Source organism: Phytohalomonas tamaricis (genome assembly GCF_003012345.1).
Taxonomy (GTDB): Bacteria; Pseudomonadota; Gammaproteobacteria; order Pseudomonadales; family Halomonadaceae; genus Phytohalomonas; species Phytohalomonas tamaricis.
Genome location: NZ_PVRV01000023.1, coordinates 55926 through 165791 on the forward strand (window position 1 = coordinate 55926; position 109866 = coordinate 165791).

Annotated in this window: 137 protein-coding genes and 1 tRNA gene (2 of these 138 running past the window's edge); 51 read left to right on the plus strand and 87 right to left on the minus strand. The window is 52.6% G+C overall.

The window, feature by feature from the left end; translation table 11 throughout:
- The 15 genes from C3Z11_RS11540 to C3Z11_RS11610 all read right to left on the minus strand — a co-directional run.
- Positions 1-109 carry the 5' portion of a phage tail termination protein gene (locus C3Z11_RS11540; protein ID WP_106478108.1) on the minus strand. It extends 275 nt beyond the left edge of the window, so only the first 109 of its 384 coding nucleotides appear in the window; it begins with the start codon at positions 107-109; the stop codon falls past the left edge of the window.
- Positions 109-471 (minus strand): hypothetical protein, encoded by a 363-nt coding sequence (locus tag C3Z11_RS11545; protein WP_106478109.1) that lies wholly within the window; start codon positions 469-471, stop codon positions 109-111. The genes C3Z11_RS11540 and C3Z11_RS11545 overlap by 1 nt, the downstream gene beginning before the upstream one ends.
- Positions 472-474: 3 nt before the next feature.
- Complete coding sequence (locus tag C3Z11_RS11550) at positions 475-819, minus strand: hypothetical protein (protein ID WP_106478110.1); 345 nt, start codon at positions 817-819, stop codon at positions 475-477.
- A 1-nt stretch (position 820) separates the two neighbouring features.
- Positions 821-1210, minus strand: coding sequence for a DUF7370 family protein (locus tag C3Z11_RS11555; RefSeq protein WP_106478111.1), 390 nt, complete (start codon positions 1208-1210; stop codon positions 821-823).
- A gap of 9 nt (positions 1211-1219) precedes the next feature.
- Positions 1220-1597, minus strand: a complete 378-nt coding sequence (locus tag C3Z11_RS11560; RefSeq protein WP_106478112.1) for a hypothetical protein — start codon at positions 1595-1597, stop codon at positions 1220-1222.
- A 1-nt stretch (position 1598) separates the two neighbouring features.
- The gene (locus tag C3Z11_RS11565; protein ID WP_106478113.1) at positions 1599-1802 is read right to left on the minus strand and encodes a hypothetical protein; all 204 of its coding nucleotides are present in this window, start codon (positions 1800-1802) and stop codon (positions 1599-1601) included.
- Between the two features lie 41 nt (positions 1803-1843).
- Positions 1844-2884 carry a major capsid protein gene (locus C3Z11_RS11570; protein ID WP_106478114.1) on the minus strand — a complete coding sequence of 347 codons (1041 nt, stop codon included), beginning with the start codon at positions 2882-2884 and terminating at the stop codon, positions 1844-1846.
- 11 nt (positions 2885-2895) lie between these two features.
- Positions 2896-3339 carry a hypothetical protein gene (locus tag C3Z11_RS11575; RefSeq protein WP_106478115.1) on the minus strand — a complete coding sequence of 148 codons (444 nt, stop codon included), beginning with the start codon at positions 3337-3339 and terminating at the stop codon, positions 2896-2898.
- A gap of 6 nt (positions 3340-3345) precedes the next feature.
- Complete coding sequence (locus tag C3Z11_RS11580) at positions 3346-4479, minus strand: DUF2213 domain-containing protein (protein ID WP_106478116.1); 1134 nt, start codon at positions 4477-4479, stop codon at positions 3346-3348.
- Between the two features lie 88 nt (positions 4480-4567).
- Positions 4568-4996: a hypothetical protein gene (locus C3Z11_RS11585; RefSeq protein ID WP_106478117.1), complete on the minus strand. Its 429-nt coding sequence runs from the start codon at positions 4994-4996 to the stop codon at positions 4568-4570.
- Positions 4997-5125: 129 nt separating this feature from the next.
- A complete protein-coding gene (locus C3Z11_RS17130) occupies positions 5126-5251 on the minus strand; it encodes a hypothetical protein (protein WP_262927374.1) in 126 nt (41 codons plus the stop codon).
- A 215-nt stretch (positions 5252-5466) separates the two neighbouring features.
- Positions 5467-6363, minus strand: a complete 897-nt coding sequence (locus C3Z11_RS11595; RefSeq protein ID WP_158701022.1) for a minor capsid protein — start codon at positions 6361-6363, stop codon at positions 5467-5469.
- Positions 6287-7678, minus strand: a complete 1392-nt coding sequence (locus C3Z11_RS11600; protein ID WP_106478120.1) for an anti-CBASS protein Acb1 family protein — start codon at positions 7676-7678, stop codon at positions 6287-6289. The genes C3Z11_RS11595 and C3Z11_RS11600 overlap by 77 nt, the downstream gene beginning before the upstream one ends.
- Positions 7679-7688: 10 nt before the next feature.
- Positions 7689-8900, minus strand: coding sequence for a PBSX family phage terminase large subunit (locus C3Z11_RS11605; protein ID WP_106478121.1), 1212 nt, complete (start codon positions 8898-8900; stop codon positions 7689-7691).
- On the minus strand, positions 8872-9384 hold the full coding sequence (locus tag C3Z11_RS11610) for a terminase small subunit (protein WP_106478122.1): 513 nt from the start codon (positions 9382-9384) through the stop codon (positions 8872-8874). The genes C3Z11_RS11605 and C3Z11_RS11610 overlap by 29 nt, the downstream gene beginning before the upstream one ends.
- A 71-nt stretch (positions 9385-9455) precedes the next feature.
- Here C3Z11_RS11610 and C3Z11_RS11615 point away from each other — a divergent pair, with 71 nt between their 5' ends.
- Both C3Z11_RS11615 and C3Z11_RS11620 read left to right on the plus strand, forming a co-directional pair.
- The gene (locus C3Z11_RS11615) at positions 9456-9677 is read left to right on the plus strand and encodes a hypothetical protein (protein ID WP_106478123.1); all 222 of its coding nucleotides are present in this window, start codon (positions 9456-9458) and stop codon (positions 9675-9677) included.
- Positions 9678-9819: 142 nt separating this feature from the next.
- Entirely contained in the window at positions 9820-10008 is a 189-nt protein-coding gene (locus C3Z11_RS11620; RefSeq protein WP_106478124.1) for a hypothetical protein, read from the plus strand.
- 102 nt (positions 10009-10110) lie between these two features.
- Here C3Z11_RS11620 and C3Z11_RS16885 read toward each other — a convergent pair whose 3' ends face one another.
- The 22 genes from C3Z11_RS16885 to C3Z11_RS11730 form a co-directional block, all read right to left on the minus strand.
- Positions 10111-10263 (minus strand): hypothetical protein, encoded by a 153-nt coding sequence (locus C3Z11_RS16885; RefSeq protein ID WP_158701024.1) that lies wholly within the window; start codon positions 10261-10263, stop codon positions 10111-10113.
- Positions 10264-10270: 7 nt separating this feature from the next.
- Complete coding sequence (locus C3Z11_RS11625; RefSeq protein WP_106478125.1) at positions 10271-10591, minus strand: hypothetical protein; 321 nt, start codon at positions 10589-10591, stop codon at positions 10271-10273.
- Positions 10578-10829 (minus strand): DUF7940 domain-containing protein, encoded by a 252-nt coding sequence (locus C3Z11_RS11630; protein ID WP_106478126.1) that lies wholly within the window; start codon positions 10827-10829, stop codon positions 10578-10580. Before C3Z11_RS11630 ends, C3Z11_RS11625 begins: the two co-directional genes overlap by 14 nt.
- The gene (locus C3Z11_RS11635; RefSeq protein WP_158701026.1) at positions 10829-11125 is read right to left on the minus strand and encodes a hypothetical protein; all 297 of its coding nucleotides are present in this window, start codon (positions 11123-11125) and stop codon (positions 10829-10831) included. Before C3Z11_RS11635 ends, C3Z11_RS11630 begins: the two co-directional genes overlap by 1 nt.
- Before the next feature lie 116 nt (positions 11126-11241).
- Positions 11242-11562, minus strand: coding sequence for a hypothetical protein (locus C3Z11_RS11640; protein ID WP_106478128.1), 321 nt, complete (start codon positions 11560-11562; stop codon positions 11242-11244).
- An 11-nt stretch (positions 11563-11573) separates the two neighbouring features.
- Positions 11574-11774, minus strand: a complete 201-nt coding sequence (locus tag C3Z11_RS11645; RefSeq protein WP_158701027.1) for a hypothetical protein — start codon at positions 11772-11774, stop codon at positions 11574-11576.
- Positions 11775-11926: 152 nt separating this feature from the next.
- Positions 11927-12445 (minus strand): glycoside hydrolase family 108 protein, encoded by a 519-nt coding sequence (locus C3Z11_RS11650; RefSeq protein WP_262927375.1) that lies wholly within the window; start codon positions 12443-12445, stop codon positions 11927-11929.
- A gap of 200 nt (positions 12446-12645) precedes the next feature.
- Positions 12646-12894: a hypothetical protein gene (locus C3Z11_RS11655; protein ID WP_106478130.1), complete on the minus strand. Its 249-nt coding sequence runs from the start codon at positions 12892-12894 to the stop codon at positions 12646-12648.
- 180 nt (positions 12895-13074) lie between these two features.
- The gene (locus C3Z11_RS11660; RefSeq protein WP_106478131.1) at positions 13075-13695 is read right to left on the minus strand and encodes a hypothetical protein; all 621 of its coding nucleotides are present in this window, start codon (positions 13693-13695) and stop codon (positions 13075-13077) included.
- A gap of 246 nt (positions 13696-13941) precedes the next feature.
- The gene (locus tag C3Z11_RS11670; protein ID WP_106478133.1) at positions 13942-14196 is read right to left on the minus strand and encodes a hypothetical protein; all 255 of its coding nucleotides are present in this window, start codon (positions 14194-14196) and stop codon (positions 13942-13944) included.
- A complete protein-coding gene (locus tag C3Z11_RS11675) occupies positions 14193-14546 on the minus strand; it encodes a RusA family crossover junction endodeoxyribonuclease (protein WP_106478134.1) in 354 nt (117 codons plus the stop codon). The genes C3Z11_RS11670 and C3Z11_RS11675 overlap by 4 nt, the downstream gene beginning before the upstream one ends.
- Complete coding sequence (locus C3Z11_RS11680) at positions 14543-14749, minus strand: ogr/Delta-like zinc finger family protein (RefSeq protein WP_106478135.1); 207 nt, start codon at positions 14747-14749, stop codon at positions 14543-14545. The genes C3Z11_RS11675 and C3Z11_RS11680 overlap by 4 nt, the downstream gene beginning before the upstream one ends.
- Positions 14746-15084 carry a DUF968 domain-containing protein gene (locus C3Z11_RS11685; protein WP_262927376.1) on the minus strand — a complete coding sequence of 113 codons (339 nt, stop codon included), beginning with the start codon at positions 15082-15084 and terminating at the stop codon, positions 14746-14748. Before C3Z11_RS11685 ends, C3Z11_RS11680 begins: the two co-directional genes overlap by 4 nt.
- Positions 15077-15421, minus strand: a complete 345-nt coding sequence (locus tag C3Z11_RS11690; RefSeq protein WP_158701028.1) for a hypothetical protein — start codon at positions 15419-15421, stop codon at positions 15077-15079. Before C3Z11_RS11690 ends, C3Z11_RS11685 begins: the two co-directional genes overlap by 8 nt.
- Positions 15418-15876 carry a recombination protein NinB gene (locus C3Z11_RS11695; RefSeq protein ID WP_106478138.1) on the minus strand — a complete coding sequence of 153 codons (459 nt, stop codon included), beginning with the start codon at positions 15874-15876 and terminating at the stop codon, positions 15418-15420. The genes C3Z11_RS11690 and C3Z11_RS11695 overlap by 4 nt, the downstream gene beginning before the upstream one ends.
- Positions 15873-16121: a hypothetical protein gene (locus tag C3Z11_RS11700; protein WP_106478139.1), complete on the minus strand. Its 249-nt coding sequence runs from the start codon at positions 16119-16121 to the stop codon at positions 15873-15875. Before C3Z11_RS11700 ends, C3Z11_RS11695 begins: the two co-directional genes overlap by 4 nt.
- On the minus strand, positions 16118-16447 hold the full coding sequence (locus C3Z11_RS11705) for a hypothetical protein (RefSeq protein WP_106478140.1): 330 nt from the start codon (positions 16445-16447) through the stop codon (positions 16118-16120). Before C3Z11_RS11705 ends, C3Z11_RS11700 begins: the two co-directional genes overlap by 4 nt.
- Positions 16444-16824 carry a hypothetical protein gene (locus tag C3Z11_RS11710; protein WP_106478141.1) on the minus strand — a complete coding sequence of 127 codons (381 nt, stop codon included), beginning with the start codon at positions 16822-16824 and terminating at the stop codon, positions 16444-16446. The genes C3Z11_RS11705 and C3Z11_RS11710 overlap by 4 nt, the downstream gene beginning before the upstream one ends.
- Complete coding sequence (locus C3Z11_RS11715; protein ID WP_158701029.1) at positions 16824-17618, minus strand: ATP-binding protein; 795 nt, start codon at positions 17616-17618, stop codon at positions 16824-16826. Before C3Z11_RS11715 ends, C3Z11_RS11710 begins: the two co-directional genes overlap by 1 nt.
- Positions 17608-18438 carry a replication protein gene (locus C3Z11_RS11720; protein WP_158701030.1) on the minus strand — a complete coding sequence of 277 codons (831 nt, stop codon included), beginning with the start codon at positions 18436-18438 and terminating at the stop codon, positions 17608-17610. The genes C3Z11_RS11715 and C3Z11_RS11720 overlap by 11 nt, the downstream gene beginning before the upstream one ends.
- A 137-nt stretch (positions 18439-18575) precedes the next feature.
- Positions 18576-19178: a hypothetical protein gene (locus C3Z11_RS11725; RefSeq protein WP_158701031.1), complete on the minus strand. Its 603-nt coding sequence runs from the start codon at positions 19176-19178 to the stop codon at positions 18576-18578.
- Positions 19179-19217: 39 nt separating this feature from the next.
- Complete coding sequence (locus C3Z11_RS11730; protein WP_158701032.1) at positions 19218-19454, minus strand: helix-turn-helix domain-containing protein; 237 nt, start codon at positions 19452-19454, stop codon at positions 19218-19220.
- A 92-nt stretch (positions 19455-19546) separates the two neighbouring features.
- Between C3Z11_RS11730 and C3Z11_RS17200 the strand changes: the two genes are divergently transcribed.
- The 19 genes from C3Z11_RS17200 (at position 19547) to C3Z11_RS11800 (ending at position 30464) form a co-directional block, all read left to right on the plus strand.
- On the plus strand, positions 19547-20230 hold the full coding sequence (locus C3Z11_RS17200; RefSeq protein ID WP_317450673.1) for a LexA family protein: 684 nt from the start codon (positions 19547-19549) through the stop codon (positions 20228-20230).
- Positions 20231-20455: 225 nt separating this feature from the next.
- A complete protein-coding gene (locus C3Z11_RS11740) occupies positions 20456-20695 on the plus strand; it encodes a type II toxin-antitoxin system HicA family toxin (protein ID WP_262927377.1) in 240 nt (79 codons plus the stop codon).
- Complete coding sequence (locus tag C3Z11_RS11745; protein ID WP_106478147.1) at positions 20692-21171, plus strand: type II toxin-antitoxin system HicB family antitoxin; 480 nt, start codon at positions 20692-20694, stop codon at positions 21169-21171. Before C3Z11_RS11740 ends, C3Z11_RS11745 begins: the two co-directional genes overlap by 4 nt.
- The gene (locus C3Z11_RS11750; RefSeq protein ID WP_106478148.1) at positions 21168-21596 is read left to right on the plus strand and encodes a hypothetical protein; all 429 of its coding nucleotides are present in this window, start codon (positions 21168-21170) and stop codon (positions 21594-21596) included. Before C3Z11_RS11745 ends, C3Z11_RS11750 begins: the two co-directional genes overlap by 4 nt.
- A gap of 390 nt (positions 21597-21986) precedes the next feature.
- Entirely contained in the window at positions 21987-22115 is a 129-nt protein-coding gene (locus tag C3Z11_RS17135; RefSeq protein WP_262927378.1) for a hypothetical protein, read from the plus strand.
- Positions 22116-22654: 539 nt separating this feature from the next.
- Positions 22655-22858 carry a hypothetical protein gene (locus C3Z11_RS11755; protein ID WP_106478149.1) on the plus strand — a complete coding sequence of 68 codons (204 nt, stop codon included), beginning with the start codon at positions 22655-22657 and terminating at the stop codon, positions 22856-22858.
- Positions 22833-22985: a hypothetical protein gene (locus C3Z11_RS16890; RefSeq protein ID WP_158701033.1), complete on the plus strand. Its 153-nt coding sequence runs from the start codon at positions 22833-22835 to the stop codon at positions 22983-22985. Before C3Z11_RS11755 ends, C3Z11_RS16890 begins: the two co-directional genes overlap by 26 nt.
- A 199-nt stretch (positions 22986-23184) precedes the next feature.
- Positions 23185-23436, plus strand: a complete 252-nt coding sequence (locus C3Z11_RS11760; RefSeq protein WP_106478150.1) for a hypothetical protein — start codon at positions 23185-23187, stop codon at positions 23434-23436.
- Complete coding sequence (locus C3Z11_RS11765) at positions 23433-23774, plus strand: hypothetical protein (RefSeq protein WP_106478151.1); 342 nt, start codon at positions 23433-23435, stop codon at positions 23772-23774. Before C3Z11_RS11760 ends, C3Z11_RS11765 begins: the two co-directional genes overlap by 4 nt.
- Positions 23767-24057, plus strand: coding sequence for a hypothetical protein (locus C3Z11_RS11770; protein WP_106478152.1), 291 nt, complete (start codon positions 23767-23769; stop codon positions 24055-24057). The genes C3Z11_RS11765 and C3Z11_RS11770 overlap by 8 nt, the downstream gene beginning before the upstream one ends.
- A 70-nt stretch (positions 24058-24127) precedes the next feature.
- Positions 24128-24955: a PD-(D/E)XK nuclease-like domain-containing protein gene (locus tag C3Z11_RS11775; protein WP_262927379.1), complete on the plus strand. Its 828-nt coding sequence runs from the start codon at positions 24128-24130 to the stop codon at positions 24953-24955.
- Positions 24952-25725 carry a recombination protein RecT gene (gene recT / locus C3Z11_RS11780; RefSeq protein WP_106478153.1) on the plus strand — a complete coding sequence of 258 codons (774 nt, stop codon included), beginning with the start codon at positions 24952-24954 and terminating at the stop codon, positions 25723-25725. Before C3Z11_RS11775 ends, recT begins: the two co-directional genes overlap by 4 nt.
- A gap of 96 nt (positions 25726-25821) precedes the next feature.
- Positions 25822-26115 carry a hypothetical protein gene (locus C3Z11_RS11785; protein ID WP_106478154.1) on the plus strand — a complete coding sequence of 98 codons (294 nt, stop codon included), beginning with the start codon at positions 25822-25824 and terminating at the stop codon, positions 26113-26115.
- Positions 26116-26210: 95 nt separating this feature from the next.
- Entirely contained in the window at positions 26211-26720 is a 510-nt protein-coding gene (gene dut, locus C3Z11_RS11790) for a dUTP diphosphatase (protein WP_106478155.1), read from the plus strand.
- 2 nt (positions 26721-26722) lie between these two features.
- Positions 26723-26866, plus strand: coding sequence for a hypothetical protein (locus tag C3Z11_RS16895; protein ID WP_158701034.1), 144 nt, complete (start codon positions 26723-26725; stop codon positions 26864-26866).
- Entirely contained in the window at positions 26863-28443 is a 1581-nt protein-coding gene (locus tag C3Z11_RS11795) for a DNA cytosine methyltransferase (RefSeq protein ID WP_262927380.1), read from the plus strand. The genes C3Z11_RS16895 and C3Z11_RS11795 overlap by 4 nt, the downstream gene beginning before the upstream one ends.
- A 73-nt stretch (positions 28444-28516) precedes the next feature.
- Entirely contained in the window at positions 28517-28672 is a 156-nt protein-coding gene (locus tag C3Z11_RS16900) for a hypothetical protein (protein WP_158701035.1), read from the plus strand.
- On the plus strand, positions 28645-28794 hold the full coding sequence (locus C3Z11_RS16905) for a hypothetical protein (protein WP_158701036.1): 150 nt from the start codon (positions 28645-28647) through the stop codon (positions 28792-28794). Before C3Z11_RS16900 ends, C3Z11_RS16905 begins: the two co-directional genes overlap by 28 nt.
- 569 nt (positions 28795-29363) lie before the next feature.
- Positions 29364-30464 carry a tyrosine-type recombinase/integrase gene (locus C3Z11_RS11800; protein WP_106478156.1) on the plus strand — a complete coding sequence of 367 codons (1101 nt, stop codon included), beginning with the start codon at positions 29364-29366 and terminating at the stop codon, positions 30462-30464.
- A gap of 10 nt (positions 30465-30474) precedes the next feature.
- On the opposite strand, the gene C3Z11_RS11805 is transcribed toward C3Z11_RS11800, so the two are convergent.
- Positions 30475-30565 (minus strand) — tRNA-Ser (locus tag C3Z11_RS11805).
- A gap of 168 nt (positions 30566-30733) precedes the next feature.
- On the opposite strand from C3Z11_RS11805, the gene C3Z11_RS11810 reads away from it, so the two are divergent.
- From C3Z11_RS11810 to C3Z11_RS11835, 6 genes are all read left to right on the plus strand, one after another.
- Positions 30734-31402 (plus strand): Bax inhibitor-1/YccA family protein, encoded by a 669-nt coding sequence (locus C3Z11_RS11810; protein ID WP_106478157.1) that lies wholly within the window; start codon positions 30734-30736, stop codon positions 31400-31402.
- A 79-nt stretch (positions 31403-31481) separates the two neighbouring features.
- The gene (tusD, locus tag C3Z11_RS11815; RefSeq protein ID WP_106478158.1) at positions 31482-31874 is read left to right on the plus strand and encodes a sulfurtransferase complex subunit TusD; all 393 of its coding nucleotides are present in this window, start codon (positions 31482-31484) and stop codon (positions 31872-31874) included.
- A gap of 14 nt (positions 31875-31888) precedes the next feature.
- Positions 31889-32242: a sulfurtransferase complex subunit TusC gene (gene tusC / locus C3Z11_RS11820; protein WP_106478159.1), complete on the plus strand. Its 354-nt coding sequence runs from the start codon at positions 31889-31891 to the stop codon at positions 32240-32242.
- A gap of 22 nt (positions 32243-32264) precedes the next feature.
- On the plus strand, positions 32265-32555 hold the full coding sequence (tusB, locus tag C3Z11_RS11825) for a sulfurtransferase complex subunit TusB (RefSeq protein ID WP_106478160.1): 291 nt from the start codon (positions 32265-32267) through the stop codon (positions 32553-32555).
- Positions 32555-32905, plus strand: a complete 351-nt coding sequence (locus C3Z11_RS11830; protein WP_106478161.1) for a TusE/DsrC/DsvC family sulfur relay protein — start codon at positions 32555-32557, stop codon at positions 32903-32905. The genes tusB and C3Z11_RS11830 overlap by 1 nt, the downstream gene beginning before the upstream one ends.
- Positions 32906-32914: 9 nt before the next feature.
- Positions 32915-33487, plus strand: a complete 573-nt coding sequence (locus tag C3Z11_RS11835) for an acyl carrier protein phosphodiesterase (RefSeq protein WP_106478162.1) — start codon at positions 32915-32917, stop codon at positions 33485-33487.
- A 6-nt stretch (positions 33488-33493) separates the two neighbouring features.
- Here the strand turns inward: C3Z11_RS11835 and C3Z11_RS11840 are convergent, their stop codons facing one another.
- From C3Z11_RS11840 to C3Z11_RS11855, 4 genes are all read right to left on the minus strand, one after another.
- Entirely contained in the window at positions 33494-34252 is a 759-nt protein-coding gene (locus C3Z11_RS11840; RefSeq protein WP_106478163.1) for a carbonic anhydrase, read from the minus strand.
- 95 nt (positions 34253-34347) lie between these two features.
- Positions 34348-35538, minus strand: a complete 1191-nt coding sequence (locus C3Z11_RS11845; RefSeq protein ID WP_106478164.1) for a molybdopterin molybdotransferase MoeA — start codon at positions 35536-35538, stop codon at positions 34348-34350.
- The gene (gene moaB, locus C3Z11_RS11850) at positions 35531-36052 is read right to left on the minus strand and encodes a molybdenum cofactor biosynthesis protein B (RefSeq protein WP_106478165.1); all 522 of its coding nucleotides are present in this window, start codon (positions 36050-36052) and stop codon (positions 35531-35533) included. Before moaB ends, C3Z11_RS11845 begins: the two co-directional genes overlap by 8 nt.
- The gene (locus C3Z11_RS11855; RefSeq protein ID WP_106478166.1) at positions 36049-36381 is read right to left on the minus strand and encodes a DUF1244 domain-containing protein; all 333 of its coding nucleotides are present in this window, start codon (positions 36379-36381) and stop codon (positions 36049-36051) included. The genes moaB and C3Z11_RS11855 overlap by 4 nt, the downstream gene beginning before the upstream one ends.
- A gap of 246 nt (positions 36382-36627) precedes the next feature.
- Between C3Z11_RS11855 and C3Z11_RS11860 the strand changes: the two genes are divergently transcribed.
- A complete protein-coding gene (locus tag C3Z11_RS11860; protein WP_106478167.1) occupies positions 36628-38028 on the plus strand; it encodes an APC family permease in 1401 nt (466 codons plus the stop codon).
- A gap of 79 nt (positions 38029-38107) precedes the next feature.
- On the opposite strand, the gene C3Z11_RS11865 is transcribed toward C3Z11_RS11860, so the two are convergent.
- Positions 38108-38743, minus strand: coding sequence for a helix-turn-helix domain-containing protein (locus C3Z11_RS11865; RefSeq protein WP_106478168.1), 636 nt, complete (start codon positions 38741-38743; stop codon positions 38108-38110).
- A gap of 107 nt (positions 38744-38850) precedes the next feature.
- Positions 38851-39792 carry a histone deacetylase family protein gene (locus C3Z11_RS11870; RefSeq protein ID WP_106478169.1) on the minus strand — a complete coding sequence of 314 codons (942 nt, stop codon included), beginning with the start codon at positions 39790-39792 and terminating at the stop codon, positions 38851-38853.
- Between the two features lie 144 nt (positions 39793-39936).
- On the opposite strand from C3Z11_RS11870, the gene C3Z11_RS11875 reads away from it, so the two are divergent.
- Positions 39937-42681 carry a bifunctional acetate--CoA ligase family protein/GNAT family N-acetyltransferase gene (locus C3Z11_RS11875; RefSeq protein WP_106478170.1) on the plus strand — a complete coding sequence of 915 codons (2745 nt, stop codon included), beginning with the start codon at positions 39937-39939 and terminating at the stop codon, positions 42679-42681.
- 88 nt (positions 42682-42769) lie between these two features.
- On the opposite strand, the gene pdxH is transcribed toward C3Z11_RS11875, so the two are convergent.
- From pdxH to wrbA, 3 genes are all read right to left on the minus strand, one after another.
- Positions 42770-43417 carry a pyridoxamine 5'-phosphate oxidase gene (pdxH, locus tag C3Z11_RS11880; protein ID WP_106478528.1) on the minus strand — a complete coding sequence of 216 codons (648 nt, stop codon included), beginning with the start codon at positions 43415-43417 and terminating at the stop codon, positions 42770-42772.
- Between the two features lie 164 nt (positions 43418-43581).
- Positions 43582-43998: a DUF2069 domain-containing protein gene (locus tag C3Z11_RS11885; RefSeq protein ID WP_262927381.1), complete on the minus strand. Its 417-nt coding sequence runs from the start codon at positions 43996-43998 to the stop codon at positions 43582-43584.
- Between the two features lie 2 nt (positions 43999-44000).
- Entirely contained in the window at positions 44001-44612 is a 612-nt protein-coding gene (gene wrbA, locus C3Z11_RS11890) for an NAD(P)H:quinone oxidoreductase (RefSeq protein ID WP_106478172.1), read from the minus strand.
- Between the two features lie 262 nt (positions 44613-44874).
- Between wrbA and C3Z11_RS11895 the strand changes: the two genes are divergently transcribed.
- On the plus strand, positions 44875-46110 hold the full coding sequence (locus C3Z11_RS11895; RefSeq protein WP_158701037.1) for a YihY family inner membrane protein: 1236 nt from the start codon (positions 44875-44877) through the stop codon (positions 46108-46110).
- A 106-nt stretch (positions 46111-46216) separates the two neighbouring features.
- The gene (gene smrA, locus C3Z11_RS11900) at positions 46217-46813 is read left to right on the plus strand and encodes a DNA endonuclease SmrA (protein ID WP_106478174.1); all 597 of its coding nucleotides are present in this window, start codon (positions 46217-46219) and stop codon (positions 46811-46813) included.
- Positions 46814-46945: 132 nt separating this feature from the next.
- Here the strand turns inward: smrA and metH are convergent, their stop codons facing one another.
- A complete protein-coding gene (metH, locus tag C3Z11_RS11905) occupies positions 46946-50629 on the minus strand; it encodes a methionine synthase (RefSeq protein WP_106478175.1) in 3684 nt (1227 codons plus the stop codon).
- A gap of 172 nt (positions 50630-50801) precedes the next feature.
- Between metH and nfuA the strand changes: the two genes are divergently transcribed.
- Positions 50802-51392, plus strand: coding sequence for a Fe-S biogenesis protein NfuA (nfuA, locus tag C3Z11_RS11910; RefSeq protein WP_106478176.1), 591 nt, complete (start codon positions 50802-50804; stop codon positions 51390-51392).
- Positions 51393-51462: 70 nt separating this feature from the next.
- Here nfuA and C3Z11_RS11915 read toward each other — a convergent pair whose 3' ends face one another.
- Positions 51463-52428, minus strand: coding sequence for a DNA-binding protein (locus C3Z11_RS11915; RefSeq protein ID WP_106478177.1), 966 nt, complete (start codon positions 52426-52428; stop codon positions 51463-51465).
- A 394-nt stretch (positions 52429-52822) separates the two neighbouring features.
- Here C3Z11_RS11915 and C3Z11_RS11920 point away from each other — a divergent pair, with 394 nt between their 5' ends.
- Both C3Z11_RS11920 and C3Z11_RS11925 read left to right on the plus strand, forming a co-directional pair.
- Positions 52823-53926, plus strand: coding sequence for a tyrosine-type recombinase/integrase (locus C3Z11_RS11920; protein WP_262927402.1), 1104 nt, complete (start codon positions 52823-52825; stop codon positions 53924-53926).
- A gap of 26 nt (positions 53927-53952) precedes the next feature.
- On the plus strand, positions 53953-54363 hold the full coding sequence (locus C3Z11_RS11925) for a SufE family protein (protein ID WP_106478178.1): 411 nt from the start codon (positions 53953-53955) through the stop codon (positions 54361-54363).
- Here the strand turns inward: C3Z11_RS11925 and yidD are convergent, their stop codons facing one another.
- From yidD to C3Z11_RS11985, 12 genes are all read right to left on the minus strand, one after another.
- Positions 54364-54681 carry a membrane protein insertion efficiency factor YidD gene (yidD, locus tag C3Z11_RS11930; RefSeq protein WP_106478179.1) on the minus strand — a complete coding sequence of 106 codons (318 nt, stop codon included), beginning with the start codon at positions 54679-54681 and terminating at the stop codon, positions 54364-54366.
- Entirely contained in the window at positions 54665-55114 is a 450-nt protein-coding gene (hisI, locus tag C3Z11_RS11935; protein WP_106478180.1) for a phosphoribosyl-AMP cyclohydrolase, read from the minus strand. Before hisI ends, yidD begins: the two co-directional genes overlap by 17 nt.
- 19 nt (positions 55115-55133) lie before the next feature.
- Positions 55134-55958 (minus strand): metal ABC transporter permease, encoded by an 825-nt coding sequence (locus tag C3Z11_RS11940; RefSeq protein WP_106478181.1) that lies wholly within the window; start codon positions 55956-55958, stop codon positions 55134-55136.
- A 23-nt stretch (positions 55959-55981) separates the two neighbouring features.
- Positions 55982-56707, minus strand: coding sequence for a metal ABC transporter ATP-binding protein (locus C3Z11_RS11945; protein WP_262927382.1), 726 nt, complete (start codon positions 56705-56707; stop codon positions 55982-55984).
- The gene (locus C3Z11_RS11950) at positions 56704-57606 is read right to left on the minus strand and encodes a metal ABC transporter solute-binding protein, Zn/Mn family (RefSeq protein WP_106478183.1); all 903 of its coding nucleotides are present in this window, start codon (positions 57604-57606) and stop codon (positions 56704-56706) included. The genes C3Z11_RS11945 and C3Z11_RS11950 overlap by 4 nt, the downstream gene beginning before the upstream one ends.
- 26 nt (positions 57607-57632) lie before the next feature.
- Positions 57633-58964: a dihydroorotase gene (locus tag C3Z11_RS11955; RefSeq protein WP_106478184.1), complete on the minus strand. Its 1332-nt coding sequence runs from the start codon at positions 58962-58964 to the stop codon at positions 57633-57635.
- Positions 58965-59020: 56 nt separating this feature from the next.
- On the minus strand, positions 59021-59461 hold the full coding sequence (locus C3Z11_RS11960; RefSeq protein WP_106478185.1) for a Fur family transcriptional regulator: 441 nt from the start codon (positions 59459-59461) through the stop codon (positions 59021-59023).
- A 100-nt stretch (positions 59462-59561) separates the two neighbouring features.
- The gene (locus tag C3Z11_RS11965) at positions 59562-59750 is read right to left on the minus strand and encodes a hypothetical protein (protein WP_106478186.1); all 189 of its coding nucleotides are present in this window, start codon (positions 59748-59750) and stop codon (positions 59562-59564) included.
- 216 nt (positions 59751-59966) lie between these two features.
- Entirely contained in the window at positions 59967-60740 is a 774-nt protein-coding gene (locus C3Z11_RS11970) for an SDR family NAD(P)-dependent oxidoreductase (protein WP_262927383.1), read from the minus strand.
- A gap of 88 nt (positions 60741-60828) precedes the next feature.
- A complete protein-coding gene (locus tag C3Z11_RS11975; protein ID WP_106478188.1) occupies positions 60829-63120 on the minus strand; it encodes an ATP-dependent DNA helicase in 2292 nt (763 codons plus the stop codon).
- The gene (locus C3Z11_RS11980) at positions 63117-64796 is read right to left on the minus strand and encodes a VRR-NUC domain-containing protein (RefSeq protein ID WP_106478189.1); all 1680 of its coding nucleotides are present in this window, start codon (positions 64794-64796) and stop codon (positions 63117-63119) included. The genes C3Z11_RS11975 and C3Z11_RS11980 overlap by 4 nt, the downstream gene beginning before the upstream one ends.
- Positions 64797-64870: 74 nt before the next feature.
- Entirely contained in the window at positions 64871-66319 is a 1449-nt protein-coding gene (locus tag C3Z11_RS11985; protein WP_106478190.1) for an FAD-binding oxidoreductase, read from the minus strand.
- A gap of 282 nt (positions 66320-66601) precedes the next feature.
- Here C3Z11_RS11985 and C3Z11_RS11990 point away from each other — a divergent pair, with 282 nt between their 5' ends.
- Positions 66602-67267, plus strand: a complete 666-nt coding sequence (locus C3Z11_RS11990) for a DUF1161 domain-containing protein (protein ID WP_106478191.1) — start codon at positions 66602-66604, stop codon at positions 67265-67267.
- Between the two features lie 67 nt (positions 67268-67334).
- Here C3Z11_RS11990 and C3Z11_RS11995 read toward each other — a convergent pair whose 3' ends face one another.
- From C3Z11_RS11995 to gorA, 4 genes are all read right to left on the minus strand, one after another.
- Positions 67335-67775, minus strand: coding sequence for an ectoine synthase (locus tag C3Z11_RS11995; protein ID WP_106478192.1), 441 nt, complete (start codon positions 67773-67775; stop codon positions 67335-67337).
- Positions 67776-67861: 86 nt separating this feature from the next.
- Positions 67862-69127 (minus strand): diaminobutyrate--2-oxoglutarate transaminase, encoded by a 1266-nt coding sequence (gene ectB, locus C3Z11_RS12000; protein WP_106478193.1) that lies wholly within the window; start codon positions 69125-69127, stop codon positions 67862-67864.
- A gap of 18 nt (positions 69128-69145) precedes the next feature.
- Positions 69146-69685 carry a diaminobutyrate acetyltransferase gene (ectA, locus tag C3Z11_RS12005; RefSeq protein WP_394810212.1) on the minus strand — a complete coding sequence of 180 codons (540 nt, stop codon included), beginning with the start codon at positions 69683-69685 and terminating at the stop codon, positions 69146-69148.
- Between the two features lie 266 nt (positions 69686-69951).
- Positions 69952-71313, minus strand: a complete 1362-nt coding sequence (gorA, locus tag C3Z11_RS12010) for a glutathione-disulfide reductase (protein WP_106478195.1) — start codon at positions 71311-71313, stop codon at positions 69952-69954.
- 162 nt (positions 71314-71475) lie between these two features.
- Between gorA and can the strand changes: the two genes are divergently transcribed.
- From can to C3Z11_RS12030, 6 genes are all read left to right on the plus strand, one after another.
- Positions 71476-72138, plus strand: coding sequence for a carbonate dehydratase (gene can, locus C3Z11_RS12015; RefSeq protein ID WP_106478196.1), 663 nt, complete (start codon positions 71476-71478; stop codon positions 72136-72138).
- 154 nt (positions 72139-72292) lie between these two features.
- Entirely contained in the window at positions 72293-73225 is a 933-nt protein-coding gene (locus C3Z11_RS12020; RefSeq protein ID WP_106478197.1) for a LysR family transcriptional regulator, read from the plus strand.
- Complete coding sequence (locus C3Z11_RS17140) at positions 73200-73433, plus strand: hypothetical protein (protein ID WP_262927384.1); 234 nt, start codon at positions 73200-73202, stop codon at positions 73431-73433. The genes C3Z11_RS12020 and C3Z11_RS17140 overlap by 26 nt, the downstream gene beginning before the upstream one ends.
- 34 nt (positions 73434-73467) lie before the next feature.
- Positions 73468-73749, plus strand: a complete 282-nt coding sequence (locus C3Z11_RS17145; protein ID WP_262927385.1) for a hypothetical protein — start codon at positions 73468-73470, stop codon at positions 73747-73749.
- On the plus strand, positions 73709-74461 hold the full coding sequence (locus C3Z11_RS17150) for a M24 family metallopeptidase (protein ID WP_262927386.1): 753 nt from the start codon (positions 73709-73711) through the stop codon (positions 74459-74461). The genes C3Z11_RS17145 and C3Z11_RS17150 overlap by 41 nt, the downstream gene beginning before the upstream one ends.
- Before the next feature lie 82 nt (positions 74462-74543).
- Positions 74544-75560, plus strand: a complete 1017-nt coding sequence (locus C3Z11_RS12030) for a hydrolase (RefSeq protein ID WP_106478530.1) — start codon at positions 74544-74546, stop codon at positions 75558-75560.
- 36 nt (positions 75561-75596) lie between these two features.
- On the opposite strand, the gene msrA is transcribed toward C3Z11_RS12030, so the two are convergent.
- From msrA to C3Z11_RS12050, 4 genes are read right to left on the minus strand one after another with little or no spacing between them, the layout of a single operon-like run.
- Positions 75597-76232, minus strand: a complete 636-nt coding sequence (gene msrA / locus C3Z11_RS12035; protein WP_394810210.1) for a peptide-methionine (S)-S-oxide reductase MsrA — start codon at positions 76230-76232, stop codon at positions 75597-75599.
- A 20-nt stretch (positions 76233-76252) separates the two neighbouring features.
- Positions 76253-80416: an autotransporter assembly complex protein TamB gene (tamB, locus tag C3Z11_RS12040; protein WP_106478198.1), complete on the minus strand. Its 4164-nt coding sequence runs from the start codon at positions 80414-80416 to the stop codon at positions 76253-76255.
- Entirely contained in the window at positions 80380-82167 is a 1788-nt protein-coding gene (gene tamA, locus C3Z11_RS12045) for an autotransporter assembly complex protein TamA (RefSeq protein ID WP_106478199.1), read from the minus strand. Before tamA ends, tamB begins: the two co-directional genes overlap by 37 nt.
- Before the next feature lie 37 nt (positions 82168-82204).
- A complete protein-coding gene (locus tag C3Z11_RS12050; RefSeq protein WP_158701038.1) occupies positions 82205-83044 on the minus strand; it encodes a coiled-coil domain-containing protein in 840 nt (279 codons plus the stop codon).
- 202 nt (positions 83045-83246) lie between these two features.
- Here C3Z11_RS12050 and C3Z11_RS12055 point away from each other — a divergent pair, with 202 nt between their 5' ends.
- Positions 83247-83828: a superoxide dismutase gene (locus tag C3Z11_RS12055; RefSeq protein ID WP_106478201.1), complete on the plus strand. Its 582-nt coding sequence runs from the start codon at positions 83247-83249 to the stop codon at positions 83826-83828.
- Between the two features lie 96 nt (positions 83829-83924).
- On the opposite strand, the gene C3Z11_RS12060 is transcribed toward C3Z11_RS12055, so the two are convergent.
- The 3 genes from C3Z11_RS12060 to mtnA form a co-directional block, all read right to left on the minus strand.
- A complete protein-coding gene (locus tag C3Z11_RS12060; RefSeq protein WP_106478202.1) occupies positions 83925-85211 on the minus strand; it encodes a nucleotide sugar dehydrogenase in 1287 nt (428 codons plus the stop codon).
- Between the two features lie 4 nt (positions 85212-85215).
- Positions 85216-86106: a UTP--glucose-1-phosphate uridylyltransferase GalU gene (gene galU, locus C3Z11_RS12065; RefSeq protein ID WP_106478203.1), complete on the minus strand. Its 891-nt coding sequence runs from the start codon at positions 86104-86106 to the stop codon at positions 85216-85218.
- 88 nt (positions 86107-86194) lie between these two features.
- Positions 86195-87250 carry an S-methyl-5-thioribose-1-phosphate isomerase gene (gene mtnA / locus C3Z11_RS12070; protein ID WP_106478204.1) on the minus strand — a complete coding sequence of 352 codons (1056 nt, stop codon included), beginning with the start codon at positions 87248-87250 and terminating at the stop codon, positions 86195-86197.
- Between the two features lie 97 nt (positions 87251-87347).
- Here mtnA and C3Z11_RS12075 point away from each other — a divergent pair, with 97 nt between their 5' ends.
- The 3 genes from C3Z11_RS12075 to C3Z11_RS12085 are packed head-to-tail and all read left to right on the plus strand — an operon-like array spanning position 87348 to position 90078.
- Positions 87348-88703 (plus strand): TRZ/ATZ family hydrolase, encoded by a 1356-nt coding sequence (locus tag C3Z11_RS12075; RefSeq protein WP_106478205.1) that lies wholly within the window; start codon positions 87348-87350, stop codon positions 88701-88703.
- Positions 88700-89416: a bifunctional 2-polyprenyl-6-hydroxyphenol methylase/3-demethylubiquinol 3-O-methyltransferase UbiG gene (gene ubiG / locus C3Z11_RS12080; protein ID WP_106478206.1), complete on the plus strand. Its 717-nt coding sequence runs from the start codon at positions 88700-88702 to the stop codon at positions 89414-89416. Before C3Z11_RS12075 ends, ubiG begins: the two co-directional genes overlap by 4 nt.
- Complete coding sequence (locus tag C3Z11_RS12085) at positions 89416-90078, plus strand: HAD-IA family hydrolase (protein WP_106478207.1); 663 nt, start codon at positions 89416-89418, stop codon at positions 90076-90078. Before ubiG ends, C3Z11_RS12085 begins: the two co-directional genes overlap by 1 nt.
- A gap of 93 nt (positions 90079-90171) precedes the next feature.
- On the opposite strand, the gene ybgF is transcribed toward C3Z11_RS12085, so the two are convergent.
- From ybgF to C3Z11_RS12145, 12 genes are all read right to left on the minus strand, one after another.
- Positions 90172-90936: a tol-pal system protein YbgF gene (gene ybgF, locus C3Z11_RS12090; RefSeq protein ID WP_317450674.1), complete on the minus strand. Its 765-nt coding sequence runs from the start codon at positions 90934-90936 to the stop codon at positions 90172-90174.
- A 57-nt stretch (positions 90937-90993) separates the two neighbouring features.
- Entirely contained in the window at positions 90994-91512 is a 519-nt protein-coding gene (gene pal / locus C3Z11_RS12095) for a peptidoglycan-associated lipoprotein Pal (protein ID WP_106478209.1), read from the minus strand.
- Positions 91513-91563: 51 nt separating this feature from the next.
- Positions 91564-92853 carry a Tol-Pal system beta propeller repeat protein TolB gene (gene tolB, locus C3Z11_RS12100; protein ID WP_106478210.1) on the minus strand — a complete coding sequence of 430 codons (1290 nt, stop codon included), beginning with the start codon at positions 92851-92853 and terminating at the stop codon, positions 91564-91566.
- Positions 92853-94013, minus strand: a complete 1161-nt coding sequence (tolA, locus tag C3Z11_RS12105) for a cell envelope integrity protein TolA (RefSeq protein WP_106478211.1) — start codon at positions 94011-94013, stop codon at positions 92853-92855. Before tolA ends, tolB begins: the two co-directional genes overlap by 1 nt.
- Before the next feature lie 9 nt (positions 94014-94022).
- On the minus strand, positions 94023-94460 hold the full coding sequence (gene tolR / locus C3Z11_RS12110) for a protein TolR (RefSeq protein WP_106478212.1): 438 nt from the start codon (positions 94458-94460) through the stop codon (positions 94023-94025).
- A gap of 12 nt (positions 94461-94472) precedes the next feature.
- Positions 94473-95147, minus strand: coding sequence for a protein TolQ (gene tolQ, locus C3Z11_RS12115; RefSeq protein WP_394810213.1), 675 nt, complete (start codon positions 95145-95147; stop codon positions 94473-94475).
- Positions 95148-95171: 24 nt separating this feature from the next.
- Entirely contained in the window at positions 95172-95585 is a 414-nt protein-coding gene (gene ybgC, locus C3Z11_RS12120) for a tol-pal system-associated acyl-CoA thioesterase (RefSeq protein ID WP_106478214.1), read from the minus strand.
- Positions 95582-96622 carry a Holliday junction branch migration DNA helicase RuvB gene (ruvB, locus tag C3Z11_RS12125; RefSeq protein ID WP_106478215.1) on the minus strand — a complete coding sequence of 347 codons (1041 nt, stop codon included), beginning with the start codon at positions 96620-96622 and terminating at the stop codon, positions 95582-95584. The genes ybgC and ruvB overlap by 4 nt, the downstream gene beginning before the upstream one ends.
- On the minus strand, positions 96619-97278 hold the full coding sequence (gene ruvA / locus C3Z11_RS12130; protein ID WP_106478216.1) for a Holliday junction branch migration protein RuvA: 660 nt from the start codon (positions 97276-97278) through the stop codon (positions 96619-96621). Before ruvA ends, ruvB begins: the two co-directional genes overlap by 4 nt.
- Before the next feature lie 140 nt (positions 97279-97418).
- Entirely contained in the window at positions 97419-97961 is a 543-nt protein-coding gene (gene ruvC / locus C3Z11_RS12135; RefSeq protein ID WP_106478217.1) for a crossover junction endodeoxyribonuclease RuvC, read from the minus strand.
- 317 nt (positions 97962-98278) lie between these two features.
- Positions 98279-100051, minus strand: coding sequence for an aspartate--tRNA ligase (gene aspS / locus C3Z11_RS12140; protein WP_106478218.1), 1773 nt, complete (start codon positions 100049-100051; stop codon positions 98279-98281).
- A gap of 86 nt (positions 100052-100137) precedes the next feature.
- Complete coding sequence (locus C3Z11_RS12145; RefSeq protein ID WP_106478219.1) at positions 100138-100389, minus strand: FmdB family zinc ribbon protein; 252 nt, start codon at positions 100387-100389, stop codon at positions 100138-100140.
- 270 nt (positions 100390-100659) lie between these two features.
- Here C3Z11_RS12145 and C3Z11_RS12150 point away from each other — a divergent pair, with 270 nt between their 5' ends.
- The 6 genes from C3Z11_RS12150 (at position 100660) to C3Z11_RS12175 (ending at position 107899) form a co-directional block, all read left to right on the plus strand.
- On the plus strand, positions 100660-101625 hold the full coding sequence (locus tag C3Z11_RS12150) for a D-2-hydroxyacid dehydrogenase (RefSeq protein ID WP_106478220.1): 966 nt from the start codon (positions 100660-100662) through the stop codon (positions 101623-101625).
- A 254-nt stretch (positions 101626-101879) separates the two neighbouring features.
- Positions 101880-102806, plus strand: coding sequence for a ribokinase (locus tag C3Z11_RS12155; protein ID WP_106478221.1), 927 nt, complete (start codon positions 101880-101882; stop codon positions 102804-102806).
- 48 nt (positions 102807-102854) lie between these two features.
- The gene (locus C3Z11_RS12160; RefSeq protein ID WP_106478222.1) at positions 102855-103799 is read left to right on the plus strand and encodes a nucleoside hydrolase; all 945 of its coding nucleotides are present in this window, start codon (positions 102855-102857) and stop codon (positions 103797-103799) included.
- Positions 103800-103958: 159 nt separating this feature from the next.
- A complete protein-coding gene (gene otsB / locus C3Z11_RS12165; RefSeq protein WP_158701039.1) occupies positions 103959-104726 on the plus strand; it encodes a trehalose-phosphatase in 768 nt (255 codons plus the stop codon).
- Between the two features lie 6 nt (positions 104727-104732).
- The gene (locus C3Z11_RS12170) at positions 104733-106520 is read left to right on the plus strand and encodes a glycoside hydrolase family 15 protein (protein ID WP_106478224.1); all 1788 of its coding nucleotides are present in this window, start codon (positions 104733-104735) and stop codon (positions 106518-106520) included.
- Positions 106517-107899 carry an alpha,alpha-trehalose-phosphate synthase (UDP-forming) gene (locus C3Z11_RS12175; RefSeq protein WP_106478225.1) on the plus strand — a complete coding sequence of 461 codons (1383 nt, stop codon included), beginning with the start codon at positions 106517-106519 and terminating at the stop codon, positions 107897-107899. The genes C3Z11_RS12170 and C3Z11_RS12175 overlap by 4 nt, the downstream gene beginning before the upstream one ends.
- 78 nt (positions 107900-107977) lie before the next feature.
- On the opposite strand, the gene C3Z11_RS12180 is transcribed toward C3Z11_RS12175, so the two are convergent.
- The 3 genes from C3Z11_RS12180 to cls form a co-directional block, all read right to left on the minus strand.
- Positions 107978-108286 (minus strand): acylphosphatase, encoded by a 309-nt coding sequence (locus tag C3Z11_RS12180; protein WP_106478226.1) that lies wholly within the window; start codon positions 108284-108286, stop codon positions 107978-107980.
- A 109-nt stretch (positions 108287-108395) separates the two neighbouring features.
- Positions 108396-109313 (minus strand): LysR substrate-binding domain-containing protein, encoded by a 918-nt coding sequence (locus C3Z11_RS12185; protein WP_106478227.1) that lies wholly within the window; start codon positions 109311-109313, stop codon positions 108396-108398.
- A 161-nt stretch (positions 109314-109474) separates the two neighbouring features.
- A protein-coding gene (cls, locus tag C3Z11_RS12190; RefSeq protein WP_106478228.1) for a cardiolipin synthase crosses the window boundary here: on the minus strand, positions 109475-109866 show its 3' portion. Its footprint extends 1033 nt past the window's final position; only the last 392 of its 1425 coding nucleotides appear in the window; its start codon lies beyond the right edge, outside the window; the stop codon is at positions 109475-109477.

Consider the following 109866-nt stretch of genomic DNA (forward strand, 5'->3'; position numbering starts at 1 on the left):
CGTCTGCTGCCGTATCCTCGTCATAGAGGCGGTAATAGACGACCTTCCAGCCATCAAAAAGGCCACCTGCATCGAGGTGGCCTTTCACGGTATCCAGTAGATTTCGCATCAGAGTTTGTAGCTCCTGCGTATGTGCGCTTCCAAGTCGGCCTTGCCGTCCCGCTCAAAGCCTTTTCGCAAGTAACCGGCCTCAGCGCCTGACTTCTGCCAGCTTCGCTCCGGTCCCTCATGCACAGCAGCAGCATAGGCGGAGGTGTAGCCAATCAGGCCGATCGTGCCGGTGGCGCTGTTCGTGACACGGCGATAGCGGCTGTTGATCAAGGCTGACGTATCGACTGGCGTTAGGTTGACGGCATAGCCTTCACCGATGATCAGCAATTCGGTAACGACCTTACTTGTTTTGGCACCGGCAATGTTGCGCACCGTCTGGCGCATATTGCTGCGTATCTTGCTGCCGCCTTGGATAGCCATAGGTCACGTCCAGAGCACGAAGTCGGGTTCTTCATTGAAGAAGCTCATATCCCACATGCCAGTGCGGCGAACGCTCTCGGCGCTGCTTGGCGGTGTAGTGTCAGCTGACTCGACACCGATCAGGATGCGACTGCCCACGGCAATGGTGCGCTGATCCTCGTGATATACGGTATAGCGCGGGCTGAATTGCTGGCCGTTATCGTCAGCCTGTAGATCGCCGCCGGCTTCGAACGTACAGGCGATGGTGAACGGCTCGCCCCATGTAGGCTGACGCGTGACAGGATCGCGCTCACCCTCGGGCCAGATGGTAGCGACATTCTGGTAAGACCAATTTGCCGTCTTCGACATGTCAGCAGCTCCTACGGCGTCCAGGGCCAACGCTCATCACCATCGGTCGTTCCTTGTCATTCTCAAGCAGCGACGTGATACAACCGTACCGATCGAGCGTCTTAAGCATTGAGCCCCAATTGGTGAGTTCAATGCCTTGGCCAGTAGGCGTGGCAAACGAGCGAGATGCACCGGATGGAGCGGACTGACTTCTGATCTGTCCGCCCTGAGCAAGCGTCATCAAATGTGCCACGGCGTTGATCTTGAGCAGGCGCTGTGTCTCGTCCGGCACCTTATTCTTGTCGAGGCAGGTATCGGCCTGAGCAACGAGCGCGATATAGCCGTCGATCATCGCGTCAGCGCCAGTAATGCCATAACCCTGAACGTCAGCGGCGGTAATGGTGACGGCCATATCGGCTCCTTATTTCGCGTCTTCGTACGCTTTGATACCACCGGCAGTCAGCGTGCCGTCCTCGCGCATTTGATTGCGACTGATATCCACGATCACGCCTTTGTAGCGGACTTTAAAATCTTCATCGTCGTCCTGAACGACTTCAGCTTTGTCGCTATCTAGATCGCCCGGCTCTGGCTCGGCAGGCTGGTTGCCAGTCACGTTAGCTTTGGCGCCTGGCGTTGCGACCGTCATTTTCTCGCCCACGATCTCGACCTTGCCGCGATACAGCACGGGAACGTCGCCATCATTGTTCAGCGTGACATTGAACGTCTCACCAATGGCGCAGCGACGGCTATTGCGATACAGATTCGGTGCGGTTACGCGTACCTCAACTGTCTTGCCCATGTCACACCTCGCTCCAGTCTTCGTTCATCCATTCCCGCATCTGTTCGGGCGTCATGTCGGTCTGGTCAGGGAAAGATGCATATTTGCCTTGAGGCGCCACAGTCCGATCAATGGCAGCAATATTTTTCTGATCAGCCTCGCTGAGCTGCACGCATATCGGCACCTCAGAGCTGTCGAACCATTGTTTCCCGATCTTGACTCTCATAGAGCCTCCTAAAGCAAAGGCCCCCGAAGGGGCCTGTGGGTTTACGCAGCGGCAGCGTACAGCCATGCAGAGCGGCCGTTGGCATCGACGCGGATCTCGATACCCATCGCAGACCATACGATGAACTGATGGCGAGCGAACGGCGTCTGACGCGGTAGGGCCACGTTGGACACAGCCTGGCCAACCAGGGGTACGATGTACTCCTGAGAAAGCACACCCATGATCAACTCGTTGCCTTCGAGAGAAGACAGCTCCTTGATCGCGGCAATGCCTTCGAGGCGCAGCAGCTCTTCGCGAATCGTCCGTGACAGGTAGTCATCGGAGTAGAAGCGGTCGAGCTGGCTGTTGATCTCGGGCGAGACGTATACCGTCACCGGCTGACCGACACGGTTGTCGACGCGCAGAATGTTGCGTAGACGTGTGAACTCGCCACGGATCTGCGCGCCAGTAGTGGTGTCGGCAGTCATGTCGATGCCGATAGTGGCCTTTGCCGTATTCGCACCGTTACGGATGCCGTAGGACTGAATGCCTTTGAACTCCAGGCCCGGCAGGCCATCGAGTGCGTAGTCAGCCATGCGCTGACGTACGGTGCGGGTAGAGGCAGCCTGATCGTCGATCAGCCCATCCCAGCCTTCGCTACGCATACCGGCCAGTTCGCGCCATTCGCGGTAATAACCAGACTGGTGAACCGGGACAATCGCGCCATCGTACTTGTACGCGGTCTGATCGTTCGGGATCGGCTCAAGGCCGGAGATAGAGGTAGTGACCGCGCCAGCATCGCCCGCCTGACGGTACTGATGCACGATCTTGCCGATATCCAGAGGACGAGCCAGTGGCAACAGATCGTTGAGCAGCACGTCAGTGTTAGGGTCGAGCATGATCGCCTTGGTCTGCGCGTCCATCTCAGCGTAAACCGGATAGGGCACCGGTGCAGAGGCGTTACCGACCATGCCGGGCATCTGGATGCTGCCAAAGCCCTGTTCGGCATTGGCGTGCATCATGCGATGCGCCTGCACGAAGTCGTACTGCGCCTTCAGGTTGCGCGAGTTGGCAACCGCCTTCTTGTCAAAAATCCAGCTCATCGGGACGCTCCTTATACGAATTTCACAGCGACCAGCTCAGGAGCGTCGCCAGTGGTAATAGTTTCAGCGGCAAAGCCATAGGCTGCGGTGCCATCTGCTGGGTCGGTGGCAGTGATGGTGCCGTCAGTGCCCACGAATACCGGTGCATCTTCGGTGAATGCCGTAGCAGCAGCGGCGCGGACGTTCAGAATCAGCGCTGATTGCGGGTAAAAGGCCGTCGCCACGTCATCGGCTTCGTAAGCGTCGTCAATGAAGCCCTGACCGAGATGATCGCGGTCGAGCACGTAGCTGACAGAGCCAGCGCCAGCAGCAAAGCGACCGTCAGCGTCCAGAGAAACGACGGTGCCAGGCAGCAGGGCAGCAGCTACCGGCGACTCTTTGCGGATTGGCTGGTCAAGCATCTGTGCCGGCGCGCAGAAGATGACGTTCTTGCCGAACTGTGTGTAGTTAGCCATGTTCAATTACTCCGGCAGGGTGTCTTGCGGCTTGCTGGCATCAGCGTTACCGGCGAAATGTGCATTGAGGTGGAAGCCTTGGCCCGGGTTGTCGTTCTTCTCGGCCATCTTCAGCGTCACCTGCTTGGCATTGGCAGTCATTGCCTTCAGGTCGTCTTCGCTGTAGCCCAGCTTGATCAGCTTGGCGTCCACTTCGGCATTGGCAGTGCGCTTCTGCTCATCGACATTGGCTTTCAGTTCGCCGATGGCTTCGCCCTGTTCTTTCTGGTTGGTAGTCAGTGCATCAAGCTTCTCGCCGAAAGGCTTGAGTGCTTCGTTGACTACCTGCTGCAGTTCTTCCTTAGTCATATCGCCCTCCGGGGCATTCGCGTTGTTAACAACGGAGGCTTCTGCTTGCGCGCCCCCGAAAGCGCTCTTGATGGCCGTCACCAACTTGTCGATGCGGCCCTTGTTCCTTTCCCGATCTTCTGCTCGATCAGCCACGCGCAGGATGTGCTCAGCAGCAGCGGTGATCTCGTACTCTTCGTCGTCAGTAAGCTCGACGTTACTGACCAACACATCGGACTTGTCACCAGCAGAGTTGACGAACACACCGACGCCTTCCGCTGGAGTCGCAGCACCCGGCTCGCCCAAAAGAAAGCAGTCGTGATCGAACTTCATGTTTGCAGCGACCCACGTGTACTTCTTGCCCTTGCTCTCACCGTTACCGGTGCGCTGTTGCAGGGTCAGGCCAGTGCTGGTATGAATGGGCTCCTGCTTTTCGATGGCCTGGATCAGTTGCCGACCCTTCTCGGTCTGATTGGCGACGCGGATATTGACCAGCTTGTCGAGACGTACGCGCCCGTTCTCGCGCCGTACGTTTGTATTCCATGCGCCAACGCCGTACTTATTGACGGCGATAGGGTGAGTGGCCGATACGAACTCACCGTTGACCATGGGATGACCCAGCGGGGCCGGCGTGTTTTCGAGGCTCTTGTAGCTGGCCTCGATCTCGTCAGCCGGGTATAGCCCGCCGTTCATCACTACGTTATCGGGGAGAGTCACCGCCGGAATGCGGTAGTGGTCCTCACCCTCGATGGTTTCTTTCTTGATCTGCGACGCGTTAACTCGCGTCACGATATGAGCGTGTGCAGTTCGCATCGCATACTCCAGGCATGAAAAAGCCCGCTCATGGCGGGCCTGGGAACAAAAAGCCCAGCGCGGGGCTGGGCTATTAATAGGCTATTGCTTAAGGCTTAGTTGGCTCTATAGATTCCGGTTCGATGGCTGACAGCCTACTTGCAAGCTTCGAAAATGCGGCAAGTGTTCCCACGTTATCCTTCATAAGAATCACATGTGTTTTCCCACTGGGCGCTTTCCACACTGCTAAGTAATCAAAGTCTTTTAAACCTTGATACGCATCTGCATCATCGTAATGATCCGCATAAGGGTCTGACTCATTTCTGGCAATCAAAGAATAAACGTTTAGGCCATGCACGTTAGCGGAGTGCCGCAAAAAAACAAGCTGAGGTATTGCATCAATAGGATCAGCTCGCGAATCCGTAGATATAACAATGGAATCAATAACTTTCTGATTATCAAGCGATTCGATCGCTTTAAGGTCTGATCCAGCCAACTCGGAGAAAGTAGTCTGAGACCATCTCTGGCGTGCGCTCATCAGGAACTCCTACATTAGAGGGATTCCCAATGTAACGATAAAACCATAGATGGTTCAATTTTATGAGCCGTCGCATTTAATGATCCTATACAGCGCCTGCCCGGACACGACCGATAGAACCTCGTCTGGCTATACAGGCGGCCATAGCCGCTTTGGTGGATGCTCTTTGATCGGCTTAGGCTCGGGAAACGGCTTCTTGCGTTTCAGTTTGTCGATCATGTCGCTGTAGCTGTCTTTAGATGGGCGGTCAGTCATGACTTAGCGCCATCCAGCACGTTTTTCTTGCATGCTTCGCTCACCAAAATGGCGGCGCGGGTTACCACACATCGCGCATGAGCAAACACATTTATGGTTTGCATACACTCCAGCAGCCTTGGGGCCTGTATTGCCCCAAAAGGGATTCTTGCGCTGCTTATCGTAGAACCGATCTTTCATGCGCTGTTCATGATGGCGTCTCAAAGCGCGATTCATTAATCCTCCAGATACTCACTAGCCTGCTTGCGCAGTTTAACTGGGAGATTATCGCTCAATGGCTCGCCTGCGTCATTGGTCAAAACGGATACCTGTGTGCAGCGGCAGTTAATGGCATTGCCGTCGCGTGAATACCATTCCTCGACCTCTTGCCGCGAATAAACCTTGCCGTGACGTGAGGCATGCGATCGGCGCGTCGTGGCGAGCAGGGCAGAGACATGCATCAGGCGCGTCTTGATACCTTCTTCCTGCGTCTGCTGATCCTCATCCCATATTGCCCGGCGATGGCCGTTATTAATTTCTGTGCGAGCTATGCGCAGCGCTCGGGAATGAGCCACGCCGAGGCGGTCACGAATCTGTGTGGCGATCTCACGAGGATTGAGCCCGGAGGCAATACCATCGGCCAGTGCGCGAGCCAGATCGGTGCGCGTCTGATCGCTGAAGCCGCGCATCTCTTCGAACACACGAGCGCGTAGGTAGGCAATACGACGCCGGTAGGGCTCAGACATTAACGTCTGCTCCACATTCCGCGTCTGCACGACCGATTGCGTCATGATGTTCGTCACTGCCGCTGCAGTCGCTGCCTGATACGCGTTCACTGTCTGCGCAAGGATGATCGAGTCACCTCGATCGCCACGCATGACGTGCAGCTCGATAAGCTCAGCGATGTAGTCGTTGATCGAATCAAGCTGCGTCTGATCCAGCGCATAGCGGTAGGCATCAGAGCGATTGCCGACGAAGGCCTCAAGCGTCTGCGTCACGCGATCGATCAGGCCGTCCTGTATCGCTCTTAGCGCCTGCTCAAGCTGCCGTTTGGCCTTAGCGATCTGCCGTGTCGTCTGCGCCGGGCTGTGGCTGCTGCGAGGTACTACCGGCTGTCTGACCTTGTTCGCCATTGTCATCCTCGCCTATGCCATCGTTATCGAGATCAGGATCAGCATCGAAGCCGCCAGCATCACGGATCTCATTAGCCTGGAAGGGTACTTCGATACCGGTGCCCATCGTGTTCTTGTTGATCTCACTCATCGTTTTGGCGTTGGCGAGCTTGTCGCTGACGCTAGGCTCAGTAAGGTCGCCCCATGCGCAGTAGAAATTCTCGATGCTTGGCAGCACGCCAAAGCGCATCAGCTTGCGTACCAGCTGCTCAAGGTTCGGTCCAATGAAGCGCTTGCGGCGTGACATGATCGTCTGCGCCCACTCCTGGCTATTCTCGTCAGAGCTGCGCTGACTGATCTGCTGACCAATAAGGATTGGCATCGGACATGACACGCTGGCGGCAAACGACTGCATAGCCACGTCAAAGAACTCTTTCGGCGTTGGCACGCTGAATGACAGGCTGCTTGCTTTCATGCCGCCAAGTAGGAGCAGTTTGTCCATGCCCGAGGCGAAGTCAGATGCCACCTCGTTCATGCGATCGGCTACTTCATCCTGTTTAACGCCGAACATATCAGCTAGCTTCTGTGCGTCCGTCTCGCCCTCAAGCGCCCATGCGCCGCGTGCAGCCTTCCAGAAGCCCTCACCACCGGCCCCGATGATCTTCTCGATGGTCAGTAGGTCGTTAAAGCCAGGTTCAAGCGCCGACATGCCATAGATGCTGTCATCGTCCGCGCCTTCAGCAATGATATGGATGCGGTCAGGATGAATCTGCAGCGATTCGTGCGCGCCCGGGTTTTCGTTACCCAACGCAGCCTGGTTGAACTGATACATCGCCGGCATGCCGTAGTCAGGCGAGGCCGGATCAGTGATCCATGAGGTAACGGTAAGCTGCGATTCAAAGATCGGCTGAGCCTTGAGTAGGGCACGCCCATTGGAAACCGGCTGATCGGGATGTTGCCCATCGGCAAACACCAGATAGAGCGCTGCATATCGGCCAACACGACCACGCCAGTCGGCAGCGTTCAGCCGATTGAATAGATGCGTCTCACGGAATACTTTCTGTACGGCCTTTTCCCATGGCGTCCAGTCGCTGTGCGGATCATCGCCTTCTTGGCCTTCGACCAACCAAGGGTCTGTCTCCCACGTCTTCTCGACGGCACGCATCACGCCGGCGCGAGCGATACCGTTGCGCTGAAACATCGAATAGAAATTGGTGAAGTCCAGCGTGTCAGGATAGCCATAGTCCTCCCACGCCGTAGCACGCTTGGCGTCATTGCTACCAACTTTGAGAGTGCCCCCAAATAGGGATTGGCGCCCGTTATGCATCATCCCCATGGGGTAATCCTTATCGTCTATGGCGGGACAGTACGAGGCCTTGCCCCTTACGCCTAATCATTGGCGCCAAGGCGTACCTGACGGCATCCCAGCGATGGTTATGCGCATCCTCGATCTTTGGCAGGATGTCGCCGCTGCGCTTGTCGATCTTGTACGAGTAGAGTCGGGCTTCTTCCTGCATCTCTTTGCAACGGGTATGAATCACGATTTGGTCGTAGGTCTTGATATGCTCGATGCCATCCTCGACGCTGCCGGTCCATTTCTCGACGCCTTCGGTGCGAGGCAGGCCGTGACGCTTCAAATAGCTGATTGACTCAGGGCGAGCGTTGTCTGCACGGGAGACGTACTTATCAACGTTGGGTATCTCACGCTTGAGGTAGGGCGCCGTGTCATCCAGCTCTAAACCAACGCGACCGGCGTCGTACTCAATGAAGAGGCTATTATCGTGAATCCAGCAGCGAACGCATGCCGTCGGATCTTGTGAGAAGCCGAAATCTAGCCCCTGATAAGGACCGTCCCAATCGTCACTAGGTTCGAATTCATCAACGCGCCAGCGGCCCGCGAATATCTGTGCCTCTGACTTCGTGTTGTAGCCACCTAGCCAGATATGAACGTACTTCTCGTAATCAGCCTTACGCTGCCAGTTCGCCTGCTTGATCAGGACTTCCGGGCACCATGGATTGTCCGTGTAATTGACATGAACCAGGATGGCGTCAGGATTGTTCTGGAAGTGCTTCTCTACGGCGTCCGTGGGCTGGTCAGGGTTCCAGCTGAACCATATCTCCGATCCATCTTTACGAATGGTCGGGATCAGTAATTCAAGACTTCGTGCGCTGACGCTCTGCGCTTCTTCTACCCAGGCGCGATCGAAGCCTTCGAGAGACTTAATCGAGTCGGCCGTGTGGTCCTGCATGCCTTGGAAGATGATCAGGCCTTGCCCATCTATTCGGCGTATCTCGTTGAGCGTGATGTCAAAGAGATGAGAGACGCCCATGTCCTGAATCTTGCTCTCGACCAGCTTCTTGGCCGAAAACTTGAGCGACTTCTGTATCTCTCGAATACAGACCGATTGCTGATCAGGATTGGCTACGTGCTCTTCAACAAGCAATTCTGCGAAGAAGTGCGACTTACCAGAGCCACGGCCACCCTTGGCACCCTTGTAGCGCTTGGGGGCGATAAGCGGTACAGCCCATTCAGGAGTCGGTAGACACAGGTTTTCCATCGGCGCCCACCACTACGCGAGTAATCGTTTTAGGCGTCATTGAGCCATCAGAACTTGAATGGTCCACTTTGTCAGTGAACAGCTTCAGATGCTTGCCTAGCAGCTCATAGCCCTTGAGAGCATTGGTGGCGTCGTACTTCCATACCGGCGCAATCTCGCCATCTTCGGTCTCGACCATTACTGCTGCGCCTGTCCTGTCGTAGACGCCTTCACCTTGCTCGCAGCGGCGGATGTTCTTTACGATGCCTTGCAGGACGAAGTCAGCATCTATCTTGGTTCGCTCAGAGCGGTCATTCATGCGCGCTTGGACAGCACGCTGAATGCTAACTTTCGCTAACAGGCGAGCACCTTGCTCATTGGCCGTACGCTCGCTGTATCCTGCCCGTATGGCTGCCTGCGTGGCGTTCAGGTCTACGATGTACTCTTCGACAAAACGAGACTGCCGGGCCGTCAGCTCGACAGCCTCCTGGGCAGTCTTTGTCATAAAAACTCCGTTTATAAGATCAAGCTTCCATCAAGCAAGGATAAATACTCCTGCATACACAGGAGATATCCATGCACGTAAATGAGTTATATGTAAGCGAGATCACAGATTTAACTAATGGCACCGGAATAGTTGTCTTCGTCGATGACGATGAAGGTTTTAAGGATGACATGGAAATCCCTGGGATCACTCGCAGAGAAGTGATTTCCCAAATAGGCCCCCTCCCTATAAATCTGGGCAATGTACTGATAGAGGATTGGCAGGAGGTAGTCGGTATATTGATAGATTTATAGCCATCTCTATCGGCTGGCTTTGGCTTTAATCTCATCCGTAAGCGCCCGATGCGGATGCTGGCGGATGAGAGCTAGGGTTATTCTCTTGCCAATAGCGTGATACCGCCTAATCTCTGAATAGATATCCAATGGAGATACCGTCATGCCATTTGAGTTTGAATATCGTAAAGCTGGAACCACACCGCCGCTGGGAGACACAAACCATGCAGACGGATATGTAGTATTCGAAACGACATCCAATAAAGAATATGCAACCTACACTACAGAGGCAGAGGCCCAGCGCACCTGTGAAGAACTAAACCGCAAAGAGCAGGCAGGGGAATTGGAATAGGGCGCCGTATCTCGTCACCGAGAGCTGACGCATGACAGGTTTGCGTAGCCTGTCCCGCAGATAGTGGCTCAAGGCCGATCACCTCCCGCTGCTGGGTGTTCGTCACTTACTGCACAACACATTGAGCATGGCTTGCTGTTCGTAGGCCCAATCAGTCAGCCGGCGCTCTCTGTCTTCAAGCGTCCAGTACGTATCGTCATCGAGTGATGCGAGCTTATCGGCGTTGATAGTGGGTAGGGCAGGCTTGGCTGGCACTGAGCACTCAGGACTTACTGTCACTGTCCGCGTCGTCGTGCATCCCGGCAGGAGTATTGCGAGCATCGCCAAAAGCACGAGGACGGTCATTGTTTGTACGACGTGTGAGGTAGTCGGCTTCCACTTGCTGCGCTTCATCTTGAGCACCTTCGACTGACTGTCGGATCTCGCTTTCTTTGTCACGGGCAGCTTTCTCAGCAGCAAGGTTGTCCTCGGCAGCGCCGGCCTTCTGCTCAGCCGTGTCTTTCTTCGACTTCATCCAGCCGAGAGCGCCAACCATCACGCCGAAGAGAGCGATGACACCGGCAACGATCTCAGGAATTCCCATCGCTATCTCCCTGGCTGTATATGTCAGCCACGTATGCGCGAATTGCTTCTTGAGGAATGAAGCGGGCGATGATGGCCGCAGCGCCGACAACCATGGTCAAAGGCCCCATGATCCACTCCGGCAGATAGTCGCCGAGAGAGGGCAGATACTTTTCGAGGCCTCCCAGCACAAGAGCGAGCAGGCCGAGACGCACTGACCAGAGTTTGTGCCACTTACCCGCTTCAGCAACGAGCTTCATCACTCATCCTCTTTCTTTGGCTTTATCTCAGCCTGTCCGGTCCATCCATCGCCGCTAACCATGTTTGTGGTGCTGCGACATTGCGCGAGCTTCTGTTCAAGCTTGCCGATCTTGTAGCGAAGGCCACCGACATAGCCACGCGCCTTGTCTAACGCTTCCTGCCGGCCATTCTTGTCGGCTTCAAACTCCCCGGCCTTGGCCTGCTCAGCGGATAACGCATAAGACAGGCCGTAGATGGCGATCTGATTGCTCGAACTAACCTGACGGGCCAATTGCACTTGCTGCTTATTCAGCATCTTTTGCTCTTGTAGCCGCTGATAGGTGTTAGCCCATCCAGACGCGAGCATGGCCATAATGAACACCATACAGCCCGCCAAGATGATGTATTTGGGTCTTGAGAATAGGAGACGCATCATTTCTTCCCTTTGATGCGATCCATGAGCACGCCGACTAGATACTTGAAATCAAGCTGATCAATCCTTGCCTGAATCCCATGCACGCCCATGACCGCCATTGTGGCGCCGGCACCAGATGCCCAGTCCTTAGGCATCGGATAAATAGGGTTATTGATGAAGATAGGGATGAAGCAGTAAGCCAACACGCCTACAAGCAAAGTTTCTTTCCAGCGACCGAACAGGATCGAGACGACCATGGCGGCGCAGGCGGCGGCGACACGCGGATTAGTGAGCAATCCAGTGATCAGCGGCCAAAGTGAAGTAAGCGCATCAGACATGAGCGGCCACCTTATTTGTTCTGGGCGCTCAGGCTTCCTATTGCACTTACCAAAACGAAGATGGCGATAATAAATAGCGTCTGCACGCCGATCCCGCCCGCTTGCCGTGTGGCAGGGTCAAGGATTAGGCCGATAGTGGCGAGACGCCAACCGAGAAAGAATACGCAGCAACCAATGACGGCCAAGAGCGCCTTGCTAATCCAGCCAACCACTCGTTTCCTCACGTGTATACAGTGAGCTGCAAGCAGTATGACCATTGGTATCTGCAGATACGCGAAGGTGATCGAAAGGATTTCCATATGGGCATCCGTGTGATTCGGGCCTATCGGTCGTTTGCTCGATCAGCCCTTTGGTTTGCCGTACATCAACTATCTTCCGCAGCGTATTCAAGGTTACCGGCCACCCGGTTAGCCCAGCCGCGCCCAAAGACATTGAAAGATGACAGCTTGGTGTAAAACTTGAGGCGCTCAGAGTTGAACTTGAAAGCGACGGTTGACGCTTCATAGCTATTTACGGCCCTGAGCGTTACCGGACCAACAATACCGTCATCAGCAACTTTGACGGCGCGCTGAAGGAAGCGAATAGCATTGCCAATACCGTGATTGACGGCTGCATCGAATACTTGGAAGGCGACAGCGCCATCTAAGTCATCGCATCGAGCACGATTCCAATAGTCACGACGATAGACCTCTTTGGCGTCATCAAGCGTTAAGGCGCTGATATTGAGAGCAGGGTAGGCAGCAGCAGAAACACCGTACTTGGTGCCACGCAGTTCGCCGTTACCTTTGCTGCCGCCTGTCCAATTACCCGGGTCGTCCGGATTCATCGTCAGGTCGCCTTCATGACCGATAAGGCGTTCGAATGCTGTATCGAAGTCGATCATGAGATTCCTCAAATAAGAAAGCCGCTGGATAGGAAGCGGCAAAGATCCCATGTAGCGGGATAAGGCAGGCCAGAGGCCATCACGGGATAAAGTTGGCTCGAAGCGGACAAGGCGTTAGGTAGTCGCTTAGATGTGGTTCCGCTGAGCCAGACACGAAAAAGCCCCGCCAAGGTGGCAGGGCTTCAAATCAATCAACGCAGTTATTTAGAACTGCTGTTTTCACTAGAGCCTTTCTCTTTGTGACGCTTGTCGTCATTCGTCATTTTTTGGTGCTGTTGATCTGGTGCGGCTTTGCGTTTACCAGCCTCATGCTCATCTAACGCCTTGTCGGCGGACTCGCTCGATTCAATATGGTCCTCTGGCGCGCGTGTACTTTCTTTCTCTTGCTGTGCCCAGGCTGGGGCTATACAGCAGATGGCAAAAGCAATACAGAAAATCCGTTTCAGCATGACCGTCCCCTTACAGGTTTTGATCCTTGATGCTAACACACGATTTTCTTGTGTCACTTGCGCGTCGCTACAACAGGCGTATACGAAAAAGGGCCACCGTATTGGTGACCCCTTCGAATAGTGCGGCTGATCGGTATTGCGTCCAGCCTAGCGAAATAGTACTTCTCAGAGCATTAAACGTCAAGCAGCATGTTTTAATTCTTTGCGCATATCCTGCTTAGCCTTTCGTATAGCATCGTGAATAGGTTCCATTGCGCAATTTTCTAGCTCATCGATGATAAAACCGAGCATTTCCCAAACAGCGACCCAGCCATCCTGATACCAGTTATTCCTGATGATCTTCACACCCAAGTATTCACCAACGAACACACATATCTCTTGAGGAGTCCAGCCCGAGCGCGTGCCGTCAACGTTCAGCCGATCCATCATCATGCGGGCCTGAATAAGGGCCTTTGCACGCTCTTTACGCTTCTCACGCCACTCTGACCAAGCTGGCATTGCCATGATGAGCCGCGTCAGTACCGTGTCATACACATCATCGTGATAGCGGTTGGCCTGCTCGGTATCGTTCAGGCTCAGCCAGTGACCTACGTTTGCCAATGTAGGGTTGCTACGCTCAAGACGGGTGATCGCGGAATAGATGGGCGTGTAGTGGTCGTTATGACTTCCGCCACCTGGATTCTTGCGGCTCGTCTGCACATTCATGCCGGCTTCTTCCATGTCGGCGCAAGCTTGTGTCCGGATGCCGGTTTCAAAGGCCTGAGCCCATGCGATACGTGCATTGCTGTCGATATGGTTCATTGCTCGCTCCCATCTTTCCAGATTCTCTGAATACGTTCTTGCGTAACACCTGGCAGTGATTTCCATCTTTCGAAGATGGCTCGCCGCTCTTCTTTTGGTTTGTCGCGCATCTCTCTGACAACCATCCGGGCTTGGCACTCGAGCAGCCATTCGCTATCCGACATGCCTTCCGGCTTGATTCCGTATGTCATCGCTGCGGCCTTGGTCTGAAATACCGGCTATCGCGGGGCTTTTCGCTGGGTTCGCTCATTCGCCATCCCTCATCTGCTTGCCGTCAATCGTCATACGCGGATACAGGCCCCCATCAGGCGTTCTCAGATACTGCAATCCGGTTTTGTGGTCGGTCAGAATGCTCATTCCGCAACGGCCATTCGGCCCATCGCATGAGTCATGCGGCTTGAATGCATCGTTGATCCAGCTAGCAATTGTGAGAGAGATGCAAATAGCCACCATGGCGCCCAGTGCGAACTCAAATCCGAGCTTGAAATAACCTGTCTTCACGCAGCCACCTCCTGAATCGTCACCACGGCCGCACCTGGCTTACGGATCTCGCCGCGGATGATCTCAATGCGGTCTACCTGTTCGTCATCGTCCCATACGCCAGCCGCGGTAATGGCATCGAGAACGGCCTTGCTGTAGTTATCGATGTCTCGCTTCTGGCGTGTCGGCGCCACAAGGGTGATCTGCACCTGTAGGCGTCCGTCTATCTGGCTACCGCGGTACTGGCCCTGAATCATTTCAACCGCCGCGGCGCGATACTCACGGCCCCGCTTGCTGGTGATCTTTCGGCCACGTACTACCGCGGTGATGTTGTTGACTGCAGGAGGAAAAGGCAGCGTTAGCTCAATCATGCCTTACCCCGCTTAGCCGTCTTCATCGAACTCACCAGCGTCTTGGTGATCGTGAAATCAAACGTTCCGCGCCAGCCGCAATCTGCATCCATGCAGTCGAGCACGCCGACCTTGTAGAGCCCGCGCTCGTCCATTTGCTCTGATTTGCGAATGCGAGCGTAGGCACCGCATTCAGGGCACTTGTTCCGCATCTGCGATTTCATGCGCGCTCTCCCAGCTGGAAAGTCCAGCACCAGTTATGCGCCTCAACTAGCGCTTCGTGCAGTTCGCCATCGGGAAAGCGCTTCATGCCCTTGGATAGCGTATCGAGCAGCCATACCGGTTGAAGCGCCAGCAGCTCAGGACGCGCATGTAATGCGTCATGGCATGGCCTACAAAGTCCAATAGCGAATGAATCGGGGGCTGTAAGCCCAGCCCCTGACAGATGGCCAATGCCTTTAATGTGGTGCGGATCATCAGCCGGAGCTTCACAGCAGCAGCACGGCTGTTGTTTGACCCAGTTCAGGTACTGGCGAGAGCGGAAGCGTTGGTTAGGCATCGTCTTCCTCCACTTCTTCAACCTCATCCCAGTGACTAACGACCTGCCACTTGAACGGATGTGAGTAATAGAGCGATACCATCCAATTATTGTTGGAATGCAGCTGACATTTGCGGGCTAGCAACATATGCCAGCCATAGTTGGCAGCCGTACCAAGGCGTGACCATCCAGCTTTAAGCTGCACATGGCCTTTGCCGAGAAACACCCATGCCGCGATAGTTTTGCTGATGAAATCAATCACGGTGTAGGGAATGACCACGCAAACGACTACCCAGCAAGCCCCAATCATCGCGCCCCAAATGAAGGCACCGGTCCACATAAAAACCGTGTCGCTCATGCTGCTACCTCGCGATAGTCTTGATAAGCCTTCAGCGCTGGCTCTGACCAACGAATGTTCTGTTCAGCGCCGTAGGCATAAATCAACTCGATCAGCTCCGCGAACTCGGCCTTCTTCATGCGGCTAGTGCGAGCACCGAGGAATACCAAGCCGCCATCCAACCCTTTAGCCACGCGCTGATGCTTGCGAAGGGCATTCGTGAAGACCTCTTTCCAATCCTCGGCAGGCGCTTTTACTGACTCGCCATCGACGATCAATGTGCATTGGCGGGCAACGTCCGAAAGCATCGGCCAAAGCTTCTTGTTCTGATCAAGCGTTCGCTTATCGTTCGGCCTTCTGACGATGACCTCAACGGGGCCAGCCTGGATGCCTTTACCGATCAGCACTTCGGCCTGGGTGAGCCGCGGCACGATGTCCACTTGGCGATCGATGCGGAGTGCTATTTCTTTGGTCATGCCGACACCTTCTGCTCGTAGTGCGATAGCGGACGGAAGCGCTCAAGAATCGGCGTCGCAATATCCCAGCGGCGATACTGCAGCTCCGACACAACCCGGAAGCCCGGCCAGTCATTGGGCATAGCGCAGATGACATAGGGCAGGCCGGTAGAGCGAGCGCGTATCGCAGCGGTGCGAATGGCTTCTTCCAAGCTCTCGATCATCTCGACGTGAACGGCGTACATGGCGTCTGTTTGTCTGGTCATGACGCTTTCCTCTGCCGAGCTTCATCGCTGTACAGCTTCACTTGGACGGCTACCGGCTTACGCTTGCCGTAGTCACGGAATAGCGACGTAAGCAGGGGATGGATATAACGCGTTTCGTAGCGCTGACCGGCACCTGACGTAAACGCGGGCTTTCTGCGCACGACTGGCTTCAGCAGCTGCTCTTCGGTCAAGTCGTCCTGGTGGAGCCGGTTACGCAATGCGCCAGGGCTAATGCCGTATTTCTTCGAGGCTTGGTTGATCGTGATCCACTCGCCACGGATGAGGTATTCGGTGTATGCGCCGGCTGGGCGATTTAGGATGCTCATGCGAGGCCTCCTGTACGATTCAGCCGCTCAGCGATAGGTGTTCCTTTCTCGACGATGACGCCAATTACATTGGCTGGAACATCAACTGCTGCAGCAAAAAGGTCGGCAATGTCGTCAAGATGCATTTCGGCAAAACAAAGCGCGGCGAGAATTTTGAAAACAGATTTACCGTCATCAATCGGCCCAAAAATTGAGCCGTTCCAGTAATTGCCGTGGTACATCGCCTGCAGGACAGAGGCCACCGCCAGTGCATCGCGCCACTCATCGGATCGATCACGTGCCATGATCGTAGCTGCGGTCGATGCAATATGGTCGGCATGGTCTCTGGCTTTCTTTGAGGCCTCATCACCAAGCCGGAATTGAACAACGTTGCCCATTACTCGTTCCTCCCCAGGCTTTTGCGAGCAGACTCCCAGCCGAAAACCATCATCTTCGATGACTCGCGAAGGCGATCGACAACACGGTCACCCATCCACTGACCAAGTTCTCCGGGCTGTACGTTGGAAACGACAATCGTCGGTAGGCATTGCTCGTAGCGCTCGTTCATTACGTCAAAGAGGTAGTTCAGTTCGGCATCACTACCGAAAGAGACACCAATCTCATCCAGTACGAGCAGCGCAGGCTTCGTGTAAGCATCAATAGCCTGCGTCTCAGTCTCTTCTCGGCTTCCGTATGTATCCTTGATGCGCCGGAACATTCGCGCAGCAGTCGTGTAAAGACCCTGCGTCTGATGGCGGGTGATCACGTCATTAAGTGTGGCAACTGCAAGATGTGTTTTGCCGGTACCCGGATTCCCCAGCATGAGCAAACCCTCGCCAGTCTTGAGGTGATCAGGGAAATCCGCCGCGTAGGCTTGACACTTGGCAAGGTAATTGCGCTGCTGCTCGCTTTCGGCTCGATAGGTGTCGAATGTCTTGTCAGCAAAGCGGGGTGGTAAACAGGCATAACCAATCATGCGCTCCATGCGAGCCCGGGCAGCTTCGCGCTGGTTCGCTTCGAACTCGGCCATACGGTCACTCGCAACTTTTTCCTCGGCGCAAGTGGGACATCCAGACCAAGAATCAGTAGTTCCGTACACGATATGGCAGGACTTGTACTCACCATGTTTCTCGCACTGACCCACACTAACCTCGGCGTTCATCAGGGCTTTAGCCAAGCTGTTAGAACTCATAGGTGCCGTCTCCTTTGGCCACGAGATTGGAAGTGTCAGGTTCTTGTAGGCCGGAGTGGCGGCCAGGTGTTTGACGGCTAACAGTGCGCTGTTGATGCTGAGCCTTGGCTTGCTTGGCAAGCTGGTCCCATTTCCTGCGCAGTTTTTCAGGACACAAAACCACGCCGGACCAGAACTCATGCTTGGCGGCCCATCCGATCAGATAACGGATTTGTTCAACGGTGCGGTTATCGCGCTGACGCATCAGGCGAAACTCGTTCGCCCAGGTGGTGGGGTTGTGTTTGACTGGCGACTCAAGATCGGCGCTCACGGCGACGACCATTTCGTTTACCAGTTTGTGGTCTATCTCTTCGCCCCATTTCTTCGGTGCAGATTTCTTCGACGTATTTTTAGAACCTTTAGGTTCTAAATTGTCTTTAATGTCTTTAGGTGTATCCCCATCTTGGGGTGGATTAGATACCCCATTTTGGGGTGACTTACCCCAAGTTGATTTGGTGATACTTTTCGGGGTAACTCGTGCCTTTTGGGCGCTGAAATCCCAGTTATCGATGTCTTTGTTGATGCGCACTGGGGAGCGACCACCGCCATCGCGAAGTAATACGCGCTTGCGGATAAGACCATTAAGCGTCTCGGAGCATTTGCCTTCGGACATGCCCGTCATCTGGCTGATAACGGATGCAGCAATCCAATCTGCCGGCTTATTCCATCCGTAGGTCATACGCTCAACAACACGAATCACTCTTGCTTCACGACTAGTCAAAGGGGCACGGGCAAATGCCTCTACAAGAGCATTTGCTGTTCTGGTGTATCCGTCTTCCACTTGGAGACTCCTGGGGCGCTGTTCGCGCTCCGCTGAGCCAGGAAACTGGTATATTGCTGCGGGTGATGTCATAATATTTACCGTTCGTTAGTGAAAGCGCTCGGGGTTGGTTGGTCGCCTCCCGAGCGTTTTTGCGTTTAAGCCTTGGCTAACTTCAGGCTTGGCTTTCCAGACACACGCTCTTCAATGAGCGCCTTCGTTCTCAACAGCGCCGTAATGGCGTCGTCGATGTCCTGCAGTGCTTTAGGGGCTGCGTGCGCATCCTTCTCATCCAGTACGCCGTCCTCCAGCATTCCTGAAAAAGAACCCATCACTTCGCCTGTCTCGCGGCCGATCGCACCAAGCGCAGCAAACGCCGATGCGTGTGACTCACTGGCTAGCGGCCGACGAACACCCATGAAACCGTGACGACGCGCCAGCTCAACGCGGCATTGTTCATCGCTAAGCTCTTCCAATGCGGTGACCCATGGCTCTTCCAGCCAAGCTGGGAACTCAACAGCACCATTTGCCCAGCGCTGCACGCGCTTGTTCCAACTCATGACGGCGGTGTCGTAGTCGTGGTCAGCAACCGTGAAGGAATCGAGCGCTGGCATATCAGCGGTCTTGGTCGGGCACATGGCATGAGCCATGGCATTCAGTACGCGAGCAAACTTGGTGAGCTGCACGCCTTTCTGTTCGCAAAGCTGTCCTAGCGCATCGCGGAGTAGGGCGTCTCTACTGGGGTGTCTGAGTTCGGACATATGCTTCGTCTCGCTTCGCTTGTTAGACTTAAGTTGTGATTAAGCGGCATGAACCAGATCGGCAAACAAATCAGGGCGCAGCATTTGCCTGGAGATTTCGCCTTCGGTAGCCATCTCAATATTTCTGGCCATCAAGGCACCCGGCTTCCGACCACAAGCAAGCACCTGACGCAGATAGGCCGTGGTTGTTTCTGCTTTAGCAGCAACTTCATCCCTCTGTTCAGGGGACATTGACTGCCATATCTGTTTAATGGACTTACGTTGTGATTCAGACATTTTTAGGTACCTCCGAGGTACATTATCCGATGGAACTAATGTACCGTCAAGGTTCTGTACCTAATGAGTACCTATGCGCTCAAATGAGCGCCATGAAAGACATCTCAGAAGTACGACTAGAAAATGCCAGGGCTCTTGCCGAGCAAATCGGTGGGACGGGCGCTTTCGCCGCCAAAATTGATCGCGAGCCTACCCAGGCAAGCCGATTCATGGGGCGAAACCCTAGCAAGCGAATTGGTGATCGCCTTGCTCGGCATATTGAGCAATGCTTTAACAAGCCGCGCGGGTGGCTGGATTTTGATCACGGTTCTAAGAAATTAGAAGTAGATGCTAATGTTCTTCCTACATCTCAGCCTCAAACACTGCATACTTATCCAGTGATTAATTGGGTAAGAGCAGGGGGGTGGACTGAGGCCGTGAATCCGTACGATCAAGGATGTGAGCAACACTTCGAATCAACTGACTATAAGGCCAAAGGTGCTGCTTTCTGGCTTGAGGTCGAGGGCGATTCGATGACAGCGCCGACAGGTATCAGCATTCCACGCGGCATGATGATCTTGATCGATCCTGAGATAAAAGCCGAGAACGGGAGCCTGGTGGTTGCTCAGCTCGACGAAAATAATGAAGCCACCTTCAAGAAGCTGGTCATTGACGGTGGACAGAAGTATCTCAAGCCGCTAAATCCTGCCTATCCAGTCATCCCTATCAATGGCAACTGCCGGATTGTTGGCGTAGCTGTAGAAATGAAGATGAACCTGCGGCAAAGGCTTCATTGATTCGCAAACTGGCCGATAACACTTAGGGCTAGCACCGTACTGGCTATCATCGCCGTGACGCAGATGATCACGAGCAGTGTGTAGGTACCACCCTACACTTCTAGGTAGTAACTACACACAAGAAAAGAGGCCTAGCCTTGAAAAATGCCACTTTTAAACCTATACACATAAGAGCAACTAGAATACAGTTGCATCCCAAGATAAGGTATCAAACGTGGAGTGCTCATGGGCGACAAACGTCTTGATCGCCTAAAACAGCGCCCCAGCGACTTTACATGGGACGAGTTGGCGGCATTGCTCAGAAGTTTGGGATACAGGCTCAAAACAGCTAGTGGCTCACGTCGCAAGTTTATTGACGAAGAGAAGCGCAAGATCCTTCTTCATGAACCCCATCCGGGGAACATCCTGAAGGCGTACCAGATCGAGAACGTTCTGATAGCGCTGGAGGAGCATGGCAAGTTATGAAATCTACTATTTTAGAATATAAAAGTTATCAGGGATCGGTTGAGATTTCGCTCAAAGACGGTGTGATGCACGGTAAAATTCTTCACATTGTAGACCTAGTTACTTATGAAGCTGAAACGATAACTCAGCTTCGGCAGGAGTTTGAAGCTGCGGTCGATGATTATCTAGAAACATGTGAGGAAGAGGGCGTTCAGCCGGATAAGCCTTTTAGCGGCACCTTTAATGTTAGGGTTGGCCCAGAGACTCATCGTAAAGTAGTTAAGGCGGCTGCTCGTGCCGGAATGAATCTTAACGAAACTATCAAACGCGTATTAGAAACGTGGCTAAACGAGTGCCCAGAAGGTTTTGAGGTTGTTCATCGTCATACTCATGAGCACCATCTGGTTCATATGAAAGATGATGATGCTGTATATCGCGGTGCCATGACTCTTACCGCTCGCCAGCAGCATAATAACCCCAAGGTGACGCTGCAATGAGCCAGGCTAACTTTAATCTTTCTCAATTCCGTTTTGAGAAGATCGAAGCCACGGGCATTAGTTTTGAAAATAGTGAACCGAAAGATATAGAGCTTAGATTTGTAATTAGCTTCGATGATGAAACGCCTTGTGGCGGGGTCTTTTCAGTTACTATCAATTTAACCCTTATAAAACTGGATGGCGAAGAGCGCGATGAGATTTTAAAAGTGGCGGCTCGCGGCGTTTATAACTTTGAAGAAGGCATCACACCTTATTCGCCATCGGATCATCTGGAGCGCGCATTTGCAGTTAGTTTGCTGTATGGCTGCATGCGCCCTACGCTTGACATGCTCACGGATAGTATTGGAATGGCTGCACTTAGTCTCCCGTTAACACTTCCTGTCGCTGTAACCCAAGAGACCCCTTCCCCTTCACCAGCTGAGTAATTAATATTTTTTCTTATACCCGCCCATTGAGGCGGGTTTTTTGTGCCTACCTGATTATTCTCCCAAAGCCGCAAAAAATATTTCGCAAGTAAGTATCTGAAAATACTTAGGTTCATTCTTCACGTCTGTATATGTACCTAAAAAGAACATTTTTCGATTGACCTAATGTACCTAGTTGGTACATATTATGAGCCATGGAGACGGGCAACACACTCCATCGCTCTTTAACAAACAGGTAGCCCATCTGTCCGTAGTGGATTGGATCTGCGAGAGATCGATGGGAGTACGCCCAACCGGGGCTGTCGAAATACCGGAAGGATTCAAGGCTCGCCCACTGGCCTGAACAGTGGGCATCAATGAGCGTCTTCGGATCATGAAAGGCTGGTGATCATGAAAAGGCACCGAGGGCGTTCATTGATACATGCAGCAGCCGTGGTCGATCGGCATGTTGCGCTGTTAGCGATGACCCGTATTTACGGCGAGCGCAGCGCAATGAGTAATCGGCAAGCCGGGCGTTAAAGCAGCCTTCATTATCGGTAGTCGCGCCGATGGCGAGAGAGCGGCAAAGCGGTACCGGTATCCGCTGTTTGGTAGGCAGCGGGTATCGGAGTGGAGATTGGTGCCGACATATCGCGACGGCTAGATGTCGGTTAAGCGCTGGGCCAACCAGAAGGCCAGTCTCCACCCCGATACATGCAGCACCATCCATGCCCGCACATGCGGGCTTTTTTTCGTCTGGAGGTAAGCATGAGCGATTCAGAAATGTACATCGTGCTCGGCTGTATCGGGCTGTTCGGCATGGTGCTGATGTTGATCGACGCGAGGGAAACCTACTCATTCGAACGCAAGAAAGGAGAGTGATATGAACCAGTTATGGGCAGCACTACTCATCTTCCTGTTCATCGGCGGTGGGGTAGCGGTACTGACCGGCGGCGATAGTCATCACTCATCCAACGATGTGGAGATGTGCCAGTGAATGACGTCGCCATCCTACTCACGTTTCTAGGGCCAATGATGGGCGCCATCTTGGCCTTTCTTATTATGCGAGGGAGTTCGTTATGACAGCCCACGCAAGAATCACCGCGCCGCTTTCGAGCGGTTTTTTATTGCCTGACGAAAAGCCAGCGGCCTGCATCGAGGTCGTTGGCTACGGCCACATACCGCGCAGCACGACGATGGATAGCGCCGTCGCTGATGTGTATCTGCAAACCGGCAAGCGCATGAGGTGGGTACGTGATGATCGCACCAGCACGCGTCACTGAGCACGATAAAGCACCGACGTTCAACGACATGCGGAACGCTGAGCGCATGGCCGAATACTACGCACGCCGGGCCAAGAAGAAGCCTGCACTGATTCAGATCGAGAAGATGAAGGGGATGCGTCGATGATAAATCAGTATCTCGATTCATGGGTTTATTTCACGGAAGTAGGTTCGGGCCCAATGCCAGGAGTATGGCGTCAAGTTTCGCCGCGTCGTGCGAGAAAACTGCGTAAGCGTGGCGAACGTGTTCAGTGGCATGAAGGCTTTAGCTCATTTGCATGGTTGCCGAGGTGAATCATGAACACACAAGCATGGGGAGAGCAGCTATGAGCATCGATATTGCAGTAGTTCGCGAGTTCGTTGATGCGGGCGTTGCAGTTCCGGCAAGCATCGTTGCTGAACTGCTCGACCGGCTAGAGGCGGCTGAAGAGCTTCGCGAGGCGCTTAAAGAGTGCGCTGAACACATCGAAGCGATGATGGCCCACATTGATCACAAGCCGCAACGCTTTAAAGAGCACTGCTGGAGTAAGGCGGTAATGGCACGGGCAGCCCTAGCCAAAGCCCGAGGTGAATCATGAACGCACAGGCACAGCTTCATAACGACATGGCGTACTGCCGACGCGCTGGCATTTCGTATGAGATCGCAGCAGAGGCGCAACGGCAGCGTAAAGAGGAAGCGCAAGCGGCGTATGAGCAGGCGCTGGATGATGAGGTAGAGCGCATCCTGACGCAGCCTGACGAGATCCAGGAAGCGCTGGGCTACACGCTCGATCAATCAGCGCTAGAGCATGCGGTGGTCATGTCGAACTTTGCATCGCTTGAGCAGCGGGAGCTGTGGCGATCAGTGCTGCGGCAGCATATTCGGGACGCGGTGTGTGAGTTGGCTAAACGGAATTTGGAGGTGGGTAATGGGTAAAGCTGGGCTCTATAACGAAGAAAAGGTTTTGTATTTTGCCAATCAGAAACAGGGGTTGCACGTCTCGATAACTGAGCCAGAACACTCTGATCTTACAGAGATCGTCGAGTCTCTCAAAGAACAGCAAATGATAAAGCGAGTTGAGCATGATGATTCTGGTTTTTATTACCACACAACGACAGCAGGCGAGCGAAGGTTAATCCATCTGCAAATTAAATGGCGTAAGCGGAATGGAAAGTCAGTTAAGGAACACAAAAAACGATTATCCGAGCTTGATGAATAAAAAAGGCCGCTTTGCAGAGCGGCCCGGATCAGTAATTGCGGGATCACTTAATCCACGGAGACATTAGCACATGCAGCCCGAGATAATCGAGCCGGGCTACTATCGCGACATCAGCAATGAGCGATACCACGCTAGCTCGGCGGTCAGTAAATCCCAGCTAGACCTGCTTCACAAATCCCCCGCCTTACTCCAGTGGTCACGCCACGCCCCCGAAGATGAAGAGAAGAAGACCGCGCTGAATATTGGCGATGCTTGCCATGCGCTGATCTTGGAACCTGAGCGGTTCGGGCTGGAGTATGCGATAGGGCCGGATGCACCGAAGAATACCAAGGCGGGCAAGGATGCCTGGGCAGCGTTTGAGGAAACGCTGGACGATCGGACGGCGTTGACGTTTGCCGAGGGCAAGAAGGTAAACCTGATACGCGAGAGCGTCATGGCACACCCGCTCGCCAGACAGCTCATAGAGGCCGAGGGAGACGTTGAAGCAAGCATCTATTGGCGTGAGGTCAGCACAGGACAGGACGCCCGATGTAGGCCGGATAAAACACTCAGCAAGTACGGCTGGATCGTTGACTTGAAGACGACCGCCGACATTCAGAAGTTCAGCAAGTCGGTCTACGAATACCGCTATCACGTCCAAGACGCCTTCTATTCAGATGGTTACACCGAGCACTTTGGAGAGCAGCCGAGAGGCTTTCTATTCATCGCGTTCAGCACGTCGATTGAGTGCGGCAAGTATCCGGTGCGGATCTTCAAGCTGGATGACGAAGCAAAGGAAATGGGCCGCAGCGATTACCTGCAGGACATGGCCGTCTATGCCGAGTGCATGGCGTCAGAGTCATGGCCTGGCATCGAAACATTAAGCCTGCCTTGGTGGGCAAAGGAGCATAGAGCATGAGCGAAGTAGCGACACAAGACACACTCGGTAAAGAGTTGCAGCAGCACAGCGGGCAGCAGAAGAAGCCGATGCCGACCACGATTCAAGGCATGCTGAAAGATCCGCGCTTTACGTCGCAGATTGCCCGGGCCCTGCCAAAACACATCACGCCAGACCGCATCACTCGCATCGCACTGACAGAGGTGAACAAGACGCCAGCCCTTGGCAAGTGCGATCCAGTCACGTTGTTCGGCTCCATTATCCAGTCGGCACAGCTTGGCCTCGAACTAGGCGGGGCACTTGGCCATGCCTACTTGGTGCCCTACGGCAACCAGGCGCAATTCATTATCGGTTATCGCGGCATGATCGACTTGGCACGTCGCTCCGGTCAGATGGTTAGCCTGCAGGCGCACACAGTCCACGACAACGACGAGTTCGATTTCGAGTATGGACTAGATGAAAAGCTGCGCCATGTGCCAGCACGAGGCGACCGGGGGCCGATGGTTGCCGTCTACTCCGTTGCCAAGCTGGTCGGCGGTGGTCACCAGATCGAGGTCATGTGGAAGGAAGATGTCGATGCCATCCGCAGCAAGTCAAAGGCTGGCAACTCAGGACCGTGGCGCGATCACTACGAAGAGATGGCCAAGAAGACGGCGATCCGCCGCCTGTTCAAATATCTGCCGGTCAGCGTTGAGATGCAGAAGGCCGTCGCACTGGATGAGCAGGCAGAGGCGGGCGTCCAAGACAACAACGTCTTCGATGGCGAGTTCAGCTACGGCGAAGCCGAGTAAATCACTCCGCATATCCTAGCCGCCAAGCGCGGCTTTTCTTTTGATGGTCATTTGATGCCCTGCTGATGCGGGGCTTTGTTTTATCTGGAGGGAGCCATGCTCGGCACTGAATACCTTAGCCCCAACCATCCGCTTAGGAGTGATCCCAGCAAGCCATGGCCGTATGCGGTTGTGGTCGGGTATCGCCTGAAAGCCAGAAGGATCGTCAAGCGTCGCACTGTTTTTGTCAGGGCGACCGGGCTAGCGACCGCAGAGATCGAAGCCGTCATGTACTGCCGCGACCAGGCGGTGCCGGTATATGACGACGAGGGCCGCAAGCTATATCCGTCGCGCGCTATGTCGGCTCGCCCGCTCGATAAAAGCGATTGCTTTAACTCTGATGCCAGCTGATCAGTAAATCTTTATACGCCCGACGATGGCAAGCCTACAAAGAAACAATCAACAAATAGCTGCTAAGCGGCTTTTTTACATCCGAAGGAAACGTCATGGTTACCGATTACATGGAAATGCTTGAGAAGCGCAATGAAGAGCTTGAGCGCGAGAAAGCGGCGCTGCTCGATGAGCTGATGGGCCCGCAAGTGCAGATCCTGCTATGCCATCCCAAGGCGCATGTGCCGACACGCAAGCGAACAACAGATGCTGGCTTCGACCTGTACTGCGTCGAGCGGGTAGACATCGAGCCCGGCGACCAAGCCGTGCTGCCGACCGGAGTTCAAATGGCTATTAGCCCGGGTTGGTATGGCCGAGTAGCACCGCGCTCCGGTTTGGCCGTTAACCACGTCATAGACGTGAATGCCGGGGTAATCGATGCCGCCTACCGCGGGGAGATCAAGGTGGCGTTGATCAACCTCGGCAAGCACAAGGTCGAGTTCAAGCCCGGCGAGCGCATCGCTCAGATCATCTTCGAGCGGTACTCAATGAACGAGCTGACCGTTGTCGATTACCTGACCGACACAGATCGCGGTGGATTCGGTTTCGGCTCATCAGGGAGATAGCCATGACATTCCTAGCCTACGTTCTGATCCTTAGCGGCCTCTCATCGGCCGCTTTTTTGTTCACGCTGGTCGCGATGAAGCTGGGCCTGCATCGAGATGATTTGATAATCAAAGATAAGGGTGTTGCGCAGGATATTGCCTCATGAATATGCATCTTAACCTTGGTCACGAGCTCGTGGTCGACAACTTCGCCGGTGGTGGCGGTGCCAGCGAGGGTATTGAGCAAGCGCTGGGCCGCCCAGTAGACCTCGCCATCAATCACGACGCAGCGGCAATCGCCATTCACACCGCTAATCATCCAGACAGCGAGCATGCCGTCGCTGACGTCTGGGACATCGACCCGGAGCAGGCGACCAAGGGCCAGCCAGTCGGCTTGGCGTGGTTCTCGCCCGACTGTCGCCACCACAGCAAGGCCAAAGGCGGCCGCCCGGTGAGCAAGAGCGTGCGCGGCCTGGCATGGGTGGCTACGCGCTGGGCCGCCAAAGTGAAGCCTCGCATTATCATCCTGGAAAACGTCGAAGAGTTTCAGGCCTGGGGCCCACTGATCAAAGACGAGCGTGATCAATTGATACCGGACCCGGCACGCAAGGGCCAGACGTTTCACGCGTTCGTTCGCACGCTCAAGCGTCATGGCTATGACGTTGAGTGGAAGCTGCTGCGTGCTTGTGATTACGGCACGCCAACGATCCGCAAGCGTCTATTTCTAATTGCACGACGCGATGGGCGCCCGATCTGCTGGCCGAAACCAACACATGCCGACCCAAAGGCACCGGCAGTACAGCGAGGCAAGCTCAAGCCTTACCGCACTGCCGCCGAGTGCATCGACTGGTCAATTCCGTGCCCCTCGATCTTCGAGCGCAACCGCCCGCTAGCCGAGAATACGCTCAAAAGGATTGCCAAGGGCGTCATGCGATACGTGATCAATACTGCTGATCCTTTCATAGTCAAGGCAAACCATACCGCCAGTTGGTACTCAGCATTTCGTGGTCAGTCACTCAGCGAGCCCCTGCAGACAATCACCACATCACCGGGCTTCGCCCTGGTCACGCCAACGCTGGTACAAACCGGATATGGTGAGCGTCCCGGACAGGCACCGCGCACGCTTGACCTACATCAGCCACTCGGCACGGTCGTCGCCGGTGGGCAAAAGCACGGGCTGGTCTCGGCTTTCCTCGCCAAGCACTTTACCGGCGTGGTTGGTGATGACTTACGCAACCCACTGCCAACGGTCACGGCGACCGACCACAACGCCCTGGTCGCCGCCAGCCTAGTCAACCTAAAGGGCAGCGAGCGCGGAGGGCGCGACATTCGTGAGCCTATGCCGACGATCTGCGCTGGTGGTACTCATGCTGCAGCGGTGGCTGCTTTCCTCGCTCCTTACTATGGCAGCGGCTCTGGTGAGACCGGCCGTGACTTAAGAGCGCCCATACCCACGGTCACAACCAAGGACCGCTTTCAACTGGTCACAGTAGTGATCAAGGGCGAGCAGTACGTCATTACCGACATTGGCATGCGCATGCTGCAGCCACACGAACTCGCCGCGGCGCAGGGATTTCCGGCGGACTATCAGCTTGCCGAGGTCGAAGGCCGAGCGGTACCGAAGTACACCCAGGTCAGGCTCGTCGGCAACAGCGTTTGCCCGCCACTGGCCAAGGCCATCGTCGAGGCCAACTTCGAACACGAACGGAAATTCATGAACTTGCCGGAGGGCGTTGCAGCATGAGCGAATTAAAACGACAGGAGCGTCACATCGTCATCAAGCGCAAGCTTCGAGCCCATGCGCAAGGTGATCAATCATGATCTACCTAGCCGCGTTACTGTTGATGCTTGCCATGTTGGGCTGCTGGCTCGGCCTTGAATACCTGCTTCGTAACGTCGCCATTGAACGCTATTTGGGACCGGATGACATATGGAGTGAAGACGAATGCGAAGACGAACAGCGGGGCTGCTGATAGCGCTCATGATCGGCGGATTCATCGGCAGCGTGTGGCTCTACGCGGCGTGGGCTGGATGTGAGCTCACAGAGAGCGATGCGCTGTACTGTCCGCTGCTGACTGAGGACTGGGGCGATTGATCGCCTGAGATAGATAGCAACCACAAGCCGCCATGTGCGGCTTTAATTTTGCCCGGAGGTTGGGATGAGGAACCACAAATATAGATTGCACGAACACTGCATCAAGAAGCGCCGCCATCCTGACGAGCCAACAGCGAGAGCGAATGCGATGTGCTCATGCCGGAGGTTCGAGTTGGATGTAATGAGTATTTACCGCTGCCGCGAATGTGGTGGATGGCATATCACTTCACAGGCGGGATTGCTGGCCAACCGAGTCACGGCAACGTTGCCATACATGCAAGCACGGTGACATGAAGATGGTCACAACACACCGGCAGATGCCGGTTTTTTTATGTCTGAATTTTGGGGAATGCGATGGACAAGCTGCTTATCAGCATCGGTACCGCTGCAAAGATGCTTGATTGTGACCGTTCAACCGTCAGCCGGCGCATGGACGACGGCTCGATACCGTGGGTCTGGCTTGGTTCACGGCGGATGGTTCACTTGGCAAAACTGCGCGAACAAATTGACGCGGATGCACCGGCATCGCAATATCGCGGTGCGTCCGGCGTTGTGGATGGGAGAATGCAATGCCTTACAAACGACCAGGATCGCCTTACTGGTGGGTCTTTATCACACCGCCTAACGGCGGGAACCCGATTAGACGATCTACTCGGACGGTAGATAAGCGCGAAGCCGAAGCCTTAGAGGGGAAGTGGCGAGCGCAGCTCTTTAGACAATCTGCATGGGGAGAGGAGCCAGAGCGGCTTTTCGAAGAGGTGGCCAGTGAGTTCATCCTGGCCTCCATGAAGAAAAGATCGATTTCCGACATAAAGCAACGGATCGGCAAGCTCTATGACTTCTTTGCTGGCAAGGATATGAAGACGCTACGTGGGCAAGACGTGCGCGCCTTTATATCTTGGCGCCAAAAGCAAGGAGTTAGTGATTCGACAGTAAATAGAGAGCTTGCCACGCTGCAAGCCGCAATCAATTACGCCATCGTTCAAATGGAATGGCAATTGCCCAACCCAGTCAAGGGCCGAATGCTCGAAGAGCCCGAGGGTAGAGTGCGCTGGCTTACAAAGGCGGAAGCTGCTCGCTTGATTCAATGCGCCAGCCAATTGCGTTATGGAGATCGCCTGGCTGACTTCATTCAATTGGCACTGCATACCGGTTGCCGGATGAATGAGATGCTCAAGCTAGAATGGTCTCGTGTTGATATGTCGAGGCGATTGATGTGGCTGGATGGTGCAGATACTAAATCAAAGCGAAGGCGAGGGGTGCCGCTTAATGACGTTGCGATGGCCGCCATCATGTCTCGGGCAAGTTTTCGCGCCACTTACTGTCCACATTCGCCCTGGGTATTTTGCAATAAGCATGGTGAGCGATTGGTAGCGATACGCGAAGGCTTTAAATCAGCATGTAAAGAAGCAGGCATAAGCGACTTCCGTATTCATGATCTGAGGCATACCGCAGCATCATGGATGGTATCGGAAGGGGTGCCATTGGCTGATGTGAAAGAGGTGTTAGGTCATTCGACAATTACGATGACTGAGAAGTACGCGCACTTGGCGCCACATCGAGCAAGGGAAGCTGTAGAGAAGCTCCAATCACATTCTAAGCACATTGAAAGTCCGGTGCGTCGAATAGAAGATTTGATTGGAAGAAAAAGAAGAGAAAAAGCCTTATAAATCAAGTGAGTGGCGGAGGGACAGGGATTCGAACCCTGGAAGGGCTATAAACCCTTGCCGGTTTTCAAGACCGGTGCATTCAACCGCTCTGCCATCCCTCCGTCTCACGGCGAGCTATATTACCAGCTTTATTTCTCACGTCAAGCATCCCATTAATGATCATAGACTTAACGTTCTTAAGCTAGAGATTTGCTATACCCTTGCGAGTAGCTTGCGTACAGGTCATTCTGAACATAGAAAAAGTAGTTTCTTTTACGGAGGGCTCTTAGATGGCCAATCAAACCTACGAAATGCAGCAGCGTGCAGGTGCTGGTGCAGTTGATACGCATAAAGTGTTGCGCAACACTTATATGCTGCTGTCCATGACATTGCTGTTTTCTGCCGTTACGGCTTGGCTGGCAATGGCTATGAGTGTTGGGCGGATGAATATTTTTGTCTTCTTCATGGGGGCTTACGGTCTGATGTTTTTAGTCCATAAACTGCAGAATTCGGCAGCAGGTATTTTGGCCGCGTTTGCGTTTACCGGATTCATGGGCTTTACCCTCGGCCCTGTGTTGAATATGTATTTGTCCTTGCCGAACGGTGCAGGCATTGTCATGACAGCGTTGGGCATGACGGGGATAACCTTTGCAGGGTTATCGGCTGTTGCGTTGATTACGCGCAAGGACTTCAGCTTTCTAGGCAACTTCATCCTGGCGGGTGCCATTGTATTGGTGCTGGCGATGGTCGCGGCTTTGGTATTCAATATTACTGGCTTGGCGCTGGTGGTCTCCGCCGGTTTTGTTCTGTTTTCTTCTGCGGTCATTTTGTATGAAACGAGCCAACTCGTGCATGGCGGTCAGACCAACTATATTCTTGCGACTATCAGTTTATATGTCGCCATCTATAATCTTTTCATCAGCCTGCTTTCATTGCTTGGTTTCGCTTCGGACGATTGATCGATTCGATTTGGCATAGTAGATGTGACAGGCCCCGCCATGGCGGGGCCGTTTTATTTGAGCGGGAATAGAGGTCAACATGAATTATGCGCTTATTGTTTATGGTGCCCCTTATAGTCAGCAGGCTGCACATTCGGCATTAAGATTTGCTGAGGCATTGCCTCACCGAGGTCATCGAGCGGCAACGGTTTTTTTTTATCATGATGGCATTTACAACGCGACGCGCTTAATGACGCCGCCTCAGGATGAGCCGAATCTTCGCCAACGCTGGTCATTATTGGCAAAGGCACATAACACCTCGCTGCTGGTATGTGTTGCTTCCGCGCTCAAGCGTGGCATTGTCGATAATAAGGAAGCTCGCCGCCACGGCTTGGATGGTGATTCTCTTGCGCCTGAATTTGAACTGACAGGGCTTGGTCAGCTACTGGATGCCGCTCTTACGCATGATTGTGTTGTCACTTTCGGCGCCTGATAGGCGGATATAATATGACGAGTAAACGTATATTGATTGTGCTTCGCCATGCCCCTCATGGCAGCAGTTGGTCACGTGAAGGACTGGAAGCGGCGCTCGTGGGTGCAGCATTAGGGCAGGAGGTTTCGCTGCTGTTTATGGGTGATGGGGTATTTACCCTGTGTTCGGAACAGCAAGTGGGTGCTTTAGGCCAGAAAGGCACAGCGCCGATGATCGATGTATTGCCGATGTATGATATAGAGCGGCTCTGTGTCGATGAGCAAGCGCTGATAGCCCGTGGGCTTGAGACCAAGGATTTGATGGTGGCCATCGAATATGTTGACCCCGCCGAGCTGATCGCCGAGCACGATATCGTATTGACGTTTTGAATATGCAGGCTTGGAGTCGTCAATGGTATTACATATTTTGAACCGGTCTCCTTTTGCGAGTCGTGTACATGAAGATATGCTTCGCGCCATGGTGAATGAAGATCGTGTTCTACTGATCGAAGATGGCGTCAGCGCTGCGCTCAAGGCGGGCATAACGCTGTTGCCCACTATTGATGAGCGCCTTTATGCACTCAAGGAGGACCTTGAAGCGCGGGGCTTGAGTCAGCGGTGTGATCCCTGTGTGAATATCGTTGACGTCGATGGTTTCGTCGCTTTGACTGAACAGGCCGACAAAGTAGTGAGCTGGTTTTGATGGCTAATGCAATTGATCGTTATATCACTGTTGCAGCGCATGAGGTTGCACTCGACCCGGAGGGCTATTTGGTCAATCTAAACGATTGGTCACCGGAGGTTGCACAGGCGCTGGCAGGAGAAGAAGGAAGAGAACTCACTGAGGCGCATTGGGAAATCATATGGTTACTACGTGATTTCTATACACGCTATGAACTGGCCCCGGCCATGCGTCCGCTGATAAAAGCAGTTAAGCAAACATTGGGTGAAGAGAAAGGACGCTCGATCTATTTAATGACGCTGTTTCCCGAAAGTCCGCCCAAAGTTGCTGCGCGTCTTGCGGGGCTTCCCAAACCGACAAACTGTTTATAATCACGCCGAATGAATTTTCTTGGTCATGCTCATCTTGCCCATCATGGCGACGATGACTTCCTGTTTGGAAATCTGATTGCTGATGGTATTAAAGGCGCCGCGCTGGGTGAATTGAGCAACGCAGTCGCAGAAGGGGTGCGCCATCATCGTCAGGTGGATACCTTCATCGATCATCATCCGCTTGTCATGCAGTTGCGCCGTAGCGCACCGTCAGAGCACCGACGGGTAGTCGCTATCGCATTTGATCTGATTTGGGATCATTTTCTGGCGCAACGGTCGCCGGAGGCATTGATTGAACGTAGTTACCAGGTACTGCTCCAAGGCCGGGATGAATGGCCGGCAAGGCTTTCAGGTACGCTGAATGGCATGATCAATGGAGATTGGCTGCGTGGCTACAAGGATTTCGGGTTTACCTGTCAGGCTATTGCCGGGATTGGCCGGCGGTTGAGTGGCCCCAACCGCCTAGCAGCAAGTGTTCCATGGCTTGAACAGGAATACGATACATTCGAGCGAACGTTCCAGCAGCTATGGCCTGAGATGGAAACTCGTTTCTTGTCGTTACGTCCAGGCCCGTACGCATAAGGCGAGTTACTGCAATACAAAGCGTGCATTCAAGGGTTGCAGAGGCCGCACGCTGTCGACATCCAGCCACTGCCTGAACTGATCAATCTGTTGTTGAGAGGCGTGAATGGGCTGTTTCATGACCCACCAGCTGACACCCTCCGTACAGGGCGGTGTCGTCAGTGAGCCATTGTATTGCCAAGCATCGTGAGTGGCAGGCAGTAGCTCATCCGGTGTGAGCTCTCCATTCAATGGCATTGAGCGATCAACAGCGGGAACGTTACTCCAAAGCCGATCGATAACGTTTGACTCATCTCCTGGTTCAATGAACACCGAGATAATGAGCGTATTATCCAGTGTATCGCTGTGAACCAGTTGTATCTCCATCGGTGAGCGCTTGCCGTTAACGGCATGCTCAGCTGGATTATGGAACTCGATCCGGCGTAGTGCGTACTCATGATCATTGAGCGTAACCGTGTTGCCACTTGGACCTTCAGATGTAACGCTATTGGCTGTGCGCCTCATCACCAGTAGCGGGGCGGGATAGTCGATTTCAAGTTTGGGCAGCTGTGCATCAAGGACTTTCTTGCCCAAGTCCACTGGAGATTGATTGACACCGCTTCCGCAACGCTCGTAAATCGGGTTAAGACTGGCCCAGCTATCAGGGCCAGACTCCTCTCCATAGGACCAATCTTCGACACCGGTCGTTTCGGCCAGCGCGGGAAGCGTCATGGCGCCTAATATTGATCCTATTATCCAGGCAGGAACATGTGCTCTAGCCGGCATGGGGACTCCTTGTCAAACCATGAATGGTGGATTCATCCAAAATTTAAAATAACACCTATCAACCCGTTGACCTTGCTCGGAGGCGAGTGGCCTTGTCATGCTAGAAGATGCAGGCAGCGCACGCGATCACCCCGAGATATTTCTGTGTGTGCGGGAATGACGGCTAGAGCATCTGCATAGACGCACGAGCGTAAAACGGATGAATCTTGATCATCGTAGGCTTCGGCACGAATGCCTTCGTTGTCGAAATGCACCTTTACTCGCATATAGTGAGTACGCCCAGCCGTCCGGGTGGAGAAATTGGCTTGGGCGCTAAGTTCCGGCAACGTCTGCATGGCAGGGCACCCCATGAGTCTGCCCAGCAGCGGGCGCAGAAAAAGCCAGCTGCCTACGAAACTCGATACAGGATTGCCTGCCAACCCGATAAAGCGTGCTTTGCCGATACGCCCCATTGCCAACGGCTTGCCGGGACGGATGGCAAGCCGCCATAAATCGATCTGGCCGAGTTCGGCAACAGCGGGGCGAACGTGATCGGCTTCGCCTACCGATACGCCGCCCGAGGTAACGACAATATCAGTCTCTTGTGCGGCCTGTTTCAGTGCATCGCGTGTCGCTTCAAAGGTGTCGATGACATTATCGATGACCATGACCTCGGCACCGAAGTCATGCAGCATTTGGGTCAGCATGAAGCGATTGGAATTATAGATTTGCCCAGGAGCCAATGCCTGACCTGGCATGATGAGTTCGTCGCCAGTGGAAAGCAGTGCAACACGTGGGCGTCTGCTGACGTTTACACTGGCGATGCCCTGGCTGGCGAGAAAGCCAAGCCCTGCAGCATTGATGCGCTCACCGGCTACCATGAGCGGCTCACCAGCGCATATTTCACGCCCGCGATAGCGCACATTATTGCCTACTTCTACCGGTGTGGGGATGAAGGCCTCATTACCCTCTACCTCAACGTTTTCCTGCATGACTACGCTGTCAGCACCTTCAGGCAGCACACCGCCTGTAAAAATGCGTGCACAACTGCCTTGAACCAGGGGTGATGGGGCATGACCCGCAAGGATACGCTGCGATATCGGTAGACGTTTACCCGCGTCAGCGGCACGCAGCGCATAGCCATCCATTGCGCTGTTATTAGCTGGTGGCATGTCATGCTTGGCATATAGCGTTTCGGCAAGAACACGCCCTGCAGCCTGCTCAAGGGGCAGAAGCTCGGTTGCTAGGGGTACGATATCGCTTAAAAGCGTAGCAAGGGCCGTTTCAATGTCATGGAGTTCAGCCATGCTGGCCTCGTCCAGGAATAACAAGATTGGCAAAATTGCAGGGGCGATGACGGCTATCGAGCTGCTCAAGCAAAATGCTATTCCAGGCTGTGCGGCAGGCACCGGTAGACCCGGGCAGGCAGAACACTACGGTGCGGTTGGCAAAACCTGCCACGCAGCGGCTTTGAATGGTGGAGCTGCCAATTTCCTGCCAGGAGACATGACGAAACAGCTCGCCAAATCCTTCGATTTCACTATCAAACAATGGCCGTACAGCTTCCGGCGTTGAGTCGCGTCCAGTAAAGCCGGTGCCGCCCGTGGTAAGCACCACCTGAACATGCTCCTCGGCGATCCATGTCGCTACCTGGGCGCGGATACGATAAAGATCGTCAGGCACAATACGCTTTTCAACTAGCTGATGCCCCGCAGCCAGGAGGCTTTCGACGAGCGCCTGCCCCGAACGGTCTGTCTCTTCGGTGCGCGTATCTGAGATTGTCAACACGGCAATATTCAAGCCTATCTGCTCGTCGCTCATGCTGGACTTCCTTCCTTATCAGCCTGCTTGCGTTGCTGGCGGGCTTCCAGTGCGGCTAATTGCTGCTCTGTAGCGGGTTGCTGATAAAGCTCTTTCCACTGTGCATAGGGCATGCCATATACATGTTCACGAGCCGTTTCATAGTCCAGCTCTAGATCGCGCTGTTTGGCCGCGGCAACTAACCATTTGGACAAGCAGTTACGACAGAAGTCGGCAAGGATCATGAGGTCGATGTTCTGCACATCCTTGTTGGCGTCGAGATGCTCAAGCAATTGCCGAAAAGCAGCGGCTTCAAGCTCGGTACGCGTATCCTGATCAAACTGTTGCATGGTGTGTCTCCGGTAGTTCACAGCAATGGCTCCATTGTAGAGCCTCAAGGCGGATAGGGAAAAATGATGCTGTTAAGTATTTCATGTGCGTCAGGAAAGTAAGTGCGCTAATAACAATAACTTACGCTTGATATTACTGTCTGCTGAATATTATGTTGATTGCCTTGCGCTTATATAGCTTTAAAAGTTGAACGACATCATCTCAGTCACAGCGATAACAACAGTCAATAGCCGCGGAGACCCATCATGTCCACTTCCAGCAATCGTCATGACCTTGTTCGCGTCCTGGCACGTAAAGATGTTCTGGCTCTCGCCTTTGGTGCCATGATCGGGTGGGGCTGGATCGTACTCACAGGCAAATTCATTGTTGAAGCAGGCAGCCTCGGTGCCGTCGTCGCGTTCTTGATCGGTGGCGCGGCCATCGTGCTGGTAGGGTTGACCTATGCCGAGCTCGCTTCTGCAATGCCGCAGGTAGGCGGTGAGCATGTCTACAGCTATCGCGCTTTGGGCCATCTGGCCTCTTTTATCTGTACCTGGGCGATCGTACTGGGCTATATCAGCGTGGTGGCTTTTGAGGCTGTAGCATTGCCTACGGTCGTACAAACCTTGTTTCCTGATTATCCGGTTGGTCATCTGTGGACCATAGCGGGTTGGGATGTAACGCTTTCCTGGGTAGCGGTAGGCAGTATTGGTTCACTCGTGATGATGGCGATCAACTATCTGGGCGTGACCATGGCGGCATTGATTCAGCGTCTGGTAACGATGTTAATTCTAGTTGTTGGTGTTTTGTTCATCAGTGGTGCTCTGTTTCGTGGTCAGGTCACTACACTTGAGCCGCTATTTACTGGCGGCTCGGGCGGTATCATGGCTGTCTTGATCATGGTCCCGTTCCTGTTCGTGGGCTTCGACGTCATTCCGCAGGCCGCTGAGGAAATCAACTTACCTTTTCGCGAGATTGGGCGGGTGCTGACCGTGTCGGTCATTCTTGCCGTGGTGTGGTATGCCTTGATCGTGTTCGGCACCTCATTAATGATGCCAGCAGATGCGCTCGGGGGTGATGTGCTTGCTGTGCCAGCGGCAATGCAGGCTGTTTTTAATGCTCCATGGGCCGCTAACTTGATGATTCTTGCAGGCGTTGCCGGAATCATCACCAGTTGGAACGCTTTTTACATTGGTGGTTCACGCGCGATTTATGCCCTTGCCCATGCGGGGATGCTGCCGGCATTTCTGGCCAAGCTTCATCACAAATACCGTACCCCAACGAATGCCATTCTCTTGATTGGCCTTATCTCATCGCTGGCGCCTTTATTGGGTCGGCCAGCGATGGTCTGGCTCGTCGATGCTGGCGGATTAGGCATTGTCATTGCCTACTTGTTTGTCGCGCTCTCTTTTCTTGTGCTGCGTTACCGGGAGCCTGAAATGCCGCGTCCATTCAAGGTTTCGCAAGGGAAGCTGGTAGGTATACTCGCTGTCGTGCTCTCGGCCGGATTAACGTGTCTTTATCTACCCGGCAGTCCCGCTGCGCTGACGGGTGTTGAGTGGCTTATTTTCGGTGGATGGATGGTAGTGGGGCTGGCGATGTACGCTTGGGCAGTTACGCATTATGGCAAGGCGCATACGGCAAGAATGATGGCTCCGCGCGACTGATAGGTAGAGGACAGTAGCCGATAGCGATAGTAGCCCCGGGCAATGGTTGACGCGACAAGCAGCCGATCATTGCCCGACTTTAATCATCTTCTTCACGTGGCGTGCATACCGACAAGACCACGGCGTCTTCTTCACTGACTGATACCTTGGCATGGCCCATGTCGCTATCAAAGTAAAGGCTATCACCCGCTTCGAGATGGAGGGGCTCATAGCACTCGCTGTAAAGTAAAATGGCGCCTTCCAGTACCATCAGGAATTCCTCACCGCCATGGCGGACCCAATCGGCAAAATCCTCGATGTGTCGTGCGCGTACGATCGTTTTGAATGGAATCATGCGCTTTTGCGCTAACTGCCAGGAAAGGAGCTCATGCTCATAGGTCGGTGTTGGATGCGATCTGCCATCACCTTTGCGGGTAATATCCCTGCGCCCCGAGGGACGCTGCTGCTGACGTGGCTGTCTCAACAGCTGGGGTAGATCAATGTTGAGCCCATTGATGAGTTTCTGGACCACCATGAAGGTTGGCGATATCTGATCGTTTTCGATCTTCGATAAGGTCGAACGGGCAAGCCCCGTGCGTTGGCTGACATCTTCCAGCGTCCAGCGCTGGGCGAGACGCAGCTCCTTTAAACGCTCCCCAAGTCTTAAGGGTTCAACAAAAGGCTTGCGTCCTGAAGCGATACGTAAGGCGGCGTCTTGGTCGGTGGGTGAGGTCATTGTCACGGTTGGGGTAAAAGGTGTGGGCAGATGCTAGCACAACCTGCCCACTTCAGGCGTTTGGATACTCTATCGATATCTTCTTCTGTCATGTGAATGGCTTTGGTTCAATGCAGTCCGATAAGCCCTTTAAGATGAGCCTCGACGCTGCGGCCTAACGCTTCGAGCTGATAACCGCCTTCCAGTACTGACAAAAGGCGTCCCTGGCTGTAAGTACGGGCGATATCAATGGCCAGCTGCGTTGCCCAGAAATAATCGTCTTCGTCCAGATTCAACTCGCCCATGGGATCTTCACGATGTGCATCAAAGCCCGCTGAAATAAAGACGACCTCGGGACGGTGCTGTTGTAATGCCGGCAGCCAGAAGTGCTCTACCGCATGACGGAATTCACGGCTTCCTGCGCCTTGGGCCAAGGGCGTGTTGACGATGTGATCCCAATGCGACTGCAGGTAGCGCCACGGATAAAAATTCGCTTGAAAGCTGGAACACAGCAGTACATCAGGATCATTTTTGAAGATATCGACGGTGCCATTCGCCTGATGTACATCGAAATCAAGGATGGCAACACGCTTCACGCCGTAGACAGCCTTGGCGTGGGCAACCGCAATGGCCACATTATTGTAGAAACAAAATCCCATCGCTTGGGCGCGTTCAGCATGATGACCGGGCGGGCGAACGGCACAGAACACATTATCAGCCTGCTGTCTGAACAGCTGATCAACACCGCGAATGACGGCGCCAGCAGCAACGCGGGCCACCTCCAGACTGGTTTTGTTCATGAAGGTATCATCTCCCACGCAGACAAGATCCTCACTATTAGCTGTGCCTTCTCCGAGCTGGTTATGCAGCATCAGAATATGCGAGTGAGGGTGCACGCGTAGAATCTGTTCTTCACTGGCGATCTGTGCGTCGTACTGCATGGTATGTTGCAGTACGCCGCTCAAGGCCAGTCGGGCCCGGATCGCTTCGAGACGTTGAGGACTCTCTGGATGCCAAGGGCCCATGTAATGTCGCGTGCAGTCAGGATGCGTGATGTAGGAAGTAATCATTGTCTGGAATATCTCGTCACGGTCTGGCTATGCGACCTTATGCCTTGAACATACGCCTTATAGCCACTTGTATAACAGTGGTCTTAGGTCGTAAGACTAGACTCAATGCACGGGATTTGGGCTGTTATCAGTGGGGGAGCTACTGTGGGCACACGTTTTCTGCACCATTTCTTCGAGCCACGCTCGATTGTAGTGATAGGCGGTTCGGAAAAGCCTCATTCGATGGGCGGGATGGTCATCCGCAACCTGATCGACGGTGGTTTTTCAGGCCAGCTTTGGTCAGTCAATCCCAATGACTACGATGCGGTACATGGTTGTCAGAATGTTCAAACCATTGAGGCGCTGCCCGCGAAGCCTGATCTGGCCATCCTCTGCACGCCGCTTGAGGTTATTGCAGAAACAATTTTGCAGTTAGGTCAGTTCGGTGTGCAGGCAGCGATGGTGCTGTCCGGTGGTGCGCAGCTTAATGACGATGACAGTGAGCATTCGCTACGACGCAGGTTGATGCAGGCGGCAATCACTTCCGGTGTACGTGTGCTCGGTCCTGAATGTCTGGGAGTTGCCGTACCTGGGCGTAAGCTAAATGCTACTTATGCCAGCCAGCCCCTCAAGGCAGGCAAGGTCGCTTATCTAGGCCAGTCGGGGATGCTGGGCAATGCCATGATTGATTGGGCCGCCGGCCGCGGTATTGGCTTTTCGCATGTGGTAACGCTGGGAGACAGCATCGATGTCATGCTCCCCGACGTGATTGATTACATTAACCAATACGCACCAAGCCGAGCAATCTTGCTGCATCTTGAACGTATTCACGATGCGATGCATTTCATGACAGCCTTGCGCGAGGCTTCCCGCAACCGTTTGGTACTGGCGATCAAGAGCGGGCGTACGCCGCAATCCGATATCTCCGGGGAACAGCCCACACCGGGGATTGCCAATCGTGACCGAGTCTATGATGCCGCTTTCGCCAGAGCCGGAGTGGTGCGTGTCGATAATTCCGATGAGCTTTATGACGGATTGGAAACGTTGACGCGCATGCGGCCACTGCGTGGCAGCAACCGGTTAGCGATTATCTCCAATGGCCTTGGCCCGGCGTTACTTGCCATCGACAAATTGATCAGCAGCGGCGGGCGGCTTGCCGAATTCAGTGAGGCGACACGCGCCATTCTGGTCGAACACGATTACGACATGAGCCTGCCCGGTCGTAATCCGGTTGACCTGGGTGGGGCAGCTACGCCTGAACGTTTTGTTGAAGCACTACGTATTGTCGCTGCTGATGACAATGTGGATGCCGTGCTGGTCGTCCATGCGCCGACGCGTATGGCGCCTTCAAAAGTGACCGCCGAGGCGATCATTGCGCATCGCAAGGAGATAAAACGCAATCTGTTAACCAGCTGGATGGGGCTTGAAGAGGCACTCTCGGCGCGTCATGAATGCAACCTGGCGGGGATCCCTACTTATCTCACTCCCGAAAAAGCAGTCAAGGCGTTCATGCTGATGGTCGATTATCAGCGGGTCCAGGCGCTATTGCAGGAAACACCTCCAACGCTCTCTTTCGCGACCAATGCTGATATTCGCAAACGTTGCCATGCCTTGATTGAAGATGCCAAACGACGCCAGCGCGACCGTCTTACGCATGAAGAAACAGGATTCGTGCTCAATGCCTATGGCATTGATACGGCGCAAAGCCGCTATGTCAAAACGCCTGAGGAGGGGGCGGCCGTTGCCGACCAGATACACGGCTCGAAGGCTCTGAAGATAGTGCATGAATCCAATAGTCTGCCTTATCAGTATCGCGCTCAGCCTCATCAGTTAACGGCCGGTGTCCTGCAGGATCTCGATACGCCTGAAGATGTCGCTAATGGTATCAAGCATCTACAGAGTGAAACGCGTCATCAGCATCCTGATAGCCAAATTTATAGTTACTGCATCCAGCCGATGCAGCGTGGCAAGCAGTCCTTGCAACTCTGTGCTGGTATCACTCGCGACGCCGTATTCGGTCCGCTTATTGTCTTTGGCCTCGGCGGCTACAAAGTGGATGTGATGAGGGACCGTCAGGTAGCGCTTCCACCATTGAACATGACACTGGCGCGTAATCTCGTCATGCATAGTCATGCGTATTCTCTCATTGAGGAGCATTCCCGCGAGCCCGAAGACGATATTGCGCGGATTTGTCAGTTGCTGGTCAAGCTGTCACAGATGTCATCAGATTTGCCGGAGTTGAAGGGGATCGAGATCAATCCGCTGGTGCTCAATCGAGACAGCCTGATGGCTGTCGACTTTGCCATGGACTTGGGCACGCCAGCGCGCTTTGCCATCATGCCGTACCCTGAAGAGCTACGAGAGTGGATCACGCTGGAGAATGGCATGCACGTCGAGGTGCGCCCCATTCGTGGAGAAGATGCTCCGTTAATCAGTGATTTCCACACCTATTTATCAGAGCAGAGCATCCGTTTTCGCTACTTTCATCACAAGGCGGAGCTGACGAGAAGCGATCTTGCCCTGCTAACGCAGATAAATTATGACAGGCAGATGGCCTTTATTGCCGAGCATACCGATGCACAAGGTAAACGTGAAATGTTGGGGGTCGTGCGGGTATGGAATGATCCGGACAATATTCGCACTGAATTTTCCGTCATTATCCGTGACGATCTTCAAGGGCAGGGGATAGGCAAGGTGCTGATGGAAAAACTGATCCGTTACTGTCGCGGTATCGGTACGCTGGAAATGATAGGTAAAGTAATGATGGACAATCTATCGATGCGTGCCTTAATCAGCCATTTAGGCTTCAGCAGTCGCAATAACATGGAAGAGCAGGTAGTCGATGTATCTCTTCGCTTGAATGAGCCGACAACCCAATGGCAGCGCCTGCGCCTGGAAAGCCAGTCATAAGAGTACCTAGATAAAGCCTTGAACGGATTAAAAAAGCCCGACGAGGATGGCCGAGCTTCTTTTGCACTAAGCGCTGGGTAAACAGCGCTCAAGGTGCAAGGCGAACCCTCTGCCAATGATGCTCGCGTTCATGCCAATGGTAGCGAATACGATCGTGCAAGCGGCTAGGCTGGCCTTGCCAGAATTCGATCATGTCTGGTATGACACTGTAGCCTCCCCAATGGCCGGGTCGTTCAACCTCTTGATCATTATAGGCACGCTCAAAGCGTGCACGGCGATCATCCAGCCATTGGCGATCCGGTATTTCGACACTTTGCTGCGAAATCCAGGCCCCTAGCTGACTATCACGAGGGCGGCTGTGGAAATACTCTTCGGATTGTTCATTGGAAACCTGCTCGACTTTGCCTTCGATACGTACCTGGCGGTGCAATGTTGGCCACCAGAACACCAGCGCCGCACGAGGCATGGTGGCAAGCTCGCTACCCTTGTGGCTCTGATAGTTGGTGTAGAAGACAAAGCCTGACTCATCAAAGCCCTTGAGCAGTACGATACGTGCATGGGGGACGCCGCTGCTATCGGCTGTTGCCAGTGTCATCACAGTGGCATCATCCGGTTCCGCTTCGATGGCTTCTCTTAACCATTCTGAAAAGAGTGGGAAGGGCGTTTCAGGGGTGGTAGCGGTGTCGAGATTAGTACCGGTATAGTCCCGGCGTATACCTGCGATATCCTGACTCATCTCAGTTCCCTCTTTAAGAAGCACATGATCCATCGTCTTGCTCCTCAATGTCTCTAAAACCAATAGACGTTGAGTAGGGCTGGGTTAGGGTGTGTCGACTAATAGGCATCAAACATAAAGGATGATGTCGTGTTCTGCCTGTATATTCTCAATCTTGCTTAGCATCATGGCGTGTTTTTAGTGCTACCCGCTGTTTTTAACTGCCGACGTCGCCAACGTACAAATATCACTGCACATAGAAATAACGCCACTGATGCAAGCATCTCAAACCAGCCAAGCCAGGCATGCTGAGGTAACGATGTAATCACGATGCCTTGAATGAAATAAAGCACACTGATAAATGCAAGCCAGATATAACCTCTGACACGCTCGGTCATCAAGACGGGCAGGAAAAGTGCCAGGGGCAACAATCTGATCAATACCGGCATCAGCTCAGCACCGCCCTGACGATAAATGGCCATACCACTGCTTAAGGCCACGAGGAAAAGAAGGCCGTAGGTTCCCCACGTATAACGCCTAGCTCTACGGGTAACCTCTGGTAGGCCGTATTTCTTTTCAAGTCGATCTAGATAGCTGAACATGATTATTCTTCGCGCAGTGGCTTGAGTGCTTTTGCCAGCTTTGCCAAACGTCGCCCTTGGAAGCGAGCCAGTGCACGTTCATGTTCATCGACAGTACGATCGTTTTTTGGCCCGGCAAAGTGACTGGCACCATAAGGCGTGCCGCCTGATGTTGTGTCGAACAATGCCTTGGCGCTATAAGGGACGCCGGCATAGACCATGCCATGATGAAGCAAGGGGATAAGCATGGTCATCAAGGTGGCTTCCTGACCGCCATGAATACTCGAAGTGGAAGTGAAGGCTGTGGCTGGCTTATTGATAAGCGCGCCGTTCATCCATAGCGAGGATGTTGAGTCGAGGTAATACTTCAAAGCGGCCGCCATGTTGCCAAAACGGGTCGGGCTTCCAATCGCCAACCCCTCACAATCGCGCAGATCATCCAAGGAAGCATAGACCGCGCCTTCTGGCGGAATCTCTGAAGCCACGGCTTCACAGACCGTTGAGACACTGGGCACGGTACGTAACCGTGCGCTGATCCCTGGTACCTCCTCGATGCCCGCAGCTATTTGCTCGGCAAGTTGGCGCGTGGCACCCTGTTGAGAATAATAAAGCACTAGGATATAGGGATCGCTCATGTGATTCCTCGACTTCTGAGTTAATGGCATTTCAGGATACTAACGAGCACCCATGTTATTGAATGAAGAACAGTAACGCGTTCTGCTGGACGAACTAAGCTGGCGATATTCCTATAATCAAGATAGGACCGTTACATTGCCAGCAATGCCAAGGTCTTATATCACATCGAATATTTGGATTATGATACGGCGAACAGGCAAACCGTATCCCACGCCAAGGAACTCGATAAATCAATCGATTAGGGTCATTCTAGAGCGCTTCATGGACAAGCCACAACTTCTGCAGAACATTCAACTGCCTCGTGCTGTCATCGCCATGCGAGAGCTCGTTAAACGCTTCAATAGTCACGATGGGAAACAGACAGCGTCTGCGCTGACCTACACAACCCTTTTCGCTGTGGTGCCTTTGACGACGGTGCTTTATGCCATGCTGGCGGCTATTCCCAATTTTCAGGGGGTAGGTGATCGGTTGCAGCAGTATGTGTTCAGCCAGTTTGTACCTGCTACAGGCGAAACGGTACTCGGTTATCTCAACAGTTTTACCAGCCAGGCGCGAAATCTTACCGTCGTCGGTGTGTTGTTCCTGTTCGTGACATCCGTTCTGATGATGATTACCGTGGAGCGCGCCTTTAACAATATCTGGCGGGTCCCCAACAGTCGTAAGGGTGTGTCCAGTTTTCTATTGTATTGGGCAATGTTGACGCTCGGGCCTATTTTGATTGGTTCCGGATTAGTCTTGTCATCGTATCTTACGTCGTTAACATTTATTAGCAATGCAGCTTCATGGGTGGGCGGTGGCAAGTACTTCTTGCGCTTGGTTCCACCGTTACTGAGCTTCCTGGCGTTTTTGTTTATCTATTTGGCAGTACCCAATTATCGTGTCCAACTGCGACATGCGGCTGCAGGAGCTGCACTGGTGTCGGTTGCATTGGAAATTGCTAAACTGGGCTTTTCGTTATACGTAAGCAATTTTCCCTCTTATCAAGTCATTTATGGCGCATTCGCAGCCGTACCACTTTTTCTGCTATGGATTTATCTATCGTGGGCCATCATTTTATTTGGTGCTGAATTAGCCTCTTGGTTGGGAGAATCCCAGCAGGCCGATTGGCGGCGTTGGCCATGTTTCTGGCAGGCTATCGGCGTACTGTTTCGCCTGCAGGAAGTCCATCTTCAGGGGGGAACATTAACCAGTAAACAGTTAAGACGATTATTGGGAGGACATTATCACTTATTGCTTGATCCGTTAATGAAGGCTGGGTTTGTTGCTCCTGTTAATGATGGAGGCTGGGTATTATCGAGATCGCTTGATAATCTGACATTATGGGAATTTAGCGAACGACTACCATGGCCAATACCTCTCAATGATAAAGTCCCTGATGCTCGTTTTTCCGATATAGCCCGTGTATTGGCAGATGAGCGAGCGAGCCGTAGACAGATTCTTGATTGCCCGTTGGGCGCGTTAACGGTGCCAGTGAATACAGATGTGAAAAATAAATAATGACAGCCGTGGATAATGGCGCGCTATGGTAATAGATGTAAATTGAAATAAGCAGGACCGAGGGAACAGTTGCCCGCCTGACTGCCGACCGGGAGGAGACGTGCCAATGACCTTTGATGAGCGTGAATATCAAATATTTAGCGAAGCGATGGCAGATGTCAGGCCTTTAAGCAAGGGCACCGACAAAGTACTAGCATCCCAGCCACGCAAAGAACCCACTCAAGCCCAACTGGCACGACGTGCAAGCGCCCAAGGAGGCGAGGAGGAGAGTAACTTCCTATCGGATGAATTCGTGGAGTTGTTATCGTCTGATGATCCCATCGAATTTCGTCGCGATGGTATTCAGACCGGGGTTGTCGATAAATTACGCCAGGGGGGGTATCCCGTCGAGTCTCAGCTCAACTTGTTGCGCCGTCCGCTCTCGGAGTGTCGTCGCGAGTTGTTTAAATTCATTCGTGATGCGCACCAGCATGAATTACGTTCGGTGCTAATTGTGCATGGCAGAGGCAAGCGTGATGATAGTCATGCCAATATTGCACGTTCCTACATAGCCAAATGGCTTGGGCAATTTGAGGAAGTACAAGCCTACGCGAGTGCTTTACCTCGCCACGGTGGTGTTGGTGCCACTTATGTGATGTTGCGTAAATCGTTACGAGCGCGTCAACGTAATAGAGAATTGCATCAGAAACGTAACCCTCATTAATAATCAATATGCGACATAAAAAGAGCGGCCTATATGGCCGCTCTTTTTATTAGTGGAATGTAAACTATTTATAATTTATACCGTTATCTTTTAAATTTAAAAAGAGTAGCAATAATGCTACTCCAATAATAATTAATAAGACAAAACCGGTGACAACCAACGTTCAAGTTCAACAATGTCCATATCTTTACGTGCAGCTAAAACCTCAACTTGATCACGCGTGATTTTACCCGTTGAAAAATAACGTGATTGCGGATGAGCAAAATACCATCCCGAAACAGCTGCTGCCGGCCACATGGCGTAGCTATCGGTCAATGTCATACCTGTATTACGCTCTGCCTGAAGTAACTCAAATAGAGCTGCTTTTTCGGTATGATCAGGACAAGCCGGATAGCCAGGAGCAGGGCGGATACCCTGATATTTCTCACTGATCAACCCATCGTTATCTAACTGTTCATCAGCTGCATATCCCCAGTATTCCTTGCGTACACGCTCATGCATACGCTCAGCAAAAGCTTCAGCCAATCGATCAGCCAAAGCTTTTACCATAATGGCATTGTAATCATCACCAGCCTTTTCATATTGCTTGGCAAGTTCATCGGCGCCATGTCCGGTCGTAACAGCGAATCCACCAATCCAATCCGCTTTATTCACAGAGGCAGGCGCTATGAAATCCGCCAGGCTATAACAAATTCCATCTTTATTTTTAGTGCTCTGCTGACGAATATGATGCAACTGCCGAATGACCTGCTGGCGTGAATCATCTGCATAAACTTCAATTACATCATCATCGACTGTATTGGCTGGCCAAATGCCAATCACACCCCGTGCTTGTAGGTGGTTCTCGGTGATAAGTTTATCCAGCATAGCTTGTGCATCAGCGTATAAGTTACGCGCTGCTTCACCCACCACATCATCCTTAAGGATCTTGGGATACTTGCCAGCAAGTTGCCAGCTCATGAAAAACGGCGTCCAATCGATAAGCCCAGCCAGCTCTTTAAGATCATAATCGTCGAACACCTTGATACCAGTAAACGAAGGCGCTGGAGGAGTGTAGGCATCCCAATTGGTCTTGAATCGCCGCTTACGTGCTTCAGCATACGTAATATCCGCGGCCTTGGGGCGGCGCTTGCTGTTACGTTCACGCACCTTTTCGTATTCAGCACGAATCTCACCTACGTATGCGTCGCGTAACCCGGGTGATAACAATCGGCTTACAACGCCGACCGCCCGAGATGCATCCGTCACGTAAACTACTGGATGGGAGTAGTTCGGCTCTATCTTGACCGCCGTATGTGCCTTGGAGGTAGTGGCGCCCCCAATCAGCAGCGGTAAATTAAAGCCTTGTCGTTCCATTTCTTTAGCGACATGTACCATCTCATCAAGCGATGGTGTAATCAGACCGGAAAGGCCAATGACATCGGCCTTTTCCTCTCGTGCTGTTTGTAAAATCTTCTCGGCGGGCACCATGACGCCAAGGTCAACAACATCATAATTATTGCACTGTAGGACAACCCCAACGATATTCTTGCCTATGTCATGCACGTCGCCCTTGACCGTGGCCATAACAATTTTGCCCTTGCTCTGGGCATCACCGCTTTTTTCAGCCTCGATGTAGGGAATCAAGTAAGCCACGGCTTGTTTCATGACCCGCGCTGACTTGACGACTTGAGGAAGGAACATCTTACCGGCGCCGAATAGATCGCCAACGACATTCATTCCATCCATCAGAGGCCCTTCAATAACCTCAATAGGGCGGGCGGCACGTTGCCTGGCGAGTTCAGTATCATCAAGAATATGCGCAGTAATGCCTTTCACCAAGGCATGTTCGATACGCTTTTCGACTTCCCAACTACGCCATTCAAGATCTTCCTTGCGTGCCGTATTGCTGCCATCACCTTTGTATTGCTCGGCAATATCAAGTAAACGTTCAGTGCCATCTTCGCGTCGATTAAGTACAACGTCTTCAACCGCTTCTCGCAGCTCAGCGGGCAAATCATCATAGACGGCAAGCTGACCCGCATTGACAATACCCATTGTCAAACCGGCTTTGATGGCGTGATACAGAAATACGGAATGGATCGCTTCACGCACACCGTTGTTGCCACGAAACGAGAAGGAGACGTTAGACACCCCCCCTGAAATCATCGCATGGGGCAGGTTGTCATGAATCCACTGGGTCGCTTCAATGAAATCGACAGCGTAATTATTGTGCTCTTCAATACCTGTCGCGATAGCGAAGATATTCGGGTCAAAAATGATATCTTCGGCTGGGAAACCAATTTCATCGACCAACAAACGGTAGGCGCGTTCACAGATTTCTGTCTTGCGCTTGAATGTATCGGCCTGACCCACTTCATCAAATGCCATGACTACAATGGCAGCACCAAAGCGGCGACATATCGTCGCTTGCTCACGGAATTTCTCTTCACCTTCTTTCAGTGAAATTGAATTGACGATTGCCTTGCCTTGAATGCACTTGAGTCCCGCCTCGATGATCTCCCATTTGGAGGAGTCGACCATGATCGGCACACGAGAAATGTCAGGCTCAGAGCCTACCAGATTGAGAAAGCGCACCATCGCTTCCTGAGAATCCAGCATGCCTTCATCCATATTGATGTCGATGACCTGAGCACCACTCTCTACTTGCTCAAGTGCTACCTCTAGCGCCGTGGAGTAATCTTCTTCCAGGATCAAGCGCTTGAACCGGGCGGACCCCGTGATGTTGGTGCGCTCACCGACGTTTACAAATAGCGAGTCGGTCGTGATATTGAATGGCTCTAATCCTGAAAGTCGGCAAGCGGGTTCGATGGTTGGTATCTTGCGTGGCGACAGATCAAGCATTGCATTTTTGATCGCGGCGATATGCTCAGGTGTCGTGCCACAGCAGCCGCCAATGATATTGACCAAGCCGCTCTCACCGAACTCGCGAACAATGGCAGCCATTTCTTCGGCAGACTGATCATATTCGCCAAATTCATTGGGCAAGCCGGCATTAGGGTGTGCACTGACATGCGTATTGGCTTTCTTGGACAGTTCTTCAAGATACGGGCGCAGGTCTTCCGCACCTAGCGCGCAATTCAGACCTATCGAAATCGGCTTGGCATGACGTACAGAATTCCAGAACGCTTCAGTAGTCTGGCCGGAAAGGGTACGCCCGGATGCGTCCGTAATCGTACCTGAGATCATGACCGGAAGGCGTTCACTGCGACGTTCAAACAGCACTTCGAGCGCATAAATCGCAGCTTTGGCATTCAAGGTGTCAAAGATTGTCTCGATCAGGATGAGATCGCTACCGCCTTCAATCAGAGCCTCGGCAGATTCGAGGTAATTCTCAACTAGTTCATCGAACGTAATATTACGCTTGGCGGGGTCATTTACATCAGGCGAAAGAGATGCAGTACGGCTGGTGGGCCCCAATACGCCGGCAACAAAGCGCGGTATTCCTGTTTCCTGAGCCACTTCATCACAGGCTTCACGGGCCAGACGTGCCGATTCGCGATTAAGCTCAGGCACCAGCGCTTCCATACCATAGTCAGACTGGGAAAGCCGCGTGCTGTTGAAGGTATTGGTTTCAACAATATCTGCACCAGCCTCAAGATAATCCCGATGCAATGATTTGATGGTGTCGGCCTGAGTCAGACTGAGCAGGTCATTGTTGCCCGTGATTTCACTCGGCCAGTCACTGAACCGCTCACCGCGGAAGTCGCTTTCTCCGAAACGATAGCCTTGGATCATGGTCCCCATGCCACCGTCAAGAATCAGAATACGGTCAGCAAGGGCACGGTTAATGGCGTCGAATTTAGAGGTAGCCATGAGCGACGGCAAACTCCAGCGGTAATAGGTGGAAGAAATTTGTGGGCAAGGATAGTAGCAGAAGCTTGGATATTACGGCAGTAGTTCTTTCCTGAGCAAAACACTCAGGATTGTCTAAAAAGGCGTGAATGGCGTATCATAACGCCAAATATATTGTAATAGAGACCGTATCATGAGCCAGATCATTGAAATTACGGATAGCGCTCAAGAATATCTTGGCGAGCTGTTATCCAAGCAAAGCGTCGAAGGTATCGGCGTACGTGTATTCATTACCCAGCCGGGCACCCCATATGCTGAAACATGCTTGGCCTATTGCCGACCCGGCGAAGAAGAACCTACTGATGAACAGATCGCCCTAGAGAAGTTTACCGTCTACCTAGACAAGAATAGTCTGACCTTTCTTGAAGATGCCGTGGTCGACTTTAATCCCGATCGCATGGGAGGGCAGCTGACTATAAAGGCACCAAATGCCAAGATGCCCAAGGTCAACGCCGATAGTCCGCTGGAAGATCGCATCAACTATATTCTTTATAGCGAAATCAACCCGGGCCTGGCGTCGCACGGCGGCGAGATCAAGCTTATCCAGTTGACTGATGAGAATATCGCCGTATTGCAATTTGGTGGTGGCTGCCAAGGATGTGCGGCAGTTGATCTAACGTTGAAAGATGGCGTCGAACGGACCTTGATGGAACGTATTCCTGAATTGACTGCGGTTCGCGACGTTACCGATCATACTGATACTACCAACGCCTATTATCGGTAAGTGTATACCTCAATGAGAAACGCCCGGTCATTGACTGACCGGGCGTTTTTTATGCCTGAAGGAAACTAATTCAGTATACAAAAGGGGGCATAGGCGTGCGGGAAATCCTTTCCTGCAAAACGCGAAGTTCCGTACGCACTTTCAGAAGTTCTTGCTCGCGTTCAGCCAACTCACCGCTGGTACGCTCCTCACGTCCGCGACTTTCCTGTAGTAACTGCTCTGTTTGCTGCGCCTGCCATGTCAGGTCGCGGTGACGACGCTCTTCTTCCTGCAATGCGCGACGCTGCTCTTCAAGCTGCGCATTGAGCCGGTCAATACGTTCTTCAAGCTGTTCACTACGACGTCGAAACTGCTTCTCTAGTTCCTGCTTTTCCTGACGAGCCGCATCCAAGAGTTGCATCAGTCGATTTTCCGCAGCTTCATGACGGGACTCTTCTTGTGTCAGACGCCTGCGGTTCATCTGCTCGATTTCCTCCATAGCCTGCTGATGCTCTCGATCCAGACGCTCACGCTCCTCGCTTAGCGTTTCGATCTGAGCATCGCGCGTTTCCAGGCGAGCATCGCGCTCTTCAAGGCCATGACGAAGTTGCACAACTTCGCTTTCCAGGCGTGCTAAAGCCGATGTCTTTTCATCCAGACGTGTCTGGGTCTGATCAAAACGCTCACCTAATGCATGCAAACGCTGCTCGGCATCTTCTGCACGCCGCTGAGTCAGACGTGCCTCTTCAAGCGTTTGCTCGACTTTCTCATCCGCCTGATGCCGATAGAAAGCTAGCGCTTCAAATGCCTCATCCTGAGCTTGTTGCCATAGCCCTGCCAAAGCGTCATGTAAGCGCTCGGGAATGGCTTGGGGCAGGGGCGCATCACGATTTTCATCACGTCGTGTACGCCATTCACGCAAATGATCACTGATGGTAGTGAAACTACCTGTACCCAGCACTTCACGGATGCGTTGCACACTGGGTACATCGCCTCGCTGTAAAAGTGTCTCGATCGCGCGCTGCACATCTTCGTACTGCACACCATTACGAGCCATGATATCTCCTTGGGAATATCCCTTGATCCCTAGCGTTGCTGCTTATCATGAAGTGATCGATTCCGTTCTGCATGACTGATTTAAGCGTTTTATACACTACAAGCATAGCGGTAAATACATAAATAATAAAATTTACGTAATATGTAATACGTAATATATTTTATCAAATACATAATAAATTCAAGATTACGCGTCTTATCTTGAATTTTTGCATTATCATAGCCACATAGTAGCCAGGCATTCATGAATGAGCCCGCTAGCGCCAGAACGCTCCGAACAGAAATATGGTGTCAGGATAATGAATGAAGAGGGAGCTTATTCACTCGTCATGACCGGACAAGACGTGGAGGCAACACGCTGGCCAGTGTCAATTCTTGACGTTGACCATCATGAAATGGGCACACCGCTTATAGAGGCGCAGGATGATGTAACTGCCGTACAGCATTGGTTGGCTGAATACCGCGCCAGCCCGCAAACATTGCGCCAATATCGCAAGGAAGCTGAACGCTTATTACTGTGGCTGCGTGAACAAGGGCTTACGCTTGGCGATATGAACCGCCAGCGCGTGGACATTTACGATGAATTTCTTGCCAATCCTCAGCCCAGTGAGCGCTGGGTAGGGCCTTCAAAGCCGCGCCATTCCCCGTTATGGCGACCCTTTCGCTCACCATTATCCGCCTCCAGTCGCCGGCAAACGCTGATTATCCTTCAAGGCATGTTTGCCTGGCTGGTTGAGGCGGGTTGGTTGAAACATAATCCTTTTCGACTGATGCGTGATAAGCGCCGGCGTCTCGATAACCGTCATGAGAGTATTGAGCGCTATCTGGAGCGTCCGTTGTGGAAGTGGCTTTGGCAGCAAAGGCTGGATATCTCATTAATCTCCGAGGCGACACCCCGCCAGCATTATTGTCAGGCACGCCTACGTTTCATTTTCGGTTTCGCCTATCTCTTGGGGCCGCGTATCAGCGAAATGAGTGCTGCGCGAATGAATGATTTTATCAAGCGCGAGGGGCAGTGGTGGTGGCGTGTCATCGGCAAAGGGGGCAAACGCGCCCAGGTGCCATTAACACCTGACATGCAGACGCTGTTACGAGAATGGCGTGCAACCCTGGGGCTCGAAGGGCTACCGCATGAAGATGAAGCGACGCCGGTTATCCGAGCACTTAATGGCGTAAGCGGTCTCAGCGACAACCAGCTCTATCGACTAATAAAAACGGAATTTAGTGAGGCTGCGGATGCTCTTGAAACCACGAGTGACATGCCGGAATTGACTCGTCAGTTGCGGCATGCCTCTCCACACTGGTTACGTCATACTGCCATTACTCACCAGGCCCAATCTGGTGTAGAGCTACGCTATCTAGCCAAAACCGCCCGACATTCCCGCCTCGATACCACTGCTCGATACCTGCATGCCGAAGCCCAAGAGTGGCAACAGCAGCTCACCCGGCATACGTTGATGTCTCAAGATACGGACGAAGAGGGCGAGTCCTCGTTATAATGGCGCGAGATAAATGAGGAGATGTTATGAGTACTCAGGATGCCCAAGCGGAACTGATCGAAGAATTCGAGATTTTCGACAATTGGATGGATCGTTATCAATACATCATCGATATGGGAAAGCAGCTTCCTGCTTTTCCTGATGAGTGGAAGACTTCGGATACTCGGCTACAAGGTTGTCAATCAAATGTCTGGATTCGCCACGAGCGCCAAGGAGAGCTATTGCATTTTGATGCGATATCCGACGCAGCGATCGTGTCCGGATTAATAGCGGTGGTATTGCGTATCTATAATGATCGTTCTGCACAGGAGATCATGGCGACCCAGCCCGATTTCATGGGCAAGCTGGGATTGGACAATCACTTGTCGCCAACCCGCAGCAATGGGCTCCATGCGATGCTTACGCACATTTACCAAACGGCAGAAAGATACGCCTGATCACTTCTTGTCGTCTTGATGGTGACCAGTGCAGCAGTGCGATGATTTGGCGGGAGGCACGGGGTCGACGCCACCCGCGTGAAAAGGGTGGCATTTACCAAGGCGTTTGAGTGTCAGCCAGCTACCACTTAGGGGACCGTGCGTTCGTAACGCCTCGATTGCATAGTACGAGCAGGTTGGCCAAAACCGACAACGGGGCCCAAGCAACGGACTAATGCCATATTGATAGCCTTTGACCACGGCAACCAGCACAGCGGTTGCCGTTTTGGCAATAAACTGAAGACTCCGAGCGCCTAGAGTTTTAATGAGATGAACCATACAGCGCAGCCGGGTCAATCAAAGGCGATGTCACAATGCTAGCGTCATCATTAGTCAGACGCGTATAGAAACAGCTGCGCCGTCCGGTATGACAAGCAGGTCCCTGCTGATCAACCTTCAAGAGTAATGTATCACCATCACAATCGAGAAAGGCATCCTTCAAGCGCTGTATTTGTCCAGAGGATTCACCCTTGCGCCATAATTTTTCGCGTGAACGTGACCAGTAGCAGACTTGACCGTTACTCAGCGTTTCACTCAGCGCTTCACGATTCATCCACGCCATCATTAATACTTCGCCGCTATCGTACTGCTGTGCGATAGCCGGCACTAATCCATCATTATTCCATGGCATAGCATCGAGTACGTGCTGAAGCGAAGTTGAATGGCCTATTGCTGCAGCCTCCAGCGTTTTAAAGAAAGATCGGGAACTCATGAATATTCCTGGCATAAAGTTAAGCAGTGAAACGACGAATGAGCCGGCGACTTAGCAACGATATGATATAGCCAGTTCCCGCCAGCAAGACAATTGTCGCACCACTAGGCAGGTCGGCCTGCCATGAAAGCGCCAGACCACCGATAGTAAAGACACTACCTGCAATTGCAGCAATCAGCATCATCCCCGCCAACGAACGGGCATGGTGTCCCGCTAATGCAGCAGGCAATGTCAGTAGGGCGATTACCATGATCAATCCCACAGCCTGAAGCAATAGCACGACCGTAACCGCCACGAGACATAGCAGTAATAAATAGAGAAATTTCGTTGGCACGCCACGCAGCCGAGCAAATTCTTCATCGAATATGACCGCTGTCAATGGTCGGTGAATCAGCCAGAGGATAACGGCCAATCCAACCAGAATTGCCAGCAATACCTTGACTAATCCTTCAGAAGACAACAGCAGATTTCCGAATAGATAGCTCATCAAGTTAGCGTTGTAGCCGGGCGTCTGGCTAATAAACAGTACACCTACGGCCATGCCGACCGCCCAAAGGGCACCAATGAGCGTATCTTCCTGATCAACACCGCTTAAACTGATCGAGCCGATCAGCAGTGCCGCCACAATCGCACAAACAAAAGCACCGACAATGGGTGAGCTACCAATAAAATAAGCGATCCCCATGCCGGCTAGAACGGTGTGAGCGATACCGCCAGCAAGATAGCCGATACGGCGAACAACGACATAGGGCCCGACCAGCCCCCCAGCAAGACTGGCCAGCACCCCGACAAGCAGCGCTTGGCGTAGAAATGACTGAGTAAAAAGCGCGTTGATAAAATCCATGGATATCTGCGTCTAAAGAGCAATCAGTGGTGATGATGAATCATCTGGACCTGCTCACCGTAAAGCTGGGAGATGGTATCTGCCGTAACAGATTCGGTTGAATGACTCAGTAACGTTCTGTTCAGGCAAGCGACCTGATCAACATAATCGCTGATAAAGCCAAGATCATGAGAGATCAGTACCAGTGTCATGTCACGCTTGAAACTGGCAAACAGCTCAAATAGGGATCGTTCACCATTACTATCAACGCTTGCAGTAGGCTCATCGAGCAACAGCACATCCGGTTGAGAGGCCAGGGCACGTGCAATCAAAACGCGCTGTAGTTGCCCGCCGGAAAGTGAATCAATATGACGATAACGTAGATGAGTAATCTCTAGTGTTTCAAGTACACCATCGACCTTCTGGCGATCACGTCGGCGCCAAGGCCCCCACATATGCCCCTTGCCAAGCAATCCCATCAGTACAACATCCTCAACCGAAATGGGAAAGGAGCGCGCAAAGCGCGCAAACTGAGGGACATAGCCTATACGGCGAGAGGCCTGAGTGGGCGTTTGTCCAAAGATACGTATCCGCCCCTGTTGGGGCGCCAATAGCCCCAGCATTAGCCGTAGCAGGGTACTTTTGCCTCCCCCGTTGGGGCCAATCAGGCCAACAAATCCACCATGCGGAACGCACAGGGACACATTATCGAGCACTAGCTGCCTCTCGAATGAAAATGATACCCCATCAATTTCTATAGCATGGGTCATGATTTATCACGCTGAGACTTCTCGAAACCTGCAACGAGTGTATCGGTAATACGCTGCAGATTCTCAATGTAATCGGCGGCAAGCGGGTCGATAGTGGTCACCTCAGCATCAAGTGACTGTGCCAGGCGGCGCGCCGCCGCTTGAGAGAATTGTTCCTGCACAAAGATGACATGAATATTATGTTCACGTGCCTGTTCGATAAGCTCGCTTAGCGACCTAGGCGTAGGCTCTCGGCCGTTAAGCTCAATCGGTAGCTGAGTCAGATGGAAGCGGTCGGCATAATACCCCCAAGCGGGATGATACACCATGAAGGATTGACCTTCGTAAGGTTTGAGCTGGCTGGCGATTTCCCGTGTCTTGTCGTTGAGCGTCTTGACTACTTCAGCTTCACGCGCGCGGATGTCTGCGGCACGCTCAGGAAGTTGTTCGACCAGAGCGTCGGCAGCCTTATGAGCCATCTGAACCATCAACTGAGGGTCGAGCCATACATGAGGGTCCGCTGCGCCTTCGTGACCATGTTCATGGTCGTGGTCGTGGTCGTGGTCGCCATCATGATGGTGCGCTTCTATGCTACGCAGCGGTAAATCCTCATGAAGATCCACAATGTTGAGCTGAGGCGCCTGTGATGCCATGCGATCGAGCCAAGCCGCCTCGAAAGGGACCCCAATGGCAAAATAAATCGATGTCTCGGTCAAAGCACTTAGCTGTTTCGGGGTAGGTGAATACTCTTCAGGTTCAAGCCCGGGCTTCACCAACGTCATCACATCAACATCATCGCCGCCCAACTGCGTAATCAGCCATTGCTCCGGCACAATACTTACAGCAACTTTCAGCGGTGCTGCGAATACGCCTGGCGAAGCAGCAAGTAATAAACTGGCCAGAAGCAAACGTGCTCTCATTTCATAACCCTTTTATAAAAACAAAATTATCGGTTGTACGTCAGACGCGAGCCAGGCGCTTGTGCATTAATACGTGAGCCATCCCACACTTTGATGCCATTAACGAATGTCGCAGAAATCTGGGCACGGAAGTTCGTGCCTTCAAACGGGCTCCAGCCACACTTGTAGAGAAGCGAGGATGGCGTAACGGTAGTGGTCTTTTCCAGATCGACAAGCACTAGATCGGCAAAATATCCTTCGCGAATGAAGCCTCGCTCGGCTACTTCAAACCGCTTAGCCACGTTATGGCTGGTTTTCTCAACAATAGTTTCGAGGCTGAAATAACCGGATTTGACCTGATCAAGTAAGGAAAGCAGGGCATGTTGCACTAGGGGCAATCCCGATGGAGCCTTGAAATACGTGTTGTTTTTTTCTTCACGGGTATGCGGTGCATGATCGGTAGCGATAACGTCGATACGGCCATCGTTGATGGCATCACGCAATGCTTGCCGATCAGCCGCCGTCTTGATGGCTGGATTGCATTTGATGTCGGCACCAAGGCGATCATAATCTTCATCACAAAACCACAGATGGTGTACGCAGGCCTCACTGGTGATCAGCTTGCCTTCGACCGGCCCGGGCGTGAAAAGCGACATTTCATCGGCTGTGGTCAGATGCAAAACATGCAGGCGGGTTTCAAAACGCTTGGCGAGTTCCACCGCCATAGTTGAGCTTTTCAAGCAGGCTTCTCGTGACCGGATCTCGCCATGCAGCCGAAAAGGGACGTTTTCGCCATACTGCTCACGTGCTCGGCGCTCATGTTCTTGAATCATCGGCGTATCTTCACAATGCGTGATGATCGGAATTGGCGCATGGTCGAACATTTGTTCAAGAATATGAGGGTCATCTACCAGCATATTGCCCGTCGACGATCCCATGAATATTTTGATGCCACAGGTGGCACGGGGATCCAGTGACTTGATAGCTTCGAGATTGTCGTTACTCGCACCGTGGTAGAACGCGTAATTGGCATATGCACGGCCATGCGCAAGGGCAAACTTGGCTTCGAGCGCCTCACTGTTCAACGTCGGCGGATTAACGTTGGGCATATCCATGAAGCTGGTGATACCACCCGCCACGGCGGCCGCTGACTCGGTGGCCATATCACCTTTAGCGGTTAAACCCGGTTCGCGAAAGTGAACCTGGTCATCAATCATGCCTGGGAGTAAATAGCGACCTGCTGCATCGAGCGTCTCGCGAGCCGGCTGATCGATCTTTGTCGCCAGCGTGGCAATACGCCCACCCTTGATACCCACATCAAGCGTTTGTATGCGGCCTTCATTGACGACTCGCGCGTTGACGATGCATAGATCGAGCATAACTCCTCCTACCTAAATAAAATTAATGTTATAACATACCAAAAAAGAACACAACGTCAGGTAGCACGACACTCAGCACACAATCCCGAGAGCTCAATTGTTTGACGCTCAATCGAAAAACCATGCGATGCGGCAACTTGATCCAGCAGAGTCGTGACATCGTGCTGATGTATCTCTTCGACAAGCCCGCAGTTGCGACAGATCATCAACTGGAAGCCTCGAGAATGATTAGGGCAAGGGCAGGCGACATAGGCATTAAAGGATTCGATGCGGTGAACCAGACCCTGTTCGATCAGAAAATCAAGCGCTCTATAAACAGTAGGTGGACGCGCTGCAGCATGCTCACTCGATAAGCGATCCAGCAACTCATAAGCTTTTAAACCACTGGGCGACTCACTGATCATTTCGAAAACACGACGGCGGATGGGGGTGAAACGCACACCTTGCTGGTGACAGCGATCCTCGGCAAGGCTCAGCATATTGGTCATGTCAGGCATTGGAACTCTCTAAAATAGATACTCTTTAAAATATCGAAACGCAGCCTTTAAGTTAAGTCTCAACAGTAACGGTAGTGCTTTGAGAAAAATATAGGCAAAGCTAATGGCTGAGCAGCACGTAGGCCAGAGGAACAACGCCACATAGCATGACGATTGCGGCTTTCCAGCTCGTTTTGACGATAAACTGTTCCTGGCCAGTGGTATTAAGTAAAGACACTATTTTAGCTGCCAGAAAAAAAGCGTAACCAAAACAGGCAAGCGCAAAAACTACGGTGATGACCAACAACATGACGGCCTCATGCGGAGAAGATGTCGACTATATGTGGGGATATGATCTTAAAAGATAAAACCTGTCTGTACGAGAAGCTAAGGACGCAGGTAAATGAGGTCCAGTATAGAGCCGTGATTATTTTTGCATATCATATTTAACATAATATACATTATGCGAAACCATGGTTCTGCAGAAGGCGCTGCTACTAGCAGCGCCTTACAACCACCAATATCATCATGCTTGCCGAGGTTGCCCATTGGACGCTGACAAACCGCCATCTACAGGTAGATTAACGCCATTGACGAAACGTGCATCATGGCTGGCAAGAAATGCAATCACATCACCGACTTCTTCCGGCTCTGCCGCCCGTCCTATCGGAATACGCTCTTTAAACGCGCTCATGAGCGACTCGTCATCTGCCATATCCTTGGTCAGCTCACTCCAGGTCAACGTTGGGCAAACGGCATTGATGCGAATACCATCGGTGCCATGATCCATGGCCAGCGCACGAGTAAAGTTAGTAACCGCGCCCTTGGCTGCATTATAAAAGCTCATGCCCCAGTCACCGCCCAGACCGGACACTGAAGACACATTGATAATGGAACCCTGTTGCTTGATCAATTGTGGAATTGCCGCACGGCAGCAATAAAAAACACCGTCCAGGTCGATCGACATCACTTTCTGCCAATCTTCAACGCTTGCCTCAGTGACTTTGCCCGAAGCTGCAGTACCTGCATTATTAACCAGAACGTCTAAACGCCCGAATTTTTCGACAACGTCCTTAACTAACGCCTCAACATCTTCTAGATTCGAGACATCCGTAGGCCTCACGAAGGTGCGATCGGATAATTCCCGTGCTACTTCTTCGAGCTTTTCCTGCGTACGTCCGACTAAAACGACATGAGCGCCTTCGCTATCGAAGCGTTTAGCCGTTGCCTTACCGATACCTGAGCCTGACCCGGTTACAATAACGACCTGAGCGGTGAAACGATTCATCCCTGATGTCATGTTGCATTACTCCCAAATAACGACTGCATCGAGTCTCATTGATCACCCAATAAAAGGTAGAGCAAAGTCTACGTCGATGCTTAAGGGTTCACTCTCGCCTGATATTCCACCATTTGGGTAACAGGTACTGAATCTCGGCATGCGTAAACCGGTCGTCAATAAGAAAGACAGCGCCTTTATCCTGTTGAGTACGAATCACCCTCCCCGCTGCTTGAACAACCTTCTGCATACCGGGATAGAGATAAGTGTAGCGATAGCCATCGCCAAACAGTGATTGCATCCGCTTTTTGATCTGTTCATTGACAGCATTCATTTGCGGTAATCCCAGCGTGGCGATAAAAGCACCTACAAGGCGCTTCCCCGGTAAATCTACTCCCTCTCCGAAGGCTCCGCCCAGTACAGCGAAGGCGACGCCACGGCCATCAGATGTGAACTGATCGAGAAAGGCTTGTCGCGCATGCTCATCCATGTGCCGTTCTTGTATCCAGATCGAAATATCTGGATACCGCGCGCTGAACACTTCCACTACTTGCTGGAGATAATCAAAACTGCTGAAAAATGTTAGATAATTGCCCGGCGACTTTTCGTATTGGCGGGCAACCAATGCCGCAATGGGTTCAAGCGATGCCCTACGATGCTGAAAACGCGTCGATATCTGCCGATTGACATGAACCTCAAGCTGCTCATGGCTGAACGGTGTATCGACTTCTATCCACGGCGTGCCATCAGGTAATCCCAGCAAGTTCTTGTAGAAATGACCGGGGCTCAATGTTGCCGAGAACAACACTGTTGCACGTGAGGCTTCGAATTTTAATTTCATGAAGGGCGCGGGAACCACATTTCGTAGACACAGCATGGATGTGCTTTGCCCTTTCCTCTTCTTATCTTCGTTTCCTTCGGATTTCGTGATATCGAATAGAAAATTAGCATCAAAAAGTTCTGCAATTTGTCCAAAGCGCAGCGCATCAAAATAAAAGCGTTGTAATATGCTATCGATGCCGATGGGATGTTCCGTGAGATAATCGGTAATTGCTGAAGCAGTATGCTGTAGCACTAGCAGAAACTTGGCCGGAGCCTCGTCATAAGCGCCGTAACTGGACGCCTGCTCCTTGTTGAGCATATTCCATTGGCGACTAAGGCGGTCCAGCGGCTTCTTGAGGGCTGAAGGCGCTATGCGACGCAGGTAGTTAAATCCCACCTGATCCAACTCGGCGGTATACATCTTTCGCCCACGCTCAATCATGTTATGGGCTTCATCGACCAGTACGCTGACACGCCACTGATTGATTCTGGTCATGGCATAGAGCATCGCGCTGACATCGAAATAATAGTTGTAATCACCGACGATAACGTCGCTCCAGCGTGTCATTTCCTGACTCAAGTAATAGGGGCAAACGTTGTGCTCTAGCGCTACAGTACGCAGTGCATGGTGATCAAGCATACGGCATTCAAGAGCTGCCTCCCGAGCCGCTGGCAAACGATCATAGAACCCCTGTGCCAGCGGGCAGGAATCACCATGGCATGCCCTGTCAGGGTGTTCGCACGCTTTGTCGCGTGCGGTGAGTTCAAGTACGCGCAGCGGCAAAGATGGTTCATGCTCCGCGTGGGCATTGGACAATAATTGCTTCAGCGCATCGAGCGCCAAACGTCGCCCAGGTGTTTTCGCGGCAAGAAAGAAAAGTTTATCGAGCTGCTGGGAAGGAAATGCTTTAAGCAGTGGGAATAGTGTTCCCATTGTCTTGCCGATGCCTGTCGGCGCCTGGAGCATAAGGCAACGCCCGGTACTTACGGCTTTATATGCAGCCTCAGCCAATTGACGCTGACCGACACGGAATTCGCCAAATGGAAAGCGCAATTCTCGCAGCGCTTGATTACGTGCCGACTGATGAGCTAGCTCCTGCTCTGCCCAGCCGAGAAAGAAACTGCACTTATGTTCAAAAAACTGTTCAAGCAAGTTTGGTGAAAACACCTCGCTTATTACGGTTTCCTGCTGGGTGACGATATTGAAATACACAAGAGCCAGCCTGACTTCAGGCAATTCAAGCTTGCAACAAAGTAGCCAGCCGTAAATCTTGGCCTGGGCCCAATGAAGTTGCCGATGGTTTTCCGGCATAAGGTTCAGGTCACCGCGATAGGTCTTTACCTCTTCCAGCTGATTCAATACAGGGTCATACCCATCGGCTCGTCCACGCACCACAAGGTGCTGATATGCGCCTTCAAGCGTGATTTCAGTCTGATAATCTGCATGGCGTCTTGAGGCGACCAGTCCGTGCCCTGCTATACCTTCTTGTGCCGACGGAGAAGGCGTGAAACACAGGTCCAAGTCGCCTGCTTTGGCTGTAAATTCACATAGTGCCCGAACCGCAACGCGATACTTCACGCCTCAGACGCCTCGTAAGGTGACGTCGCCCATTGCACATAACACACCGCTACAGGCATGTCGTGCTGTGTACAAAACTCAAGCCAGCGCAGTTGATTATCCTGTAGCCGGTCGCCTGGCCCTTTCACTTCGATCATTTTGTACCGACGCTCATTCGGCCAGAACTGGATTAAATCGGGAAAGCCTGCGCGATTAGCCTTGAGATCAATGAGCATGCGCTCAAACCATTGCTTAAGATGTTTAGCTGGCAGGCATGTCAGCGCCTGATCCAGCAAGGCCTCACTTATGGCTTCCCAGTAAATAAAAGGCGATTGAATCCCCTGCTTGGCAGCGAAGTTGTTCCATATCGTGGTTTGGTACGCTGCCGAGTCGAGTTGAGACAGGCAGGCCTCAAATAATGCTGCCCGTTTATGATAAAAATCGGCTCGTAACAGATCTGCCGGCCCGACGTGAAAAGGATGAAAAAAAGCGCCTGGCACCGCTGCGAAAATCGTATCCCAGCACAACAGACCAAATAGCGCATTGAGCAGCGTGTTCTCGACATAATGCACCGGGCCTTCTTTCTTGCTGAGATGGTCACGCACGGCGGCTTCAACGCTTTCCCCCGCGGGTTTAGGCAATTTAAGCGTCATACGCTCAAACGCAATGCTGCCCTGCTTAGGCAACTGAGGTAGCCCGAGCTTACGTCGTAAGCGCGGCAATATGCGCTGCACATGCTGCTTTTCAGCTTCGCTTTCCGGTGTGGCTTCAGCGTCTTGGGCCACATCGAACGCCTCATCATATTGCCCGCTGCGCTCCAGCACACGCAGCCGCCGGACACGCGCACCGGGATAGGCACATGCCTTATAGAGCGTTACCGCCGTTGCAGGCTCGTTCATTCGCTCATGGTGCTGCGCTAGTTGATAAAGCAGTTTGGCTCGGCGAGATTCAAGCCAGCTATTAGTTGTTATTGGGCCTGGCAAGGCTTCTAAAATGGTGACTGCAGATTCGCCCTGTTCGAATCGCTCACGACAGTCATGGATATGCAAATAGAGGTCAATATCGTCGCGCGTCCGAAAAGCACGTGATGACATGGAAAATTCGACCGTCTCATAACGGTAGACACCTAACTCAGCGAGTACGAATTCCGACCAGTCCTGACGCAAGTTGCCGAAGAGCATTAGTCTGAATCGATCGCACATGCCCATGATGGTCAGCGCGTAGAGGCACTCATCAGCGTCTTCGCACCAGCCCTTGAAGCATCTGACCTCTTCAGAGCTCTCTTCTTGCAATGCCTCACGCACCTTTTCCAGCATCTCCCTCTTGGATATAGTCGCCTTGGGCAAGTATTGCTTGAAATTCGCTGTGATCTCTTTTTTTGTCAGCAATCCAAAGAGTTGTTCAAGTGTCAGTGTCGGTTCAAGGTCGACCCAACCATGCTGCTGCAAAGGCACTATGGCTTGTTCAGCTAGTCCGATCTCTTCATACGTCAGTTTGCTGGCGCGGAACACTATCCCCTTGCGCATGATCATTCTGACCAGCAACGCTTGCGAGGCCTGAGGAAGAGATAAAAAACACTCAATGAAATCCTGTTCCGGAGCGCTCAATAAATCACTGTAACGTGCCCGGACCCAGCGCAGAACATTGCAGAAATTGACAAGGTAATAGAAAGGATCATCGAGCGTGCCGTTTATCACTCAGAAACACCAATGCTGTTTATCCATACAGCATGATAACAGCCGTCTGCTGATGTGAAAAAGCGAATATCAGATTACTTATTCATGGATGACTTGATCATGCTGGCGGGCAGGACGCGATCAGCACTCATCAAGCAATCAGGATCAAACGCGCGTTTAATACTCACCAATAGTTCCCGCTCAGCCTCGGAAGCCCGTTTCAGGTAAGCCTGTTGCTTGATACGGCCGATACCATGCTCCGCGCTAATACTGCCGTTGAAGCGATCAAGCACGTCAAAGATAAGCTCTTCGAGTTCATGCAACACCGTTACGGCCTGTTCCGCGGCCATGCCTGGCGGCGGCAATATATTGAAATGGAGATTGCCATCTCCGACGTGCCCATAGGGAATGACGGTCGATTCAGGGGAATAATGCGTAACCACAGTCGTCGCCTCATCGACAAAATCGGCTAGTGCTGAGATCGGTACGGATACATCGGTGCGGAGATGCTCGCCACGCATACGCTGCCCTTCCAGCATACTCTCGCGGATAAACCATAACTGGAGTGCTTGTGCACTACTCGCGGCAAGAACGCCATCGAGTATCAGCTCAGCCGTCATGCCCTGCTCCACAAAATTCTCCATCATTTGAGCCAGATCAACAGGCCCAGTGGCCGCTGTTTCCATTAAGACATAATACGGATAAGCGACATCCAACGGGTCAGTCAGCTGAGGAGCAGCCTCAAAAGCCAGTTCCATACATTTGCGCGGGATCAATTCAAAGGCCGACAGCAGATCACTACAGCTGCGGCGTGCCAGCGTATAAAGCTGCATAGCCGCTGCCACTGAAGGTATCGCCAGCAATGCTGTCTGTGTCTGCTCCGGCTTGGGAAAAAGCTTTAATACGGCTGCAGTGACGATGCCGAGGGTCCCTTCACTGCCGATGAATAACTGCTTGAGATTATAAGCACGGTTATCCTTGCGCAGCGCTGTCATGCCGTTCCAGATGCGTCCATCAGGTAGCACCACTTCAAGCCCGAGCACGAGTTCACGCATCATTCCGTAGCGCAGCACATTAAGGCCGCCGGCATTGGTGGCAATATTGCCGCCAATCTGACAGCTCCCTTGTGCGCCCAACGAGAGCGGGAAGAAGCATTCCTGTTCTTCAGCAATACGTTTGATTTCTTCCAGCACACAACCGCCGTCAACGACCATGGTAAACCCGACCGGGTCGATACTATGCACACGGTTCATGCGTTCAAGACTAATAACAATCTCATTGTTATCTTTATCAGGAAGTGCGCCGCCCACAAGCCCCGTATGGCCGCCCTGTGGCACCATTCGGACACCATTTTCTCGGCATAAACGAACGACAGCAGCGACCTCTTCAGTCGTTTTGGGCCGCGCTACTGCTAAAGGTTCGCCAAGCCGATGACCTGCCCAATCCTGGGTATAACGGGCAAAGTCCTCTGGAGGTTGGAGAATCGCATTCGCGCCAAGCAGTGCGACCAGAGCATCGATAAAATTCGCCTTGCTTGTATCCATTATTCTTTGCCTTGAATGATAACGCTGTCGGGAATGGTAGATAGCTCTACTTTCAGTCATCTGGTCTTACGCGCATCTATTCCAACAGGCATGTAACAAGTAGACAGAATCGAAAGCAATTATATAAAAGCCTAATGTGCGATTATTGAACTCTCGGCACAAAATATAATCCGGTAAATCCAGGCCGGTACAGTAGCGAACACAATTCCAGTAAAACTCTGATCTCAATAAATGCTATTTTGGAAAAGAAGGATCATTTATGACTGCAAGGAGCGTGTCATCATGAAGAACGTATTTCTGTATTCTAGTGTGCTTGCCTTGGGCTATTTTCCGTTAACGGCAGCAGCCTCATGTGAAGATGTAATGGCGCAGATCGCCCAGAAAATAGAAGCCAATGGTGTCCCTACATCACAGTTTCAACTTGATGCCCTGCCTAATGCAGAAGCGAACGAGGCTGGTGGGCAGATTGTTGGTTCCTGTGAGAACGGCACTCGCAAGATTGTTTACTCTCGTAAAAGCGCTCAAGCAGGGACAAGCAATATCCCTAGTACCGGGTCCCCCGAAGAACGCCAAGCCACTCCGAACAAGCAATCATCTTCTGATACTCAAACAGCACTGACTAAGCAAACCACTACGGAAGAGCTCCAGCCAGAGGCGCAATCTACTTCGAGTGATCAAACCTCCGCAGAAGAATCCCAGCCTGAGGCGCAGTCCTCTTCAAGTGAGCAAACCTCCGCAGAAGAATCCCAGCCTGAGGCGCAGTCCTCTTCAAGTGAGCAAACCTCCGCAGAAGAGTCCCAGCCTGAGGCGCAGCCTTCTTCCAGCAACAAACAGACCTCAACGGAAGGATCTCAACCCAGCGCGCAAAATACATCTGTATCAGGAGACCTGCGCACCGTGGAAGAAAGGTACAAGTTTCTTCTCGAAGGCACTGACTCAGACGTATGAGGTAATTTGCATAAACAAAAAAGGCCGCTCTTTTCGGCGGCCTCTAGGTAAAACCAAAGCTAGACAATTATTCATCTGTGAGTTCGTAAGAACCGTCCTTATGACGCACTTCCAACTCATCTGCCAATTCATAAGAACCATCTTCGCGGTGCACTTCACGGCCACTCAATGCCGGATTGAAGACACACGCTACCGTCATGCCTTTTTCCTTGCCCCGTAACCAATGCTCGTCGTGCTCGTTGAGCAAGTACATATCACCCGCTTTGATAGTGTGTATTTTGCCATCAGCAATGGTTTCTACTTCACCCTCGCCTTCATAGCAAAATACTGCTTCAAAATGATGCTTATAGTGAATATGTGTTTCCGTACCTGGATGAATGCGCGTGATATTGAAGGAAAAGCCAACGTTGTCATTAGAAAGAACTAAACGCGTACTGTCCCAATTACCGTTCTCGGCTTCAACATAGCGCTCTGATTTGCGACATTCTTCAAGGTTACGCACGATCATATTGGGTATCCCTTTTCTTTGTTGATCGGTAAGACTATTAACAATACCGGTCACGTTGGACCGGTATTGTTGAGGAAAAATTAAGCTTATTTATTGATAACGCTTTGGACACTGTCTTCGAGTATATCGAGACCTTTTGCCAGTTCATCGTCTGTAATGGTCAATGAACAGAGGCACTTAACCACTTGACCTGCCTGCCCACTCGTTTCAATCACCAAGCCACGTTCGAATGCACCATGCGTGATCTGGCCTGCAAGCTCACCACTTTTAACATCAATACCACGCATCAGACCACGGCCACGTTCGCTGGCTGGATGACCCGCTTCGGTAAGCATACGAGCAAGTTTTTCGAATCGATCCTTGACCACGTCGCCCTTGCGTTGAACCTCACGCTCGAACGTATCATCGCGCCAGAACTGGCGAAGAGTTTCTGCAGCAGTCACCATCGCCAGGTTATGACCACGGAATGTGCCGTTGTATTGACCCGCAGTCCACTTATCGAGATCGCGGCGCATAAGCACCATGGCAAATGGCAAACCGTAACCGGAAAGCGACTTAGAGTTGGTAACAATGTCTGGCTTGATACCCGCATGTTCAAAGCTGAAAAACTTGCCGGTACGTCCGCAGCCTGCCTGGATATCATCGATGATCAGCAGGATGTCACGTTTTTTACAGATGTCTGCCAGACGTTTGATCCATTCAACTGAGGCTGCATTGATACCGCCCTCGCCTTGTACCATTTCGACAATGGCCGCTGCCGGACGATCAAGACCACTTGATTTATCATCAAGTGCTTTCTCGACATAATCGAGTGTATCGACGCCTTCGCCTAAGTAACCATCGTACGGCATGAACTGTGCACCGATAGCCGGCACGCCCAGAGCCTCACGGAACTTTGCATTCCCGGTCGTTGCCAGTGCGCCCATCGTTACACCGTGAAATCCATTGGTAAACGACATGATGTTGGGACGACCAGTAATCTTACGTGCCAAACGAATAGCAGCTTCGACAGCATTTGTTCCTGTCGGCCCGGGCAATTGAATCTTGTAATCCAATCCACGCGGTTTGAGGATCACATCTTCAAGCGTTTGATAAAAATCCTGTTTGGCACTGGTCCAGAAATCGAGGCCGTGTACGATGCCGTCACGTGATATGTAGTCAACAAGCGCTTCCTTGAGAAGCGGATTATTGTGGCCATAGTTCAGCGTGCCGGCACCCGCAAGAAAGTCGATATACTCCTTGCCGTCTTCCGACCACAACGTTGCACCACGAGCCTGATTGAAGACTATGGGAAAAGAACGTGAATAGGTACGTACATCAGATTCGATGCGTTCAAAAAATTCGTTTGCCATAGTGTTAGTCATCCCTGATTAAATTTGTGTCGGATCGAACGGCCCAATGCGAACAAGATTCTCGGGATCATGTTCACCACCTAGCTGTTCCTCGGAAAAATATTCGCGGCTGTTGAGTGGCGCTTTCCAGCGTTCAGCCAATCGTTTGAAAAGCCCCCAGGACGCTTCATTATCTGGCGTGATCGTTGTTTCCAAATGGCGTACATCAGCTTGATGAGGCCTTTTCAAGACAGCTTCGACCAGTCGACGAGAAAGCCCCGTGCCACGAGCTTTTTTGCCCACTGCCACCTGCCACAAGAAATAAGTATCAGGAGAATTGGCTTTTACATAGCCTGATACGAAACCGACAATTTCACCCTCAATATCAGTCGCTACCGCGCAGCGATCACGAAACTGGGTGGCGAGTAAAAGATAGGCATATGCTGAATTTACATCGAGGGGAGGACATGCTTTGACCAATTCATAAATTCCCCAACCATCATCCGTATTGGGGGGGCGAATAAAAATGGGTGTTTCGCCTTCTATGATGGATTCGGCTGTGGCTGGTGGATATGTCATGTCTGTTGTTGATGTGAAATTCTGGTTTGTCGTGGTCATGATAATTTTCGCTGTAGCGAATTAAGTTGTAACCATAACAACTAGTTATCGAACAATCAAACCAGTTTTTATTACAACTGGCTTTAATCATAATAATTACTTATCTTGAGGCGTTATAAACGTCTATAGAGTTCTTTTTAAGAACTATAGACAACAAAAGCCGCCTTAGCGGCTTTTGTTTTAGTATTTTTTTATTCTAGATAACGGTATAAAGAAAGTTCAAAGAATCAATGCCGCGTGATCTCTCTCATCGTAACGAACTCTTCGGCACTTGTGGGATGAATGCCAATAGTTGCATCAAAATCAGCTTTGGTCAGTTGAGCCCGTATGGCAATCGCTATGCCCTGAATAAGCTCACCGGCATCCTCTCCAACCATATGGGCACCGACGACCCGGTCCGAGGCATCATCTACTATCAATTTCATCATGCTACGCTCCTCTGATCCGGAAAGCGTATGCTTCATGGGCCGAAAGGTAGTGCTATAAACACGTATCCTCTCGAATCGCTTACGCGCCATCTCTTCACTTAGACCCACTGTGCCAATATTAGGATGGCAAAAAACTGCGGTGGCCACTGTCTCATAATCTATGGGCGCCGCCTCTCCTTTACCAAAGTGGCAATCGACCAGCCGCATCGCCTCGGCCAACGCTACAGGCGTTAGTTCAGGGCCATCGATCAGGTCGCCCAACGCTAAGATTGAAGGTGTTGTTGTCTGGTAACGGTCATCAATACGAATCTTGCCGTTGATTTCCTGTTCGACTGAAACGTTCTCAAGCCCCACATTATCAAGATTCGGTCTGCGTCCTGTCGCTGCCATCACGGCATCGACTTCAAGTTGTTCACCGTTAGAGAGATGTACGTGGTAAACCTCACCCTGTTTTTCAATGCGCTCGATAGTCGTCTCGAAATGCAGGTTTACGCCCTTTTTCAGCATTTCATCATGCGTGAACTCTCGTACTTCGCGATCGAATCCCCGCAAAAATAGAGAACCCCGATACACCAGATGAGAATCAGCGCCTAACCCATTGAATATACTGGCAAATTCTACAGCGATATATCCGCCCCCAAGCACCAGGAAGCGTTTTGGGAAGCGCTCAAGATCGAAGATGGCATTGGAGTCAAGAAAATGCTCCTTGCCCGGAATATCCGGTATCCAAGGCCACCCTCCCGTAGCAAGCAGGATTTTAGCGGCGCTGTATCGCTTACCGGCAACTTCAACATGCTGGGCATCGACAATACGTGCACGTCCATTAAATAACGTGACATTCGCGTTCTCGAGCAAACGTCTGTAGATCCCATTGAGCCGTTCAATTTCTGCTTTCTTGTTATCACGCAGCGTTGACCAACTAAAGGTCGGCGCCTGGCCCAACTGCCAACCGAACCCGGCACTCTCTGTAAAGCATTCGTGAAAATGGGCAGCATAGGAATAGAGCTTCTTGGGAACGCAGCCTACATTGACGCAAGTACCGCCTAGATAGCGGTCCTCGGCCATGCCTACACGTGCGCCATGGCTAGCTGCCATACGACCTGCGCGTACCCCACCTGACCCAGCTCCGATGACGAAGAGGTCAAAATCATAATCCGCCACGTGACGCTCCTGTTAAATTCGTGAATGAGACCAAGTGAAAATGCAGGTATCTTATCAGTGAGGCCTTTCTCCTTCACTGTGGTTTCAAGGCAGGAAGGCTGGTATGTAAATAGATACTCACGTAAAAAGATTTGAAAGAAACTCACCGAGACAACCCAAACCATGTGTAATAGCGATAAGGGCAATATCGGAAAGCTGCTGGAGCAGAATCAGAGCTGGTCAGAGGGTGTGCAAGCACGTGACCCTGATTTCTTTGCTCGTTTATCCAATCAGCAAAATCCGGATTATCTCTGGATAGGCTGTTCCGATAGCCGCGTGCCTGCTAACCAAATTATTGATTTACCCCCTGGCGAAGTCTTTGTTCATCGCAACGTTGCCAACATCGTGCAACACAACGACATGAATGCCCTTTCAGTCATTCAGTACGCGGTGGATGTGCTCAAGGTGAAACACATCATGATCGTTGGCCATTATGGATGCGGCGGCATCCGTGCCGCGCTTTCAGGTGGTGATAGCGGCATCGTCGATTATTGGCTGCATAGCGTACGTGATTTGTACAACAGGCATAGGCATTGGTTGCAGGAACTACCGCTTGATGAGCAAGTTGATCGCATGTGCGAACTTAATGTTCGCGCTCAACTAGCCAATCTATGTCGTACCAAGATCGTTCAGCGTGCATGGCTACGTGGCCAGCAACTCTCTGTTCACGGCTGGTGTTACAGTCTTAGCAACGGTTTAATTACTGATTTGGAGTGCACAACGACAGGGCTCGACCAAGTACCTCAGCTATATCGTATTAGTGAGCCTTCAACGGACGAGACATGATCCCGTAATACTTGTGGTCGGGCATTCGCCCGGCCATGGCAGGTTTAACGGATCGATTATCGACTCACTTCTGATAACCATTCATTAGCTCCATGCTTTGCTGCCCGTCTTATCCGGGCACCTTTATCCATCTACGATAAGATATATTTAAGCCATGGAAATACGCTGGTTGGAAGACTTCGTGGCATTGGCACGTATTCGCCATTTCTCGCGTGCGGCTCAGTATCAGAATGTTTCACAGCCGACATTTAGTAGACGTATTCGCCTTATGGAAGAACAAATGGGGCAGCAGCTTATCAAGCGCGACACTTCTCCACTTGCGCTGACGGCAGCGGGAGAAGAATTTCTGATCATGAGCGAACGAATACTCGAGCAGGTTCGGTTAACCAAATCCAGAATTTCAGCGCTATCGGCTGACAACACCAGGCCGGTAACGCTTGCTGCGCCGCAGAGCCTGTTACTGCATTTCGTCCCGCAATGGCTGCAGAACTATCAACTGACTACCTCGATGCTTCCTTACTTACGTTCAACTAACTGGCTAGCAGGAGATTACTTCCAAGCGTTGGATCGCGGCGAATGCGATCTTGCATTGTGTTACTGGCCACGGCGAGCCATTCCTCTGGGCATCAACCTATCAGGCTATCCCTTCATTATTATCGATGATGAATATTTTCTTCCGGTTTCCTCGACAGATGATAAAGGTCAACCTCGTTACCGCTTACCCGGGACGGCTTCAGCGCCCCTGCCCTTTATCGCCTTTCATTCCCGCTCAATCATAGCAGCGGCACTGGAAACGCATCTGACTGAAATGCCTGAACCTGCCCATTTAAAAGCGGTAAATGAGAATTCCCACGCGGCCAACGTCAAGGAGTTAGTCTCACAAGGATATGGCATAGGCTGGCTGCCAGCGCGCGTCGTGCGCCCTGGTCTGGATGACGGAACACTTGCACTCGCGGGAGATGAGCGCTGGGCACTTCCTTTACACCTTCGTCTCTATCGTTCGGAGATGCCCCGGCACCCTCAATTACTCGTCCTTTGGCAGCGCCTACTTGAGAATAGCCATGGAAGAACTCACACCCCTGCATGAAGACCACCTTGATCGGCTGCAACATGTCTATACCGATCTCCTCACCGAACAAAAATACGATGGCGTACTGCTATATAGCGGTCACCCAACGTTTCATTTCGCTGATGATCAGCCTCGTTCGTTCAAGAGTTACGCTCATTTCCTTCACTGGGTACCGTTACCCGGTATAGCCTATAGCTTACTGGCATCTACCGATCAAACTGCCTGAAGCCGCCTGGGTTCAACACTTCGACATTATTTGCATGGGGGATCATCGACTGCCTGAACTTCCTGTTGGGCATTTCGCAATCATGGGGGATCTCTCTGGAGAAGACGCAGTTAATCTCAAGGGCACGCTCAATCCATCCATGTTGCGGGCAGAACTTGATGAACAGCGCATGTTTAAAAGCGACTATGAAGTGGCATGTATTCATCGTGCCAATGCGCTGGCAGCAAAGGGACATCATGCAGCACGTGGCACCTTCAGCGCTGGCGAAGCGGAGCTTGATATTCATTGCCTACCTGAAAGCAAGCCGCCAGAGTGAAACCGATGCGCCTTACCCTGGCATTATCGCCTGTAATGATCATGCCGGTGTTTTACATTACCAGCATTATGACGACGTCCCACCAAAGATACGTTACAGCTTACTGGTTGATGCGGGATGCAGTTTCGCAGGCTATAGCGCCGATATCACCAGAACATGGTGCGGCCCGTCGGCACATCCACTCTTTAGCGAGATGGTGCAAGGCATAGAGCACTATCAGCAACGTCTCGTGAGCGAAGCGCAGGCTGGCATGGACTTCATCCTGCTGCATCGTCGCATGCACGATTTATTGGCGGCGCTACTCATAGAGCTGGGGCTGGTCAAAGCAATGACCATAGAGGCCTGCGTTGCCTCAGGCCTTACCCGTGCCCTGTGTCCACATGGACTAGGGCACTCTCTTGGTCTGCAAACACACGATGTAGCCGGCTTTCAGCAGGACGCCACAGGAACCATCAAGCCCCCGCCGAACGATGCTCCTGCCTTACGATTAACGCGCCATCTTTCGCCTGGCATGGTCATCACTATCGAGCCGGGATGCTATTTTATCGATTCTCTCCTGGCTCCAATGTATGACAGTACAATCAGCCACCATGTTGATTGGCAGGCGATAAGCGCGCTTAAGGCACATGGCGGCATACGTATTGAAGATAATATCGTGATCATGCCGCAAGGGAATGAGAACTTGACCCGCCCCCCCGCTTCGGGGCTATAACAGTAACGCCGACATATGGTGGCGCTAATGCACCTTGACCTGACGGCATCATATGTCGAACTATTTATTCGGCCTTACCGCTATGCCTCGCATACTATTCAATACCGAATACAGACCACCACAGGGCTTGAGCAATCGTCATATACAAACGCTATTGCCGCGTATTCTGCCGAAACCATCCCTGCCCCGTGATACCGAAATACTTAATCTGCCGGACGGCGATTTTGTCGAGCTGAGCTGGGCTCGGCCTGCCCCCAACAATCCCAAAGCGCCGATTTTCATACTTTTTCACGGTCTAGAAGGATCCGCTAACTCCCCTTATGCGCGGATGTTACTCACTATGGCTGCAAAAAAGGGATGGCGCGCCGTTCTGATGCACTTCCGGGGATGCGGGCAAGCTGCCAATCGTTTGCATCGTGCCTATCACAGCGGAGATACAGCAGACGCCTACTGGTTTCTCGGGCAACTCGCGGTTCGCTATCCCTACGCTCTGAAAGTGGCTGCCGGGGTATCCTTAGGTGCCAACATGCTGCTGAAGCTGGTCGCCGAACAGGGCGGAGACGGCCTTGATCTAGCCGGTGCAATCGCCATCAGTGCACCACTGGATCTCGCCGCATCGGCAGATGCATTGAACATCGGGTTTGCAAGCGTTTATCAACGTCATTTACTTCATGCATTGAGACGCAAGCTACATACTAAGCTGGCACAGGAAGGCTTTCCCTTGAAGCTCACCGCCAAGCAAGTGGCCCAGCTTGATACCTTCTGGGCTTATGACAATGAAGTGACTGCACCGCTGCACGGCTTTACGTCGGCAAGTGATTATTACCAGCGAGCATCGGCAGGCAGAATGATTGACCGTATCGAATTACCCACCCTGATCTTGCATGCTCAAGATGATCCGTTCGCCCCACGAGACCTGTTCCAGCGGCTACCATCCCCCTCAGCCTGCGTCAGGGTCGAGTTAACCCGGCATGGTGGTCATGTGGGATTCATTGAACGAAAAGGAGGGATACTGTGCTCTTGGTTGTCGCGTCGCATATCCGCACAGCTCGACGCCTGGTCTAGCCTCTCGATGGTCCAGGTATCGAGCCGTGGATAACCGCCTATAGACAAACGTAACAAGAAATGCCGATGATCAGCAGACAGGACAACTGATACCCGTACCCTTGAGACCGCAATAGCCTGCGGGATTTTTGCTTAGATATTGCTGGTGATATTCTTCGGCATAATAGAAGGTATCGAGCCTATCTACTTCTGTAGTGATGTGTCCAAGCCCCGCTTTCTCAAGCGCTCGGGCATACTCATTAAGGCTCTTATCGACAATGGCACTCTGCGCACTCGTGGTGATATAGATTGCTGAGCGATACTGAGTCCCGAGATCGTTACCCTGTCGCATGCCTTGTGTCGGATCATGAGCCTCCCAGAATACTTGGAGTATCTCCGGCAAGCCGATGATAGTCGGATCAAAGACCACACGGACTACTTCGGCATGGCCGGTCATGCCGGTACAGACCTCTTCATAACTCGGGTTAGGCGTATAACCACCTGCGTATCCTGCCGCCGTGGTATACACACCCGGAAGTTGCCAGAACAACCGTTCCGCTCCCCAGAAGCAACCAAGCCCCAGCACAATATCTTCATACTGATCAGGAAAAGGAGGCACGATAGAACGGCCATTGACATGATGAATCCCGCTGATTTCAGGCGCTGCTTCACGTCCGCGCAACGCCTGTTCAGCAGTAGGTAACTGTGCTTTTTCTCGCGTTAACATGGTCATCAACTCCTTGAACATCAATTGTCTTCCGCATTACTGCGATGCTGTTCTCGAGCAGGTCTAGGTCTGTGACTACGTCCCAAGCTGAACGTATACAGTAGATCGACAGCCTGGTTGGCACCAGAAACAGCCTGCACATAAAGATTCTGTAGAAGGCGATAGCGAAGCGTCAGCTCAGCTATTGAAGAAAATAGCCCTACCCCATAACTGACCTTCAAGTTTTCAAACAGATAGCCACTGACGACTACCTGACTTTCATCGCCCGACCCCGAAGTATCCAGAGATAGGTCCTCAACGCCAAAGCTTTCACCCAACTGGCCTACGGCCCGACCGCTACGCGATAGTGATAACCCAATCAGCGCGGAGGTCAAAGCATTGTCATTGCCCCCTTCGCTTTCCGAATCAGGCGCACGTCCACGCAGCAGGTAGGATAGCGCCCGCGTGTCATTCATCTCTGGATCGGAAAACACCTCAATTTGTGGATTCTGCGCTGAACCGGATACTTGCAGCCCCGCAGTAACATCATCTTCAATCGTATCCGGATTACGGATCGCTCTGAATTGAAGATAAGGCATGGATGGCGGGCCATTGAACGATACTTTACCTTCCTGAATGATGAGGTTCTGTCCGAATGCGCTAAAACGCCCATTGACCAGAGATACATCACCAAACAACTGCAGTGACCCGGCCTGCTGACGTACGTTCATACGCCCCTCGAGTTGAGACTGCAAGCCGTAAGCCTCTAGCTGAACGTCATTGCCCACGATGATATCGACATTAACATTGAGCTCCATGCCGGCATCTTCAAGGGCACGCATATCAGCCCATTGCGGCTGTTTCCCATTACGATAATCTTCCTTCGCCTGCTCGATCTTCTTGTCAAGCTCAGCAGCTTCTTCACGAGTAAGAATAACTTCATCACTTGAAGGCGCTTCAGCGGAGGCCGGAATCTGATCAATCGCCAATCGCGCCCAAGGGATACGCACATTACCCGTAATATTCAGACGTGAAGGCGTCGCGGCCACATCCAGATGAGGGGCAACACGCAGCCTTCCCATGCCAGGCAAAATCACTTCCAGCGGTGATCTACCGCCGTTCAACGCGGCGTGTGCCCGCCAATCACCGGTTGTTGGCCAACCAGCTTCCCCCTTTATCTGCCAGCGTGCCTGGTTTGAAGCCAGATAGCCGTTCAGGGTCCCTTCAGCTCCCTGAAATTCCAGGGCTAGACGGGCATCATCAAGCATGACGGGAAGTTGCTCACCGCTCGCTTTCACCCCATCGATTACTAAAGAACCATTTAACCGTGGCTGTTCGAGATCACCATCAAGGCGAATATCGCCATTCATCTGGCCTTCCAGCTCAGACAAATCACTCACCAGACGCCGATAAGGTGCAAAATTCACATGATCAACACGTAACCGCCCGTTTAAACCGCGCTGACCCATCGGATCGTCAACGCTTGCGTTAAGCTTGATATTACCTGCACCATCAAGATCAAGCGCCAGATCAGCATTAGCCTGAGCAGGTGTAGCGCTGAATGTCAGTCCCAAGGACGTTGCAGGTAGCTGTAGCGTTTGTCCCTGAGCATCGACTGTAGTGACCTCAAGCTGACTATTGACTTGACCGTTAGCCTGCCAATTTGCACCACCTCGTGACCACTGCGCAGTAATATTGCCATCCGTCTGCCCCGTCGTGACATGCCATTGGTCAGGCAAGTAATCGTTAAGAATCGTCATGGGCAGATCAGTAATACTTAACTGAGCGTGACCTTGGTCAGCACTTGCCGCTATGGCCTGCGTGGCACACAAACGTCCGCCCTGACGACGTACCAAACAGAACGGCTCAATAGTCGCCGATGAGTTTGCCAGATTGACGTTAAAACGCATCGGATCATCAAGGACAATAGTGCCTGCCTGAACCGTCTCCACGTTAAGCGGCGATAGTTGTCCACTGTAGCGCTGAGTAGAAAGATTCAATCCTCCATCCAGTGCCAAGTTGGCCTCGGTAACCGGCATATCCTGTGCACTATCAATAGCCAAGGCCAGATGATGGCTGCTCAAGCGTCCCTCAAGAGTAAGCGCCAGCGCACGCAGATTTTGTCCTCCCGCCACCAGATGCTGGGCATTCACCTCAATATCGAACTGAGGATCATTGAGCCCACTTGCGTCAGCACGTAGTGATAAACTGCCCAAGCGGTTTTCTCCATAGCGAATCGCCTCGCCATCCAACACAATATGGCCCTGGGGCTTTTGCATCGTTCCAGCCAGGCGTACCTGCCCTGTCAGGCTTCCGCCTAGATCAGGCAAGATGGTTCCCAAGGCAGGCGCCTGAATGTTGGCATCCAGCGAGAGCTTCTTGGCGACGTCGCCCTGCGCCGTTATCCGGTTACGCCCTTGGCGCAGATCGAGCGTATCGATGTGCCACTGCATCTCGCTATTACCGTTGAGCTTGGCCTGGAGCGATAGCGGACGCTGCTGTAATGTGCCATTGATTGCTACGTTGGGTACTTCAAGGGACCAGGCTTGATCCTGCTGATGAAAGTTGAGCGCCGCCTCGCCGTTGAGCCGCCCGGTGATATCAGGGACAAAGTCCTGCAAACGCAAGTCACTCATGGTTAATAAAACGTGCGCATCAAGTGCAGGTGCCCAACGTACACTGCCCTGACTTTCCAGCCGTCCTTGCGCTGTTTCAAGCCTAAGCGGTTGCCAGGCAAACTGTTGAAAGTCGCCCTGACCCGCCAGGGTGATACGCGTATCAGCAAACTGTGCACCGCTGGCCTGTGTTGCCAGATCAATGCGATACCCCGCCAGGCTCCCTTCAGCGGTCAGGGAAAAATCACGTACCCGATAATCGGGAGTTCCCTGCAAAGGCCAACCCAATAAAGGGGTCTTGAGCGCTGCATTAAACGGCAGCTGGCGATCCAGCGCATCGAGGGAAGCATCAAGGGAAGCATCTACCGGCCCTTGAGCCGTCATTGCTATTGTTAAATCAGCTAGTGAGCCCTCAATGGTCAGCGCCACTTTTTCGCCATCAACTGGCGCGCGATGCATCGTCGCGTTTACGGCCAGCTGCAACGGATACTCATCAGCTAACGTGGCTGCCCCTGATAACGTGGCCGTAGCATCCGGCGTATCAGCAAAGATGCGCGTAATCTCAACCTGATTATCGTGACCATGAAGGCTCAGCTCAAAACGGTTGATCGTATAGGGCGTTGGTCCAGAGAGCTGGAAGTCGTCGATAATGAATGAAGGAATATCGACATTAATCGGCAGGGAGATATCCGGCAGATCTAACCGATCTCCCTGGGCATTCTCACTGAACGCCGCCAGCGGATTGGGGCTGCTCTGATCAGCAACATTTTCAGTCGCATCACCAGTGATATCATTAACTGCCGGCTGCCCTGACACGACTTCATTGGCGACGTCACGGTTGACATCGAAGGTCTGTTCTTCCAGCAGACGTGTGTTTAACTCCTGTAGCACATCAGACGTCTTGTCCGCAGTAGTGGCCGAAGCATCGACACCTGCTACATCAGCTACCAGCGCGACATCTACCGGTGCCTGCAAGTCAGCTGCCGTGACATTTTCCGATGTAACAGGAAGCGCAACCCGAGGCGACTGCCAATGCGTATCGGCCAGTGTCAGCGTATCGCCTTCAAAGCGCAGCCCACTGGTAAAGGAGGTCCAGCCGGCATAAGTGCCATCAGCCAGTGTCAGTGCAAAATCGGAGAATTCAATGGCACGTACTTCAACGGGAATCGGCGTAGCAATATGCGGCAGGCCATTTTCCTGATCCGTGTCCGCGTCAGGAGCACTCTTCTCGGCGCTATCTTTAAGGTTCACTCTTATGCCGTTGCCGCCAAGACGGTCAATGCACAGCCGGCCTTTGAGCAGACAATCATCAGCCCAGGCGAGCTCGAAGCGATCGGCATCAAGTGTCAGTGCCGCAATATCAACATGCAGGTCGGTCAACACCAAGTGATCAAGCGGCGCGCCTTCAACGCTACCTACACTTAATAGCCCACGCGACTCGGCCTGATCAAATAGCCATGCCGTTCCCCACGGCGATAACGCCGCGCCCATCACAATCATGATCAACGCTATCAGCCAGAGCATGACCCAGATGATGAAACGTGGCAGCAGCATCAGAACTCGGGTCCGATGGCGAAATGAAGACGCCATGAGTTCTCCTCATCATCAAAAGGGTGAGCGATATCAAGACTGATAGGGCCTACGGGCGAAATCCAGCGAACACCCAACCCTGCAGAGGTTTTGATATCGTCTGGCCACCAGTCATCAAAGGAGTTGCCGCCATCGGCAAACGTGGCTAACCACCAACCGTCTTTTATGCGACGTTGATACTCCGCTGTAGCGGTAAACAAATGCTTACCACCCAGCAGATCGCCATCTTCGTTTTCAGGAGAGAGGCTTTCGTAATCATATCCGCGAATACTATTATCACCACCGGCAAAAAAGCGTAGTGATGGCGGAACCTTATCGAAAGTATCGGTTGCCGTTGCTCCTACTGTCGTCCTCGTGAAAAAGCGGTTGCTGTCGCCAATGCTGCCAATCAATTGGGATTGCAGGCGAGTACGTACAAAGCGGGCATCAGAACCCCAAGCGGTATCGGAGAATTCAACCAGCAGATCCTCTCGATCGCCGCGCATAGGGAAACGGATATTATCGACATTGACATGAGACCAGCTTGCCCCAGGCACCAACAGGAAAACGATGTCGTCCTGGTCAGCCTGGGTAAAATCTTCTCTTTGGGCGCGCAGATAGACGCTTTGCGTCCAACCGTGCGTGAAGTTCCATTCGCGGGCAAACGTAAGCGAACTCTCGAAGCTATCGGTATCCTCATTATCGATATCCTCCAAGTTATAGCGAATCTGGTAACTGTCACGCAGAGGATTATCCAACGGAATCGTATACTGGCCACTCGCGCGCTTTTCGGGGCCTGAATAAAAAATACTGTTGGTCAGACTATCGCCCCGTTCATTAATCCACGGCATTGTCCAACCAAACTGCACACGTGTGCCTACATCAGTAGCATAACCAATACCCGTCTCAAACCTATGGCGATCAGCAGGTATCAATTCCACCGTGATAGGCACCGTCGTATCAATGGGCTCGGGTGCTGCCGTCTCACTGCTGTTTTCATCCGGTGATGGCGTGATAACTTCATCGCTGCTGGCTATCTGAGGACGCACTGCAGCGCTTCTAAACCATCCTGTAGAGCTCAAGCGCTGGTTATACGTACTAAGCTCGGAGGCCGAATAATAGTCACCGGGTTCGAACGGCAGCATGTTGCGCAACCGTTCCTCCTTGATCTGACTCCCCTCAAATGACACCTCGCCAAAACGATAACGCTTGCCGCTGTCAAAAATTAAAACAACATTGGCTGCATTGGCCCACGGCCTGATTTCAAGTCGATGTGTCAGATAACGTGCATCGAAATATCCTCGTTCCAATGCGATCGTGCTTAGCTGCTGCTTCAACGCATCATAGTCGGCATGGTTCAGGGGCTCGCCTTGCGATTTCATCAAGGCACTTTCATCCAAGGCTTGCTGAAAAAACTTGTCATCGCGTGCAGCGCCACGGATGCGGACGACAAGGTTATTGATTTTAACCTGCTCTCCCGGCTTTACAGTGATATTCACGTGCTCGTGGTCAGGAAAAGAAATGTATATTTCCGGCTCGTAATAGCCATATACCTTGAGGGCATTCTGAGTGCGCTTGAGCGCTTCAGGTTCATAGCTTGCCAGTTCGGCACCTTCCGGGATGGTTAGAGAGGCAAGATAGGCTTCGATGTTGGTCTCGGGTGCCCCATCGATGCCATCCACATTTGCATCAACAGCAAACGCATTTTGCGTTGCTGTACACAGCCCAATTATCGCCGCCAGCGACGTTGCACCAAGCAGAGATTTCCGCATCAATAGCGCCCTTGTGCCTTTAGTGTCTTGCTGCGCATTATTTTAAAGCACCATTGAACCGGCTATTGAGCATCTCCTGCTCGGCCGCCAAGGAAAGCTGCTTATTATGTAATTGCTGTAAGCGAGCCTTTATCTGCTCGTCCTCGCTTTTCAATGACTCGGTCTGCTGCTGCAACCGAGCCAATTGATTGCCTAGCTGCTCCATGTGCTCTTCCGCCAGCATTCCTTTGCGCTGCAGTTCTTGCAGCTCATTGAGAGTATGGTCTTGCGCTTCAATATGCTCAGTAAGCACGGCAAGACGATTGTCCAAATCACCTACCTTCTGTTCAGTCGCGCTGGTCGACTGGTGCAAAGATGTCAGTCCTGCCTCCATCTCGTTACGCGTCTGATCCAGTATGCTGTCTAGCGCATTCAGCGATTGCTGTAGCGCAGCAAGGGTATCCTGCCGCGTTTCGCCCGCCTGCTCAAGCCGCACGATGCTCGCCTCGAGCCGTGCTATCTGCTCCGAGTTGTCCAAACGGATCACTCTTTTATCCTGCTCGGCAACGGCAGTTTTCAGCTGCTGCAGTTCTTTACTAAGCGATGCATTGGTCCCATCAGTGGTATGTTCGATTTCCCCAAGTCGCGCTGTTAGCCGAGCCACCTGGTCCTCCAACACAACGGTATCATGGTGCCAATGCTGACGTTCCAGCCAAAAAAAACTACCGCCAACTATCAATATCACCAGACATGTCAAACAAAGCAGATAAAGTGGCCATATCCGTACGCGTTGCCGACGTTGCGGTACAGAGCTCCGATGCGTTAACGACAGCGCATCCTCATGGGTCGGTACTATACCTACTTTATCGTGTCCACTGTCGTCAGGTCTGTCTGCCATAGGTAACACTCTGTAAATCAAGATATTTCATGACAGACTTTATCGTCATGCCATGATGCATGGTCATGAAAAACACAGATTCTGTGACATTGATATTAAAACGTGACACAACGCCGCGACCAGCGGCTACAGCCCTTTTATCGGTTTAATAAACAGTCCACTCTTCCAGCAGAGTGATATCACGTTTTGACAGGAGAATTCCGTGGCGTTCGAATTGCCTTCGCTCCCCTATGCCCTTGATGCTTTAGAACCATATATTTCAGCGGAAACGATGCACCATCACCATGAGTATCAACACCGCAACTACTTGTTGAGGCTCAATACCATCAATGCAGGTTCCCCTTACGCCAGTGAGTCGCTGGAATCCTTGATCATGAGTGCTACAGGCGAGCGCCTGGCCTGTGCCGTGGAGGCATGGAATCACAGTTTCTTCTGGCACTGTCTTTCCCCATGGAGCAATGGCTACTCCGTCGACGCATTAGGGCGTGCTATCAACGAACGCTGGGGAAGTATTGACGCCTTCAAGGACGCGTTTGAACAGAGCGCTCTGGCACTCTTTTCGTCAGGCTGGACATGGTTGGTAAAAATGCAAGATGGCTCCCTTGCCATTATCAATACAACCGCTAGTGATACGCCTCTGAAGCAAGGGCTCATTCCCTTGTTAGCACTCGATATGTGGGAACACGCTTATTATCTCGACTACCAAGGCAATCGTTACAAATACATCCAGGCTTTCTGGCCACTGGTCAACTGGGAGTTTGCAGCTCAAAATCTCACATCATGAGCTCAGTGATCAGCTCCCATCTATTTCGAAGACAAACAAAAGCCGCCTTTTGGCGGCTTTTGATCGTACTTGCATCATTCGTCATGACGACAGTGCTTATGTCGGGTCGGCACGGCGACCTATTCCGCGATATACAAACCCCTGCTGCGCGACGAATTGGGGATCGAAGATATTGCGCCCATCAATTACCAGTGACGCCTTGAGTAAGGTCGACAAACGGCGCCAGTCCGGGTTCCAGTATCCTTTCCATTCGGTTACCAGCATGAGTGCATCAGCACCGTCGCAGGCCGCATAGGCATCATCGGCCAGAGAGAGCAAAGGATGCTCGCCATAATATTCAGCCAATACGGGCAATGCTACTGGATCATGCACCCGTACATGGACGCCTTGAGCCCACAGCGCTTCAATAAGCGTAAGAACGGGAGCATGATCGATACGAGCCGTACCTGGTTTGAATGCTGCACCCCATATCGCGACGGTCAAACCGTCCAACTGACCCTTATAGTGCTGCCAGAGCTTGCGGAACAGCGACTCCTTGTTTTGCTCATTCGAATCGAGCACCTGTTCAAGAAGAGCTGATTCCTGGCCTTTCTCTGACTGAATGCTGGCCAGTCGCATTAGATCACGCGCGAAATTAGGCCCGCCGAATCCGCAGCCAGGATAAAGATATTCATAACCGATACGACTATCAGCGCCCATCCCCTGACGTACCAATTCGACGTCGACATCCAGACTGTCGGCTAGGCTCGCCAACTCATTCATATAGCTGATACGTGTAGCCAACATGCCGATAATTGCCAGACGGGTCAGTTCGGCTGCCCGGCGTGGCATCAGCTGAAACACGTCCTCGCGCCGATTGAACGCTCGCAATAATTCGCGTACTTGCCGCGTTGCCCATTCGTTTTCACTGCCTAACAGCCAACGCTGCGGACGAGTGAACGAGGAAAGCGCTCGTCCTTCTTCAAGCATGTCAGGCAGCGCAACAGCTATCTGATGCTCTTTCTTCAGCCCGAGTTCGAGCTGCTCAGTTTGTCCTATCGGAAAGGTACTGTTATTGACCAGAACGAAATTGTGGGTTTCCTTGGCCAAAACATTCGCTACCCATTGGGTGGCGTCATCACGTTGATCGGCCGATAGGGCCAGCCAATAGACTTCAGCGCATGGCAATGTTTTATGCGTATCGCATAAAACAAGGGCACCATTCTCGATGCTATAGTCGATTTGCCCACGCAGGCCCGCCTCACGGTTGAGCCATTCACTTTCGCGCAGCACATCCCATGGCTGTTCAGGATGAGGCCACCAATAAACGCGATGGCCCACCATCGATAATGCTGCGGCGGCGGTAGCCGCACTGAGCTCGCTTCCATGCACGACTACCTGCATGCTGTTATGCCTCGCTGTTGTAACGACTTAGTAGCTCACGAAAACCTTCGCCGTACTTAGGATGACGACGAGCAAATGAGAGCGTTGCTTCAAGATAACCTAACTGATGACCACAATCATATGTATCGCCTTGCATACGATAAGCAGAGACGTCCTGCTTGCTACGTAGCGTATCGATAGCATCGGTCAGCTGAATTTCATTGCCGGCCCCTGGTGTCGTCTCAGCCAGTATCGGAAATATTTGACCCGGCAACAGATAACGTCCAATTACAGCCAGTGTAGAAGGTTCTTCACCACTTTTCGGCTTCTCGACCATACCGGTAATCTTGGCACTCTGCCCAGCTGCAGGCGTATCCCCTTCAAGAGCTACGATACCGTACTTGTAAGCAACGTCCTGAGGTACATTTTCAACCATGATCTGTGCGCTGTTAGTCTCATCATAGGCTTTGATCATGCCCGCAAGATCATTTTGCGCAAGGCCTTCACCATCGACCAGTACGTCAGGCAGCAATACAGCAAACGGCTCATTGTCGCCAATGATCGGACGCGCGCAGAGTACCGCGTGGCCAAGACCAAGCGCTTCAGGCTGGCGAATGCTGATGATAGATACATCGTCAGGGATGATATTGCGCAACTCTTCAAGCAACTCAGTCTTGCCTTTGGCTTCAAGCTGCATTTCCAGCTCAAAATGCTTGTCGAAGTGATTTTCGATCGCCGATTTGCTCGAATGCGTGACCAGCACAATTTCTTTGATACCGGCAGCAACAGCTTCTTGAACCACATACTGAATTACCGGCTTGTCGACGATCGTGATCATCTCCTTGGGGATAGCCTTTGATGCCGGCAGGCAACGTGTACCAAAACCAGCAACGGGAAGTACGGCTTTACGGATCATTCCTTTGTCCTTTTTTCAAAGAGTGTGAATCAATCATGCTATGACGAGTATGCCATAACTTAGTGTAAGCCTGATGTTAACAGAGGCTTCAATTCGCTAAGGTATTAAACATCATCGCAATTTTCTTTGCACTTGGGGCTTTTATGACGCCTTTCTCGGTCACGATGGCATCGATTAACGCCGCCGGAGTAACATCGAAAACAGGATTGTATATATCGATGGTTTCAGATGTCACCAGACGCTCTCCCGATTGACGAAGCTCTGTTGCATCGCGAGTTTCAATAGGAATTTCATCGCCGGTAGCAAGTGTCAGATCGAATGTGCTCAAAGGCGCTGCCACCATGACCTTGATGCCATGATAACGCGCTTGAACCGCTAGACTGAAAGTGCCAATTTTATTGGCGACGTCCCCATTGGCGGCAATTCTGTCGGCTCCCACAATTAACCATTGGGTTTTGCCTTGTTTCATTATTAGTGACGCTGCGGAATCAATATTTAAAGATAACGGTATATTCTCCTGCTCAAGCTCCCATGCCGTCAACCTTGCGCCCTGAAGCCAAGGGCGTGTTTCGTTAACATGGACATGGCTGATCAAGCCATCACCCCATGCCGTACGAATCACGCCTAATGCTGTGCCATGGCCACCGGTAGCCAGCGCCCCGGTATTGCAGTGCGTCATGACTTCGCAATTTCCCGTTTCGGCAATGAGCTGGGCACCATGACGCGCCATGGCCTGATTGTCCTGCAGATCCTGACGATGGATACGCAGTGCTTCTTCCAATAGCGCCTCTGTAGGTACAACCGTCGCATAGATATGACGTGTGATTACATTTTTCATGCGCTCCAAGGCCCAGAACAGATTTACCGCTGTGGGTCGTGAAGTCGCCAGCAATTTGACATCCTCGTCCAAGCGGGGCTGCCAGTCTGCGGATGTACCAAGCGACTTAGCTGCCAATACCACGCCATAGGCTGCTGTAATCCCAATGGCCGGTGCCCCCCTTACCACCATCGATCGAATAGCCTCAACGGTATCCGTTACGTCCCTGGCATAAAATGTTTCATATTTTCCTGGCAGGGCTCGCTGATCAAGCAGTTCAATTGCATCATCTTGCCAGCGAATGGGAACGATCATTGATTCGGTCATGACTTTCCTTGTAATACATACAGTTTGTAGCGCCCTGCCCTGACCTGATGTCATGAGCACGCTAGAATAGGTGCAATCTTATAAAAGGAGCCTTGAAATGCCACCCTCTTCCGCCACTCCTGCTGATCTACTCATTGAATGCCGCTGGGTATTGCCGATGATAGACAACGTAACCGAGCTCGAATGGCAGGGTGTTGCCATAGCCGAAGATCGTATCATCGGTATCTGGCCAGTCGAAGAGGCACGCCAGCGAGTCACGCCGCATAAGACACTACGTCTTGAGCATCATGCGCTCCTGCCCGGGTTCGTCAATGCGCATAATCACGCCGGTATGACCCTGTTACGGGGCTATGCCGATGATTTGCCACTAATGACCTGGCTCAAAGAACACATCTGGCCAGCCGAAGCGGCCTTCATGAATACCGACACGGTGACCGATGGTACACGCTTGGCCATCGCTGAAATGCTGCGCACGGGAACAACCACTTTCTCGGATATGTATTTTGCGCCTGAAAAAATTGCTGAGCTTGCCGAGCAGATGGGTATTCGCGCCCAGCTCTGCACTCCGTTGATCGACTTTGAAACGCCTTGGTCCAAGAATTTTGCAGATGGTCTGGAAAAGACTCGCGCTCTGGTCTCGCAACACGGTAATAAAAAGCGCTTGAGCTTCGCTTTTGGCCCCCATGCACCTTATACCGTCGGGGATGATAGCTTGGCTCAGCTGCGCGAGGCACGTGACCAACTGGGTCTACCTATTCAGATGCATGTCCATGAGACCGCAGATGAAATCAACCAAGCCCTTGCCCATAACGGCATTCGCCCACTGCGACGCCTTTACGATGCCGGCTTGTTGGATCCCACCTTTCAAGCCGTACACATGACTCAGCTCAACGATGAGGACTTTGCCATCATCAAGGAAAGCGGTGTCAACATCGTGCACTGCCCACAATCGAACCTTAAACTGGCCAGTGGTTTCTGCCCAGTAGCCAAGCTCCTGGAGGAAAATACCACGGTCGCACTGGGCACCGATGGCGCTTGCAGCAATAATGATCTTGATATGCTTGATGAGATGCGTACCGCCGCGCTGCTGGCCAAGGGGGTAAGCGGCAATGCTGAAGCCTTGCCGGCCATGGCGACACTGGCAATGTCCACGCGCGAAGGCGCCAAGGCATTAGGCCTAGGGGAACGCATCGGTCAGATCAAAGCCGGGTTCGAAGCCGACCTGATTGCTATTGATCTCGACAGCATTGAAAGCTTGCCCGTGCATAACCCTGCCTCAGCCATTGTCTATGCCGTTAACAGCCGGCAGGTAAGTCATGTATGGGTCGGCGGACGTATACTGCTCAATGAGGGCCGCTTCGTGCATGAGGACGAAGATGAGCTAAAGGCGCTCGCAAAATCACGCCAAGCGCAAATGAATCACAAGATGTCTCACAAGGAAGCGGCGCAATGAGTACTCCCATATTCAATAATGTCGATCATGGTGAAATAGCCAAGTTCGAATCACTATCCAGTCGTTGGTGGGACCGCGAAGGCGAATTCAAGCCGCTGCATGACATCAACCCGCTACGGTTAGATTTCATCGATGCCCGCGCAGGGCTTACCGGCAAAAAGGTCATCGATATTGGGTGTGGCGGCGGCATTCTTAGTGAAGCCATGGCCCATCGCGGCGCCAAGGTGACCGGGATTGATCTTGGCGAAGCCCCGCTTGCAGTAGCCCGCCTGCATCAACAGGAAAGCGGCGTTGACGTTGACTATCGCAATATCAGCGCTGAGCAGATGGCGCTTGAGCACGCCGGTGAATTCGATATCGTTACCTGCCTGGAAATGCTTGAGCATGTGCCCGATCCCGAAGCTGTCGTTCATGCCTGCACAAAGCTGGTAAAACCAGGCGGACACGTTTTTTTCTCAACAATCAACCGTCACCCCAAAGCCTATCTCCTCGCCATACTCGGCGCAGAATACGTACTGAAGATGCTGCCGCGAGGCACGCATGACTATCAGCGCTTTATCCGTCCAGCCGAGCTTTCTCGCTGGGCCCGCAAAAGTGACCTGACCATGCGGGAGGTAAGCGGCATGACGTATAACCCGCTGTTGAAACGTTACAAGCTCACGCCACACGATGTAGACGTTAATTATCTGATGCACTGCCAGCGAAACAAATAATGAGCACCTTTCCTAAAGCTGTACTGTTCGATCTGGATGGCACCTTGGTAGATACCGCGCCTGACCTGGCGCGGGCTACCAACGCACTGCGCCGCAAACACGGTCTGGAGCCGCTGTCCTATGAACAGATTCGCGCCGAGGTGTCCCATGGTGGCAATGCATTGGTCAAGCTGGCGCTCGGTTACGACACTGATCATCCCGACCATGCGGTTGCTCGCGAGTATCTGCTGGAAAGCTACGGCAGTGCCGTTGCCGAAGAAAGTACGCTTTTCACAGGATTGGACACTGTGCTCGAAGGCTATGCCCGGCATCAACGTCCTTGGGGCATCATAACCAACAAGCCAAGACGCTACGCAGAACCCTTGATCGCTGCGCTAGGGCTGGCCCCTGACGTGCTGCTATGTGCGGATGACATGCCGGTTAAGAAGCCCGACCCCGCTCCACTTATCGAAGCAGCCAAACGCCTGAACGTTTTGCCGCAGGATTGCTGGTATATAGGCGATCACCTTCGGGATATAGAAGCGGCCCGTGCTGCGGGTATGACTGCAGTTGCAGTGCATTATGGTTATCTTCGCGGGGATGATGACCCACGCCAATGGCCTGCAGAGTTATGGTTTGAAACCCCCGAAGCGCTGGTCGAAGCATTACTCAGCCATCGGTAAAGCGTATTACTCAATAGACATAAAAAGACGGCATGACATCCTGTACGTAAAACAGAATGCCTGCCGTTTTTATGACGCCAGAAGCATAAGAAATTAACCGCTGGTACGCTTGAGAAAGTCCTGCGCCATTGTCGCTGCGCTGCTATCTGGATATTCCTTGATGACACGGTTAAGCAAGGTCTGGCTGGCGCTACCTTGTCCCTGCCGGGCTTTCACCAAGCCAAGCTTATAAAGCGCATCCGCCACTTTACTGCTGCTTGGGTACTTATCGATGACCGTTTGGAAGGCCTGGGCGGAATCGGAAAGTTGCGATTTGGCTGAGTAAAGCTCGCCTAGCCAATAATAGGCGTTAGCATTGAGGCTAGAGTTTGGGTAATCCTGATTGAACTGCTCTAAAGCACTGATAGCTTGATCGAATTGGCGTGCCTGAACCAGCTCAAAAGCAGACTGGTAAGCTTGCTGAGCATCACCGCTACTAGGATTAGAACTTGAATTTGAAGCGCTACCTTCCGCGGCTGCAGTACCACCGCCCATTGCCGCTGCATTAATCGGATCACTGGAAGCATCTGCCGTATCACCCGAGACACTATCAGACGATCTACTGCCACCACCGCTATTACCGGAAATTCGCTCATCTAAATCCAGATAACGTTGCTGAGACAGCTGCTTCTGTTCTTCAAGTTGATGTTGCAGTTCTTCGATCTGACCACGCAGCTGATTGATGGCATCCTGCTGGCTTTGTAGCTGATTGAAAATAGTCAGGCTGCCGCTACCACCGGTTGATGCCTGACTATAGAAAGAATTAGATTGTGCGGAATAATCCTGGTCCGACTGGGCCCATACGGACAGCGGGAGCACTAAGGCTCCCGCTCCGCACAGTCTTTTCAGACTGTGTTTCATACTCGACTCCGATAATTAATAATCGAAGACGACACGACGGTTCTGAGAGTAAGCCTGCTCAGAATGGCCTTCAACCGCCGGACGCTCTTCACCGTAGCTGACGACTTCGATCTGTGACGCAGGAACGCCTTGGATCGTCAGGTACTGTTTGACAGAGTTAGCGCGACGCTCGCCAAGCGCTAGGTTGTACTCACGAGTACCGCGCTCATCAGCATGGCCTTCGAGAACCACGTTGGTGCCCGGATTAGCCTGCAGGTAAGCAGCGTGCTGGTTGAGTACGGATTCGAATTCGGGGCGGATAGTATCCTTGTCGAAGTCAAAGTAAATAGTGCGGACATCAGGAACCTGAGCATTCATGTTCTGACCGCTAGCACCCCGTCCAGAGTTCATGCCCTGTGACGAAGCGCCAGCATTGCCGCTGTTCATGCCACTTGCATCGCTACCATCTTGTGTACCGCCGCCGCTGGAACAACCAGCAACCACCGCCAACGAAAGTGCAGCAGCCATAGTCTTGGCGTAAGTGGTGAATTGCATAATCCTCTCCTTGCTCTTTTATTGCGAATGACAATAAATCATTCTAGTCGTTTAATTCAGAAACGGCGACCAGGAGGGTTCTCGTACATTTCCTTCAGGCGAAGGTAGTACGAAGGATGACCTTCCATCCGCCGAGACAGCACCGAGAACCCCACGGGCTCCCTGCTGAGTGGCATATACCACCATTGTGCCATTCGGCGCAATGGCTGGTGCTTCATCCCAACGAGTATCAGTCAAAACAGTGACTCGTCCCGTATCGAAATCCTGTCGTGCAATCTGGAATCCCTTATCGGTTCTCGTCACCATATAGGCACTCTTTCCATCGGGAGCATAGTGCCCACCGGCATTGTAAGACCCTGTAAACGTTAGGCGTTTTGGCTGATTCCCGCCAATATCCATTTGATAGAGCTGCGGCTGTCCGCTGCGATCTGATGTGAACAGAATAGAACGACCGTCAGGACTGAAATCAGGTTCGGTATTAATTGAAGCGCTATTGGTCAGGCGCTGCAAATTTCGCGAAGCAATATCCATCACATAAATATCCGGCGTACCGTCCTTGGATAGCGCCATAGCCATCTTGCGTCCATCAGGCGACCAGGCAGGAGCACCGTTAATGCCCTTGAACGAGGTCAGCTTGACGCGCTTACCGCTGGAGAGCTGCTGTACATAGATGGCGGGACGCCCTGATTCGAACGACACATAGGCGAGTTTCTGACCATCAGGTGACCATGCCGGTGAGAGAATAGGCTGATTGGAGGTCAGCACTTGCTGCGTGTTGTGACCATCCTGATCGGCAACGTAAAGGGCAAAATGCTGATTGTTTTCGACGCCGCGTGCCGTTACATAGGCAATACGCGTTTGAAAAGCGCCTCGTATACCGGTGATCTTTTCAAAAATCTGATCGGCAATGTAATGAGCCCGCGCACGAAGCTGGTCACGACTGCCTTCGACGTATTCGCCTAGCATGCGCTTTTCGCCGTAGACATCATGCAGCTCATAACTGATACGGTAGCCATTTCCCTCCTGTTGCACGTGGCCAACCACGAGGTAATTGGACTTCACCATTCGCCAGTCCCGGTAGTTGATCTGCTCGCCACTGCCAGGCTGGGCAATCAGATTACTACGGCTTAGCGGGGCAAACTGCCCGCTGTGCTCCAGGTCATCCGAGATTACCTGTGCAACATCTTCGGGTACGCTCGGGTCATCTGTTTTGAACGGCACGACCGCAATCGGCATTGCCTGATCATTTCCTTTGGTTATTTCAATGGTGAGATCGGCATGCGCCAGGCAACTCACCATTAACAGCATCAATGTACCCGCCAGGGCCACTAATCGTTTCATCAGCGCACATCCTCTGGGTTAAAGCGAAGATTAAACTCACGGAACTGACGCTGCGCAGCTGTGGGTAGCTTGCTCAGCTCACGGAACGGCGCGGCTTTTTGCACCGCCTGGATCGCAGAGCGATCAAAGTTGGCATTGCCACTACTATTAATGACTGTTGCGTTGATAAGCTCACCCGTGGGTAACAAGCGTATGCGCACCATTGTCTGCATCCCCGGTTGAGTATCCGATGGCTGCGACCAGTTCTGCTCAACGTAGCGCCTTACCAGATTCATGAAACCATTTGCCGCTTCAGTGGCCTGTTTAGCGTTGGCAATAGCTTCCTCTTCATCACCTAATGCGTCGCTAAAGGCATTTTTGCTCGCTGCGGCCGCAGCTTCAGCCATACGCTTGGCCTCGGCCTTTTTCTTGGCTTCAGCATCCGCTTTTGCCTTAGCTGCAGCGTCAGCCTTCTTCTTGGCCTCAGCGTCCGCTTTGGCCTTGGCTGCAGCGTCAGCCTTCTTCTTGGCCTCAGCGTCCGCTTTGGCCTTGGCTGCAGCGTCAGCCTTCTTCTTGGCCTCAGCGTCCGCTTTGGCCTTGGCTTCAGCTTCAGCTTTCTTCTTGGCCTCGGCATCCGCTTTGGCCTTGGCTGCAGCTTCGGCTTTCTTCTTGGCCTCGGCGTCTGCTTTAGCCTTGGCTTCAGCTTCGGCTTTCTTCTTGGCCTCGGCGTCTGCTTTAGCCTTGGCTTCAGCTTCGGCTTTCTTCTTGGCCTCGGCGTCCGCTTGTGCTTTTTGCTGTTGCTGTACCGCAAGCTGCTTGGCTTCTGCAGCACGGCGTTGAGCCTCAGCTTCTGCTTGCTGGCGCGCAGTTTCACGCGCTTGCTGAGCTTCAGCCTGTTTTTGAGCTTCATGCTCTGCTTCGGCCTGGGCTTGCTCCTGAGCGGCGCGCTGTTGCTCTTCTTCCTGCTGAGCCTTAGCGCTCGCCTGTGCTTCCCGTGCTTGCTGCGGCTTGTTCGTTGCGGTTTCCATCTGTACCAGCGTAGCCTGAACCACAGAGCTGGAGGGTTCGACCACATCCGGCTCCGGTAACCGAAGCACGGTCAAGCCGAGTATGGCCACGTGCACAGCAATCGCGAGAACGGTCGGCAGCGCATAGCCTACACGACGGTCGTGTCTGGCCATGAGGTCTCCTTAGCTCCCGCCCGATGGAGGTTCAGAAATCAACCCCACATTGGGCACACCCGCACCCTGCAAGGTTCCCATCAGCTCAATAACCTGCCCGTAGGGCACATTACGATCACCGCGGACCAGCACCGGTGTTTTGGGATTACTGTTCAAGACTTTCATGACCTGCTCACTGATGTTATCAAGCGATACTGTCTGATCATCATCGCCAAGGCTGATGTAATAATTGCCTTCACGATCAACCGACACGATCAGCGGTTCGTTGTCCTGGCTATCGATTGGCTCTGAACTCACCTGGGGGAGATCAACTTGAACACCCTGCGTCATCATTGGGGCCGTGATCATGAAAATGACCAGCAATACCAGCATGACGTCGATGAACGGTACGACATTCAATTCACTCGACAGTTTCTTCCGGCTTCGCCGACGATAAGGGCTCTGCATGGTAATCGCTCCTTAAGCCGCGTCGTTTTGCGAGCGACTTTGCAGGTTGCGATGCAAGATGGAATGAAACTCCTCGGCAAAGTTTTCCATTCTGACCAGCTGTTTTTCTGCGTTACTGGTCAGCCGGTTATAGGCAATAACCGCAGGAATAGCAGCAAAGAGTCCCATAGCCGTGGCTACCAGCGCTTCAGCAATCGAGGGTGCGATAACCCCCAACGTTACTTGCTGGACATTGCCTAACGTCTGGAACGTGCCCATGATGCCCCATACGGTGCCAAACAGACCGATATAAACGGCAGATGAACTGATGGTGGCCAATATCGGTAAATGTTGATCAAGCTGCTCCTCCTCACGTGATAGTGCGACACGCATGGAACGTTGCACACCTTCCAATACCGCCTGATTATCGCGCGTCTTGGGCAACAGCCGGTTGAACTCACGAAAGCCTGAACGGAAAACATGGGCCGCTCCCTCAGGATTATCTGAAGGCACTTCGCGATAAAGCTCGTTTAAGTCGACCCCGGACCAGAAGCGTTCTTCAAACGCCTCATGAGCTTTACGGGCGCGCTTAAGCGACATCCCCCGCTGAAATATCAATACCCAAGAGAGAATTGAAGCGGCCAGCAAGATCAGCATGATCAGTTGCACTACCAGACTGGCATGAAGAAACAACGAAATGATAGACATCGATTCGTTCACGGGAAATCCTCGTCAAACGTGCTGTGGGTCCGTGGTGTTAGAAAGGGCCTTGCGCAGAGCGTCCGGCCAACGGGTAGGTTTCAGCCGAGAGGCATCGATACAGGCGATATCGACCTCGGCATCACAAAGGCGTTCCCCACGCCTTAATACGTACTGCTGAAAGGTGGCGGCACAGTGCGAACTCGCCTTGATGTCAGCGGTGACACCAAGCGTGTCATCAAGCTTTGCCGGCTTGGCAAAACGACACGTTAGCCGTCGCACCACCAACTGAATATTGTTTTGCAATAGCGACTGTTGCGTAAAACCGTGACTGCGTAGCCACTCGGTGCGCGCCCGCTCCATAAAGTTCAGATAATTGGCGTGATAGACGATACCGCCTGCATCTGTATCTTCGATATAGACCGTCACGGGTAATTCAAACGTCATGGACTATCGCTCTCTGCACTGATATCAGGCGTCGCATCCGTTGGAGAAATTCCAAAATGCAGATAAGCCGAACGGGTCACCATTCGTCCCCGAGCGGTGCGCAGCATGAAACCCTGCTGAATCAGATAAGGTTCAAGCACATCTTCAATGGTATCGCGCTCCTCACTGATCGCTGCGGCGAGGCTTTCGACACCGACCGGGCCGCCATCGAACTTCTCGATCATGGCAAGCAACAAACGCCGGTCCATGTGATCAAGGCCATGGCGATCGACATGCAACATATTAAGTGCCTGATCAGCGATTTGCGCCGTGAGGCGCCCATCGCCTTTAACCTGGGCAAAATCTCTAACCCGCCGCAACAGACGATTGGCAATACGGGGCGTGCCGCGTGCGCGACGTGCGATTTCGGCAGCACCTTCGAACTCAGCCTCAAAGCCGAGCAACTTCGCACTGCGCACCACAATTTCGGTCAGATCATTGACCGCATAGAATTCCAAGCGCTGTACGATCCCGAAGCGATCACGTAGCGGTGCCGTCAACAAGCCTGCCCGAGTCGTCGCGCCTACCAGCGTAAACTTGGGCAGATCAAGCTTGATTGAACGCGCCGCTGGCCCCTCACCGATCATGATATCGAGTTGGTAGTCTTCCATCGCTGGATAAAGTACTTCCTCGATGGCGGCTGAAAGACGATGGATCTCATCGATAAACAATACGTCGCCAGGCTGAAGACTGGTCAACATTGCAGCGAGATCGCCTGCCTTTTCCAGCACGGGGCCAGACGTCGACTTGATGTCGACATCCATCTCCTCGGCAATGATATTGGCAAGTGTGGTCTTGCCTAGCCCGGGCGGGCCAAAGATAAGAGTATGATCGAGGCTGTCACCGCGCTGGCGCGCGGCCGTAATAAAGATATCGAGCTGTTCGCGAACTCTCGGCTGACCAATATAGTCCCCAAGACGCTTGGGCCGTATGGCATGATCAACGCGTTCTTCATTACCTTGCGGAGCCGCCGCAATCAAACGATCAGATTCAATCATTTAGGCTCCCCATTTCTGGCTGTGCCAGAACGTGCCGACTCCTGAACACCGGACAACTTCCGCGATAGCGCCGTCTTGATCAGCGCCTCCGTCGATTGAGACGTATCGAGATCAGAAAGCATCTTGGCGGCTTCAGTCGGCTTGTAGCCTAGCGCAATCAGTGCTGCCTCGGCATCGGCATATGCATCGGGCTCAGCGGTAAGATCAAGGTTGGGCAAACTAGTACCGCTTTGCTGTTTACCGAACTCAGGCCAATGCTTGAAACGGTCGCGCATTTCAATAATAAGGCGGTCGGCTGTCTTCTTGCCGACGCCCGGCAGACGCGTTAGCGCCTTGCTGTCTTCATCCATGACGCAGCGTACAAACTGGTCCTGTTCCATCCCGGACAGAATCGCCAACGCAAGCCGTGGTCCCACGCCGGAAATCTTGATCAATTCACGGAAAAGACGACGCTCCTCCTCACGGGCAAAACCGTAAAGAAGGTGGGCATCTTCACGTACTGTAAGATGGGTATATAGGCGTACCGCCTCACCTGGAGCCGGCAATGCCAGGAGGGTGTTCATCGAGGCTTCTAGTTCATAACCCACGCCATGTACATCGATAACGACCAGAGGAGGTTGTTTTTCTAAAAGCGTGCCGTGAAGGCGTCCAATCATACAGCAGCTGTCTCCAATGAATTCGCAAACAACCCAGGCAATATGGGGAGCCACTATACTGGTCACCCATGCGACTGGCTAGGTAGTAGAAAAAAGGATTAAGTAGGGATACAGGGAGGATCGATGCCGTGCTCACCGGGTCAGGAGGGACGAAACATGCGCCAGCTACTACTGCGCGACACGCTACGCCGATTTGAGGCACCGCCCTGCTGCACCAGACCACGCTGGGTATAGCAATGGGTCAATGCTATCGCTAACGCATCCGCCGCATCGGCCTGAGGGGTTCCAGCCAGTTTAAGCGTTGCAGTCACCATTTGCTGCACCTGCAATTTATCGGCGCCGCCATGACCAGTTACCGTCTGCTTGATCAAGCGGGCCGCGTACTCATGTACCGGCAGGCCATGGTTTGCGGCGCACACGATCGCCGTTCCTCTTGCCTGGCCTAGCTTGAGTGCCGAATCGGCATTTTTAGCCATGAATACTTGCTCGATCGCAAACTCAGCCGGACAGTGCCGAGCGATGATCTCTGCAACACCGGCATACACTTGAGCGAGCTTTTGAGCCAGGTCAGTTGCATTGATGCGAATGCAGCCACTATCAACATAGCGAGGAGCCGCCTGGGATACATCAATCACACCGAAGCCGGTGAAACGTGAGCCCGGATCGATGCCAAGAATAATCATGCAGCTCTCTTTTGGATTACGCCATTTATCGTCATGTCTTACTCAATATCTTTCAGTATGGCGCCATCGAAATCAACCGGGGAATAGATATCCTGACTGTCACCAAGCATCCCAAACATAACGATGACTAACCACCATTACCTACACAGAAACCAGCGAGTGAACATCTTGCCCGCCTTGGCGCCGTGAAATGCTTGATATTAGCTCACTTGCTACGGCCAGCCATCAAGAAGGACCTTTTTTAGGCATTGCGCCGGACAACATTGCCCGGCGCAATAACATAGCAAAATCAGCCCTTTATTTATAAGCGGTATGGCTTACTGCTGTTCGGTGGCCTTCTGACGCAGTCGAATATTCAGTTCTTTCAACTGCTCGGCACTGACTTCTCCAGGAGCATCAGTCATCAGATCCGCCGCGCTCTGCGTCTTGGGGAAGGCAATTACGTCACGGATTGTACGGCCACCGGTCATCAACATGACCAAACGATCTAGGCCGAAGGCCAGACCGCCATGCGGCGGCGCACCGAACTGCAAGGCGTCGAGCAGGAAGCCGAATTTCTCGTTGGCTTCTTCCTCATTGATGCCCAGCACCTCGAAGACGACACGCTGCATCGCCTGATCGTGGATACGGATCGACCCACCCCCAAGCTCAGTACCGTTGAGTACCATGTCATAAGCACGCGATAGCGCCTTGGCCGGGTCGGCCTTGAGCTCTTCCGGCGTGCACGACGGCGCCGTGAACGGATGGTGCAGCGCAGAGAGACGACCGTTGTCTTCACGTTCGAACATCGGGAAGTCAACTACCCACAAGGGTGCCCAAGCCTGAGTGTAAAGATTGAGGTCTTCACCTAGTTTAACGCGCAGTGCACCGAGCGCCTCATTGACGACCTTGGTCTTGTCAGCACCGAAGAAGACGATATCGCCATCCTGAGCGCCAACGCGGTCGAGCAGTTCCTCGATGACACTTTCCATGAACTTGACGATCGGCGACTGCAACCCTTCTAGACCGGCTGAACGGTCATTGACCTTGATCCAGGCCAACCCCTTGGCGCCATAGATCCCGACGAATTTGGTGTAGTCATCGATTTCCTTACGCGACAGCTTGGCACCACCGCTCACCTTCAACGCGGCGACGCGCCCGTCGTCGGCATTAGCCGGCCCGGAGAAGACCTTGAAATCGACGCCTTTCATCAGATCATCGACATCGACCAGCTCAAGCGGAATGCGCAAGTCAGGCTTGTCCGAACCAAAGCGCTGCATTGCTTCGCTGAACGGCATGCGTGGGAACTCAGGCAATGCAACGTCAAGCACCTCGTTAAACAGCTGCCTAACCATCTTCTCGGTGATCGCCATGATATCGTCTTCGTCGACAAACGAAGCCTCAAGGTCGATCTGAGTGAATTCCGGCTGACGATCGGCACGCAGATCCTCGTCACGGAAACACTTGGCAATCTGATAATAGCGGTCGAACCCGGACACCATTAGAAGCTGCTTGAATAACTGCGGCGACTGCGGCAATGCAAAGAAATGCCCAGCATGGGTGCGGCTCGGCACGAGATAATCTCGCGCGCCTTCCGGGGTAGCGCGAGTCAGAATCGGCGTCTCGATGTCGAGGAAGCCTTCACCTTCAAGATAGGCGCGCACACTATGGGTGATACGTGAACGCAACCGTAGGCGCTCGATCATCTCTGGACGGCGTAGGTCGATGTAACGGTACTTGAGGCGCACTTCTTCGCCGACCTTGCCGTGTTCGTCGAGCTGAAACGGCGGCGTTGCGGCCGTGTTCAACACTTCGACATTCTTGGCCAGTACTTCGATCATACCGGTCGACTTATCGGGGTTTTGCGTGCCTTCGGGGCGCAGGCGTACGCGTCCCTTGATGCGCAACACATACTCGCTACGAGCCTTGTCAGCGTTAGCAAACGCCTCGGGAGTGTCAGGGTCGACGACAACCTGAGCGACACCCTCACGGTCGCGCATGTCGAGGAAGATGACCCCGCCGTGATCACGGCGGCGATGAACCCATCCGCAAAGCGTGACCTCCTGGTCTACCAAGGTCTCGTTGAGTTGGCCGCAATAGTGGCTGCGCATGTCTAATCCTGTTTTATAACGCTAAATGAAAAGCCGCGATGTTATGAGTAAACGCCTTCGGCCGCCACAAGGGCGACCGAAGTGCATCATGCATCGCTCGAAGCTGTACTGTCGCCCTTGGCGGGAGCACTGTCGCCCGCCAGGTTCTTCTTGCCTGATGATTTGAAATCAGTTTCGTACCAACCGCCACCTGCTAGGCGAAAACCAGCGGCGGACACCAGGCGCTGGAGCTCCGCTGCATGACACGCTGGACAATCGGTCAAAGGCGCTGCACTCATTTTCTGAAGTTTTTCCAGGTGATGGCCACAAGCCTTACACTGGTATTCATAGATCGGCATGGTTTATTACCTACGTATGAAGACGCCATCGGGCGCCAGCGACACGTTAAAGATACGGCCTTTCAAAAAGAAAAGCCTTTCAGAACGCGAATATATGACCGCTTGAGGGTATTTCCAAGCGTTCGCCTCACGCAAAACGCCCTTACTTGTGCACGAATCGTTTACTGCTTGTGGATCACGCTGATTGAAAGCCCGCTATTATAGCGTGCAGCGGCACGCCGCGGGCAACCCGCCACGCCCTTAGACAACGAAATTAACCAGGAGATAACAATGAAAGCGGTGCTTCTCGACGCAGCCACTCTATCCGATGACGTTGATTTAGGCCCCATTGCCGCGCAAGTGGAGCAGTTTGAGCAGTTTGAACTGACAGATCAGTCTGCTGTCATTGATCGTTTGAAGCATGCTGATATAGCACTCACCAACAAGGTCATCATCAACGCCGAGGCCATGGCAGCCCTACCGGATCTCAAGCTGATCTGCGTACTTGCTACCGGTACCAATAACATCGACATGGATGAGGCCAAGCGCCGCGGCATCGACGTCAGAAACGTGACCGCCTATGGCACAGCCAGTGTGGTACAACACACCATGATGATGCTGCTGGCCTTGGCGACTAGACTACCGCTTTATCAGCACGACGTCGCTGGACATGCCTGGAATCAAAGCCCGATATTTACGCTGCTGGATCACCGCATTTTTCAGCTTCAGGGCAAGCATCTAGTGATTGTCGGTCAGGGCGAGCTGGGAGGTAGCGTGGCAAAGATTGCTGAGGCGTTTGGCATGACCGTCACCTTCACGGCCCGCCCCGGCAATGAGCGTAACGACTCAAGGCCTGCCCTTGCAGAAGTTGCACCGCACGCGGATGTCTTGAGTCTTCACTGTCCGCTAACGCCTGAGACGCATCATCTCGTTGATGAAGCACTTCTCACTTCGATGAAAAATGATGCTTTATTGATCAACTGTGCCCGCGGTGGCGTAATCGATGAAGCAGCAGCTTTGGAGGCGCTACGAACTGGCCGCTTGGGTGGACTTGGCGTTGACTCCCTTCCTCAGGAGCCGCCTCGAGAAGGCCATATATTGATTGATGCGCTCGCTCAGGGAGGCCTCAACTTGATTGTCACCCCCCACAATGCCTGGGCCACATTGGAAGCGCGTCAGAAGGTTGTCGAACTGACGGCGGACAATATCGCGCGCTTCTTGTTATCCAACAGCAAGACCGCAGCTACCGGCGGATGATGCTCATCATCAAGCCAAGAAAAGTGAACAAATAGGGTATGTGCACTCACTATTGACAAAGCACCTCTATCAATCTCTGTGCTGCAGCTATTGCTGAGCGCTAACCTGCTGGCTCAGTATGGCTAGACAACGAATCAGATGATCGAATCGATATCGCGTCCTTAGCTCTTTCTTAGGCAGATCAATGCGTTATCATGACGGATATCGCGGTTTTATGCGCTTTGCTACGATGAGCCGTTCGGGAGGGAACGCTAATGCTCTATAACTATGGCTCCATCAATATTGATCATGTTTATCGGGTGCCGCATCTGGTTCGCCCAGGTGAGACACTATCAAGCCTGTCCTATCGCCAGGTACTGGGTGGAAAAGGCTCAAACCAGACGATTGCTGTCGCTCGGGCTGGCGGTAACGTCATGCATTGGGGACGCCTTGGGCGCAAGGACCGCTGGGTGCTGGAAACGCTGACTTCGTCAGGTGCCAATATCGCGCATATCGAGATCGCCGAGGAAGCCAGCGGGCACACCGTGATCCAGGTCGATGACGAGGGCGAGAACAGCATCGTCCTCTACCCCGGCGCCAATCACGGCTTCAGCCGCGCCCATCTTGAGGCGCTGTTCAGTATTACCCAGCCGGGTGAATGGCTGCTGCTGCAGAATGAATGCAACGCGACTGACGAAGTTCTGGCACTTGCCCATCAGCATGGTATGAAAATCGCTTTCAACCCAGCGCCGATGAATGCCGAGGTACGCAAGCTGCCGCTTGAGCATGTTGACGTCCTGTTTCTCAATCGCGGCGAGGCCGCGATGTTGCTCGATGCGGACGACAATACGCCTACCGAGGCGTTGCTGGATCAACTGGAGCAGCGTTTCCCAGCCACCGAAATTGTACTCACTCTCGGCGCTGAAGGCGTCGCCTATCGCCACGGCGAGTCGCGTCTGCAAATTCCCGCTCAGCGCGTCGAGGCAGTCGACACCACCGGCGCCGGCGATACCTTTATCGGTTATTTCATGGCCGCACGGCTTGCTCAGGCGCCGATCGAGACCTGTCTTCAGCGTGCCACGACCGCGGCGGCACTCTGCGTGCAGCGTGAAGGCGCCGCACCGAGTATTCCCACCACCGCTGAACTCGAACAGGTCTTGGCGCAGCAGCCACCACATGATGTGTTGACGTCCTCAAGCTAAACCTTTTCAACTTCATTCAACAGCAACAAACAGAAGAAGGAACGTTTAATGCCCACTCCCATTATTTTTGACACCGATCCTGGCGTTGACGATGCTCAGGCCATCGCGTTAATCATGCTCGACCCAGAAATTGAAGTGGTCGGTCTGACGACTACCTTCGGCAACGTGCACGTCGATACTGCGACCCGCAATGCCCTGCTGCTAGCAGAGCTGGCGGGACAGGACATTCCGGTTGCCCAAGGCGCCGCCTACCCGCTCGCCAAGACACCCCATGACGTGCCAGCTCATATCCATGGTGCTGATGGCCTGGGCAACCAGGACCTGCCCGAGCCCAAGGGTAAGGCCGTCGAGCAGACTGCCGCACAGTTCATCGTCGAACAAACCCGCCAGCGCCCCGGCGAAATCACCCTCGTCGCTGTCGGTCCTCTTGGCAATCTGGCCACCGCCATCCAGCTCGACCCCGACGTCGTCAACCGGGTCAAACAGGTCGTGATCATGGGTGGCTCAATCATGCGAGGCGGTAATGTCACCCCTGTCGCCGAAGCCAATATGTTCTCCGATCCGCACGCCGCCTCGCGTGTACTGACTGCCAAGTGGCCGTTGACCTTGGTTGGTCTCGACGTTACCCATGAAACGGTAATCGAGCCTGAACGGATGGCGCGTATCCGTGAAGCACAAGGTGCTCTCGGCGAGGTACTGGCCAAGAGCTACGACTTCTATGCCGACTTTTATCGGGAAGCATTAGGTATCGATGGCTGCTGCCCACATGACAGTTGCGCCGTCGCCTGGCTGCGTCGTCCTGACCTGTTCACGACCGTACGCGGCCACCTGAGCGTGGTTACTGAAGGACTGGCTGAAGGGCAGACGCTGTTCGCTCCCGAAGGACGCGGCTTCGTTGGCGATCGCTGGATGCAGTCACCGCTGGTGGATGTTTGTATGGGAGTAGACGGCAAGGCAGCGGTTGACTGGATGGAAAGTGTACTGACCGCCTAAACAGAACGTTTTTCACCTTATCTGCCGGGCTCTCTTGGTTACGGGCAAGAGAGCCCTTATATATTCTGCATTGACGAGTCTTATACTGATTTATTACTACTTATAATAGTATTCTGGGCTTATTTACATCGACATGCGTTCATGGAGGACCGTTCTTCGATGCAAGACAACACCGTTTTTTCTCACTGCCCGCTGCCGAGTGAGCCCTCTGAATGGGCCCTCTTTCTTGATCTTGATGGCACCTTGACCCCGCTGGTCGATCATCCTTCCAATACCCATGTTGAAGAAAGAATGCTGGAGCTGCTTGATGGCCTCTGGCATGCGCTTGATGGTGCGCTAGCCGTCGTCAGTGGGCGTAGTGTCAAGGATCTTGAGCGGTTGTTAGCGCCCTTGCGCTTACCACTCGCGGGTCAGCATGGTGCTGAACGGCAAGATGCCGACAGCAAGTACACTAACATTGAGCCCAATCATGAAGCGCTTGAGCAATCACGCCAAGCGCTTGAGCAGTTTGTCGAGCAGACGCCCGGCCTGTTCCTGGAAGACAAGGGGGCAAGTCTTGCCCTGCATTATCGGAATGCACCAGACGAAGCTGACGCGGTAAAACAGAAGACGCATGCGCTTGAACAGGAATTGAATGGCGCTCTCAAAATTCATGAAGGGAAATTCGTCGTCGAGATTCGTGACACCTCATGCAACAAGGGCCGTGCCGTTCAAGACTTCATGCAATCAGCGCCTTTCAAGGGCAGGTGTCCCGTCTTTGTAGGCGATGATCTGACTGACGAAGACGGTTTTGAAGCCGTAAATGCTCTCAATGGTCATTCCATCAAGATTGGTGATGGGCCAAGTGCCGCATCATGCCGACTGGAGAGCCCTGCTGAAGTACTGCTGTGGTTGGAAGAGTGCCTCAAGCGCGTTACCAGGAGCTGATAGCCCATGCTCCCATCGCTCGATTTAGGCTTGATCGGTAATTGCAGTTTTGCAGGGCTGATTGACAAACGTGCGTCAATTGTCTGGGCATGTATGCCCCACCTTGACGATGATCCCGTGTTTTCGGCCCTTCTGGGGGGTAATGCGCCTGAATATGGCCGTTATGATATCGAGCTAATCGATCAACACGGTGATATCGAGCAGCACTATCTACGCAACACCGCTATCCTGCGTACTGTGTTGACCGACAGAGCCGGCAACAGCGTTGAGATTATCGATTTCGCGCCTCGTTTCGAGCAATTTGGACGCACGTTTTGTCCACAGATGCTTATCCGCTACTTGCGTCCGCTTCAGGGGCATCCGCGGATTCGCATCAAGCTACGACCGCTATTCAATTACGGTGCGCTGCATCCCACTGTTACGCATGGTAGCCATCACATTCGCTATGTTGGGGAAACTCAAGCGTTAAGATTGACGACTAACGCGCCGGTTACCTCCATTCTCAACGAAACGCCCTTTTTCCTGGAGCAGGATACAACGCTGCTGTTAGGTGCCGATGAATCAATTACCCGCTCAATCCCAGAGGTCGGTCGCAGTTTTTTAGAAGATACCAAGGCTTATTGGGAAAACTGGGTACGTAATTTATGGGTGCCCTACGAATGGCAAGATGTGGTGATTCGCGCCGCGATCACGCTAAAGCTCAATGCCTTTGAAGATACGGGAGCGGTAATTGCTGCCGTTACCACTTCACTACCGGAATCTGCTCACAGCGGACGCAATTGGGATTATCGCTACTGTTGGCTACGCGATGCCTGTTTTGTAGTGGCGGCCTTGAATCAAGTGGGTACCACCCAGACAATGGAAGATTTTATTCGCTACATTATTAATATTGCTTCCGACAGTCAGGATGGTTACTTGCAGCCTGTCTACCGTATTAATGGGAGTGACAAGCTTGATGAGCGTATTGTTGACTCTCTACCGGGCTATCGTGGCATGGGACCAGTTCGCATCGGCAATGAAGCCTATCTGCAAGCGCAAAATGATGTTTACGGTTCTGTCATACTCGCTGCTGGTCATATGTTTCTTGATCAGCGCCTACCACGCCAAGGGGATAAGGGCCTTTTCTCACGCCTTGAAGTCCTTGGTGAAAAAGCGGTTCAGGTTTTCGATCAGCCGGACGCTGGCTTATGGGAATACCGAGGCCGTTCAGAGGTGCACACCTTCTCAAGTGTGATGTGCTGGGCGGCGTGTAATACGTTGGCGTTAATTGCTAATCACTTAGGGCTTGAGCAACGGTGTGCCTATTGGCAGCATCATGCTGACCATATCCATCGGATTATTGATAAACGCGCCTGGAATGAAGAGCGTCAGAGTTATGTGGCGGCCTTTGAAGGCGACACGATGGATGCATCCTTGCTGCTGCTTTCACGACTTGGCTTTATAAACGCTGGCGATCCCCGTTTTGCCAGCACTGTTCAAGCCATAGAAGAAGAGTTACGCGATGGCGATTTTCTTTATCGCTATATCGCGCCCGACGACTTCGGCGTTCCCGAGGTCTCGTTTACGGTATGTACCTTTTGGTATATCGATGCACTTGCTGCCTTGGGCCGTCGCGACGAAGCGCGTCGGCTTTATGAAAAACTTGTGGCATCACGCAACCATCTGGGTCTGCTTTCAGAAGACATCGTGACGGATAACGGTGAACTCTGGGGCAACTTTCCGCAGACTTACAGCATGGTAGGACTCATCAATTCAGCACGGCTATTAAGTCGTCCTTGGGAGGAGGTATTTTGAACTCTCTAATTGTGGTCTCCAACCGAGTACCGGCCCCAAAGCAATCAGGAAGCCAAGGGGGGCTCGCAGTAGGTGTCATGAATGCGCTACAGAAAGCCGATGGACTGTGGGTCGGCTGGAACGGTGAAATCGACGAGAGCGATGATGTAGCGCCCTCGCACTATGAATTCGACTCTGTGCGCTTCGCCACGTTTCCTCTGAAACAGCACGATTATGAGACCTACTACACCGGCTTTTCCAATGAGGTGCTGTGGCCACTGTTTCACTATCGGCCGGACAAGGTCGAATATGACCGCCAGAACCTGGCGGGTTATTTACGTGTCAACGAGCTTTTTGCCGACAAGTTGCTGCCTCTGATCGAGGATGATTCGCGCATATGGGTGCATGACTATCAGTTGATTGCGCTGGGGCATTTCCTGCGCGAAAAAGATGTCAATTTGCCGTTGGGCTATTTCCTGCACATTCCATTCCCACCCTGGGACGTATTACGGATCATTCCCGAGTACGAACAGCTGCTGCGTTATCTAAGCGCCTATGATTTGATCGGTCTGCAAACCGACATCGATTTAAAGAACTTCCTCGACTGCATGCAGCAGGGACTTGGTGCTACGTTGCATGATGACAATGTGATCGAACTCAACGGTCATCGCTTCAAGGCAGGCGCTTATCCGATCTCGATTGATGTCGATGAAGCATTACGCATGGCGAAAGAAGGTGAAGATTCCGTCACCGGCCAGCGTTTGAAGAAGTCACTTAGCGGACGTCCATTGGTCATTGGTGTTGACCGGCTTGATTACAGTAAAGGTGTCTACAAACGGTTTCAGGCCTATGAGCGGATGCTGGAAAATGCCGAGAATCTGCGTGGTAAAGTAACATTCATGCAGATATCACCGCCCTCACGTACCGATGTGCACGAGTACGCCGAGCTGCGCACCACGCTTGAGCGTGTTGCCGGCCACGTTAATGGGCGTTTTGCTGAGTATGATTGGATACCGCTGCGGTATCTTAATCGCGGCTATGCTCGGGAATCGGTCATGGGCTTCTTGCGCATGAGCCGCGTCGGCTTCCTGACACCGCTTCGTGATGGCATGAATCTTGTGGCCAAGGAATTTGTTGCCGCGCAGAACCCTGAAGATCCCGGCGTGCTGATTGTTTCTCACCTGGCCGGTGCTTCACGCGAACTGGATGGGGCACTTGTGTGTAATCCATATGACGTGGATGGTGTAGCCGACATGCTCGAAAGGGCATTGACCATGTCATTGGAAGAGCGCAAGGACCGTTGGCAGCGCATGTACGATATCCTGCGCCGTAACGATATCCACAATTGGAGTCGCACCTTCATGGAAACGCTGGTCAGCGTTCCCTACTCCCGCTCATAATCCTCTTAACAGCAACGATAAAGGCCAGTAAATACTGGCCTTTTATCTCACTTATGCATCTCACATCAGCTTGGCAGATCAGAGCACTTTGAATCCGTCGTGCTCATGAGCGGGCACCTCTTCAAGCTCAACATCGGTCACGTCCGCGTTGTCTGGCCCCTTCCACAACCATTCAACGACACGATCAACTGCGCTAGCTTCTCCTACCAATAGCACTTCGACACGGCCATCGTTAAGATTTTTGACATAGCCGTTCAATTTCTCTATCTGTGCCTGCATCTGAGTAGCACGACGATAGTTAACGCCATGTACAGTCCCGCTTACCCACGCCTTTACACCTTTACGATCCGATGAATCATTCGTAAATGATGTGCCTTGATCACTCATGGCTACCTCCTGTTAATTATCAATCGAGGTGATAACAACAAAAGCGTGGCCAACAATAGCGGACTTAGCCAATCCTGATGACGAATATCTACAAAAGTTCGCCTTAGCATCACGCCTCGAGAAAATCATGGGGCAATTTCTGCAGGCGCTTCCAGAGGCGCTCTACCCCTGGCTTATGCACAAGCGAACAGCGATAAAGTCTAATTTCGAGAGGAATGTCCCATTGGGTATCACCAGCACGCACGAGGCGTTTGCTGGATAGCTCCTCTTTCACGCAAAAATCGGGAATCCAGGCGACGCCAACGCCCTGTAGCGCCATCCCTTTCAGTCCTTCTGCCATAGCGGTTTCATACACTGTCTTGAGACGTAAGCGTAGAGGATCATTCTTGAGCAGCATCCGTACACTGCTCCCCAAGAAAGCGCCATGTGTGTAAGACAATAATGGAATCGAGCCTTCCCCTACCAAGGGGAACTGTGGCTGCCCGTGACGATCAGGCGAACACACTGGCAGCATTTTTACCTGCCCAATCGAAAACGAAGGAAACACCTGACTGTCGAGTTGCATCGATGCATAAGGATCATGATAAGCCAGCATCAGATCGCAATTACCTTCACGTAGCACATGAATAGCATCACCGACATTCATGGCAATCAAGCGTGTAGGCAACTCGCCGACGCCTTTTTGCAGTCTCGAAATCCATTTGGGAAAGAACGCCAAGGCTAATGAATGTGCCGCAACAATATCCAGCGCCTCATTGGCCATCTCAAGGCCACGTAAATGGCTCAAGCACTCACTCAGCTGCTCGACGAGATTACGCGCCGTCACTACAAACAGCTGCCCTTCGGGAGTGAGCCCTACCGGTGTCGTTGATCGATCGACCAAGGTAATACCGACCGCTTGCTCAAGCGATCGAATACGCCGGCTGAAAGCGGGCTGTGTCACATGGCGCTGACGCGCCGAGGCGGAAAAACTACGCGTATTGGCAAGCGCTACAAAATCTTCCAACCATTTAGTTTCGAGGTTCACCGTATTCCTCTGCTGCCTTTGCTCGTAAGCCCATACGAGCATGAGGCATCGTGGGTCATATAAGTGGTGAGCACGAGTTTAACCAAGCTCCCCTCGTTCACCAATGGGCAAATGTTCATGTCATGTGAATTCATACCAAGCGAGGCCTAGACTAATACTACTCATTGTATCGGAGAAGCCAGATAAGCTGCGCGAGATACCAGCTTACGCCATAAGGGACGCTTGATAATTTCATCCAGCGTCACCTGACGGCAACGCGAAAGATCGTCCACCAACATCCTTTCAACATCAGCGGCAAAGGTGTCATCAAAAATGTAAGCGGTTACCTCGAAGTTAAGCCTGAATGAACGATTATCGAGGTTAACCGTGCCGACGGCGGCGCTGTGATTGTCAATAAGGCATACCTTCTGATGAAGAAAGCCTGGTTGATAACGGTATATTTTAACACCTGCGCGAATCATTTCCGCCAAGAATGAGAATGCCGAAAGAAACACCAGCAGATGATCCGGCCGCTCAGGCATCACGACGCGCACATCGACGCCTCTGAGCGCGG

Bases quoted from the DNA above. Each gene is read 5' to 3' on its own strand.
- C3Z11_RS11710 (WP_106478141.1), bottom strand. From the start codon at position 16,824: ATGGGCAACGTTGTTCAATTCCGGCTTGGTGATGAGGCCTCAAAGAAA.
- C3Z11_RS11855 (WP_106478166.1), bottom strand. From the start codon at position 36,381: ATGCAACAGTTTGATCAGGATACGCGTACCGAGCTTGAAGCCGCTGCT.
- C3Z11_RS11655 (WP_106478130.1), bottom strand. From the start codon at position 12,894: ATGCTGAAACGGATTTTCTGTATTGCTTTTGCCATCTGCTGTATAGCC.
- can (WP_106478196.1), top strand. From the start codon at position 71,476: ATGTGTAATAGCGATAAGGGCAATATCGGAAAGCTGCTGGAGCAGAAT.
- C3Z11_RS11765 (WP_106478151.1), top strand. From the start codon at position 23,433: ATGAACGCACAGGCACAGCTTCATAACGACATGGCGTACTGCCGACGC.
- tusD (WP_106478158.1), top strand. From the start codon at position 31,482: ATGAATTATGCGCTTATTGTTTATGGTGCCCCTTATAGTCAGCAGGCT.
- ectB (WP_106478193.1), bottom strand. From the start codon at position 69,127: ATGGCAAACGAATTTTTTGAACGCATCGAATCTGATGTACGTACCTAT.
- C3Z11_RS11965 (WP_106478186.1), bottom strand. From the start codon at position 59,750: ATGTTGTTGGTCATCACCGTAGTTTTTGCGCTTGCCTGTTTTGGTTAC.
- C3Z11_RS11925 (WP_106478178.1), top strand. From the start codon at position 53,953: ATGAGTACTCAGGATGCCCAAGCGGAACTGATCGAAGAATTCGAGATT.
- C3Z11_RS11640 (WP_106478128.1), bottom strand. From the start codon at position 11,562: ATGTCTGATGCGCTTACTTCACTTTGGCCGCTGATCACTGGATTGCTC.
- C3Z11_RS11700 (WP_106478139.1), bottom strand. From the start codon at position 16,121: ATGACCAGACAAACAGACGCCATGTACGCCGTTCACGTCGAGATGATC.
- C3Z11_RS11840 (WP_106478163.1), bottom strand. From the start codon at position 34,252: ATGCCGGCTAGAGCACATGTTCCTGCCTGGATAATAGGATCAATATTA.
- C3Z11_RS11860 (WP_106478167.1), top strand. From the start codon at position 36,628: ATGTCCACTTCCAGCAATCGTCATGACCTTGTTCGCGTCCTGGCACGT.
- C3Z11_RS11685 (WP_262927376.1), bottom strand. From the start codon at position 15,084: ATGCCTAACCAACGCTTCCGCTCTCGCCAGTACCTGAACTGGGTCAAA.
- C3Z11_RS11995 (WP_106478192.1), bottom strand. From the start codon at position 67,775: ATGATCGTGCGTAACCTTGAAGAATGTCGCAAATCAGAGCGCTATGTT.
- C3Z11_RS11625 (WP_106478125.1), bottom strand. From the start codon at position 10,591: ATGGGAATTCCTGAGATCGTTGCCGGTGTCATCGCTCTCTTCGGCGTG.
- C3Z11_RS11810 (WP_106478157.1), top strand. From the start codon at position 30,734: ATGGCCAATCAAACCTACGAAATGCAGCAGCGTGCAGGTGCTGGTGCA.
- tolA (WP_106478211.1), bottom strand. From the start codon at position 94,013: ATGGCCAGACACGACCGTCGTGTAGGCTATGCGCTGCCGACCGTTCTC.
- C3Z11_RS11950 (WP_106478183.1), bottom strand. From the start codon at position 57,606: ATGAGAGCACGTTTGCTTCTGGCCAGTTTATTACTTGCTGCTTCGCCA.
- C3Z11_RS11615 (WP_106478123.1), top strand. From the start codon at position 9,456: ATGCACGTAAATGAGTTATATGTAAGCGAGATCACAGATTTAACTAAT.
- hisI (WP_106478180.1), bottom strand. From the start codon at position 55,114: ATGAGTTCCCGATCTTTCTTTAAAACGCTGGAGGCTGCAGCAATAGGC.
- C3Z11_RS11915 (WP_106478177.1), bottom strand. From the start codon at position 52,428: ATGGCTCGTAATGGTGTGCAGTACGAAGATGTGCAGCGCGCGATCGAG.
- tolR (WP_106478212.1), bottom strand. From the start codon at position 94,460: ATGCAGAGCCCTTATCGTCGGCGAAGCCGGAAGAAACTGTCGAGTGAA.
- C3Z11_RS11760 (WP_106478150.1), top strand. From the start codon at position 23,185: ATGAGCATCGATATTGCAGTAGTTCGCGAGTTCGTTGATGCGGGCGTT.
- C3Z11_RS11605 (WP_106478121.1), bottom strand. From the start codon at position 8,900: ATGGAAAACCTGTGTCTACCGACTCCTGAATGGGCTGTACCGCTTATC.
- C3Z11_RS11705 (WP_106478140.1), bottom strand. From the start codon at position 16,447: ATGAGCATCCTAAATCGCCCAGCCGGCGCATACACCGAATACCTCATC.
- pal (WP_106478209.1), bottom strand. From the start codon at position 91,512: ATGCAATTCACCACTTACGCCAAGACTATGGCTGCTGCACTTTCGTTG.
- C3Z11_RS11560 (WP_106478112.1), bottom strand. From the start codon at position 1,597: ATGGGCAAGACAGTTGAGGTACGCGTAACCGCACCGAATCTGTATCGC.
- tolQ (WP_394810213.1), bottom strand. From the start codon at position 95,147: ATGTCTATCATTTCGTTGTTTCTTCATGCCAGTCTGGTAGTGCAACTG.
- C3Z11_RS11650 (WP_262927375.1), bottom strand. From the start codon at position 12,445: ATGATCGACTTCGATACAGCATTCGAACGCCTTATCGGTCATGAAGGC.
- C3Z11_RS12150 (WP_106478220.1), top strand. From the start codon at position 100,660: ATGAAAGCGGTGCTTCTCGACGCAGCCACTCTATCCGATGACGTTGAT.
- C3Z11_RS17140 (WP_262927384.1), top strand. From the start codon at position 73,200: ATGGAAGAACTCACACCCCTGCATGAAGACCACCTTGATCGGCTGCAA.
- C3Z11_RS11985 (WP_106478190.1), bottom strand. From the start codon at position 66,319: ATGGATACAAGCAAGGCGAATTTTATCGATGCTCTGGTCGCACTGCTT.
- C3Z11_RS11940 (WP_106478181.1), bottom strand. From the start codon at position 55,958: ATGGATTTTATCAACGCGCTTTTTACTCAGTCATTTCTACGCCAAGCG.
- C3Z11_RS11955 (WP_106478184.1), bottom strand. From the start codon at position 58,964: ATGCTCGATCTATGCATCGTCAACGCGCGAGTCGTCAATGAAGGCCGC.
- C3Z11_RS12060 (WP_106478202.1), bottom strand. From the start codon at position 85,211: ATGCAGGTAGTCGTGCATGGAAGCGAGCTCAGTGCGGCTACCGCCGCC.
- C3Z11_RS11630 (WP_106478126.1), bottom strand. From the start codon at position 10,829: ATGAAGCTCGTTGCTGAAGCGGGTAAGTGGCACAAACTCTGGTCAGTG.
- aspS (WP_106478218.1), bottom strand. From the start codon at position 100,051: ATGCGCAGCCACTATTGCGGCCAACTCAACGAGACCTTGGTAGACCAG.
- C3Z11_RS11550 (WP_106478110.1), bottom strand. From the start codon at position 819: ATGTCGAAGACGGCAAATTGGTCTTACCAGAATGTCGCTACCATCTGG.
- C3Z11_RS11675 (WP_106478134.1), bottom strand. From the start codon at position 14,546: ATGATTGAGCTAACGCTGCCTTTTCCTCCTGCAGTCAACAACATCACC.
- wrbA (WP_106478172.1), bottom strand. From the start codon at position 44,612: ATGAGCGATCCCTATATCCTAGTGCTTTATTATTCTCAACAGGGTGCC.
- metH (WP_106478175.1), bottom strand. From the start codon at position 50,629: ATGGCTACCTCTAAATTCGACGCCATTAACCGTGCCCTTGCTGACCGT.
- C3Z11_RS11945 (WP_262927382.1), bottom strand. From the start codon at position 56,707: ATGACCCATGCTATAGAAATTGATGGGGTATCATTTTCATTCGAGAGG.
- C3Z11_RS11990 (WP_106478191.1), top strand. From the start codon at position 66,602: ATGAAGAACGTATTTCTGTATTCTAGTGTGCTTGCCTTGGGCTATTTT.
- C3Z11_RS11895 (WP_158701037.1), top strand. From the start codon at position 44,875: ATGGACAAGCCACAACTTCTGCAGAACATTCAACTGCCTCGTGCTGTC.
- C3Z11_RS11865 (WP_106478168.1), bottom strand. From the start codon at position 38,743: ATGACCTCACCCACCGACCAAGACGCCGCCTTACGTATCGCTTCAGGA.
- C3Z11_RS11555 (WP_106478111.1), bottom strand. From the start codon at position 1,210: ATGGCCGTCACCATTACCGCCGCTGACGTTCAGGGTTATGGCATTACT.
- tamA (WP_106478199.1), bottom strand. From the start codon at position 82,167: ATGCGGAAATCTCTGCTTGGTGCAACGTCGCTGGCGGCGATAATTGGG.
- C3Z11_RS11680 (WP_106478135.1), bottom strand. From the start codon at position 14,749: ATGAAATCGCAGATGCGGAACAAGTGCCCTGAATGCGGTGCCTACGCT.
- moaB (WP_106478165.1), bottom strand. From the start codon at position 36,052: ATGAGCGACGAGCAGATAGGCTTGAATATTGCCGTGTTGACAATCTCA.
- C3Z11_RS11570 (WP_106478114.1), bottom strand. From the start codon at position 2,884: ATGAGCTGGATTTTTGACAAGAAGGCGGTTGCCAACTCGCGCAACCTG.
- C3Z11_RS11695 (WP_106478138.1), bottom strand. From the start codon at position 15,876: ATGACCAAAGAAATAGCACTCCGCATCGATCGCCAAGTGGACATCGTG.
- galU (WP_106478203.1), bottom strand. From the start codon at position 86,106: ATGATCCGTAAAGCCGTACTTCCCGTTGCTGGTTTTGGTACACGTTGC.
- C3Z11_RS11585 (WP_106478117.1), bottom strand. From the start codon at position 4,996: ATGAGCGCACGCCAGAGATGGTCTCAGACTACTTTCTCCGAGTTGGCT.
- C3Z11_RS11785 (WP_106478154.1), top strand. From the start codon at position 25,822: ATGCTCGGCACTGAATACCTTAGCCCCAACCATCCGCTTAGGAGTGAT.
- C3Z11_RS11845 (WP_106478164.1), bottom strand. From the start codon at position 35,538: ATGGCTGAACTCCATGACATTGAAACGGCCCTTGCTACGCTTTTAAGC.
- C3Z11_RS11775 (WP_262927379.1), top strand. From the start codon at position 24,128: ATGCAGCCCGAGATAATCGAGCCGGGCTACTATCGCGACATCAGCAAT.
- nfuA (WP_106478176.1), top strand. From the start codon at position 50,802: ATGAGCCAGATCATTGAAATTACGGATAGCGCTCAAGAATATCTTGGC.
- ybgC (WP_106478214.1), bottom strand. From the start codon at position 95,585: ATGACGTTTGAATTACCCGTGACGGTCTATATCGAAGATACAGATGCA.
- C3Z11_RS11595 (WP_158701022.1), bottom strand. From the start codon at position 6,363: ATGGCGAACAAGGTCAGACAGCCGGTAGTACCTCGCAGCAGCCACAGC.
- C3Z11_RS11745 (WP_106478147.1), top strand. From the start codon at position 20,692: ATGAAATCTACTATTTTAGAATATAAAAGTTATCAGGGATCGGTTGAG.
- ruvC (WP_106478217.1), bottom strand. From the start codon at position 97,961: ATGATTATTCTTGGCATCGATCCGGGCTCACGTTTCACCGGCTTCGGT.
- C3Z11_RS11970 (WP_262927383.1), bottom strand. From the start codon at position 60,740: ATGACATCAGGGATGAATCGTTTCACCGCTCAGGTCGTTATTGTAACC.
- C3Z11_RS11750 (WP_106478148.1), top strand. From the start codon at position 21,168: ATGAGCCAGGCTAACTTTAATCTTTCTCAATTCCGTTTTGAGAAGATC.
- C3Z11_RS12145 (WP_106478219.1), bottom strand. From the start codon at position 100,389: ATGCCGATCTATGAATACCAGTGTAAGGCTTGTGGCCATCACCTGGAA.
- C3Z11_RS11835 (WP_106478162.1), top strand. From the start codon at position 32,915: ATGAATTTTCTTGGTCATGCTCATCTTGCCCATCATGGCGACGATGAC.
- C3Z11_RS11600 (WP_106478120.1), bottom strand. From the start codon at position 7,678: ATGGGGATGATGCATAACGGGCGCCAATCCCTATTTGGGGGCACTCTC.
- smrA (WP_106478174.1), top strand. From the start codon at position 46,217: ATGACCTTTGATGAGCGTGAATATCAAATATTTAGCGAAGCGATGGCA.
- C3Z11_RS17145 (WP_262927385.1), top strand. From the start codon at position 73,468: ATGGGGGATCATCGACTGCCTGAACTTCCTGTTGGGCATTTCGCAATC.
- C3Z11_RS12085 (WP_106478207.1), top strand. From the start codon at position 89,416: ATGAGCACCTTTCCTAAAGCTGTACTGTTCGATCTGGATGGCACCTTG.
- C3Z11_RS17130 (WP_262927374.1), bottom strand. From the start codon at position 5,251: ATGACTGACCGCCCATCTAAAGACAGCTACAGCGACATGATCGACAAA.
- C3Z11_RS12030 (WP_106478530.1), top strand. From the start codon at position 74,544: ATGCCTCGCATACTATTCAATACCGAATACAGACCACCACAGGGCTTG.
- C3Z11_RS17135 (WP_262927378.1), top strand. From the start codon at position 21,987: ATGAAAAGGCACCGAGGGCGTTCATTGATACATGCAGCAGCCGTGGTC.
- C3Z11_RS16900 (WP_158701035.1), top strand. From the start codon at position 28,517: ATGATCTACCTAGCCGCGTTACTGTTGATGCTTGCCATGTTGGGCTGC.
- C3Z11_RS11795 (WP_262927380.1), top strand. From the start codon at position 26,863: ATGAATATGCATCTTAACCTTGGTCACGAGCTCGTGGTCGACAACTTC.
- C3Z11_RS16905 (WP_158701036.1), top strand. From the start codon at position 28,645: ATGCGAAGACGAACAGCGGGGCTGCTGATAGCGCTCATGATCGGCGGA.
- C3Z11_RS12075 (WP_106478205.1), top strand. From the start codon at position 87,348: ATGCCACCCTCTTCCGCCACTCCTGCTGATCTACTCATTGAATGCCGC.
- msrA (WP_394810210.1), bottom strand. From the start codon at position 76,232: ATGTTAACGCGAGAAAAAGCACAGTTACCTACTGCTGAACAGGCGTTG.
- C3Z11_RS11610 (WP_106478122.1), bottom strand. From the start codon at position 9,384: ATGACAAAGACTGCCCAGGAGGCTGTCGAGCTGACGGCCCGGCAGTCT.
- C3Z11_RS11635 (WP_158701026.1), bottom strand. From the start codon at position 11,125: ATGCTGAATAAGCAGCAAGTGCAATTGGCCCGTCAGGTTAGTTCGAGC.
- recT (WP_106478153.1), top strand. From the start codon at position 24,952: ATGAGCGAAGTAGCGACACAAGACACACTCGGTAAAGAGTTGCAGCAG.
- C3Z11_RS12180 (WP_106478226.1), bottom strand. From the start codon at position 108,286: ATGAGTGATCAAGGCACATCATTTACGAATGATTCATCGGATCGTAAA.
- ectA (WP_394810212.1), bottom strand. From the start codon at position 69,685: ATGACATATCCACCAGCCACAGCCGAATCCATCATAGAAGGCGAAACA.
- C3Z11_RS12050 (WP_158701038.1), bottom strand. From the start codon at position 83,044: ATGGCAGACAGACCTGACGACAGTGGACACGATAAAGTAGGTATAGTA.
- C3Z11_RS11960 (WP_106478185.1), bottom strand. From the start codon at position 59,461: ATGCCTGACATGACCAATATGCTGAGCCTTGCCGAGGATCGCTGTCAC.
- C3Z11_RS16895 (WP_158701034.1), top strand. From the start codon at position 26,723: ATGACATTCCTAGCCTACGTTCTGATCCTTAGCGGCCTCTCATCGGCC.
- C3Z11_RS11580 (WP_106478116.1), bottom strand. From the start codon at position 4,479: ATGCGAACTGCACACGCTCATATCGTGACGCGAGTTAACGCGTCGCAG.
- C3Z11_RS12020 (WP_106478197.1), top strand. From the start codon at position 72,293: ATGGAAATACGCTGGTTGGAAGACTTCGTGGCATTGGCACGTATTCGC.
- C3Z11_RS11690 (WP_158701028.1), bottom strand. From the start codon at position 15,421: ATGAGCGACACGGTTTTTATGTGGACCGGTGCCTTCATTTGGGGCGCG.
- C3Z11_RS11770 (WP_106478152.1), top strand. From the start codon at position 23,767: ATGGGTAAAGCTGGGCTCTATAACGAAGAAAAGGTTTTGTATTTTGCC.
- ruvA (WP_106478216.1), bottom strand. From the start codon at position 97,278: ATGATTGGACGCCTTCACGGCACGCTTTTAGAAAAACAACCTCCTCTG.
- pdxH (WP_106478528.1), bottom strand. From the start codon at position 43,417: ATGAGTCAGGATATCGCAGGTATACGCCGGGACTATACCGGTACTAAT.
- C3Z11_RS11800 (WP_106478156.1), top strand. From the start codon at position 29,364: ATGCCTTACAAACGACCAGGATCGCCTTACTGGTGGGTCTTTATCACA.
- C3Z11_RS17200 (WP_317450673.1), top strand. From the start codon at position 19,547: ATGAAAGACATCTCAGAAGTACGACTAGAAAATGCCAGGGCTCTTGCC.
- C3Z11_RS11575 (WP_106478115.1), bottom strand. From the start codon at position 3,339: ATGGCTAACTACACACAGTTCGGCAAGAACGTCATCTTCTGCGCGCCG.
- C3Z11_RS11730 (WP_158701032.1), bottom strand. From the start codon at position 19,454: ATGTCTGAATCACAACGTAAGTCCATTAAACAGATATGGCAGTCAATG.
- ubiG (WP_106478206.1), top strand. From the start codon at position 88,700: ATGAGTACTCCCATATTCAATAATGTCGATCATGGTGAAATAGCCAAG.
- tusC (WP_106478159.1), top strand. From the start codon at position 31,889: ATGACGAGTAAACGTATATTGATTGTGCTTCGCCATGCCCCTCATGGC.
- otsB (WP_158701039.1), top strand. From the start codon at position 103,959: ATGCAAGACAACACCGTTTTTTCTCACTGCCCGCTGCCGAGTGAGCCC.
- tusB (WP_106478160.1), top strand. From the start codon at position 32,265: ATGGTATTACATATTTTGAACCGGTCTCCTTTTGCGAGTCGTGTACAT.
- C3Z11_RS11545 (WP_106478109.1), bottom strand. From the start codon at position 471: ATGGCTATCCAAGGCGGCAGCAAGATACGCAGCAATATGCGCCAGACG.
- C3Z11_RS11755 (WP_106478149.1), top strand. From the start codon at position 22,655: ATGACAGCCCACGCAAGAATCACCGCGCCGCTTTCGAGCGGTTTTTTA.
- mtnA (WP_106478204.1), bottom strand. From the start codon at position 87,250: ATGACCGAATCAATGATCGTTCCCATTCGCTGGCAAGATGATGCAATT.
- yidD (WP_106478179.1), bottom strand. From the start codon at position 54,681: ATGGTTCATCTCATTAAAACTCTAGGCGCTCGGAGTCTTCAGTTTATT.
- C3Z11_RS11920 (WP_262927402.1), top strand. From the start codon at position 52,823: ATGGGCACACCGCTTATAGAGGCGCAGGATGATGTAACTGCCGTACAG.
- C3Z11_RS11660 (WP_106478131.1), bottom strand. From the start codon at position 13,695: ATGAACCATATCGACAGCAATGCACGTATCGCATGGGCTCAGGCCTTT.
- C3Z11_RS16890 (WP_158701033.1), top strand. From the start codon at position 22,833: ATGATCGCACCAGCACGCGTCACTGAGCACGATAAAGCACCGACGTTC.
- C3Z11_RS11620 (WP_106478124.1), top strand. From the start codon at position 9,820: ATGCCATTTGAGTTTGAATATCGTAAAGCTGGAACCACACCGCCGCTG.
- C3Z11_RS11725 (WP_158701031.1), bottom strand. From the start codon at position 19,178: ATGTCCGAACTCAGACACCCCAGTAGAGACGCCCTACTCCGCGATGCG.
- C3Z11_RS11885 (WP_262927381.1), bottom strand. From the start codon at position 43,998: ATGTTCAGCTATCTAGATCGACTTGAAAAGAAATACGGCCTACCAGAG.
- C3Z11_RS11870 (WP_106478169.1), bottom strand. From the start codon at position 39,792: ATGATTACTTCCTACATCACGCATCCTGACTGCACGCGACATTACATG.
- dut (WP_106478155.1), top strand. From the start codon at position 26,211: ATGGTTACCGATTACATGGAAATGCTTGAGAAGCGCAATGAAGAGCTT.
- ruvB (WP_106478215.1), bottom strand. From the start codon at position 96,622: ATGATTGAATCTGATCGTTTGATTGCGGCGGCTCCGCAAGGTAATGAA.
- C3Z11_RS12155 (WP_106478221.1), top strand. From the start codon at position 101,880: ATGCTCTATAACTATGGCTCCATCAATATTGATCATGTTTATCGGGTG.
- C3Z11_RS11715 (WP_158701029.1), bottom strand. From the start codon at position 17,618: ATGAGTTCTAACAGCTTGGCTAAAGCCCTGATGAACGCCGAGGTTAGT.
- tolB (WP_106478210.1), bottom strand. From the start codon at position 92,853: ATGAAACGATTAGTGGCCCTGGCGGGTACATTGATGCTGTTAATGGTG.
- C3Z11_RS11830 (WP_106478161.1), top strand. From the start codon at position 32,555: ATGGCTAATGCAATTGATCGTTATATCACTGTTGCAGCGCATGAGGTT.
- C3Z11_RS12170 (WP_106478224.1), top strand. From the start codon at position 104,733: ATGCTCCCATCGCTCGATTTAGGCTTGATCGGTAATTGCAGTTTTGCA.
- C3Z11_RS12160 (WP_106478222.1), top strand. From the start codon at position 102,855: ATGCCCACTCCCATTATTTTTGACACCGATCCTGGCGTTGACGATGCT.
- C3Z11_RS11740 (WP_262927377.1), top strand. From the start codon at position 20,456: ATGGGCGACAAACGTCTTGATCGCCTAAAACAGCGCCCCAGCGACTTT.
- C3Z11_RS11565 (WP_106478113.1), bottom strand. From the start codon at position 1,802: ATGAGAGTCAAGATCGGGAAACAATGGTTCGACAGCTCTGAGGTGCCG.
- tamB (WP_106478198.1), bottom strand. From the start codon at position 80,416: ATGGCGTCTTCATTTCGCCATCGGACCCGAGTTCTGATGCTGCTGCCA.